The organism is Pseudomonas syringae group sp. 26L6 (genome assembly GCF_032587815.1).
Taxonomy (GTDB): domain Bacteria; phylum Pseudomonadota; class Gammaproteobacteria; order Pseudomonadales; family Pseudomonadaceae; genus Aquipseudomonas; species Aquipseudomonas amygdali.
The window spans coordinates 115,344-228,712 of sequence record NZ_JAWHPJ010000057.1 but is presented as its reverse complement, the minus strand read 5'-3'; the positions used below and the strand labels follow the sequence as shown (position 1 = coordinate 228,712).

Genomic DNA, 113,369 nt, shown 5'->3' with positions numbered 1-113,369 from the left:
ACCTGTTCACAGATCTGGCGGTAATCGGTGCAGGACCTGCCGGGTTACAGGCGGCTCTGACCGCAGCCAACGCCGGAGCCAGGGTGCTGTTGATCGAACAGCAGCCGATACTCGGAGGTTCGCTGACTTACGCGCGCTTCGATATCGACGGTCAGCGTGCCGGGCAACTGCGGCGCGAACTGGTCGACGCCGTGCAGGCGCACGCCAATATTCAGGTCCTCACACAGGCCACTTGCAATGCCTGGTTTACCGACAACTATCTGCCAGTGATTCAGGGCAAGCGTCTGTACAAGGTGCGCGCTACGCAATGCCTGGTGTGCAGTGGCTCGTTCGACCAGCCGGTTATTTTTCGCAACAATGATTTGCCCGGTGTGATGCTGACCAGCGCCGTGCAGCGTCTGATCAGGCTGTACGCAGTCAAGCCCGGCAAGCGCGCGGTGGTGCTGACCGGCAATGATGACGGTTACCTCGCTGCACTGGATTTGCACGATCAGGGTGTCGAAGTGGTCGCGGTCGCCGACATGCGCGCCAATCCGTCGGATCGGGGATTGCAGGTTGCGCTGGAGCAACGCGGCATCGTCTGCCACATGAGCACCACCGTGTATGAAGCGCTGCACGAGAAAGGCATGCGTCACGTAAGCGGGGCCGAGCTGCGCAAGATCACCGGCCAGGGTCAGGTGGCCAACAAGGGTTTGAGTGTCGAGTGCGACCTGCTGTGCATGTCCGGCGGCTACATGCCGGCCTACCAGTTGCTGTGTCAGGCGGGCGGCAAGCTGGCCTATGACGATCGGCAGGCCGAGTTCGCGATCAGCAGCCTGCCGCAGAACCTGGGCATCGCCGGTTCGGTCAACGGTTATCACGCGCTGGATAACGTGCTGACCGATGCGGCGAATGCCGCCGCCGGGGTGCTCTCGGCGCTAGGCCTGGAATCGACCGACAAACCGGCCGCACTGCGCAGCGAAGCGCAGGTCAACTTCGCCTGGCCGATTTTTCCGCATCCCGAAGGCAAGGATTTTGTCGATTTCGACGAAGACTTGCAGGTGCGCGATATCGTCAATGCCACCCGCATTGGCTATCGCGACATTCAGTTGGTAAAGCGTTATTCCACTGTCGGGATGGGGCCGTCGCAGGGTCGTCACTCAGCGTTGCCAACCGCACGACTGGTGGCCGCGTCTACCCAGCGCAGCATCAGCGAAACCGGTGTGACCACTGCCCGGCCGCCCTTCGAGGCAGAGAAACTGGCGCACGTCGCTGGACGGGCCTTCGACCCCTACCGCCAGACGCCCATGCACCAACGGCATGTGCAGGCAGGCGCGAAGATGATGCCGGCCGGGATCTGGCAGCGTCCAGCGTTCTATGGCAAGCCATCGCAACGCGATACCTGCATGCAGCAAGAAGCACTGCATGTGCGCAACAAGGTCGGGATTATCGATGTGTCGACACTCGGTGGCCTGGACGTGCGCGGACCCGATGCCGCCGAGCTGCTCAACCGCATGTACACCTTTGCGTTCCTCAAGCAGCCGGTCGGGCGTTCACGCTATGCGCTGATGACCAACGAGCACGGCGTGGTCATTGACGACGGCGTTTGTGCACGCTTTGCCGACCAGCACTTCTACGTCACCGCCACCACCAGCGGTGTGGATCGCATCTACCAACAGATGCTCAAGTGGAATGCCCAGTGGCGTCTGAATGTGGACATCACCAACGTCACAGCGGCCATTGCTGCGGTCAACGTGGCGGGCCCGGATTCACGCAAGGTACTGGAGCAAGTGTGTACCGACCTTGATCTGTCCGCAGCAGGTTTCCCCTATCTGGGCGTGCGCCTGGGCACTGTTGCCGGCATCAAGGCGCGGCTGTTGCGAGTCGGTTTCGTCGGCGAACTGGGCTACGAAATCCACGTTCCGGCCCGGCATGCCCTGACACTGTGGGACGCGCTGACCGAGGCTGGCAAGGCGTTTGATATGCGTCCGTTCGGCGTCGAAACGCAGCGTCTGTTACGTCTGGAAAAAGGCCACGTCATCATCAGCCAGGACACCGATGGCATGACCCATCCAGCCGAAATCGACATGGGCTGGGCGGTCAGCCGGAGCAAGCCGTTCTTTGTCGGCCGCCGCTCAGTGGATATCCTCGAAGCCCAGCCACAGAAACGCAAGCTGGTGGGCTTCACCCTGCCCAAGGCCAGTCCGCTGCCGCTTGAAGGTCATCTGGTGCTCAAAGGTCCGGACATCAGTGGCAACGTGACCTCCTGCGAATACTCGTCAACCCTCGGCATGATTATCGGCATGGCTTATGCCGCGTTCGACCAAAGCACACCCGGCCAGCAGATCCCGATTCGCGTCGAAGACGGTGTGGTGGTTCAGGCGACCGTCGTGAAAATGCCCTTCTTCGATCCTGAAAACCAGCGCCAGGAGCTCTGAACCATGACTAGCCTTATCCAGGACCGCCCGGTCAGAGCTGGCGCGCCCTCACTGTGCACACTGCAAGACCTGACCGATCTGCCGCGCGTGGGGTTTCGCGGTACGCAAAGCGCCGAATACCTGACAGCACGTGGTTTCAGTCTGCCCGACACGCCGAACCGCGCGGTTACTCAGGCCGACGGCAGCCATGTTGCACGTCTTTCGCAGACCGAATACCTGCTGCTCGGCAGCCCGCTTGATAAAGGCCAGCGCATAGCCGACGAGGAAGCCCGTTGGGAACTGGACCATAACGCCAACTACCTGCTGCCTCGCGAAGACAGCCATGCGTGGCTGCAACTGAGCGGCCCGTGCATCCCCGAGGTGATGGCTAAATTGTGCGGCGTGGACCTGCGTCCGTCAGCATTCGCAGTCGGCTCGGTGGCGCAGACCTCGGCAGCGCGAATCAATGTGATCGTGATCAATGTTGGCGCGCAGAGCGAACCCTGTTTTCAGATTCTCTTTGATCGGGCTTCACTGGCTTACTTCAAGGAAGCGATGCTGGATGCCATGACCGAGTTTGGAGGGCGCCTCTCATGAACAACGGGTTACTGCTTCAGTGAATAAAGGCCGTTTCGTGCTCATGAACGACAACAAGTGTCTGTTACCGCCAAGCCGCCTAAAGAATGCTGGCATAAAGCCGTTGGACATTTGGTAGACCATAAGAGCGACCCTCGGCTCAACGCCTGGGGTCGCAGACTGCACCCATGCAGCACCCGACACTTGCGGCAGTAACGCGCCCCCCGGAGCTCAAATGAATATCAAACAGAAATTGACGTGGGCGTTCGCAGTCATTGCGTGTTTGCCCATATTAGTCGTCGCCGCCATCGTGATCGTGAATCTGCGTGACAAGGCGACCAGTGATTTCGTGGACAGCAGCGCACGCGAGATTCGCCAGGTCGACAATGCCATGCAACTGTTTTTCGACGGCATTACGCAGAACGTCAATTACATCGCGGCGCACCCGCTGATCGCCGGGGCGAGCGATGATTTCCGCAACTACATGGGCGCAACACCTCCCCCGCAGTCCGAGAATGACAGGCAGGCGACCGAGCTGTTCGCCAGTATCGCCAAGGCCCATCCGGCCTACTCCTACGTCTCTTACGGGTTGATCAACGGCAGCTACATCATGACGCCGGAAGACCCGAAAATGAGCAACTACGACCCACGTGTTCGCCCGTGGTACAAGACCGCAATGGCCAATGCTGGCAAAACCGTGCGCAGCGACGCCTATTACTGGGCCAACGATGACGCGGTGCTGGTCAGCACCATTCGGGCGATCCCCAATAAACTGGGCAACCCTGGCGGCGTGGTCAACATCGACGTATCACTCAAGCAGCTGACCAACATCGTCAAGCAGATCAAGCTGGGTGACAGCGGCTACCTGATGCTGATGGAAAAGAGCGGCACCGTGCTGGTCGATCCCAAGCAGCCGGAACACAACTTCAAGAAACTGGGTGAACTGGGCGACGGTTTCACCGAGCTGGCCAAAACCGCCAGTGGTCTGGTCGAGGTAACACTCAACGGCGAACGCTACATGGCCAACGTGTACCCGTCCGAGCAACTGGGCTGGAACTTCATCGGTCTGATCAAACAGGACGAAGTGATGGCCTCGGCCACCCGCCTGACCTGGCTGATCGGCGTTATCGCTGCGGTATTGGCGGTGGTCTTTGCGATTGTCGGTGCCAGCTTTGCCAGCGTCATCGTGCGTCCGATCCACAGCGTGTCGAGCGGCCTGGAAGGCATTGCTGGCGGCGAAGGCGACCTGACCCAGAACCTCGCCGTGCGCGGCAAGGATGAAACTGCGCAACTGGCAGGCTGGTTCAACAAGTTCCTTACCGCGATTCGCAACCTGATCCAGCACATCGGCCAGGCTGCCGGGAAGATTCTTGAAGCCTCACACAGCTCCACCCGTGTCTCCAACGACATGGCCGAAGCCGCTGGACGTCAGCGCGAGGCGGTGGACATGGTCTCCACGGCCTTCCATGAAATGGTCGCCACCTCCAACGAAGTCGCTCGTTCCTGCAGCCAGGCCGCCGATTCGGCCGACAGCGGTCAGCAGCAGGCGCGTGAAGGTCAGCGACAGATCGACGATGCGGTGCGCAGTGTCGACCAGCTCAGCGAGGAACTCACCCGCTCGGCCAAGGATATGACGCAACTGGAAAAGGACAGCGCAGGCATTCAGTCGATCCTCAACACCATCCGTTCGATTGCCGAGCAGACCAACCTGCTGGCCCTCAACGCGGCCATCGAAGCAGCTCGCGCAGGCGAGCAGGGTCGCGGCTTTGCCGTGGTAGCCGACGAAGTCCGCGCGCTGGCCAAACGTACCTCGGACTCGACCGCCGAAATCGACAACCTGCTGGGCAATCTGGCCAAACGCACCGCTTCGGTGGCGCAACAGATGCACGCCAGCCTCGACGTGTCGCAGCAATCGGTGACCAAGATCGGGCAGGCACGCAGCAGCTTCGGGCAGATCCGTGAGTCAGTTGATGTGATTCGCGACATGAACACCCAGATTGCAACCGCCGCCGAAGAGCAGCATCAGGTGGCCGAAGACATCAACCGTCACATCAGCCAGATCCATGGCGACGCCCAGTTGATCGCCGACCTCTCGGACTCCGCCCGTGCGGATTCCAGAAGTCTGGAACTACTGTCCAGCGAACTCGACGGCCTGGTGCGCAAGTTCAAGACCTGATACTGCACACTCGCAGCGTGAGAAACGATAGGTGTCTGTGTGTCCCCTATCGTGCCCATGCTCCGCGTGGGCATGCCGTTCTGGACGCTCTGCGTCCTTTGCGCAGCAGGTGATCCAACCTCAAGGCTCTGCGCCGCTCCTCTCAAACCATTCAGTCAGAAAATCCAGCATGGTGCGCAAGGTGGCCGACTGGTGATGCCGCGAGGTGTAGATCGCGTGGATGCCCAACGCCCTTGGCTGGTGGTCGGGCAGCACCGCGATCAGCTTGCCACTTGCAATCAGCGGCGCTGCCGAATGCACCGGTTGCAAGGTGATCCCCGCGCCAGCCACTGCGGCCTCCAGCAACACCACTGAATCGTTGGCGCTGAGGTTGCCGCCCACCGGAACGCTGAGCGGCAACTGCTGCCGGGTGAACTCCCACAGGCTCTTGCCGAAGTACGAATAGGTCAGGCAGTTGTGTGCAGCCAGTTCTTGCGGACTGGAGGGAGTGCCGTGCATGGCGAGGTAGGCTGGAGAGGCACAAACAACCGAATCGCAATGCCCCAATGGACGGGCAATCACATTGGGGTCCAGCTGATTGGTGATGCGGATTGCCAGATCGATGCGCTCGCTGACCAGGTCCACGGCCTCGTTGCCAATCAGCAGATCCACCGAGGTGCCGGGGTAGCGTTGCAGGTAAGCCGTCACCGCTGGCGCCAGAACCGCCAGTGCCAGTGACTGCGAACAGGCAATACGCAGCATGCCACGCGGCTCATCGACTTGCGTATCGGCTGCCAGCGGCACTGCGTCAGCCAGCTCGACAAGCCGCTGGCAACGCAGCAACGTCACCTGTCCGGGCGCAGTGAGCCCCAGCTTGCGCGTGGTGCGGTGCAGCAAGCGCGCTCCCGCCCAAGTTTCCATCTGCGCCAGATAACGGGTCACCATCGCCCGTGACATGTCCAGCGCCTCAGCGGCAGCAATGAGGCTGCCGCGTTCGTTGATGGCCATGAACACCCGCGCCGCCATGATCCGATCCATGATTCATCCGATATAAGCAATCAATAGTTGCCAATATTGAGGCTTTTGTTTCATTTTAAGCAACATAAGATAACGACCTCAGTCTTGCTCTATAAAAAGGTCGTACCCCATGCTACGCAATTCCCTGCTTGCTCTATCGTTCGCGGTGCTATTCCCGCTTGCAGCCCAGGCCGCTGATCCACTGGCGATCGAGGTCTACAATCCGGCCGAAAAAGCCATCTTCCCGGTGTCATCCGAACTGATCACCGGCAAGCATGATGCGGTGCTGATCGATGCGCAGTTTCAGCGTAACGATGCTCAGGCGCTGGTAGAGAAGATCAAGGCCAGCGGCAAGAAACTCACTACCGTGTACATCAGCCACAGCGACCCGGATTACTACTTCGGGCTGGACGTCATCAAAGCTGCTTTCCCGGATGCGAAGATCGTTGCCAGCGCTCCTACCGTGAAAGCGATCAAGGCGTCGATGCAGGGCAAGCTTGCCTACTGGGGACCGATTCTCAAGGACAATGCTCCGGCCAGACTGGTCCTGCCAGAGGTGCTCAAGGGTGACCATCTTACCCTTGAGGGTCAGCCATTACAGATCAAAGGCCTGAACGGCCCGGCCCCCGAGCGCAGCTACGTATGGATTCCATCGCTCAAGGCGGTGGTCGGCGGCGTCGTGGTGTCCAGCGGCATTCATGTCTGGATTGCTGATACCCAAAGCCCGAAATCGCGTCAGGACTGGCTCGCGACCCTCAAGGGCATTGAGGCGCTGAAGCCGGTCACGGTTATTCCGGGCCATTATCTGAACGAGGTTCCAGCGGGCACCAAGGCTGTGACGTTCACCGCCGACTATCTGAAGTCCTTTGAACAACAAGCGGCTAAAGCCAAGGATTCCAAGGGCCTGATCGATGCCATGCAGAATGCCTGGCCACAACTGGCCGAACCGAGCTCGCTGGAACTGAGTGCCAAGGTCATCAAGGGCGAGATGAAGTGGCCGAACTGATCTGAAACCAGGGAACTGTTGCCGCATCGCCGCAGTTGCACGCAGCAGTTCCGGGGGATGGTCAGACGCCCCCGTCAATCGCTATGCTGCACCCATGAACGCTCCTGTCAAAATCCGTAACCCCTGCCCGCCCGGCGCTTGCGACTGCGAGCGCGAACGGCTGGATGCGGAAGACGCCGACCTGCGCATCCTCAAGCTGACCCGTGATGCGGAAAACACGCTGCTTGAGCGCCTGAGCCGTGTCGAAAGCCTGAAGGATCTGGAGCACATGCAGCGCAAGATTTTCGAGCAACTGGGTGTGCGCGTCGAAATCGCACCGGGCTTCAACGAAGTACGCACCATGCGCGGCATCAGCATCGTCGTGCAGAAAAAGACCGGCCTGTGCCGCAAGACGCGCAAGTCGGTTGCAAGCGCAATCCGCAGTGCACTTGAGGCACGCCCGCAGATCGCCTATGAACTACTCAACGCCAACGGCCTGCTGCGCGACGCGTGAGTCAATACAGAGCCCGAACAGGCCTTTGAAACCATAACGCCCGATCTAAAACAGACCGGGCGTCATGTGCATTGTCCTGTTGACTGATCAACAGGCCCCCGGCGGAATACCACCTTTGTTGAAGTCCTTCAGGCGTTCCTTTTCTTCTGGCGTCGAGTGCGCAGGCACATCGTTTGCCGGTTCCTGCTTTTTCTCGTCTTTCTGGTCAGTCATGGTCATTCTCTCCGCTCGTGGACACTCAAAATAAGGCCACGCGCGAAGCATTCGGTTCCGATTGATTAGCGCGCTGCCACTCGTTCGGCGACATTGCACTCCAGTTGCCTGGCCAGCCCCTGCAAATCGAGCAGGGTTGCGCGCCAACTGCGTTCCTGACTGCCGACGCTGACCAGCGAGCGCACTCGGTCATTGACCGAGATCCCCTTGCCGGTATTGGCCTGCCAGCCCTGCTCGAGCATGGCCGGGTCGAACTGATTGAACGCGTCGATCGCATCGACCCGGCTCACGGCAAAACCGAAGCACAGGCGCTCGCCACGCACGATCAGGACACGGGACGCTTCACCCGGGGTTTGCGCCCCCTCGCCCAGCAGGCTGCTCAGGCAGATCAGCGGCACTTGCTCGCCACGCAGATTGAATTGCCCTAGCAGGTGCGTCGCCGGTTGCGACAAACCGATCAGCTGTTGCGGCACGCTCATGATCTCGACGATCTGACTCAACGGCGCGACGAAGCGGGTCGGTGCGTCAAACAGCAGACAGGCATGGCGCAACATCGCCTTGGTCACATCGTGCGAGGCTTGTGCAGGTTTGACGTCGTGCTGATAAACCTGGGTGTAGCTTTTGACTTCCGGGCGCTGCAACAGCATTGGATGATCCAGCAACAATGCCTGTTGCCCCTCCTCCAGGTTCATGACCCCGGCCAGCAGTTCAGGATGCGGCAGGCCGTAACCCGGTGCCGCCAGAAGGCTGCCCGGGTCCTGACGCTGGATGGCGACCATGCGGTCGTAACCAAACCCGCATACCCGACCGTCCGGAGCCGTCAATAGCAACAACTGCGGCTTGGAGGTCTGGCGTTTATGGTCCAGACCAAGGACTTCGGACAGATTGAGCGCCGGGACCTTGGTGCCACGCACCGACGTAACGCCAAAGCAGCACTCACTGGCAAAGTCCGAAGCCGAAATTTCAGGATTATCCACCAGTTCGGTCACGACGCTCGCATCGATACAGAAGTTGCGACCGTCACACTCGAACACCAGGTAATGCAGCAAACGATTCTTGGCCGCGAGCGCTTCTTCCTTGAGCACCTGCGCGCTCGGATCAGCAGCAAACAGTACGCCTGGCAAGCTACTCAGAAAACCCAGGTCGAGCTTGTAGATCATCCGCGATTCTTCTGCGCCCAGCAGCAGTGATGGCAGCAACCCGACACTGGTGCCGCCAGGGCCCAAGGGGCTGAATTGAGAGTCGCGGGCCTTGAGAATGTCGCAGACCGCATCAATCGCCAGCCCCAGGTAGCCACCGCCGTACTTGAGAATAGCGACCAGCGGCGTGGGCAACGATGTATCGCCGCCCTCCGCCAACTGGCCCCGCAGGTCCACCAAAGGCACCGGTTTGCCGCGCAAGGTAAACACCCCGCGCAACGCACCGCGAGTCAGCGGATGGGGGTACAGGTCGGTAGGCCAGTGCACGGCCTCCATCAGCGCTTCGGCAACCACCGCCAGATAAACGCCATTGATCTGCACGACGCCATAGGCATTCAGGCTGCTCATGCAGGTTGTCCGATGGATACCTTGTCCAGAGTCTGGGTGTAGCCGGTCAGGTTGGCTTTATGCAGCTCGACGATCAGTGTCTCGACTTCCTGCGCCGACAGACGTTGCTTCTCTGTCGCCGTGTTGATCCCGTCGATTGCCTGAGTGGTCTGCATCACGCCTTCCACGATGTGTTCGAAGGCTTCGCCGGCACTGCGCGAAATCTCGTTGCCCGACTCGATCCGGCTGACTGTTTCGAGGATCAGCTTGTTGATTTCCTTGGTCGCACGCGAGGACTTCTCGGCCAGCTTGCGCACTTCATCGGCCACCACCGAGAAGCCCAGACCGTGCTCGCCAGCCCTGGCCGCCTCGATAGCGGCGTTGAAGGCCAGCATGTTGGTCTGACTGGCGATCTCGCTGATCACCTGGATGATGTCCTGAATGCCCTCGGCCGACTTGGCGATCATGCCCATCGCATCGGACGCCTTGACCAGAGTCTGCGAACCGGTACTGGCCTGCTCACGCGTCATTCTGGCCAGATCGGTGGCCGTCTGGGTGCTTTGTGCCACGTAGGAAATGGCGTTCATCAATGCTTTAACCGACTCGCCCATGGCGCGGGTCTTGGCTTCTATCGCCTGCTCCATCTCGACCTGACGGGTAATGTCAGTGGCGAATTTCACCACTTTGAACGGCAGCCCGTCATGGTCTAAAATCGGGCTGTAAGTCGCCTGAATCCAGATTTTCTGCCCGTACTTGCTGACGCGCATGAAGCGTCCGGAATAGAACTCGCCCTGCCCCAGCCCGTGCCAGAACTCCCGGTATTCAGTGCCACGCACATATTCCTCATCACAGAAAATACGGTGATGCTGGCCCTTGATCTCCTGCAGGCCATAGCCCAGCGCTTTGAGGAAGTTGGCGTTGGCGGTAATAATGTTGCCGGCCATGTCAAACTCGATGACGGCCTGGGCGCGGTCGATTGCATTCACCTTGCCGTGGTGCTCGACGCTGGTTTCCTTGGCAACTGTCACGTCGAGCGCGAACTTGACGATCTTGTAGGGTTTGCCCTGCGCGTCGAGGATCGGGTTGTAGGTCGCCTGAATCCAGATTTCCTTGCCATCCTTACGCTTGCGTTTGTACTCATTGGCGTCGTATTCGCCACGCCCCAGTTTTTCCCAGAGCTCGCGATACTCCAGACTGCTGACAAACTCCTCAGAGCAGAACATCCGGTGGTGTTCGCCGACAATTTCCTCAAGGTCGTAGCCGAATACCGCAAGGAAGTTGCGGTTGGCATGCAGCACCTTGCCGGTCAGATCGAATTCGATAACCGCCTGAGAACGCTCGATCGCCGTCACCTTGCCGGCGGACTCGGCCTGACGGACGCGGCTCTCGGTGACGTCGTTGGCGAACTTCACCACTTTGTAAGGACGACCATCAGGGTCAAAAATCGGGTTGTAAGTGGCGCTGATCCATAGCTCTCGACCGTTCTTGCCGATTCGTTTGTACTCGCCGGAGTCATACTCGCCACGCTCGAGCTTGGCCCAGAAAGCACGATAGGCCGGGCTGTTCAGGTAGTCGTCTTCACAGAACATGCGGTGATGCTGGCCCTGTATCTCATCCAGACGATAGCCCAGCACCTTGAGAAAGTTTTCGTTGGCGTTGAGCACGCGGCCGTTCAGGTCGAACTCGATGATGCCCTGCGAACGATCGATCGCTGCGACCTTACCTTCGTACTCGGCGTTGGTCTTGCGTTGCTGCGTGACGTCGGTGGCGAATTTTACGACCTTGAACGGGTTGCCCTGTTCGTCGAAAACCGGGTTGTAGGTTGCCTGCAACCAGATCTCGCGACCGTTCTTGCCCAGGCGCTTGTACTGCCCTTCGTCAAAGGCACCTTTGCCCAGTTTTTCCCAAAACGTCGCATACTCAACGCTGGAAGCGTGTTCCGGGGTGCAGAACATGCGGTGATGCCGACCCTGGACTTCGTCCAGGCGATACCCGACGCAATCCAGAAAATTGGTATTGGCCCGCAGGATATTGCCTTCAAGATCAAACTCGATCATCGCCTGCGAACGGTCAATGGCCGCCATCAGCGAGTGCAGGTCCATCTCTAGCTCGGCCCGGTCCCTGGGAGTGCTTTCAATTGTGGTCGACATGTAAAATACTCTGCGAGTCAGCATCTATGGAAGTATTGTTATAAAGCGCCGGTCTGTGCGGGCCCGGTCAAACGCTTCAAACATGAGGCGCGGACTGACTATGGTGCCTGCTGATCAAGCCGGTTAATCGTCTTTCTCAATGCCTTCCATAGCGCAAACTTCAAGGCCGTCAGAGCCAGGTGGAACTATCGAAGTCACTCGGCAATGAGCCGTTACATAAACATCGGCTTCAGTCAGATTAGCTTTAGCGCTGTCAGCTAGCTATTATCTAGCCACTATCAAAACACACACGGTCAGGCCCTCCCGATCACCGGCAAGGACCGCTTCGTACACAACTTCCTTCCTCTGCTGAAAACCGTTGCGTCATCAAGCATAAAACCAGATGACGAGAATCACGGCCCCCGTCCATCCCAAGGTGAGTAAGAAAGAAAGCCCAGCAAGGCGCGGGTCCATGGAACTCCTGTTCTAGAAGGCTTGGGTAAGCAGAGCGCTGCATACGTAGGGATATAACGGCTGGATCACAGGTATATAAACTATTTTCACCACCTTGAAACGCTGCCAGCACAGGGGTCTTGCTCTGGATCAACGTCTGATAACCGACGTATGGCCTGGTCACCGGCCAGTCTTTGAACGAAGCGCCGTTTGACGGCAGACTGAATGTCAGGGATCAGAGTAGCGTTACCTTCACCCGCATCCAGCCTTCCTCTACATCACCGGCGATTGCAGCAAGACAGGGAGTCTCGGCAAGGCGCTGGCGATATCGTCCTTTACGATAGCGCACAACCTTATGCATGCAGTTACCCCTAAGGTGACGATCGGAGCTTGCTGACAGACATAGCCAGCGCAGTGGACGTGGTCGGCCTTGGCATTGCCGAGCATTTGCCATGGGATGCTCTGGCGCTGAAGAACATGCTGACGAAACTACCGTTGCTTGGCGATTGGCTGCCAACCCTCGGGGCTGACTCATGAAACAGCGAGCAAAATTCAATTTATGCATATTTAAATACTTAATAATTATTTAATTTAATAATTAACATATAACAAAATAGAATTTCACTGCGGGTTTTTATAGGCATATTGTCATCCTATACCGACCCCTTTCTCCAGGCGGAGGTGCATCCACCTTTCTGAACCGTCCGGAGCAAAACCATGAGCAGACAACGACACCTTAAACTTGGCGCAATGGTCCACGGGGTCGGCCATGGCTGGGGCGAATGGCGTCACCCGCAGGCGCTGGCCAACGCCAGTGTGAATTTCGGCTTTTATCAGCAGCAGACCCAGTTGGCCGAAGCGGCCCGCTTCGATTTCGTGTTCATCGCCGACAGCCTGCACATTCACGAAAAATCCAGTCCGCATTACCTGAATCGTTTCGAACCGTTGACCATTCTCTCCGCACTCGCAGCCACCACCCGGCATATCGGTCTGGTGGCAACGGTGACGGTCAGCTACACCGAACCCTTTCAGGTAGCTCGCCAGTTTGCTTCGCTGGACCACATCAGTGGCGGTCGGGCTGGCTGGAATGTGGTGACTTCCTGGCTCAGTGGCACCGCTGACAACTTCAGCAAGGGCGAACACCCACCGCACGCCGTACGCTACCGTATCGCCAAAGAGCATATCGAGGTGGTCAAAGGTCTGTGGGATTCCTGGGAAGACGACGCCTTCTCGTACGACAAGCAGAAAGGCGAATTTTTCACGCCTGGCAAACTGCACGCGCTGAACCACAAGGGCGAATTCTTCTCGGTGAAAGGCCCGCTCAACATCGCCCGATCGAAGCAGGGTCAGCCGGTGATTTTTCAGGCAGGCACCTCCGAGGCCGGGCGTAACTTCGCCGCTCAAAACTCCGACGCGATCTTCGTCCACGCCGAGAGTTTCGATGAAGCGCGCGCCTATTATCAGGACCTGAAACAAAGGGCTGGCGGCTTTGGTCGCGACCCTCACGCGCTGTCGATTCTGCCGGGCATTCGCCCGATTGTCGGGCGCGATGAAGCTGAGGTGGAGAGCCGCTATCGCCAGGCCGTGGAGTTGGTGACGATCGAAGACGCAATCGTCGCCCTTGGTCGCCCCTTCAATGATCACGATTTCAGCCAGTACCCACTGGACGAACCCTTCCCGGAACTGGGCGATCTGGGCTCCAACAGCCAGAAAGGCGGTTCGGACCGGATCAAGCAACTGGCCAAAGACGAAGGCCTGAGCCTGCGTGAAGTCGCCCTGCGCTTCTCCCTGCCCCGCCGTGACTTTGTCGGCACACCGGAACAGGTCGCCGACGCGATACAAACGTGGTTCGAAGCAGGCGCAGCCGACGGTTTCATCATCAATAGCGTCCTGCCCGACGGCCTGCAGTACTTCACCGAATGGGTGGTGCCGGTGCTGCAACGACGCGGACTGTTTCGCACCGAATACAGCGGCAATACGCTACGTGAAAACCTCGGCCTTGAGGTGCCGGTCAATCGTCATGCGAAGGCTGTCGCCCATCAATCTGACGAGGCGTTGGCATGACTCGACTCGTGATTGCCAGCCAGCTGGATGATGATTTCAATCAGGTGATTCGCGAGCGGCTTGCAGTGACCCACCCTGAAGCCAGGCTCATCGGCGTACCTGCCGGAGTGCCGAGCGACTTGCCCGGCGAGGTCAGCATTCTGCTGGCGCGCCCTATCAACGTGCGTGGTTATGAAGCCCCGGCCTCGCCGCCTCCGGGCTGGCCCTATGGCCTGAAGTGGATTCAGGTGGTGTCTTCGGGTATCGACTTCTACCCAGGCTGGCTGTTCAACGGGCCGCCGGTGAGCACCTCGCGGGGCAGCGCGGCAGAAAACATCGCAGAGTTCTCGCTGGCCGCCATTTTTGCCGCAGCCAAGCATCTGCCGGATATCTGGGTGCATGACTCGCAATGGAACTTCACCGCCCTGACGCCGCTCAAGGGCACCACGCTCGGGATTCTAGGCTTTGGTGCCATCGGTCGCAGCCTGGCCAGCAAGGCCCAGGCGCTGGGTATCAACGTGATCGCATTGCGGCAAAGTTCGGCTCCGTTCGAGGTTGACGGTGTCGAGGCTGCACGTGACATTCATGACCTGTTCGCGCGCGCAGACCATCTGGTGCTGGCCGCGCCGTTGACACCGGCGACGCGGCACATCGTTAACGCCGAGGTGCTGAACAGTGCCAAACCCGGCCTGCACTTGATCAACATCGCCCGTGGCGGCCTGCTTGACCATGAAGCGCTGCTCAATGCGCTGGATAATGGAAACATCGGCCTGGCCTCGCTGGACGTCACCGAACCCGAGCCCCTGCCGGATGGGCATCCACTGTACTCACATCCTCGCGTGCGCCTGTCACCGCACACCTCGGCGATCTCCAGCAACAGCCGTAACGAAATAGCCGACAGTTTTCTGGCCAACCTTGAGCGTTTTCTCAAAGGGCAGGCCTTGCAGAATCAGGCTGATCGCCAGCGCGGCTACTGACACAGATCACACCCATTACGCTGCGTGGAAATACAACTCCTGACACTCAGCGTCACCCTCAAATACCGAGCGTGCCATGCCCAAACCGATAAAAAACACACAACCTGGCTACCGCCGTCCGCTGCTGGCAGGTCTGCTCGCGGCGTTGGCGTTATGCATCGCCCTCCCCGTCGAGGCACAGCAAACGTTGCGGATCGGTTACCAGAAGTCTTCCACGCTGATCACCCTGCTGAAAACACGCGGCACGCTGGAAAAAGCCCTTGCGCCACAGGACGTCACCGTCACCTGGCATGAGTTTCCGAGTGGTCTGCCGCTGCTGGAGGCGCTGAACGTCGGCAACGTCGATATCAGCGCGGATGTGGCGGACACCGTACCGATCTTCGCTCAGGCAGCACAGGCCAGGCTGACCTACTTTGCCCAGGAAGCGGCCTCGCCTTCCGCGCAGGCAATCATCGTGCATAAAGGCTCGCCCGTGCAGCAGTTGTCAGACCTGAAAGGCAAAAAGGTCGCTGTTACCAAGGCGGCGGGTTCCCACTACCTGCTGATTGCTGCGTTGAAAAAGGCCGGTCTGGCATTTTCGGATATCCAGCCCGCCTACCTGTCGCCCGCCGACGGCCGAGCGGCCTTCGAAAACAACAAGGTGGACGCTTGGGTCACGTGGGAGCCCTTCCTGACCAGCGCACAACGGCAACTGCCAACGCGCACCCTGGCTGACGGCAAGGGGCTGTCCAGCTACAAACGCTATTACCTGACCGGCACTGGTTACGCCAAGGCTCATCCGCAAGTGCTCAGCGTGGTTTACGAGCAGTTGCACAGCGCTGGCATCTGGCTCAAAGCCAACCCGCGCGAAGCCGCCCAGGTGCTGAGCCCTTTATGGGGCAATCTGGATATCGAAACGGTCGAAATCGCCAACAGCCATCGGACTTATCAGATCCAGCCAGTCACGCACGATCAACTGGACGAACAACAGCATATCGCCGATGCCTTCTTGGCAGCGGGACTGCTGCCCAAGGCGGTGGATGCGCAGGATGTGGAGGTATGGAAGCCTTGAGGAATGAAGGGGTACACCCGCTCGCATGGAGCGAGTATGCCCCTCGATCAGTCTCTGAACTCAAACACCCGGCGGCGTGGGAAACGCTCCGCGGGCGGTTTCATAAGCCTGCGCGACACGCAACGCCAAAGCATCCTTGAAGCGCGGTGCGACAATCATCATGGCGACCGGCAGGCCCTCGGCCAGGCCTGCCGGGATTGACGTGGCCGGGTGGCCGGTCAGGTCGAACGGCGCGGTATTGGCGAGCATGTTCAGGGCGCTGTGCACGTACTCTTCAATCGGCGCATCGGCGGCGGTCAGCGTGGTGGCTACAAACGGCATGGTCGGCAACACCAGCACATCAAAATTCTTGAATGCTTCGTCGTATTGACGGGTGAGTTCCGGCACCAGCATCCGCGCCTTGGCGTAGTAGGCACCGTGCAGGTTTTTCAGGCTGTAATGCCCGGTAAGTGCCACGGCACGCACGCTGCTGGACAATGCGTTGGCATGCTCACGACGCCTGGTACCGAAGTAGCTCATGATGTCGGGGTCGTAATAGCCGTCGACATTCATGCCATAGCCGTTGCCTTGCAGCATCTGATACGCCGCACCATCGGTGGCGATGACATTCCACATGTCCAGCGCCACACCGCGGTGCCACGGAACGCTTGCCTCTCCGACCGTCGCACCAAGGCTTTCCAACTGTGCCACTGCGGCGCGAACCAGGGCGTCTACTTGCGGTTCGGACATGCCGGGAATCGCAAAACCTTCGCGCAGCAGGCCGATTTTCAAGCCGGCAACGCCCTGATCGAGGGTCGCGACACAACTGACCGCCGGCGGGTTTTTCTGCCTTGAATCAAGCCCGTCAGCCCCGGCGATTACGTCGAGCATCACCGCGCAGTCGCGCACGTTATTGGCCATCGGACCGACATGGTCGATGGTCCGCTCGATCGGAAAAGCCCCGGTATAAGGCACAAGGCTGTAGGTCGGCTTGTGCCCGACGATGCCGCTCCAGGCCGACGGCATGCGGATCGACCCGCCCTGGTCGCCGCCGATGGCCATGTCCACTTCCTGCAAGGCGACCAGCACGGCGCTGCCGCTGGAGGAGCCGCCTGCGTTGTGAGTCAGGTCCCACGGGTTTTTTACCGCACCGGTAGCCGAGGTAAAACTGGCTCCGGAGAAACACAAGTCTTCACAGACTGATTTGCCGACCACCGTCGCGCCTGCGGCCAACAAGCGTTTGACCACCGTGGCATCTTCGGACGGCACGTAACCATCAAGGCTCAGCGAGCCGTTGGCCATCGGTACGCCGGCCACTGATACGTTGTCCTTGATGACCACCGTTCTACCCGCCAACGGGCCGCTCGCCGCACCGGCTATGTGCGTCTTCACGTACCAGGCGCCATGCAGGTTTTCGGCCTCTGTCGGTTTGCTGTGCTCGCGCAGCGGCGTGGGCTGCGCAACGTGAGCGGCGTACAGCTCATCAATGGCTTCGTAGGAGCCCAGGGTTTCGTCAGCAAGACTCAGGAACGATGCCATCTGGCTGTCTGACAGGTCGTACCCGTGATCCTGGGCGGCAATCAGAAAGTCGGCTTTGTCGGGGCGTTTTACGGACATGGTGTTCTCCAGATAACGGTAAGGGCCGCCCGGGATCGGGCAGACACTGACTGGAGCCGCCTGCGCAGGATGCGCAGGCATGGGCTCGATCCGGAGGACGCCGTTGTCCATGCCGGTCGCCACGCGGTGTTCCATACCTGCCGGTTCAGGGCGTATGGCAAGCGTCCGCGCAGAAGAGGATCAGACCGATGAGGCCCGACACTCGAAGCGAGTCTGCAGCCTGTCAGGAACAGGCTTGTTGAAACAGTTCGTGGGCCTTGACCAGCGCCTCGGCGATTTTCTCCACGGGCTCACGCTTGGCCATCGCCTGATCCCGCAGCGCGTTGTAAGCGTCTATTTCAGACATACCCTTGGTTTCCATCAGGATGATTTTTGCCTGCTGCACGGTACGCATCACCGCCATGCGCCCTTCCAGGCGCTTGACGTGTTTTTCCCGTTCCCGTGTTTTGCGTGCCTGGCTAAGAGTGATGGCCAGCGCCGTCAACAGGCCGAAAGACCTGACCGGCGAGGGAATCACCGAACAGGCATTGAGCTGCACCAGCGCCTCGACAATGATCGGGTTTTCATAGGCGATCACCGGAATGATCGGCGGCGTCGAGCTGTGCAGCAGCCAGGGCGTATTGGTCGACAGGCTTTCCGGCGACACCGCCAGCACGATCACGTCAGCCTCACTCTGCAACCGTTCGGGGATCGGCCACTGCACGCGTACCTGGCAACCAATACGCTGCAACTGGGCGATCAGGTTGCGACCGTCTTCATCATCGGGGTGCATCACCAGCACGCTGATGTCGCGCAGGTCCTTGATGCCGCCTGCGCTGTCGTTACGCAAACGTTTCTTGGCGGCACGCAGGGTCATGGACGCCTCCCGGTCAGGCTGGACCAGCCATTGAAGTCAGGCGCCACCGCATACGGATCGGGCTTCAGCGCTTTCTGACTTTCGTAAAGGATGTCGAACTGCCCGTCGGCATTGGCACGGCCGATCCGCGAGTACAGGTAGGTATGGTGATTGTGTTCATCGATACGCACCCGTCCCTGAGGCGCGTCGTATTCCAGACCGCGCATGGTCTGCAAGACATCCTCCACCTCCGTGCTGCCCGCCCGGGCTATCGCCTTGGCCAGCAGATGGACCTGAAAATAAGCGGCTTCCCAGCAGCGATCGGTCACTTGATGCTGGCCAAACATCTCCCGGTATTGCGCGATGCACTGGCGATTGAGCGGCGTATCGATCGACTGGAAGTAAGTGGCTGCCGAAATGTGCCCTGTGCCCAGATGAACGCCCATCTGCTGAATATCGGTTTCACTGGTGGTCACACTGGCAATCGGCATGACCGCAGGGTCGAAACCGGCATCGGCGTACGCTTGGTACAGGTGCGCCATGGTGTCACCGACCACGGTGGAAAAGATGAACGACGGTTTCAGCTCCCGGGCCTTGACCATGAGCCTGGCGAAGTCCTCTGGCCTGGCGTTTTTCAATGGCAAGTAGTACTCGCCCAGCTTGCTGCCACCGCGCTCGTAGAGCAGGTCGCTCATCAGCCGATTGGTTTCGTACGGGTAGACGTACTCGGAGCCGATCATCAGCACGCGACTGCCAAAGTGGTCGAACATGTAACTGCCCAATGGCACGGCGTTATGGTTCGGCGTGGCACCGGTGTAAATGATGTTGCGCGAATACTCGAAGCCCTCGTAGTAAACCGGATAGAGCAGCAACGCGTTGTACCGTTCGACGACGGGCAAGACTGCCTTGCGCGCCGCCGAGGTGTAGCAACCGAAGAAAAACCGCAGATTCTCTTCACGAATCAGCGATTCAACGTGCATGGCAAACAACGCAGGCGTTGAATCCGGGTTACGGGTAATCAGTTCCAGAGGACGGCCATTCACGCCTCCTGCCGCGTTGATCTGATGGATTGCAAACTGTGCGCCGCGCATTGTTGAACACTCACCGGCAGCAGTAACGCCGGTATTGGAAAACAGACCTCCTATGCGGATCGACGGGTCAACCATGTCTATGAACCTTGTTCAACGTGAGGTGAGACGCCCGAACCTGGCCGGGAGCCTGAAAGAAGACTGAGCGAATAACCGTGGATTCAACGGTGGCTCTCAGGCGGTTGTGCCTGGGGCTGGCGTGACGGCAGTGTCAGGACCAGTCGTGCGAGGGACCTTCCACACCTGCCGAGAGTGGGCGTGTGGCAAGAGACCCTGCGAGGGTGCTGATCAGGCTTATGCAGGGAGCGGGCCATAGGTGCTGCGTGGGTGTTGATGACTCGTGTGTCTGCTGGCCGGGGCGTTCCCTTGGTAACAGGCATTTGCTGGCAGAAACGGGCGTACATTCGCAGGGGGTCTGTCGCTCAAAACATAGCATTCGCGAACAAGTTCGCTCCCACAAAAGCTGTGCGAATGTCCCAGAAAAACGTCGGTAGCCTCACGTTTTTGGTGCGCAAGAGGCCCGTTCGCGCCAAAGCGGCGCATGCCGGTTTGTTCGTGCAATTAATGCAGGGATGCTCTGCCACACGGTTTCAAAACCCGTGCAAACAGCCGTTTCGGAACTTGGCATTGCCCTTGCTATGTTCCCCCTGAGACATCGCGCCAGCTGTCTGCCCTACGCCCCCTTGGCAAGTAGGGAGACACCTCGCGTACGACTGGATCGGACACAGTTTGTCCCGCCAGATTCGGCACAGAAGCCTGACATCCCGCCCATTGATTTGGCCGGGATGTCGGGCTTTTTTTATTCCTGGGAGAAAAGTGAATGCACAACGACAAACGCCGTTTGATCAAGCATGCTCTGTTGCTGGGTACGATCAGCCTGCTGCCGTTTTCCCTGATCGGTGAGGCGCAGGCGGACGAGACTGTGAAAGTCGGCATCATCCACTCGCTGACCGGCACCATGGCCATCAGTGAGGCCTCGGTGGTCGACGCCGAAAAGCTCGCCATCGAAGAGATCAACGCCAGTGGCGGCGTGATGGGTAAAACCATCGAACCGATCGTTGAAGATGGTGCCAGCGACTGGCCAACCTTTGCCGAGAAAGCCCGCAAGCTGCTGGAAAACGACCACGTCGCAGTCACCTTTGGCGCGTTCACCTCGGCGTCGCGCAAAGCGGTGCTGCCGGTCTTCGAGCGCAACAAAGGCCTGCTCTATTACCCGACCTTCTATGAAGGGCTGGAAAAATCCCCGGCCATTATCTACACCGGCGCAGAGGCCTCGCAGCAGACCCTGGCAGCCGTCACCTGGCTGATGGCCAACAAGGGCAAAAGCGTCTATCTGGTCGGCTCCGACTACATCTGGCCACGCACTACCAACAAGCTGGCGCGGGCATCGGTCACCAAACAGGGCGGCTCCATCGTCGGCGAAGACTACCTGCCGCTGGGCGCTATCGAATTTTCCTCGGTGATCAACAAGATCAAGGTGGCCAAGCCGGACATCGTGCTGTCGACCATCGTCGGCGGCTCGAACGTGGCGTTCTACAAGCAGCTCAAGGCTGCCGGTATCGACAGCAGTAACCAGACGCTGATGGGCCTTGCGATCACTGAAGAGGAAGTCACCGGCATCGGCGCGGAAAACCTCGTCGGCTTCCTGACCTGCATGAGCTACTTCCAGAGTCTGAAAAACCCGGTCAACGAGAAGTTCGTTCAGGCCTTCAAAACGCGCTACGGGCAGCAACGCGTAGTCGGTGACCCGATGGCAGCAGCCTACACCGCGGTGTACCTGTGGAAAAAAGCCGTCGAGAAAGCCGGTAGCTTCGACGTGCCCAAGGTGATTGCCGCCTCTTCGGAGCTGACCCTCGACGCCCCGGAAGGCGAGATCAAGGTGCACAAAGACAACCACCATCTGTGGAAACGCGCACGCATCGGCACGCTCAACGCGCAGGGTCAGGTGGACGTGATCTACGAGTCCGCACCGATCGAGCCCAACCCGTTTCCGAAACTCTGATACCGGGCCGGGCGCGATCTGGTTCGCGCCCGCTTTCGTCAATGTGCAGCAACAGGTAGCGACGGCATGACTCTCGATACGCTGGTAATGCAAGTTTTCAGCGGGTTCTCGCTGTTTTCCGTGCTGGTGCTGATGGCACTCGGGCTGACCATCGTGTTCGGCCTGATGGGCGTGATCAACATGGCCCACGGTGAACTGATGGCGATGGGCTCATACATGACCTACGTCACCTCCGTGGTGTTTCAGCGCTACTTCCCCGAGCTCATGGGCTGGTATTTCATCATAGGCATCGGGATGGCCTTTGTGGTGACCTTCGCCTTCGGTCTACTGCTGGAACGCTGCTTTATCCGCTTCATGTACAACCGGCCACTGGACACATTGCTGGCAACCTGGGGGCTGTCGCTGGTACTGCAGCAACTGTTCCGCCAGGTCTTCGGCCCCAAGGAAGTCAGCGTGCCCACCGTGCAGTGGTTGCAGGGAGCATGGAAAATCAGCGACGGGCTGGAGCTGCCCCTCAACCGGATTTTCATCATCGGTCTGACCTTCGTGATTGCCGCTGCGGTGTTCCTGTTCCTCTACCGCAGTCGCTGGGGCCTGCGCATTCGCGCCGTGACCCAGAACCGCGCCATGGCCGGTGCAGCCGGGATCAACACCGCGCGGGTCGATTCGGTGACGTTCGCGCTGGGCTGCGGCCTGGCGGGTATTGCCGGGAGTTCATTCACCATGCTCGCCTCCACCGGCCCGGTGAGTGGCCAGCAGTATCTGGTGGATACCTTCATCGTGGTGGTGTTCGGCGGCGTCGAAAGCCTGCTCGGCACCTTTCTCTCGGCATTCGCCATCGGCCAGACGCAGATCTCGCTGGAATACCTCACCACCGGCTCCATGGCCAAGGCGATCACCCTGCTGGTGGTCATCGTGCTGCTGTTTTTCCGCCCCAATGGCCTGTTCGCCACGAAAGTGAGACGTTGAGATGAACAACATGACTGAAAAGCCACTGGCCGGGACGCCGGTCAAAGCGGCCCGATCAGACTGGCTGAGTGGTGGCTGGTTGTCGCTGATCGAGCGCTACAGCCTGATCTGGCTATCGCTGCTGTTGTTGGTGGTATTGCCGCTACTGCTGGGCGATTTCCGTCTGGGGCTGGCGGGCAAATACCTGAGCCTGGCGTTCTGCGCCGTGGGCATGGTGATGATCTGGGGCTACGGCGGCATTCTCAGCCTCGGCCAGGGGATCTTCTTCGGCCTGGGCAGCTACATGATGGCGATGTACCTGAAACTGGAAGCCACTGCCACGGACGAAGCCGCCAGCGCCCTCGCCGCTTTCTACGGCTCGGCGCTGCCGGACTTCATGATCTGGAACAGCGTCGAGGCCCTGCCCTGGTGGTGGAAACCGTTTGAATCGGCCACCTTCACCCTCGCAGCGATCCTGATCCTGCCTGCGCTGCTGGCGTTTCTGTTCAGCTATGCCTACTTCAAGAAGCGCGTCGGTGGCGTGTACTTCTCGATCATTACCCTGTCACTGGCCTCGATCATGTCGATCATGATCATCGGCCAGCAGGGCTACACCGGCGGTGTAAACGGTCTGACCGACTTCAAGACCGCCTTCGGCATGAGCCTGCAAGCCCCTCAGACGCCCTGGATTCTTTACCTGATCACCACGCTGTTACTGCTGGCCAGTGTGGCAATGTGCGGTTTCATTCTGCGCAGCCGCCTGGGCAAGGTCGTCGTGGCGATCCGTGACCGCGAAGACCGGGTGCGCTTTTCCGGCTACAACACTGCGTTGTTCAAGGCGTTCATCTTCGCCGTGGCGGCCCTTATTTCAGCGCTGGGCGGCGTGATGTTCACCCTGCAGGTTGGTCTGGCTTCGCCATCGCTGGTGGGCATCATTCCGTCCACGGAAATAGTGATCTATGCCGCGCTGGGCGGTCGCCTTTCACTGGTCGGCGCGGTATACGGCACGCTGCTGATCGGGGCAGCCAAGACTTACCTGTCGGAGAACTTCGTCAGCTTCTGGCAATACTTCATCGGCTTTCTGTTCATGGCGGTGGTGCTGTTCCTGCCGACCGGCCTGGCCGGGCTGTTGCAACGCCTGAGCAACAAGGAGGCGCAGTCATGAGCGCAATGTTACTGAGTGTCGAAGACCTGACCGTGTCATTCGATGGCTTCAAGGCGGTCGATAACCTCAACTTCTATGTCGAGGAAAATCAGGTGCATGTGGTGATCGGCCCCAACGGCGCGGGCAAGACCACCCTGCTCGACATGATCTGCGGCAAGACCCGCCCGAGCGCAGGCAGTATCCGCTTCAAGGACCTGCAACTGGCGAACATGATCGAGTACCAGATCACCCGCGCAGGCGTGGGCCGCAAGTTTCAGAACCCGTCGGTGTACGAAGACCTCACCGTGCGTGAAAACCTCGACATTTCCTCACCGGACAAGCGCGGCATCTTCAACTGCCTGTTCGCCGGGAAGAACGCAGCACTGAGCGCCGAAATCGAACAGACCGCCGAGATGATCTTTCTCAAGGACCAACTGGGGCGCAAGGCCGGGCTGTTGTCTCACGGCCAGAAGCAGTGGCTGGAGATCGGCATGTTGTTGATGCAGCGTCCGGAACTGCTCCTGCTCGATGAGCCCGTGGCTGGCATGAGCGCTGGCGAGCGGGAGAAAACCGCCGGCCTGCTCAAGCTCATCGCCAAGGGCCGGGCAATGGTCATCATCGAGCACGACATGGAGTTCGTGAAATCGGTGGCCGACAAGGTCACCGTCCTGCATCAGGGCAAGACCCTGGCCTACGGCTCGATGGATCAGGTGCAGAACGATCCTCGCGTCATCGACGTCTACCTGGGGCACTGAACATGCTGAATGTCTCTCACCTCAATGTGTATTACGGCGACAGCCATGTGCTGCGTGACCTTAGCCTGGAGCTTGCACCGAGCGAGTCGCTGGCGATCATGGGCCGTAACGGCATGGGCAAGACCACGCTGCTCAGAAGCCTGGTGGGCATGCTGCCGACCCGCAGCGGCAGCATCACCCTGGCCGGGCAGGAACTGACTGGCAGCAAGAGCTATGAGCGGGTCGCAGCCGGGGTCGGTTTCGTACCGCAGGGGCGGATGATCTTCCCCTACCTGAGCGTCGAGGAAAATATCCTCACCGGCATGCAGGGCGCACCCGCTGCGCCGATTCCCGACTACGTCTACGAATACTTTCCGGTGCTGTTCGAAATGCGTCGGCGCAAGGGCGGCAACCTCTCCGGCGGCCAGCAGCAACAGCTGGCCATCGCCCGGGCATTGGTCTCCAACCCCAAGGTGTTGATCCTCGATGAACCCACCGAAGGCATCCAGCCCTCGATCATCAAGGACATCGCCAAGGCCCTCAATCTGCTGAAAAAGGAGCGCGGGTTTTCGCTGATTGTTTCCGAGCAGGTGCTGTCGTTCGCCATGGCCGTGGCTGACCGCTATCTGATCATCGAGAAAGGCGAATTCGTGCACAGCGAAGTCCGCGAAACCGTCGACCGCGAGCGCATCCTGCGCTACCTGACCATCTGAATAGAGCACAGGAGCCATCGCCATGCTGATACTCGACCGCATTCTGGGCCAGGCCAGCGACCCTGCCCTCGCCGACCGCCTGCATGACCTGAGCCACGCCGGACAGGTCGAAACCCTGAGCCTGTCCGGCAGTGACATTCAGCGCCATCGCCTGCGCCTGGCCAGTGATCGGGGCACCGACTGCGCCATTCGCCTTGAGCGTCACCAGCAGCTGCGCAACGGCTCGGTGCTGATGCTCGACAGTCAACGCGCCATCGTCGTGCAGATGCAGGATCAGGAATACCTCGACCTGTTGCCAAGGGACGCAGCAGCGGCGCTGGAGCTGGGTTATTTCGCCGGCAATATGCATTGGGCAGTGCGCTTTGCCGGTGACATCCTGCAAATACCGCTCAATGGCCCGCAAGCCGATTACCTTGAACGTCTGGCCCCCATGCTTGCGGACGGCCGGGTGCGATGCGCATGAACGCCATGAGCAGTCTGCTGCTTGCCCTGCAACAGGCCGACAGCTTCTTTCCCGGTGGCGCGGTGGCATGGTCGTGGGGCCTGGAAACCCTGCTGGCTGACGGGTATCTCGGCAATGGCGAAGTCGTCGTGCCACGCCGCCGACAGCGAACCGTTCGCCTCAACCGCAGTGCCGAGGTGCACGGCTTTGTCGAAGGCCAGTTGCGCCACCGCTGGAACAGTTTTGACCGGGTATTTCTACTTGCTGCATGGCGCACGGCCGATGACCAGCCTGCGTTGATGGCCATGGACGCGCAGATCGAAGCCTTGACCCTCGCCGAGGAACTGCGTCAGGGCTCACGGCGTGTAGGCCAGGCATTGCTGGCCGTGCACGTCGCGTTGGGCATGCAGGATGCGGCGGCTTATCAACAGCAGGTTCTGGCGGGTAACGCGCCGGGGCATTTGCCAGTTGTGCAGGGCTTGCTCTGGAACCGTCTGGGCATGCAGCGCGATCACTGCCAGCTGGCGGCGGCGCACGGTTTGTGTACCGGGCTGGTCAGCGCCGCCGTGCGCCTGGGGGTCATTGGCCATATCGATGGGCAACGGGTCCTGACCAATATCCAGCCGCTGATCACCGAACTTCTCGCAATGGAGCCACCCACCCCGGACGACGCCTGTGGTTTCACGCCCATGGCCGAAATCGCTGTGATGCGCCACGAGACCCAGGACCTGCGCCTGTTTGCCAATTGAGCCAGCCACCCTACCGGGAGCCCTGTCATGCTGCTGACCCCCACCGAGCTTGAACGACTGACGCTATATACCGCCGCCGAACTGTCACGCAAACGCCGCAGCAAGGGCCTGCGCCTGAATTTCCCGGAAGCCTCGGCCCTGATTGCCGACGAGATTCTTGAAGGCGCACGCGAAGGCCGAAGTGTTGCCGAGCTGATCGGGTTCGGCTCGACCATTCTCAATACCGATGATGTGATGCCAGGCGTCGCCGACCTGCTGCCCGTGCTGCAAGTGGAAGGCACCTTCCCGGACGGCACCAAACTGGTCACCGTGCACCAGCCCATCAGGCCGGGCAAACTGCCGCTTACCGTCATGCCGACACCTGGCGAGATACTCTCGCCGGACAGCGATATCCAGCTCAATAGCGGCCGACCGACCGCGACCCTGCGTGCGATCAATACGGGTGACAGGCCGGTACAGATCGGCAGCCACTACCATTTTTTCGAAGTCAACAAGGCGCTGGATTTTCCGCGCGAAACGGCCTTCGGCATGCACCTGGACATTCCCGCGGGCACGGCGGTGCGTTTCGAACCGGGCGAGCTGCGCGAGGTGCAACTGGTGCAGTTCGGCGGCACTGGTGACATTCACGGTTTCAGCGGCCTGACCAATGGCAACCTGCACGACCCGGCCTGCAAACAGACAGCGCTGGAGCGTGCCCGCGCCCAACATTTCAAAGGAGCCTGAAGCATGGCGACGATGACCCGCAAGGAATACGCGGCCATGTACGGCCCCACCAAGGGCGATGCAGTGCGCCTGGGCGACACCTCGTTGCTGGCCGAAGTCGAATTCGACTACTCGGTGCCCGGCGACGAGTGCCTGCACGGCGGCGGCAAGACCCTGCGCGACGGCATGGGCCTGATGCCCGGTCATGACAGCGCCGACGGTGCCCTGGACATGCTGATCTGCAACGCGCTGATCATCGACCCGGTGATCGGTATCGTCAAAGGCGACATCGGCATCAAGGATGGCAAGATCGTCGCGATTGGCAAGGCAGGCAATCCGCAGATCATGGACGGCGTACACCCACAACTGATCTGCGGCGTCGCCACCACGGTGCGCGATGCCGAGGGACTGATCGTCACCCCCGGTGGCATCGACGTGCATGTGCATTTCGACTCCGCGCAACTGTGCGAGCACGCGCTGGCGGCGGGCCTGACAACCCTGATCGGCGGTTCACTGGGACCGATCACGGTCGGCATCGACTGTGGCGGGGAATGGAATGTCGGCAAGATGTTACAGGCCGCCGAAGCATGGCCGATCAACTTCGGCTTTCTGGGGCGCGGTAATTCAAGCAAGCCCGAATCGCTGCTCGGGCAACTGCGCGGTGGCTGTCTGGGGTTGAAGATCCATGAAGACTGGGGTGCCATGCCTGCGGTGATCGACACCTGCCTGAAGGTGGCCGACGAATACGACTTTCAGGTCCAGTTGCACACTGACACGCTGAATGAATCCGGGTTTCTTGAAGACACACTGGCGGCCATCGGCGACCGCACCATCCACATGTACCACACAGAAGGCGCAGGTGGCGGACACGCCCCGGACATCATCAGTGTGGCGGGTAAAAGCAACTGCATCCCCTCCTCCACCAACCCGACCAACCCTTACACGGTGAACACGTTCGACGAGCACCTGGACATGATCATGGTCTGCCACCACCTCAATCCAGACGTACCGGAAGACGTGGCGTTCGCCGAATCGCGGGTACGGCCACAAACCATCGCCGCTGAAGACATTCTTCACGACACTGGCGCCATTTCGATTCTCGGCTCTGACAGCCAGGGCATGGGGCGCATCAACGAGGTGATCTGCCGCACCTGGCAACTGGCATCGAAAATGAAAGACCAACGCGGCCGCCTGCCGGAAGAAACCACGGCACTGGGCGACAACGAGCGGATCAAGCGCTACATCGCCAAATACACCATCAACGCTGCGCGGGTGTTCGGCATCGATAGCTACATCGGCTCGCTGGAGCCCGGCAAACTGGCCGATCTGGTGCTGTGGCGACCGGCGTTCTTTGGCATCAAGCCGGAACTGGTGGTCAAGGGCGGTTTTATTGTGCATGGCGTGATGGGCGATTCCGCCGCTTCGCTGTACACCTGCGAGCCATTGGTGATGCGCCCGCAATGGGGGGCGTTTGGCGAGGCGAAGCAGGCGCTGTCGGTCAATTTCGTCAACCGCCTCGCCGTCGAGGCCGACACCGCTACACGGCTGGGGCTCAAGAAGCAACTGCTGCCCGCGTTCGGCACGCGCACCCTGCGCAAGTCCGACATGTTGCACAACGATGCCTGCCCGGACATCCACGTCGACCCACAGACCTTCGACGTGTATGCCGACGGCGAGCGTCTTTACTGCGAACCGGTCAGCGAAGTGCCCCTCGCGCAGCGCTACATGCTGCGCTGAACCTCCACCACACAGGAAACCCGACGATGAGCCTGCCCTTGAATGCACCCGCCACGCACACCGATGTCCAGCCTCACCCCGGCGCTGCCCGAGTCGGAATCGGCGGCCCGGTAGGCTCGGGAAAAACCCGTTTGCTGGAACAACTGATTCCACGTTTTATCGCGCGTGGCATCGAGCTTGCGATCATCACCAATGACCTGGCCACTCGCGAGGATGCCGAGCGCGTGCAGCGCAGTGGCCTTATCGACCCGCAACGGGTGCGCGCAGTGGAAACCGGTGCCTGTCCGCACACCGCCATTCGCGAAGACCCAACCCTCAACCTGCAAATGGCTGACGAGCTGGAAGCACGTTTCGGCAATCTCGACCTGGTGCTGATCGAGTCAGGCGGCGACAACCTGGCCTCGACCTTTTCGCTGGATCTGGTGGACTTCTGGATCTTCGTCATCGACGTCGCGGGCGGTGACGACATACCGCGCAAACGTGGCCCCGGCGTATTGAGCTGTGACCTGCTGGTGGTCAACAAATATGACCTGGCGCCTTATGTGGGCGTTGATCTGCCACGCATGCGGCGCGAATCGGCGGACGCGCGAAATGGCCGGCCCGTCCTGTTTACCAACTGCGGCACCGGTGAAGGTGTCGACGCAGTGGTTGACGCGATAAGCCGCGCCGTATTGTTCGACCGCCCATGAACGCCCATCAAACGTTACTGCCCGTCCAGGCCAAAACCACGGCGCATATTGCCTTCAGCAAAGCGCCTTCGGGGGCCAGTTATGTATCCCGTCAGGAAGTCGGCTACCCCTTCCACCTGGGCCGCACGCTGAAACTGCCACAGGACCCGCCCGGCATGGCGGCGATTTATCTGCAGTCCTGCTCGGGCGGCCTGTTTGCCGGGGAAGCACTGCACCTGCAACTGCACGCCGGGCCGCACACGCAGGTGCACGTCAGCACGGGCGCTGCGACGGTTGCTCACAGCATGCTGGAACGGTCCGCGCGGCAGACCGTCACGCTGGTCGCCGAACCTGGCGCGCTGCTGGAGTACCTGCCGATGGCCACCATTCTGTTTCCGCAGACGCAGCTGCACAGCCTGGTAAATGTCACCTTGCACCCCGATGCGCGGGTCATGTTGTGCGACGCTTTCTGCCTGCATACGCCCCAAGGCAGCGAGGGCTTACCCGGCTTTTACCACGCCGATCTGCAGATTCACTGCCCGGCCGGAAAACTGCTGGCCGGTGATCGGCTGGCAATGACTGGCGCAGACCTGCAACGTCGTTTGCCGGGCGTCAGCGGTCAATTGCAAGCCTTGGCGACGTTCATGCTGGTGGGTCAGGGTTTGCCTGTGGAGGATTTGAAACGGGCCTTGCGCGATACATTGCGCATCGTCCCAGAGAGCTATCTGGGCGTCAGCGCGCTGCCGAACGATTGCGGTGTTTCAGTACGCATCATGACCGCCGATGCCGTGGCACTACGCAACGCCCTGCACCTGGCCTGGGCGTGCGCTCGCCAGCAACTGACCGGCATTGCGCCGCGGGCGCGGCGCAAGTGAAACAGCGCGGGTTTGATCGTGGCACCGGGGCTGATGCAGATCGATGCAGCCCCGGTCGTCACACTGGCTCAGCGATAACGTTCAAGCCAGTGAGCGTAAGGCGCAGGCAGAGTCCAGGCTGATTTTTCGACACCCAGCTCTTTCGCTGCGAAGTACGCCCAGTGCGGGTCGGCCAGATGCGCACGGCCTATCGAAACCAGGTCAAGCTGGCCGGATTTAACCGCTTCTTCAGCGAGTTTCGGCTCGCCAAAGCCCCAGGCGCTGGTCACCGGAATATCTGCTTCACGGCGCACACGCTCGGCAATTGGCCCCATGAACGCAGGCCCCCATGGAATGTTGGCGTCTGGCGTGCTGAAACCGACGCTGACACTCAACAGATCCAGACCACCAGCCTTGAAGCGACGCGCCAGCTCGATGGACTCGGTGAGGGTCTGTTCGTCACGACCGTCGTATTCAAGTACCCCAAAGCGTGCTGTCAATGGCAGGTTTTCCGGCCAGACTTCACGCACCGCTGCCAGCGTTTCAAGCAGGAAACGGCTGCGGTTATCGAAGCTGCCGCCGTATTCATCGGTGCGCTGGTTGGAGTGCTCGGAGAAGAAGCTCTGCCCCAGATAACCGTGGGCAAAGTGCAGTTCGATCCACTCAAAGCCCGCATCACGAGCTCGACGGGCGGCATCGACGAAGTTCTGACGAACGCGGGCGATATCTTCCAGGGTCATGGCGCGCGGGACTTTCGGCAGGTTGGCACCGAACGCAATAGCGGAAGGCGCAATAGTGTCCCAACCGCGCGAATCGGAAGCGACAATGTGGTCGTCGCCTTCCCATGGACGATTGGCGCTGGCCTTGCGTCCTGCGTGGGCGATCTGGATGCCCGGCACGCAACCTGCGTCCTTGATGGCTTTGACAATCGGCACGAAAGCCTGCGCCTGCTCATCGTTCCAGATACCGCTGCAACCGGGGGTGATGCGCCCTTCCGGTGCAACCGCGGTGGCCTCAACCACCAGCAAACCTGCACCGCCACGCGCCATACTGGCAAGGTGAACGTGGTGCCAGTCATTGACTACCCCGTCGATTGCCGAGTATTGGCACATCGGAGGAATGGCGATTCGGTTACGCAGCGTCACGTCTTTCAGTTTGAAGGGTTCGAACAATGCAGACATTGAAAAGCTCCAGTAGGCCAGATGACTTTTGATTTCAGTTGTTCGATGGTAATCGAACTATGGCAATCAACGGAAGCCTTGATATCATCCGCACCATGCGAACCTTCCAACACCCTGATCCAGAAGACCTCACCCTCGAACGCGTGCTCTACGCCTTGAGCGACCCGGTGCGCATGGAAATTGTGCGCTACCTTGCGGGTGTCGCCGAAGCCACTTGCGGTGAGCTGGACGGTGGCCGGCCGAAATCCAGCATGTCCCACCACTTCCGTGTTTTACGGGATGCCGGGCTCGTGCAGACGCGAAACATCGGCACCACGCACATGAATTCGTTACGCACTCAGGTGCTGGAGAGCCGGTTTCCGGGGTTGCTGGGGAGTATTCTGGCGCAGCGGTAAAGCAGCAAGGCGTCATTCCTGAGCACCTGTGCTGTCACTTCATTGCATGAATGCGAAAACGCCCGGTATCAGTCAATTGCCTGATACCGGGCGTTTCTTTGCTGCTGCGAATCTATTTACCGACTCGCTTGTCAGGCTGCCTTACAGCTGAAATTTCCCCACTTCCGTCTGCAGACTGGTGGCGAGGTTTTTCAGCCCGCCGCTGGTCTTGAGCAGTTCCTGAACCGACATGTTGTTCTGTTCGGCCATTTGCGCAGAACGCTCGACATTGCGTGCCACATCCTGGCTGGCTGCGGTTTGCTCACGCAGTGCAAAGGATATCTGGTCGACCACTTGCAGAACCTTGCCCGAACTGTCGCGAATCTCGATGATGGCCTGACCGGCCGTGCCAGCCATCTCCACACCCTGATTCACCTCCTGAACACCGCTGCGCATGCTCTCGACCGTTTCGCGTACGCCTGCCTGAATTTTCTCGATCATTCCGGCAATTTCCTTGGTGGACTTGCCAGTGTTCTGTGCAAGCAGGCGTACTTCATCGGCAACCACGGCGAAGCCGCGACCTTGCTCACCGGCACGAGCCGCTTCGATAGCCGCGTTGAGCGCCAGCAGGTTGGTCTGGTCGGCGATGCCTTGAATCACGCTGATGATCGATGAAATGTGCTCGGAGTGCTGACCCAGGCCTGCGACCTGTGTTGACGACAGCTGCACGGTCTTGGCAATGCCGTTCATGCTGGACAGCGTATTTTCGATGACCTGCGCACCATCCTTTGACTGCTGACCCGAACGACTGGCGAGTTGATGCGCCTCATCGGCATTTTCGGAAACGTGGTGGATGCTGACGGTCAGCTCTTCAATGGTGGCCGCCATCATCGACGCAGACGTCGACTGTTCCTGAATTGCACCAGAAAGCTGCTCGGAGGCACCGGAGATCTGTTGCACGGCGAGTACCAGCTGATTAGCCGCCTGGCTGATCTGTTGAATCATCTCACGCAGGCGGTTTTGCATGCGATCGAACGCTTTCGGCAGTTCGTCGTGGCTGCTGGTGTCGATCACAGTGTCCAGCTTGCCATTGGCAATTGCCGTTGCAGCATCGATGGCCAGTTGCAGGCGTGCTGTGGTGCTGCGCCCCAATGCGGTAGCCAGGATAGCCGAGAGCAGCGCTGCCGCAAGGCCGCCACACATCAGAATCATGATAGCGAAATGCTTGGCGTCCAACATATTCTGGGTTCTTTCCACCAGAAGCTTGTTCTCGGTGGCGCTGATTTCAGCCAATAAAGCACGCATGCTGTCCATCTTGGCCTTATCGGCACCGGAGGTAATGCGATTGTCCAGCTCGTCATCGGACATGTTGCGAGCGGTCAGGTCGCGGCGCAGGGCGATGATCGGATGGATATCTTCATCGAGCCAGCGCTTCTGAGTTTCACCCAGCGAGGTCAGACGACGCTGTTGTTCCGGGTTATCGGCGGTCAGGCGCTTGAGCGAATCGAGCTCTTCGGTGAAACGCTTTTCACCTGCTAACAGCGGCTCCAGAAAGGCATCTTTCGAGGCGATAACAAAGCCTCGCATACCCGTTTCGATATTGATTAGTTGCTCAAGAGCCAGTTGTGCATCACTGAGTACCTGATAGGTATGGACGTTGCTGTTAGTAGCGTCCTCAACCTGCTCGAAGCCTCTGTAGGAACTGAACACCAGCACGGCGATTAGAACGACTATAGCAACGAAACTGAAGTACAGCTTTTGCGAGATGCTGAGCTTGCTGAACATGATGTTAATCCTTAGCCGTGCCTGTCCGTGGCAGGGTGATGAGCTATCTAGTCGACAGAGGTGGTGGAACTATTCTGCGCGAGTGATGTCGTTTCGACATCTGTGTTGTCGCCCGTGCTTTCCGTAACTTTAGGGTCCGGCTTTAAACACACTGCATAAATGGCATGCTGTTTTAGTCAAACTAATGATAAGGCTGAAGAAAATAATTTAAATGACGACCAGCATGTAAATTTTTCGCACACGAATTCGCTAAAATATTGACGTTGGAAAAACGTTATTATTTTCTATATAAGTTTGGACATGCGCGGTGCAATGACTCTTTTGCGCCTTGTTGAGCCGAGACTATCGGTGAGGCACGTGCACCGTTAGTTGGGAAAAGTCATACTAATCGCTCAACATACGACCCGCCGCAGCGCTTCCTTCCATTCCAGATACAAACCCTGCAGATTCCTGCCGGGAACGGGGTCAAAGCGTTCGCGCTGTCTTTCCAGCGCTTGCAGGTCGGCGGCGTTATTCCAGAGGCCGAGGGCTTTGCCCGCCAGGTGCGCGGCACCCAGCGCCGATACCTCCGGCGACAGGCTGCGGATCACCGGGCGTTGCAACAGATCTGCCAGAAACTGCATGAGCCAGCGATTGCGGGTTGCCCCACCATCCACCCAAAGCTCTTTGAGCGGCGTGCCGATGTCAGCCTGCATCGCATCGAATACATCGCGAATCTGATAACCGATGGACTCCAGCGCAGCGCGCATGATGTGGGCGCCGGAAGCCCCTTCGGTCAAGCCGCAGATCAGCCCGCGGGCGTCAGCCTGCCAGTGTGGCGCGCCCAGTCCGGACAGCGCCGGTACAAAGTAAACACCGCCATTGTCGGCCAATTGCGTGGCCTGTTCGCTCAGGGCATCTATGGATTCTCCGGCCACCAGTCGCGCGGCCCATTGCACCGCTGCGCCGGTGTGTACGATGTTGCCCTCCATTGCATAAGTCGACGCTACGCCATCATGCCAGGCCATTGTCGTCGACAGACCATGGCTGGAGGCGATAGGCCCGGCCATTGGCGTCATCAGCGAAGAGCCGGTGCCCAGGGTCGCCTTGACCAGTCCGGGGGCAAAACCGCCCTGCCCGTAGAGTGCAGCATGCGAATCGCCGATCATCGACAGAATCGGAATACCCGCGTCCAGCCCGCCGACCGCCACGGTATGAGCAAACAGGCCAGCACTGGGCTGAATCGTGGCCAGTGCAGCAGCAGGGATTGAGAACAGCTCGAGCAATTGCGGATCCCAGCAGCGGGTATGCAGGTTGAACAGCTGGGTACGTGCCGCGTTGGAGCAATCGGTCGCGAAAGCTTGCCCTGCGCTGAGCTTCCAGAGCAACCAGCTGTCGATGGTCCCCAGGCAGATTTCCCCTGCTGCTGCGCGAGCGTGACCATTGTCCAGGTGATCGAGAACCCAGCGCATTTTGCCAGCGGAAAACATCGGGTCGAGGGCCAGCCCGGTTTTGCTCAGAATCATGGCTTCATGGCCTTGGGCATGCAGCTCGGTGCACAGCGGCAACGAACGACGGCATTGCCAACTGATGCAAGGCGACAAGGGTGCCCCGCTGGCCCGGTCCCACGCCACCACCGACTCGCGCTGGTTGCTGATGGCCAGCGCGCTGATCGGGCGCTGCAGACCAGTCATGCAATCTGCGATGGCCTCAAGCGTGGCTTGCCAGATCAGCAATGGGTCCTGCTCCGAATAACCGGCCTGCGGGTGGCTGATGCTCAAGGGCCGTGAACCACGTGCGACGACTTGCCCCTGTTCGTTGACCAGCACGGCCTTGGCATTGCTGGTGCCTTCATCGATGGCCAGAATCAGCGGAGAGTTTTCATTCATGGTCTGGTTACTCGACATGCAGAAATGCCCCTAACGCAAACGTGCAGCGGCCGCGACAATGCCGTCCGCATCAATGCCGTGCAAGGCACGCGTGGGTTCACGGGCACCGGCTGCTGCGTAATCACCATCGCCAATGCCCAGGCGAATCAGGGTGATGCCCAGCGCGTTCTCGGCGAGCAATTCGGCCACCAGGCTGCCGAGCCCGCCATTGATGTTATGTTCTTCGACAGTAATCACCCCGCGACTGCCGCTCAAGGCGTTGAGCAGCGCATCACGTTGCAGTGGACGAATCGAAGAAAGGTTGATGACCTGCGCGTCGAGCCCCTGCTCCGCCAGCCGCGCCGCAGCGTCTACCGCCTCATGCACCACCGAACCCAGTGCGACGATGGTCAGGTCTGAACCACGGCGCAGAATATCGACTTTTCCGGGTACGAAGCGGTAGCTGGGGTCATGCAGTTCACGCAGCGGCTTGCCATCGAGGCGGATGTACACCGGGCCGTGATAACGCAGGGCGTAATAAATGATCTGCCGGCACTCCAGCGGGTCGGACGGCGCGAAAATCTGTACGTTGCCAAAGCCGCGCATGACCGAGATGTCGTCCAGGCAATGGTGGGTACTCGCCAGCGGCCCATAGCTGGTGCCCGCATTGAGCCCGAACATTTTCACATTGGCCTGGTTGTAGCAGACATCAACCTTGACCTGCTCGCAGGCCCTGGAAATCAGGAACGGCGCAGCGTTGCAGGTGGCAGCGATCTTGCCCCCCAGCGCCAGGCCCGCCGCCACACTGACCAGCGACTGCTCAGCGATGCCGACATTGATTACCCGCTCCGGAAAACGCTGCATGAAGGGGGCGATCTTGGCGGTGGAAGTCGAGTCGCTGACCACTGGCACCAGGTCCAGACCTTCGTCGACGGCCGCGATAAACGCGTCCACCATCACGCTGGCAAAATGCTCACTCGACATGATTCAACTCCTCCAGTGCTGCGCTGACTTCATCACCTTTCGGCACCCGGTGGTGCCATTCGGATCGCCCTTCGATGAACGACACGCCCTTGCCTTTGATGGTGTGGGCGATCAGCACCTGAGGCGCGCCTTTGCGCAGTTGCATCTGCTCCAGCGCCGTCACCAGTTGCCCGACATCGTTGCCATCGCATTCGCTGACCGTGAAGCCAAACGCCGCCCATTTCTCATCCAGCGGGTCCAGCGGCATGATCTCTGCCGTGAGGCCCGCCAGTTGCAGCTTGTTCTTGTCGACGATCACAAACAGGTTGTCCAGGCCGTACTTGGCGGCTGCCATTGCCGCCTCCCAGTTCGAGCCTTCCGCCAGTTCGCCGTCGCCGGTCAGCACGTAGATTCGTTTGGTGCTCCCGGACATTTTCGCCGCCAGCGCCAGGCCTACCGCAACCGGCAGACCGTGGCCCAACGCACCGGTATTGAGCTCGATGCCCGGCGTTTTCTGCCGCACCGGGTGGCCCGGCAGACGCGAATTGAAATGCTGATACTCGGGCAGCCACGCTTCGGGGATATAACCGGCCTGGGCCAGACAGCAATACAGACCACCGACGCCATGGCCTTTGCTCTGGATGTAGATATCGCGCGCCGGGTCTTCGATGCGCTCGGGGCTGATATCGAGAATACGGAAATACAGGGTTGCAAGAATGTCGGTTTCCGAAAGGTCAGCCCCCGTGTGCCCTCCCGCAGGCGATCCGGCATTGAGGGTGATGACATTACGCCTGATCAGGCGTGCCTGTTCTTTGATCTGCTGGGCATCGTAGCGGAAGGCATTCATGGAGCGGCTCCTGCGGGGCTAGCCACGCGGTGATTCATTATTCTGAAAAACACTTGAATATTTATTCACGGCTGAAAATATATTTATATTTAGACTCTGATCGCTCAGCAGGTCAAGCAGGCACGCACCTGAAAAATCAAAAAACGTTGATTACATTTTTTGCCGACGACATTTGAATCAGCTGCGCGAGGCTCTGTCTTGAGGCTCACAGGGACGTTTGAGGTGTATTCGCAAGGATTGAAGAAAATTAAACCGCTTGACTTTGCTCAGCCGGAGATGGAATCTGAATTAACAGTCAGGCATGCATATATATTCAGGCAGCCAGAACAAACTCCAACAACAATAAATCCGGAGACCCCCATGGACGCCAAAGCCCCTGCTCATCAGGCTGCCGCAAAACCGTCAGGCCGGGCGCGGTTGCTCAAGCTGTTGCCTGACAACATCGGTGGGCCGTTGATTGGCCTGGCCCTGCTGCTGGTGGTCTTTTCCTTCAGCTCCGAATTCTTCTTCACCCTGCGCAACGGTCTGAACATCCTTGACCAAGTGACAGTGCTGGGCATTCTCGCCATCGGCATGACGGCGGTGATCGTCATCGGCGGCATCGACCTGTCTGTCGGTTCGGTGCTGGCGTTTTCGATGATGATGCTGGGCTGGCTGTACCAGGATCAGGGCCTGGCGCTGGGCCTGGCGATCCCGATAGCCATAGCGACCGGCATGCTCGCCGGGCTGGTGTCCGGCTTGCTGATTACCTACGCCAGACTGCCCGCCTTTATCGCCACGCTGACGATGATGTCGGTCGCCCGAGGCCTGGCAAATATTCTTACCGAAGGCCGGCAGATCGTCGGTTACCCGGAGTGGTTCACCAGCCTGGCCACCGTGCGCCATTTCGGCTTTCTGTCGGCCACAGTCGGGCTGTTTCTGGTCATGCTGGGCGTGGCCTGGGTATTCCTGCGTTTTCGGGCCGGTGGGCGCAACCTGTACGCCATTGGCGGCAGCCATGAAGTAGCGAGGCTTTCAGGGATCAAGGTGCGAGCCATCACTTTATGGGTGTACGCCATCAGCGGCGCGCTTGCCGGCATCGCCGCTGTGACGATGGCCGCCCGCCTCGACTCCTCGCAACCCAGCGCCGGGCTGACGCTGGAACTGGACGCCATTGCCGCAGTGGTTATCGGCGGTGCCAGTCTCAGCGGCGGTGTCGGCAGCGTCGGTGGCACGCTGGTCGGTGTATTGATCATCGGCGTGCTGCGCAACGGCCTCAACCTGCTTGGCGTTTCGCCCTTCATTCAACAGGTCGTTATCGGCGTGGTCATTGCCCTCGCCGTGACCATCGATACCTTGCGTCGTCGCTCCAACAGTGCCCACTAAGCGTTGTCGTTTTGTGCTTGACCGATGTTGACATCCCCAACAATAAAATCAGGAGTCACCGCCATGTTCATGACCAAAAAACTGCTCCTCGCCACGGCCCTGGCCGCCGCCACACTCACCACAGCAGGCTCGACCTGGGCCAAAGAGCTGACCATCGGCCTGGCCGTAGCCAATCTGCAGGCTGACTTCTTCAACCAGATCAAACAGTCGGTCGAAGCCGAAGGCAAAGCCCGCGGGGTGAAGATCATTACCGTCGATGCGCAGGGCAATTCATCGACTCAGGTCAGCCAGATCGAGGACCTGATCACCCGCCAGATCGACGCGTTGATCTACATTCCCGCAGGTGCCACTGCCGCTGGCGTGCCGGTCAAGGCCGCCAAGGCTGCCGGGATTCCGGTAATCGCTGTGGACCGCAATGCGCCTGACGCGCCCGGCGACACATTTATTGCCAGCGACAGCGTGGCCGGTGCGCGCACGCTTGCCGAATACGTTGGCAAGGTGACTGGCGGCAAAGGCCGCATCGCCATCCTTCAAGGGCAGTTGGGCACAACCCCGGAAAACGACCGGGCGAAAGGTTTCCAGGAAGGTTTGAAAGGCTTTCCCGGCCTCAAGGTCGTTGCCGAACAGCCTGCCGAATGGGCGCAGGACAAAGGCTTTGCAGTCGCTCAGGACCTGTTGCAGCGTGACCCGAACATCAGCGTCTTTTTCGGTCGCGCTGACGCGATGGCCCTCGGTGCTGCACAGGCGGTAAAAGTCGCCAACCTCGGGCAACCGGTGGTCATAGTCGGTTTTGACGGCGACGTGGCAGGCCTCAAGGCGGTGGCAAGCGGCGTGCTGCAAGCGACCATGACCCAGCAGACGCAAAAGATGGGGCGCATGGCCGTTGCCTCCGCACTTGACCTCAAGGCTGGCAAAGCCGTGCCCAAGGAACAACTGCTGGAAACCGTGCTGACCACCAAAGACAACGTCGCGCCTTTCCTGCAACAGCACCCTTGAGCCACGGAGTCCGCCATGCAAGCTGCTCTGGATAACCCGACGCGCCATAACCCTGAGGTCACACCTGCAGCAGTGCTGTGCCTGCGTAACATTGGCAAGACTTACGGCCCGGTGCAGGTCCTTTCACAGATCAATGTCGACGTGCGGCCAGGTGAAGTGCTCGCCCTGCTCGGTGAAAACGGCGCAGGCAAATCGACCTTGTCGTCGATTATCGCGGGCCTCGTGCAGCCTGAAGCGGGAGGCTCCATGAGCTGGCTCGGCGAGGATTATGCGCCAGCCTCGCCGGGGGCGGCGCTGGGCGCTGGCATCGGCCTGATTCATCAGGAGATTCGCCTGCTGTCGCAGTTGTCGATTGCCGAAAACATCTTTGTCGGGCGGCTGCCCATGCGCCACGGCAAGGTCGACCGGGACTACATGCAAGCGCAGGCACAGAAGCAGTTGGAACGCCTCGGCCTCGACGTGTCAGCTTCGCGCAAGGTCGAGGGTTTAAGCGTCGCTGCACAGCAACTGGTCGAGATCGCCAAAGCCCTGACCCTGAACGCACGCCTGCTGATTCTCGACGAGCCCACCGCCGCTCTTGGCGGTGAAGAAACCGAGCTGCTGTTTCAACAGGTCGAGCGCCTCAAGGCTGAAGGCGTGTCGTTCATCTATATCAGCCATCGTCTGGAAGAAATCGCACGAATCGCCGACCGTATTCTGGTACTGCGCGATGGCCGCCAGATTGCGCTCCACGCCACCGCGCAGGTGCCGGTGCGCGAACTGGTCGAACAAATGGTCGGGCGCAGCCTGGAACGTATCTTCCCCGTCCTGCAAGCGCCGCAGGACAGAGTGATGCTGCAGGTCAAGGACCTCGCCTGCCGCGAGTTCGCCTTGCATGGCATCGACTTCAGCGTACGCGCCGGTGAAGTGTTCGGCATCGCCGGAGTGGTTGGCGCGGGCAGAACCGAACTGATTCGGGTGATTGCGGGCGCAGCCCGGGATATTCAGGGGCACATGCAACTGGATGGCGAAACCGTTCAACTGCACTCACCCTCGCAAGCGATTCAGGCGGGCGTGGTGCTAGTGCCTGAAGACCGCAAGCAGCAAGGCGTGGTGGTCGAGCACCGTATCGAAGACAACCTGGTCTACGGCAACACCGACCTGCTGCGAAGCGGCAACTGGGTATCGCCAAAGAGCCTGCACGCGTTTGCCCGAAACGCCATTTCGCGCCTCGGCGTAAAAGGCGCGCCCGAGCAGCGAATCGACAGCCTGTCCGGCGGCAATCAGCAGAAAGTCATCATTGCCAAATGGCTGGCCCGCAACCCCAAGGTGTTCATTCTCGACGAGCCGACCCGAGGCATCGACGTTGGTGCGCGGGCGGCGATCTACGAGGTGATCGCCGAGCTGGCGGCAACCGGCATGGCCGTGATCGTGGTCAGTTCCGACCTCGACGAAGTGCTGGGTTTGTCACACCGGGTCATGGTCATGAGCCGTGGCAGGCAAATGGGCATCCTTGAACGTGGCGAAGCGACACCGGTGTCAGTCATGGAAATGGCCACCGCCTGAGAGCCAACACACTGATTACGTGGAGAATGACATGCAACTTTTTCGTCTGGACGGCCAGGTGGCCTTTGTGACTGGAGCCGGCAGTGGCATTGGCCAGGCCATTGCAGTCGGCCTTGCCGAGGCCGGTGCTGATGTGGCGTGCTTTGACTTGCCAGGCAGCGCGGGCATCGGCGACACCGTAGAACGCATCAACGCACTGGGCCGACGCGCGCTTGCGCTGCAAGGTACTGTCACCGACCGCGCGACGCTGGATGCAGCCATCGCGCGCACTGAGACTCAACTGGGCGCGCTCAGCGTGGCCGTCAACTGTGCCGGGATCGCCAACGCACAGGCCGCCGAAGACCTGGAACTGCAACGCTGGCAAACCATGCTGGACATCAACCTCACCGGCATCTTTCTCAGTTGCCAGGCCCAGGCGGCGGTCATGCTGCCGCGCGGAAAAGGCGCCATCGTCAATATCGCCTCGATGTCCGGCAGTATCGTCAATCGGGGGTTGCTGCAAGCCCACTACAACGCCTCGAAAGCGGGCGTCATTCACCTCAGCAAAAGCCTGGCGATGGAATGGGCGGACAAGGGTTTACGGGTCAACTGCATCAGCCCCGGATACACCGCCACGCCCATGAATTCAAGACCGGAAGTGGCCGAGCAAGTGAAGATATTCGAACAGACCACGCCCATGGGACGCATGGCCAGCGTGGACGAGATGGTCGGCCCGGCGGTCTTTCTGGTCAGTCAGGCTTCATCGTTCTGTACCGGCGTCGACCTGCTGGTGGACGGCGGCTTTGTCTGCTGGTGAGCCCGCCCTGCCCATCACTGGAGCACACTCATGTATCAACGTTTTAGCGGTAAAACCGTGGTTATCACCGGCGCATGCCGAGGCATCGGCGCAGGCATTGCCGAGCGTTTCGCTCAGGAAGGTGCCAATCTGGTGCTCGCCTCCAACGACCTTGAGCGAGTGACGTTCACCTCTGAACAACTGGCCAGCGAATATTCGGTCAACAGCTTGGCGCTGGGCATCGACGTTACCGATGAAGCCGACATACAGCGCCTCTACCAGACCGCCCACGAGCGCTTCGGCAGCATCGATGTGTCGGTGCAAAACGCCGGCATCATCACCATCGACCATTGCGAAAGCATGCCCCGCGCAGACTTCGACAAGGTCCTGCAGGTCAATACAACCGGCGTCTGGCTCGGCTGCCGGGAAGCCGCCCGCTACATGGTCAGACAAGGCAGCGGGCGGTTAATCAACACATCCTCAGGCCAGGGCCGTCAGGGCTTCATCTACACTCCACATTACGCCGCGAGCAAAATGGGCGTGATCGGCATCACCCAAAGCCTGGCGCTGGAACTGGCGCGGCACAACATCACGGTGAACGCCTTCTGCCCAGGCATCATCGAAAGCGAAATGTGGGACTACAACGACCGCCTGTGGGGCGAAATCCTCGGCACCGAAGAAAAGCGCTATGCCAAGGGCGAACTGATGGCCGAGTGGGTCCGCAACATCCCCATGCGTCGCGCCGGCAAACCCTCGGACGTCGCCGGGCTGGTCGCATTCCTGGCCTCGGATGACGCCGCCTACCTGACCGGTCAGGCGATCAATATCGACGGCGGGCTGATTATGTCCTGACCGCTGTGACAGGCACGACCCGCTGCCAGTTTGGTATCCTCGCCGCCACTTTGGATATCGCTATCATTTTTTGGGGCCTGCATGAGCCAGATCGAAGAACAACGGCTGATGAGCAAGATCGCCAGCCTCTATTATGAAGAAGGACTCAAACAGTCCGAGATTTCCACCCGCCTCGACCTGTCCCAATCCTTCATCAGCCGCGCCCTGCGCCGTGCGTTGCAGGAAGGCGTGGTGAAAATCACCGTCATGCGCCCGCAAGGCCTGCATCTGGAGCTGGAAAGCCGCTTGCAGTCCCTGTACGGCATACGTCAGGTAATCGTCGTCGAAGCCACCGAACCAGACAACGAAGAAAGCATCAAACAAGCCATCGGCTCGGCCGCCGCGCATTACCTGGAAACCAGCCTTAGCACTCAGGACCACATCGGTATCTCCTCCTGGAGCAGCACTATCCGCGCGATGGTCAGCCACATGCACCCCCAACCGGGCAAACAAAGTGCCCAGGAAGTCGTGCAACTGCTCGGTGGCGTCGGCAACAAAGGTGCCTTTGAAGCCACCCTGCTCACCCAGCGCCTGGCCACCCTCCTCAACTGCCCCGCGTTCCTGCTGCCGTCGCAGAGCATCGAGCAATCGGTAGAAAGCAAACAGCGCATCGTCGAAATGGAAGAAGTCAAAGAAGTCCTCCAGCGCTTCGACAGCATCACCCTCGCAATCGTGGGTATTGGCGAGCTCGAACCGTCACAACTGCTGCGCAACAGCGGTAACTACTACACCGAAGACATGCTGCGCGTGCTCGCTGAACGGGGTGCGGTGGGTGATATCTGCCTGCGGTATTTTGATGCCCAGGGCAAACCGGTGCTGGAAGAGGATGAAGAGTTTGTGGTGTCGATGGGCTTGCCGAAGCTGCGGTCGATCAATCGCGTGCTGGGGTTGGCTGGGGGGGTGAGGAAGGTGCAGGCGATCAGAGGAGCGTTGTTGGGGGGGTATCTGGATGTGTTGATTACGGATTTGGGGACTGCGCGGGGGTTGGCGGGTTGAGCCAAAATCCCCCCTTATCCTGCATATTATTGTAGGGCTACCCGTGTTAGCCCTACACACATCCTGCGGAGCAGTAATAGGCAGACCTTTAAACATCTTTTTCCCTGGCCTGCGTCTTGGGTTCTGTATGAAAAGTCGGCGCCAGCCTCACACTTCGCGCTGCACCGCCAACACTTCCGGCCGATGAGAAAACAGTTGTAGAAACGCCCCGCCCAGCGCGCAGCCCGCCATCACGAAGAAGCACACTGTATAGCCACTAAGGCTGGTCCAGCCGCCGCCCATGGAAATCAGTGTGCCCATGAGTACCGGTGCAATACCGCCGCCGATGAACATCGCTGTGGTGATGATGCCGTTGGCGGTCGACGTTGCAGAGGGTTGTGCAGAGTCGGACGCAACCGCGTAGTAGATCGGCCAGACGGCATTGGCGACCAAGCCGAAAAGCAATTGCACCGCGATGACGATCAGGATGGTGTTGGCGAAGTAAAAGGCACCGACACTGACCGCCATCCATAGGCCGCAAATGATCAGGGTTATGCGCCGACCGATAATGTCCGACAACGAAGGCCAGATCAGCTGCCCGAGGATACCCGTCAGTGTGAACACGACGCTCATTCCTGCCGATTCGGCCAGCGACAGGTTGAGGATGTTGTACAGATAGGCAGGCAGGACAATGTTCACTCCCATGTACACCACCTGCGTGAGCATGGTGTTGCCAGCTGTCAGCGCGATGTTGCGGTTACTCAGCGTGGCCTTCACTGACTTCCAGACCTGGCCTTTGACGTTGGTCGACGGCGTACTGTCCGGCGGGGTCATGCCTTTGGCGGCAATGTCCACATACAGTTTGGTGATGCGCTCGGCCGTCGAGTAACGCGCCCAGAAGATCATCAGTGGCAGAGCCACCACGAAGGCGAAGAAGAACACATAACGCCAGTTTTCTTCGCCGAAGGTGCTGATCACGAAGCTGGCGACAATGCCACTGAGCATCGCGCCGACGGGGTAACCGGTGTGGTGTGCGCCCAGAGCAAAACCGCGGCGCTCCACCGGCCACCATTCAGCCGTGTTACTGACCCCGACCGGTTCGCCCCAGCCAGCCCCTAGGTTCACACCCACCCGCAAGGCAATAAAACTCGCAAGGCTGCCACTCAACGCCTTGAAGCCTGAGAGAAAGGACAATGCGGTGTAGCCCAGTACCAATGGCACCTGAAAGCGTGCCCGCTTCCAGCCACCGCCGTAACGATCACTCCAGATGGAGCCTGGAATATCGAGAACGGCCAGAGCCAGCATGACGACGGTGGCCACCGTACCCCACTGGTCAGCAGACAAGTCGAAATGCTTGGAGATCGTCGGCCCCAGGCGCAATACAATCTCGCGGTCATAGGCATTCAGAATCCAGATCATCCAGCAGACCAACAACGACACCCACGAAAACCGGTGAATCTTGCCCAGCGACGCATTCTTGTTATTTGGCATGGGAACTCTCCAGGCGTGCCGAGCACGCCCAAGCGAGAAAGGGTCAGTCGTCCTTAACGTTCAGGTTCAGTCTGTTGACGGGTTAACTGGCAAAGCGCCGTTCAGCGATGCCTTGCACGCCCAGCCCGGTGATCGCAAACAAGGCACCGCGTTGCTGGCCATCTTCCGGAAAGCGTGGCAACGGCGGCCTGGCCATGGAGGTGACATACAGCGTGTCCAGGTTCGGTCCGCCGAAGGTCAGGCTCGTCACTTTCTTCACGGGCATGTCGATGATGCGATCCACCTGCCCGTCCGGGGTGTAGCGCACCAGTTTTCCGGCGTAGACCAGCGCTTGCCACAGGCAACCTTCGGCATCGACGGTGCAGCCATCCGCCGCGCCTCCTGCTGAGGTGTCGACCTTGGCAAAGGTTCGTCTGTTGGCGACCGCGCCGCTGGTGTTGTCGTAGTCATAGGCCCAGATATCCCCGGACCAGGTATCGGCGAAATAAAAGGTTTCACCGCCCGGGCTCCAGCAAGGGCCGTTGGACACGATAATGCCCTCGTCCAGCGTGTGCAGGCTCAGGTCCGGGTCGAGGCGATACAGCTTCGCGCTGGCCTGATCCTCCCGAGTGTCCATCGAACCCACGATGAACCGACCGTGCCGATCCACTTTGCCATCGTTGAGCCGATTGTCGGGCAGCCCCGGTTCTGGGTCGACTATCAGCTCGAGATCACCGGTAGGCAGATCAAGGTTGTAGATACCCGTCTGCAACGCAACGAGCGCCGCGTCGCCACTGCTGCGCAAGGCCATGGAACCGATTTTCTGGCCAATATCCCAGGCTCGCAACTCGCGCCCGTCATCCGTACAGCGCAGAACACGACCGTCGAAACTGTCGATCCAGTACAGACGCTGTTGCTCGACATCCCAGACCGGGCCTTCGCCCAGCGTGGTCTTCACGTCGACAACGATTTCGATACGCATTTTTCACCTCTGTCTTGTTGTTATTGAGATGACACATTTTGCGGAGACTAGAAATTAACCTTGTCCTGCCCCTTCAGGTCGAGCATTTCGCGGGCTTCATCAGGCGTCGCCACCTGCCCGCCCAGCGCTTCGATCACCGTGCGAATACGCTTGACCTGATCGGCATTTGACGCCGCCAGCTTGCCCGGTCCGTCCCACAGCGAATCTTCAAGACCGACCCGCACATGACTGCCCATCGACAGGCCCATGGTGCCCAGCGGAATCTGATTGCGACCGGCACCCAGAATCGACCATTGGTAAGCGTCGCCAAACAGACGGTCGGCCGTGCGACGCATGTGCGCCAGGTCTTCGGGATGCCCGCCTATACCTCCGCGCAAACCAAACACCGACTGAATGAAAATCGGCGCCTTGAGCAGCCCGCGCTGCAGAAAATGCGCGGCGGTATACAGATGGCCGATGTCATAGCATTCGATTTCAAAGCGCGTGCGGTTCTCGGCACAGGTATTGAGGATGTGCGCGATGTCGCGGAAGGTGTTACGGAAGATCCGGTCATCACTCTCGGCCAGGTACGGCCGTTCCCAGTCGTGCTTGAATTCGCTGTAGCGATCGAGCATTTCGTACAGCCCGAAGTTCATTGATCCCATGTTCAACGAGGCGAGTTCCGGCTTGAGTTGCGCCACAGGCTGCAAACGCTCTTCCACGCCCATGGTCGGCGCGCCGCCGGTGGTGATATTGATCACCACGTCGCTCCTGGCCTTGATGTGCGGCAGGAATTGCCGAAACAGATCGACATCCTGACTGGGCCGCCCGTCAACCGGGTCGCGGGCATGCAAGTGGACGATTGAGGCGCCCGCCTCGGCGGCACCGACGGCTGCATCGGCGATTTCCTGCGGTGTGATCGGTAAATGAGGCGACATCGAGGGCGTATGAATGGCCCCCGTGACGGCACAGGTAATAATGATCGGACGTTTCTTGGGCATGAGCATTCTCCGTTCTTGTTCTTAAAGAGAAAGTCTGGTGTGGAACACGACTCGGACGCTGTCCGGTCCTGTCGAGCCTGATACTCAGAGGTATTCGACGTTGCCATCCACACTGATGGCCTGACCCGTGACATTGCGTGCGGCGGGCGAGCACAAGAAAAGCGCCATCGCGGCAACGTCCTCGGCGGTGACCATGCGCTTGAGCGAAATCTTTTTCAGGTACTCCTCGCGCATCTCCTCCTCAGGCACATTCATCTGTTGAGCACGGGCACGAATCACACCGTCCATACGCGGGCCTTCGACGATGCCGGGCAGCAAAGCATTGACGCGGATGTCGCTCTCACCCAACTCGGACGCCAGAGATTTCATCAGGCCGACAATCGCCCACTTGGTCGCCGCGTACGGTGTACGCCAGGCGTATCCCAGACGACCGGCGACAGACGCGATATGGATCAGATGAGCGTTGGGCGACGCCTTGAGCAGCGGCACCGCGTGATGAGCAAAACGGTATTGCCCAGTGAGATTGATGTCGATGGTGCGCTGCCACTCCTCTTCGCTAATGACATCAATGCCTGCCGTAGGGCCGGCGATCCCGGCGTTGTTGATCAGCACATCAAGACCGCCGAACTGTTCGCGCTGCACCCTGAACACCGCTTCGATCTGCACCGGGTCAGCAACGTCTGCGCGGGTGGCAACGCAGCCTGGATGGCGATCAAGGAATGCCGCAATGGCCGCCTCGCTGACATCACACACATGCACCTTTGCCCCGGCTTCCATATAAGCCGCCGCCAACACCTCACCGATCCCGGCGGCACCACCGGAAATCAGCACGCGCAGCCCTGTGTAGGGAACCAGCCGATTGAGAACACTCATGCTTTTTTCACTCCCGAGACACGCGACCTGGAGCGGTCGCTCTTTGCGATCAGGCGCGTCAGAGAATCAGCCGCCTGCATGATGTCGTCGGTGACCGCTGCGCGAGCGGCCGCCCCATCACGCGCCGCCAGCGCCTCGACGATACGGTTGTGTGCTTCCATCGAACGCTGAAGGTGCGCCCTGTCAGGTGCGACCAGTGCGAAACACGGACCTATGTGCAGCCAGAAATTCTCCACTGCCGCAACGATCAACTCAGCCTTGGCGACCGCATAAATGCGTCGGTGAAAGGCAAAGTTGGTCCACAGGTAAAGGGCCACATCAACGCTGTCTGCAGCCTTCTGCATCTGCTCGCAGAGCTGGCTGATGTCTGCAAGATCGGCGTCATTGATCAGAATGACCGTCTTCTCGGCCAACAGACCTTCCAGCGCAACTCTGGCATCACGAATTTCGCGCAGCCGCTCCGGGGTCATCATGGGCACGCGCAGACGAGCGGTTTCGGTGACTTCGAAGGCGTTCTCTGCACTGAGACGATTCAATGCCTCGCGCACCGGCATCGGGCTGGAGCCCAGCGCCTCGGCAAGACCACGGATGGTCAGCTTCTGACCCGGCTGAAAGCGCCCGCTCATCAGCGCTTCACGGATCTGTCGGTAAACCTGGTCCTGGAGGGTATCGCGGGAAACCTGGCGCATGGCGGGCAGGAGGATAGGGCGATCTGTCATGGGGAGTGACTCATATTGGCGTTCTTATGGGGCTAATATGTGATCACAAATAACATATGTCAAATTTTTTTCAGGGAGGTACAACGGGATGAGCCCACGCCTCGGCCTCAGGTGACTCCGGGTTATTTTCACAGGGCCATTGCGCTGCCGTTTAGTCATCGCACGGACATTACCGAAACTTCGTCCCTCAAAATTCCAGTCGTGTCTCTCGGGAAGGACCATACCCAAAATAAGCGGTATAGCACTTGCTGAAATGGCTCGGAGAGACGAATCCGCAGGCCACTGCGACCTGAACAATGGTCAGCCTGGAATGCTGCAGTAACCGACGAACCTAAGTCACTTGAAATTTCGAGGTGGTAAGAGGAATTGCCGCGCCGAGTAAGACCGGGCATCAAGCTGGCCATTCAGCGGACAAGGGAAAGAGCACATATACGACTGAGGCGTTAGACGCCTCCTAACAATCCCGATGAGGCCCCATAGGATGAAATCATTTCACCACTAATGGGATAAAATCGCCTTTGTAACGACGCACGTTCAGTGCTGCATGATGACGAACGCTTATACAGCCCGCTGGTACCATAAATATCCGTCCCGTCTCATTAAAGTGACCATCTTCGATAAGCGATCTAAGCGTTTTTTCATCAATACCTTCAAATGACTTGTTGTCGGATTTGAGTGTGAAGCTAAACAGACCTTTCTTCGGGCCTCTCTGAAATTTATATGGATGGCAGACCAAGCCAGCCTCGTTGATGCCAATCACATCCTCAATGACTTCAAGCATTTTTAGCTCCTTGCGACCCTATACCGGTGATCTCTATCGCTCAAACCCAACCAATTCGCCAAAAAACTACACTCTTTACGCTTTTTAATCAGGAACCCATAACGAGCAAGCTGAAGCAGCCTGTGCGACCAACCAATCATGCTCACGCTTGGCATAGGGTCGAGGCATTCCGGCTGAGACTCTAAGCAAGAAATTATAAGAGCCCCGGAGCTCGTTTTCTGTCGGAGTCGCCGCGCCCAGCTTTGTATTCGTTTTCAGGCCCTTGATGCTTCCCTGTAGTGCGATCTCCTGCTGCATGCCATCCGAGTTACTCTCCAGAACGTTCACTGTGATGTAAGCGGCATTTGAGCAGCGATCCATTTTTTCCCATTGTTTCATTTGGGCTTCGGTAGCCATGGAAACTGATGACACGGAGAGCATCAAGCATCCCATTAGATAACGCATAACTGCATCCTTTCGAAAATAACGTCCGCCGTAATACCTTATCCCAAACCAATTTGCCAGTACCGGACATGGAGGTAGGTGCGCATTCAGGAGAAACACTATGCAGGACGTTCAGGCCGCCGACACTCAACTCCGGCTGCTCGGGCATACCTGGGTCTGATGCCCGAACAGCCAATCCACCGGAAAATCAGCCAAAATCACTTCCCGAGCAGTCCGGGGTTTGATGATGCAAATAATCTGGATGTGGTAGCAAGAGCAGCGAACGCGGCAAGCACGAATATCGTATGACTCGCTACAGGTGCCACGACATAAACCGCTTTAACAGCGCAGAGCGGTGCCATGACAAGAAAGGTGCCAAAGCAAGCCAAAAGACGCCATTAAAAGTAACGAAATACAGAAAAGTACGACGAAAGTTTCTGACTCCCCATCCTCGCCTATTATGCTGAAGGCTACGAACCATTAGTTCAGGACGCATTGAAAGCCTTCAGATCCATCTTGGCTTTAACCATGAGGTCTGGCGTCATAGGCCTCCCCTGATTATCTAAAAGCACTGGGGTACATGCACAGCGACAGCGCACACGGTTATCCCCCTCTGCCCACCAATCAAGCATCTCCTGCCCGGTGAAGAGCTCACCATGCCTTTCAACATGATGTTCTCTGCTGGTGGGTGTCAGAGCCGACAGGTGCATGAATTTAACGGGTATGCCGAGACGCGCTGAATCAGAGATGTCGTTCTGTAGCTTGCGAATCCGCATTTCATGGAGTTCTGAATCAGAAATTCTACCGACCAAGATTGCGCTCCTCGTTAAGGCCCTCATCAAGTTAATAGACCACTTAATCAACTCACGCCACCCTTCGGAATTCGATATGAGCCAGCGCCACCAGATACGGGTAGGCGACTGCATCGACATAATGCGTACGCTGCCAGATGAAAGCGTGCATGCACCGGATGAAAGACTTTGCTTGGAAAAAGGCAACGGTGCGCGCGGCGAAACTTTGGCAGGAGGAAAACTTTCGCCCCGCTCTCCCAGGCTATCTGTCCATCAGGATTCACGACTTGAGGCACCTTCGGTCGTCGCGGGCGTTACGCAGGAAGATCGAAAGGCATTGCTTGGGCACAAGAACGGCAGCATCACCAGCCCTTAATCGGGCGCTGAATCAGGGCATCTGATTGAAGCCGCGAACATGGTATCAGCCACCGACTCACGCGGACCGGTTCTGACGATTTTGAAGAGGAGGCAGGTATGAAAAAAGAGTCACGCAAAAGTCACGCGCATGAAAAAGGCCAATGCTGCGAACATTGGCCTAAGTCATTGAATTATATGGTCGGGACGGAGTGATTCGAACACTCGACCCCTAGCACCCCATGCTAGTGCGCTACCGGACTGCGCTACGCCCCGACTAGGCGTGTATCTGTTTTGCAACCTGCGAAAACGTTGAGAAATATACCCTAAGCATTTGAATTTTGGAAGTATCCTGGTTGCTCAATTACGCTTTGAGCATAACCAGTACGTCTTCCAGCTCGGCAATCATCTGCCGGATCATCTGCTTGTACTGCTGGGTATCGTCCTTCGGTTCCCCAGTGGTAAGACGAAGTCGGGCACCACCAATGGTGAAGCCCTGATCGTAGAGCAAGCCGCGGATCTGGCGGATCATCAGCACGTCCTGGCGCTGATAATACCGGCGGTTTCCGCGTCGCTTGACGGGGTTGAGTTGAGGAAACTCCTGCTCCCAATAACGCAAAACGTGCGGTTTTACCGCGCAGAGCTCGCTGACCTCACCGATGGTGAAGTAGCGTTTGCCGGGGATCGGCGGTAGCTCATCGTTATGACTTGGTTCCAGCATATGCCTCAACTCGGGCCTTCAGCTTCTGCCCTGGACGAAAGGTGACCACACGGCGCGCCGTAATCGGAATTTCTTCACCGGTCTTGGGATTTCTCCCAGGCCGCTGGCGCTTGTCTCGAAGGTCGAAGTTGCCGAAACCTGACAACTTCACCTGCTCGTTATCTTCCAGAGCGTGCCTGATTTCTTCAAAAAACAGTTCGACCAGTTCCTTGGCTTCCCGTTTATTCAGGCCCAGCTCTTCGTACAGACGTTCGGCCATCTCAGCTTTCGTCAGAGCCCCCATACGCTACTTCCTTAACGTGGCGTTTAACCTCTCCTCAAGCGAGGTGAGGATAGCAAGTGTCGTTGCGTTTACCTCATCGTCATTAAGAGTGCGCGATGGATGCTGCCAGGTCAAGCCGACTGCAAGGCTTTTTCTATGTGGATCAATGCCTTTACCCTGGTAAACATCAAATAACCTGAGGTCTGTGAGCCACTCGCCTGCATTTTCACGAATAACGTCCAGAACCGCACTGGCCGAAACGTCGCGATCAGCCAGCAATGCCAGGTCGCGACGCACTTCCGGGAAGCGCGACAGCTCGTGGAATTTCGGCAGACGGCCTGTCGATACTTCAGCCAGAACCAGCTCGAAAACAAATACCGGACGATCCAGGCCCAGGGTTTTCGACAGTTCCGGGTGAATGGCGCCCAGGAAGCCGACTTCGCGACCATCACGCTCGATGCGAGCTGTCTGACCTGGGTGCAAGGCGGGATGCTGGCCCGGAGTGAAGGTGAACTCACCCAGCGCACCGGCAAAACCCAGAACCGCTTCGACGTCAGCCTTAACGTCGAAGAAGTCGACCGCATCACGGCCTTGCGCCCAACCTTCCGGCAGACGGCTGCCGCATACCACACCCGCCAGCATCGGCTCTTGCTTCAAGCCATCGAGCTGACCAACGAAGCGCAGGCCGCTTTCGAACATGCGTACGCGGTCCTGTTGGCGGTTAAGGTTGTGCTGCAGCGCTTTGACCAGACCCGGCCATAGCGAGGCGCGCATGGCGGCCATGTCATTGGAAATCGGGTTGGCCAGCAACAGTGGCTTGGCACCCGGCGAGAACAGTTCGAACCATTTCGGGTCGATGAAGCTGTAGGTAATCGCTTCCTGATAACCGCGGGCAACCAGCAGGCGACGCAGCTCGGGCAGATCGCCTTTGGCTTCGGCCTTGGCCTGAGGAGCAAGACGGGCTTGCGGATAACGAACCGGCAGACGGTTGTAGCCGTACAGACGAGCCAGTTCTTCGATCAGATCGACCTCAAGGCTGATGTCGAAACGATGACTTGGCACTTCGACACGCCACTGCCCGTCGGCTTCGGTAGTCACAGCAAGGCCGAGACCTGTCAGCAGACGCTCGATTTCGGCGTTTTCAATGACCAGACCGAGCATCTGCTCGACGCGACTGGCGCGCAACGTAACCGGAGCAATCGATGGCAAATGCTGTTCGCTGACCACTTCTGTTATCGGGCCAGCCTCACCACCGGTGATTTCCAGCAGCAGGCCAGTCGCCCGCTCCATGGCTTCACGGGCCAGTTGCCAGTCAACACCACGCTCGTAACGGTGCGAGGCATCGGTGTGCAGGCCGTAGGAACGCGCCTTGCCAGCCACCGAGATGGTGTCGAAGAAAGCACTTTCCAGGAAGATATCGCGAGTGCCGGCAGTCACGCCGCTGTGCTCGCCACCCATGACCCCGGCGATTGCCAGAGCACGCTGGTGGTCGGCAATGACTAGGGTGTCGGCACGCAGGCTGACTTCCTGACCGTCGAGCAGAACGAGCTTCTCGCCCTCCTCCGCCATGCGCACACGAATGCCGCCGTTGATTTCGGCCAGATCGAAAGCATGCAGAGGCTGACCCAGCTCGAGCATCACGTAGTTGGTGATATCGACAGCGGCATCGATGCTGCGCACGTCGGAACGACGCAGACGCTCGACCATCCACAGCGGAGTAGGACGCGACAGATCAACGTTGCGGATGACGCGGCCCAGGTAACGCGGGCATGCAGCCGGAGCCAATACTTCGACCGGGCGCACTTCATCGTGCACAGCGCTGACAGCAGCGATCTGCGGACGGGTGACGTCAGTGGCGTACAGCGCACCGACTTCACGCGCCAGACCTGCTACTGACAAACAGTCGCCACGGTTCGGGGTCAGGTCGACCTCAATGCTGGCGTCATCCAGGTTCAGGTAGACACGAATGTCTTCACCGACCGGCGCATCGGCGGCCAGCTCCATCAGGCCATCATTGCCCTCGCCGGCCTGCAACTCGGCAGCTGAACACAGCATGCCGTTGGACTCGACGCCACGCAGCTTGGCTTTCTTGATCTTGAAATCGCCCGGCAGCTCGGCACCGATCATGGCGAACGGAATTTTCAGACCGGGTCGCACGTTCGGCGCGCCACACACTACCTGAAAGGTTTCGCTGCCATTGCTGACCTGGCACACGCGCAGCTTGTCGGCATCGGGGTGCTGTTCGGTGCTCAGCACCTCGCCTACGACCACCCCACTGAAAACACCGGCGGCCAGCGTGACGCTGTCAACCTCAAGACCGGCCATCGACAGACGAGCAACCAGCTCGTCGCGGGAAACCTGCGGGCTTACCCAGCCACGCAGCCATTGTTCACTGAATTTCATCCTGCTCTCCTGAAAGGTTCGTTACGACTTAGCGAAATTGCGCGAGGAACCGCAAATCGTTGTCGAAGAACAGGCGCAAATCATTGACGCCGTAACGCAGCATGGCCAGACGCTCTACGCCCATGCCGAACGCGAAGCCCTGAAACTCTTCAGGGTCGATACCCGACATGCGCAGCACGTTCGGGTGGACCATGCCGCAGCCCATGACTTCAAGCCAGCCAGTCTGCTTGCAGACACGGCAGCCCTTGCCACTGCACATCACGCATTCCATATCCACTTCTGCCGAGGGCTCGGTGAACGGGAAATACGAAGGACGGAAGCGCACGGCCAGCTCTTTCTCGAAGAACACCCGCAGAAATTCTTCGATGGTGCCTTTCAGGTCGGCAAAATTGATGTCGCGATCAACCAGCAGACCTTCGATCTGGTGGAACATCGGCGAGTGGGTGATATCGGAGTCGCTACGGTACACACGGCCTGGGCAGACAATGCGGATCGGCGGCTGTTGCGATTCCATGGTGCGGACCTGTACCGGTGAGGTATGGGTGCGCAGCAGCATGTTCGCATTGAAATAGAAGGTGTCATGCATCGACCGGGCCGGGTGATGGCCTGGGATGTTGAGCGCCTCGAAGTTGTGGTAATCGTCTTCCACTTCAGGGCCTTCGGCGATGCCGTAGCCAATGTGCGTGAAGAATTGTTCGATACGTTCCAGAGTACGGGTAATTGGGTGCAGACCACCTGAGGTCTGGCCGCGGCCCGGCAGGGTCACGTCGATGCATTCGGCGGCGAGTTTGGCAGTCAGTTCTGCCTGCTCGAACGATGCCTTGCGTGCATTGAGAACCTCTGTGACACGCTCCTTGGCAAGGTTGATCAGCGCGCCGACTTGCGGACGCTCTTCAGCTGGCAGGTTCCCCAGGGTCTTCATCACCTGAGTCAACTCGCCTTTCTTGCCAAGGTAGTGAACCCGGATTTGCTCCAGGGCATTGATATCTTCGGCGCTTTGCACAGCCTCAAGAGCTTGAGAGACCAGCGCGTCCAGGTTTTCCATGTACAGACTCCAGATACAAAATAGGGGAAGAGCTGAAGGCTCTTCCCCTATTTATGACGTTTAACACCGACCCCGGAGAACCGGGGCCAGTGATTGTCGGGGACTTAGGCCAAGGTGGCTTTAGCTTTCTCGACAATCGCAGCAAACGCCGCTTTTTCGTTCACTGCCAGATCAGCCAGAACCTTACGGTCGATCTCGATGGACGCTTTTTTCAGGCCGGCAATGAAACGGCTGTAGGACAGACCGTTAACACGAGCACCAGCGTTGATACGAGCGATCCACAGAGCGCGGAACTGACGTTTTTTCTGACGACGGTCACGGTAGGCGTATTGGCCTGCCTTGATTACCGCTTGCTTGGCAACACGGAATACGCGTGAACGCGCGCCGTAGTAGCCTTTTGCAAGTTTCAGAATTTTTTTGTGACGCTTACGGGCAATGACGCCACGCTTTACACGAGCCATGAGTTACTTCCTCTATATCTTGATCAAAATTAACGAAGGCGCAGCATGCGCTCGACTTTTGCCACGTCAGACGGATGCAGCAAGCTGCTACCGCGCAGTTGACGCTTACGCTTTGTCGACATTTTGGTCAGGATGTGGCTCTTGAAAGCGTGTTTGTGCTTGATGCCGTTGGCGGTTTTCAAAAACCGCTTAGCTGCACCACTTTTAGTCTTCATCTTTGGCATGTTCGGATACTCCGCATTCAGTTGATAAATATAACCGCAAGGCCTGCCGTGCCCTGGTGGTTATTTCTTCTTTTTCGGGGCGATGACCATGATCAGCTGGCGTCCTTCCATCTTAGGATGCTGTTCGACGGAACCGTATTCGAGCAGGTCACCTTCAACCCGCTTCAACAGCTCCATACCCAGCTCCTGGTGGGCCATCTCACGACCGCGGAATCTCAACGATACCTTGGCCCTGTCCCCGTCACTCAGGAAACGTACCAGGTTGCGTAGTTTTACCTGGTAATCCCCTTCCTCCGTCCCTGGACGAAACTTGATTTCTTTAACCTGAATCTGCTTCTGATTTTTCTTCGCTGCAGCAACCTGCTTCTTCTTCTCGAAGATCGATTTGCCGTAATCCATCACACGGCAGACCGGAGGAAGTGCGTCGGCAGAAATCTCTACCAGATCCAGCTTAGCCTCTTCGGCAATACGAAGCGCTTCATCAATCGAGACGATGCCAATCTGCTCGCCGTCAGCGCCAATTAAACGAACCTCGCGGGCCGAGATATTTTCATTGATCGGGGCCTTGGGTGCAGCTCGTTTATCTTGTCTCATTTCACGCTTAATAATAATTACTCCGTATCTTGGCGACCACGCCGGGAAACCGCTTGTGCGAGGAATTCAGCGAATTGGGCAACCGGCATCGAGCCAAGGTCAGCGCCTTCACGTGTACGCACAGCGACAGTTTGCATTTCAACCTCCCTATCTCCAATCACGAGGAGATAAGGAACCTTGAGCAAAGTATGCTCGCGGATTTTAAAGCCGATCTTTTCATTTCTCAAGTCGGACTTGGCACGAAACCCGCTTTCAGCCAGAGTTTTTTCCACTTCAAGGGCAAAATCGGCCTGTTTGTCAGTGATATTCATGATCACTGCCTGAGTAGGCGCCAGCCAGGCTGGAAACGCGCCCTCGTAATGCTCGATCAGAATTCCGATGAAGCGCTCGAAAGACCCAAGGATCGCACGGTGCAACATGACCGGATTCTTGCGACTGTTGTCTTCCGAAACGTACTCGGCGCTCAAACGGATCGGCAAGTTGAAGTCCAGCTGCAAGGTGCCGCACTGCCAGACCCGGCCGAGGCAGTCCTTGAGGGAAAACTCGATTTTCGGACCGTAGAACGCGCCTTCGCCCGGCTGCAGATCATAGGGCAGACCAGCACTGTCGAGCGCAGAGGCCAGCGCCGTCTCGGCACGGTCCCAAAGCTCGTCGGAGCCTACACGCTTTTCAGGGCGAGTGGACAATTTGAGTTCGATATCCTTGAAACCGAAATCGGCGTAGACATCCAGCGTCAGCTTGATGAATGCGGCAGATTCGGCCTGCATCTGATCTTCGGTACAGAAGATATGAGCATCGTCCTGAGTAAAGCCACGCACACGCATGATGCCATGCAAGGCCCCCGACGGTTCGTTACGGTGGCAGGCACCGAACTCGGCCAGACGCATCGGCAGCTCGCGGTAGCTCTTCAGGCCCTGATTGAACACCTGCACGTGGCAAGGGCAGTTCATCGGCTTGATCGCGTAGTCGCGGCTCTCGGACTCGGTGGTGAACATGTTGTCAGCGTAGTTGGCCCAGTGCCCGGATTTCTCCCAGAGCGAGCGATCAACCACTTGCGGGGTCTTGATCTCAAGGTAGCCATTCTCGCGCTGCACTTTGCGCATGTATTGCTCGAGCACCTGATACAGGGTCCAGCCCTGCGGATGCCAGAACACCATACCCGGCGCTTCTTCCTGGGTATGGAACAGGCCTAGGCGCTTGCCGATCTTGCGATGATCGCGCTTTTCGGCTTCTTCGATGCGCTGAATGTAGGCAGCCAACTGCTTCTTGTCAGCCCACGCAGTGCCGTAGACGCGCTGCAACTGCTCGTTCTTGGCGTCACCGCGCCAGTAGGCACCGGACAGCTTGGTCAGCTTGAACGATTTCAGGAAACGAGTATTCGGCACGTGTGGGCCACGGCACATGTCGACGTATTCTTCGTGGTAATACAGGCCCATGGCCTGCTCGTTCGGCATGTCTTCGACCAGGCGCAGCTTGTAGTCTTCATGACGGGCGGTGAACACCTCGATCACTTCAGCGCGCGGGGTGACTTTTTTGATGACGTCGTAATCTTTTTCGATCAGCTGCTGCATGCGCTGCTCGATCGCCGCCATGTCGTCAGGCGTGAACGGGCGCTCGTAAGCGATATCGTAATAGAAGCCGTCGTCGATCACCGGGCCGATGACCATTTTTGCAGTCGGATACAACTGCTTGACCGCATGCCCGACCAGGTGAGCGCAAGAGTGACGGATTATTTCCAGTCCTTCCTGATCCTTGGGGGTGATGATCTGCAGGCTGACATCGTTTTCGATCAGGTCGCAGGCGTCGACGAGCTTGCCGTCAACCTTGCCGGCCACGGTGGCCTTGGCCAGCCCGGCACCGATTGAAAGCGCGACATCGGCTACGGAAACCGCATGATCGAATGAACGTTGACTGCCGTCGGGAAGAGTAATAGTTGGCATGGCGCCTCCTCTCCTAGTGGTGACCCCTACCAAAGGTCACGTGGGTTGGGATGAGCCAGTACGTGATCCGGTGGTATGCCTGCCTCACAGTGGCAGGAGCCTTGGGGCCAACCTTGAACCGGACCAGATGACTGGAATGTACGAAAAACCTGCCTGCGTCGCGTCCAAAGCCATCAGCCATGGGGACACTTGAAAATAACAGGACGCGCATCCTAGCACAGCTCGGCCGACACCGGACGTTCATATGCGTAAATCACGCCAAATAACACGTCACCTGAACTGGCTGGCTTGATGAGCGTCTTAACCAATCAGGATCCTGTACGTTTCCTTGTTCACTAAAGTCAGCAAAAGGAGAACACCATGAAGCTTTCCCGTCTGTCCGCACTCCTCGCCTGCGCCGCCGTCATGGCCCCTTGGGGCGCTCAGGCTGCCATGGAAAAAACCGTGCAAGACACGTTCACCCAGGAATGCATCGCTGCGGCGAATCAGCACAAGCAAGATGCCAAGGCCGCGCAGGCTCATTGCGATTGCAGCGCCCGGGTAGTGAACAAGGAGTTTTCTCAGCAGGAAATCGAAGCATTGATCAGTACCGATAGCGCTCCTGCCCCTGCATTGACGCAAAAACTGCAGAAACTGGTTGCCGAAAACTGCACCAAATCAAAATAAATCATTTTTTTTAACGCAGTAAAGCAGCTGCCTGAAATGCCGAGAGCTGCGCCCCGCCGCCAACCTGAAAGCCTTGCAGAGCGGGGCTTTCAGCATATCCCGAACAGTCTTGATGCAAGGCTGGCAGAGACATCATTTAGCCACTTTATGTGTATGACGCTTTGCATATGCAGCGACCCAGACTAAAGAGATCACCTTAGTAGCTGTCTTTTTGCGCATTTCGACTATGATAGGCTCGTGTGCCCAGTTGGCCTGAGCAGCACGTTATTGAAAATTATGTTTCTGGAGATACACCATGTCTAATCGCCAAACCGGCACCGTAAAATGGTTCAACGATGAAAAAGGCTTCGGCTTTATCACTCCACAGGGTGGCGGTGACGACCTGTTCGTACACTTCAAAGCGATCGAAAGCGACGGTTTCAAAAGCCTGAAAGAAGGCCAGACCGTTTCTTTTGTTGCTGCTAAAGGCCAGAAAGGCATGCAGGCAGAACAAGTCCGCGTTGACTGATTCATTCGGCGCAAAAAAACCCCGTCGCTGACGGGGTTTTTTATGCGCCACAGAAAAGTGCCGACTCAACCGCAGTTGATGCGTGTCACCTTTCCCGAAGCGTCGGTATTAACGTTTACCCGCTCGGATCGGTATTCCAACGTAACCATATCGTCAGGCCCGAGAATGCGGGCATCCTGAGAACCGGTACGGGCGCGCACTTGTGACAGAAGGTCGATGGACGCTGGCTTGCCGATTGCGAACTGGCCAAGCCCTGCGTCACAACGGCCGGGTATGGCGTTGGCGTTACTGGCGGATGCGGAAGCGTCTGCCTTGACGGACGCTTCAGCGCCCTTATCAGAGGACGTGCTGCTGCATCCCGCCAGCAACAACGCCACGACCACAAAACCCAATGTTGCGAACTTCCGGGGCATACACCCTCCTCTGCCAATAAAACATTCCAGACCTGTCCGACCGCACTCAGGCGCGTTGGTTGCACACCTCAGTTGAGAAGCCATCGGTAACCTGTTGATCTGCCTGGGCCGGGAGTCTGCCTTGGGATCACACAAGGCGCGCGGTGAAATCGTCACAAAACGTTTACAACCTATTGCCATAGACTCGGACTATCGGGATGAGATGTAAGTAGAAGTGTCAAAATGTGCGCGGGATGGTTTACTGCGAGAGACGCAAGCGCCGGGAAGCGAACAGCGTAGTGCGTGACCCTTTACTGGAGATCAACAGACATGACAGCCATAACTCTGGATGCAGACATCAAGGCCAGATGGCCTCAGGGCCACTGCTCGCACAGCCCCGGAAACCCGGAAGAGCTGATGATCATTGCCGTCGACCTGCTGATCAAGGAACTGGGCACCGAGGGCGCCCGCGCCTTCATCAGCCAGGTACTGAGCCGTTATGCCACGGCAGGGCTGCCGGTCTGATGCACCTGTTGCAGCCCGCGTGATGGGTTACTTCAGTCGCGCCAGACGCTCGGTCAGCAGATCGAAGAAACCCTGAGCGTCGCCATTCTCGACCCAGAATACATTCTGCGGCTGCTTGAGCGTGCCGTACCAGTCAGCCACCGTCTGGCCGAAACCAATGCCCTCGCGGGTGTCGACCGCAACGTTGATCTGCCGCCCGGAAAACAACTCGGGCTTGAGCAACCAGGCAATGACACTGGCGTCGTGAACCGGACCACCGGGCAAGCCGTAATGCTCCATGTCCAGTTTGACGTATTCATTGAGAATGCCGTCGACCAGCTTGCCGGCGTTATTGCCCAATGCGGCAATCTGCTTGAGGCGTTGTTCGCTGGTCAGGATCTTGTGGGTCACGTCCAACGGTACGTAAGTAAGCTTCACACCACTGGCCAGAACGATCTGCGCAGCATGCGGGTCAGCAAACAGGTTGAATTCGGCAACCGGCGTAATGTTACCGCCGTTGAAATGCGCGCCCCCCATGACCACCACTTCCTTGATGCCCTGGGTGATTTCCGGTGCCTGCACGAGCGCCAGCGCCAGGTTGGTCTGCGGACCGAGCATGGCGATAGTGATGCTGTGCGGCTTGGCCTTGCTCAAGGTGTGGATCAGGTAATCGACTGCATTACCGTCGGCCAACCCCTTGGCTGGCTCATGCACGGGCACGCCGGGCAACCCTTCCTGACCGTGAACGTTTTCTGCGTAGATAGGTGTGCGCACCAACGGTTTGGGCGCACCGGCATACACCGGCACTTCTTCACGCCCGGCCCATTCACGCGCCAGCCTGGCATTGCGCGAGGTCTTGTCCAGACGGACATTGCCGGCGACGGTGGTGATCGCCATCACGTTCAATTCTTCGGGTGACGCCAGCGCCAGCAGCAACGCAACGACGTCGTCCGCGCCAGGGTCGGTATCGATGATCAGATCACGCTTTTCTGCCGCCTGAACGGCAGCGCTACTCAGTATGGACAAGAGCAATGCTCCACGAATGAACTGTCTGGAAAACTGCATCAACGTCATATGAAACTCCCTTTCTTAATAGCTAGAACACAACTCCGGAAACCAGCGCCACATTACTGTACGGCTGGCATTCTCCGGTACGGATGATTGCCCTGGCCTTGCGGCTCAATACTTTCAGGTCCTCATGGCTTATCCAGCGCTGCTGACCCAATTGATCATCAAGGTTCAGGCTTTCGATGACCTGCAATGCGGGCGGCTTGACCTCGGCCATTTCGTTGGCCAGCACATGGCTTTCGACCTGCATCTCACTCAGTACCACGTCCAGCACACTGACGAAATCAGGTACGCCGCGAGTCAGCGCCAGGTCGACCAGCTCGACGCCTGCCGGTACTGGCATTCCAGCGTCGACGATCATCAGGATGTCGCCATGCCCCAGCGACGCAATGACGCGAGACAGGGCAATGTTGAGTAGCGGGGTCTTTTTCATAGTGAATCGAATTCCTTTACTTCCTCGAACGTCGGGATGGACGGCTGGGCACCCGCGCGGGTCACGGATATGGCTGCCGCGGCCTGACCGAAGCGAATGGCCTGCGATTCACTCTGACCCGCCGCCAGTGCTGCGGCAAAACCACCAACAAAGGTATCACCTGCAGCGGTGGTGTCCACGGCCTGTACACGACGCGCAGGGATATGCTCCACGCCCGCAGCACTGGCGAACAGGGTTCCGCGTTCACCCAGGGTAATGATTACGTTGCGCGCCCCGGCCGCCAGCATGGCCGCTGCCGCTTCTTCAGCCGCCGCCGAGGAGTCGACAGTCACACCGGTCAGGGTCTGCGCCTCGCTTTCATTGGGGATCAGATAGTCGATCAGGCCATACCAGTTTGCCGGCAAAGGCTCGCTGGCCGGGGCAGGATTGAGAATGACGGTCTTGCCCAGCGCGCGGGCGCGGGTCAGGGTGTGGAAAACTGTTTCAGTCGGTACTTCAAGCTGGCAGATGACGATCCCGGAACCCGCCAGCAATGCGTCGAAACGCTCGATCAATGCCGGAGTAAGCCGACCATTGCCGCCGGCAACGATGACAATTGCATTCTGACTGCTGGCGTCGACCACAATCGAAGCGATCCCGGTGGACACGCCCTCAACGACCGTCACAGCCTGACAGTCGATATGCTCAGCCAGCAATGCTGCACGCAGTTGTTCCCCGTAGGCATCGGCACCCACACAGCCGATCATCGCCACACTGCCACCCAGGCGCGCTGCGGCAACTGCCTGATTGGCGCCTTTACCGCCAGGCACGGTGTCGAACGTTTCCCCGCCCAGCGTCTCGCCGGGGCGCGGCAGACGCTGGGCGCGGATGACCAGATCCATGTTCAGACTGCCCACTATCACTATTTTTGCTTGCATGGCTCATTAATCCGTTGCTGTGCGTGCGCGTCATTCATTGGACAAAGTGTTCGGCGCTGCCGTGGACTCGCGCACCACGACGCAAGGCGTCACGAGTCTTTTTTCGACAGGAACTGTATGCGGTGTGGCGATTCGGTTTAACAACAGTTCGGCGGCGGTTTCGCCCAGTTGCATGATCGATTGCCCCACGGTGGTGAGGGCCGGATAGACGTAGCGGCTCATCTGAATGTCATCAAAACCGATGACCGACAAATCCTGAGGCACGCGAATCGAACGCTCGGCGGCAGCGCGCAGCACACCGATAGCGATGACGTCGTTGCCGGCAAAGATCGCTGTTGGCGCATGACCGGCCAGCAGCAGCTTCGCAGCCGCATGGCCAGCCGAACTGGTAAATTCGCTGTGCACCGCCCAATCCGGGCCGACCTCGACAGATGCTTGCTGCATGGCCCGCCGATAACCCGCCAGGCGCATCTCGGCAACCATGCTGTCACGCGGCCCGCCAATGCAGGCAATGTGACGATGCCCCAGATCAAGCAGATGTCGGGTTGCCAGCCAGGCACCCTGCTCGTGATCGATGCGCACCATGTCAGCTTCGATGCCTTGCAGCTCGCGGTCGACGATTACCAGCGGCGTGCGCACCTCGGTGAGACCACAGGCGACGCTGGCATCACCCGCCACAGACGAGACAATCAACCCGTCAACGCGCTTTTCCAGCAAAACACGCAAGTAACTGCGCTGTTTTTCCGGGTTGTCGTCGGAATTACAGAGGATCACGCAAAAACCGTTGCGCTCACAGTAGTCCTCGATGCCCCTCGCCAACTCGGCGAAATACGGATTCATACCGTTGGGAATCAACAGGCCGATGGTCGATGTGCTCCTGGCCTTCAGCGAACGCGCCACGGCACTGGGCACATAATCGAGCTGCGCGATGGCCGCCTCGACCTTGAGCCTGACCGGCTCGCTCACCGGCCGGGTCTTGTTCAGCACATGGGAAACCGTGGTGTACGAGATTCCCGCCAGCGCCGCGACATCCTTGATAGTCGCCATATCAGCCCTGGCGCCGTGCCCGGTGACTGCGGTAGGTGTCCAGCACTACTGCGATCACAATCACCGCACCAGTGATGATGCGTTTGGTCGGCTCGGTCGCACCGATCTGCGCCAGGCCTGCGGCCAGTACCGAAATGATCAGCACGCCGAAAAAAGTACTGATGATCGAACCGCGCCCGCCCATCAGGCTGGTGCCACCGATCACGACGGCGGCAATCACTTGCAGCTCAAGCCCGGCACCGGCATTCGGATCAGCCGCTTCCAGTCGCGATATCTGAAACAGCGCCGCCACACCGGCCAACAGGCCCATCAGCGAGAACACCAGAATCTTGTAGGGTTTGGGATTGATACCGGCCAGACGCACCGCTTCTTCATTGGTGCCGATGCCGATCAGGTAGCGACCAAAAACGGTACGGGTCAGCACCGCCTGAGCAATGAAAATAACCAGCAGTGCGATGATGAAGGACGGCGCGATACCGAACGCGATCGGGTCAGACAGCCAGGCGAACGAATCACCGATATAAGCAGTGCGCGAATTGGTCATCTGGTAGGCCGCGCCACGAGCCATCTCCAGCACACCGAGGGAGACGATGAACGAAGGGATGCGCCAGGCAACGGTAATGGAGCCGGTAATCGTGCCTGCCAGGGTCGCGCAGGCGATGCCTAGCAAGGCGGCCGGGAACACACTCCAGCCCCAGCCCAGGATGGCCACACTCACAGCCGAAGCAGCCAGCGCCAGCACCGACCCAACGGACAGGTCGATACCGCCGATGATGAGGATCAGCGTCATGCCGACCGACAGCACCATCAGGTCAGGGATCTGGTTGGCCAGCATGCTGAATGTCTGATAGGACAGAAAGTGATCGCTGAGCAGGGAAAACAGCACGATCATCACCAGCAGCGCACCCGCCAGCCCGATGTAGGTGCCAAGACCAAAGTAATTGCCGCCGCGACGGGCCGGCACGGTCAGCGTCGGAGAAGGAGTATTTTTCATGAGTCGTTCCTGGGCGCGGCGTCATTGAGCAGCGCGTCACGTTTCTGATAACCGGCAAAGGCAGCGGCAAGCAATTGGTCCTGGGTCCAGCTGTCGCGCTCGAACGTGTCGATCAGGCGACCGGCAGACAGCACACCGATACGATCGCAGATCAACATCAGCTCGCGCAGATCACTGGAAACCACCACCAGCGCCCTGCCCTGACGGGTCAATTCGGCCAGCAGCGCGTAGATATCGAATTTGGCACCGACGTCGATGCCTCGCGTCGGCTCGTCGAACAGCATCACCGGGCAATCACGTTCCAGCCAGCGACCGATCACGACCTTCTGCTGATTACCGCCTGACAGCTCGGAGACCAGCTGGTCCGGACTGGAACTGCGAATACGCATGGCAGCCACCTGGCGCTGCGCCAGCTTCAGTTCGTCATCGGTGTTGACCAGGCCTGCTCTGGAGATCGAATGCATATTACCCAGCGCAATGTTGGCGCTGATTGACTGCGACATCAGCAGTCCTTCGCTCTTGCGGTCTTCCGTGATCAGGGCAATACCGTGCTCCACGGCGTCCGAGGGTGAACGGATGGTGACGGCTTGCAGTGGCTGCCCAACTTCAATCGCACCACTGTCGGCAACATCTGCACCGTAGATCAGGCGCAGCAACTCGGTGCGCCCGGCACCGATCAGCCCGGAAATACCGAAGATTTCACCTCGTCGCACATCGAACGAAACATCCTGAACCTTGCCGGCACGACTGAGCCCCTTGACTGACAGCGCTACTTCGCCAATCTGCCGGGCGCCCATGTCCATGTGTTCGCCAAGTTCACGGCCGACCATCAACGTGACCAGTTGCTCGCTGTTGTAGCGGGCAATCGGCTCGACGCACACCAGCTTGCCATCGCGCAGTACGGCTATGCGCTGAGACACCCTGGCAAGCTCCTCAAGCCGGTGGGAGATGTAGATGATCGAGACGCCACGAGCCTGCAGCCGCGTGATCTGCTCGAACAGCATTTCCACCTCGCGTGAGGTGAGCATGGCAGTAGGCTCATCGAGGATCAGCACATGGCAGTCGCCAACCAGGTTGCGAGCGATCTCGACCATCTGCTGATGACCGATCCCCAAATCGCCGACCAGCGTATCGGGATCAATAGCGTCCAGACCCACTTGAGCCATAGCCTTGATCGCATTTTCACGCAGGCGCTTGCGGTCGATCCAGCCAGCACGACGCGGCAGGTCGTCAAGGAACAGGTTTTCGGCAACGGTCAGGGTCGGCAGCAGGTTCAGTTCCTGCATGACCATGCGAACCCCGAGCTTTTCGGCCTGGGTACGACTCGCAGGTTCATAAGGCTGCCCTTGAAACTCCATGCGCCCGGTAGTGGGCGTCACCAGGCCGCCAATGATTTTCGACAAGGTGCTTTTACCGGCACCGTTTTCCCCGGTCAGGGCCAGCACTTCGCCACGCATCAACGTCAGATCGACGTCACCGAGCACGGGTTGAGCGTAGGTTTTACCGATGCCACTGACCGAAAGAACAGCTGTCTGAACAGACGCTGACATACATTTCTCCCAGCACCCGTCCTTCAAGGACGGGCACCTTTACGCGGCGTGGATCAAGGTTTGGTAACGAGTTCTACTGGCGTTTCGATGACGCCTTTTTCGTTGGTGTCGACCTTCTCGCCTTTGACCAGCTTCAACGCAGCTTCAATACCAAAGACCGCTTGTTTGGCTGCAAACTGGTCAGCAGTGGCCAACACTCGGCCGTCCTTGAGCATCGGTTTGATCGCGTTGATGTTGTCGTAACCCACCACCATGACCTTGCCAGCCTTGCCTGCTGCACGCACCGCAGAAACCGCCCCCAGCGCCATGCTGTCGTTACCGGCCAGCAGGGCCTTCAGGTTCGGGTATTCATTGAGCATCGCCGAAGCAACGGCGTTGCCCTTGTCGATTTCCCAGTTGCCGGACTGTACAGACACAACCTTCATCTGCGCTTTGTCCATGGCATCCTTGAAACCGGCGGTGCGTTGCTGAGCGTTAGTGGTGGTCGGCACGCCTTCGATAATGCCGACTTCGTCACCGCTCTTGAGCTGCTTGGCCAGGTAGTCGCCTACCAGCTCGGCACCTTTGCGGTTGTCCGGACCCACGAACGGGATCATCAGGCTTTTGCTTTTGAGCACGTCGGGATCAAGCTGGTTGTCGATATTGACGACTTTGATACCGGCGTCTGTAGCTTTCTTGAGCACCGGCACCAACGCCTTGGAGTCGGCAGGCGCGATCACCAGGGCGTCGACTTTGGAGACAATCATCTGCTCAACGATACGAATCTGCGCAGAGGTGTCTGACTCGTCCTTGATCCCGTTGGAAATAAGGTCGAAGTCGGTGGCGTGCTCTTTCTGATAAGCCTTGGCACCGTCTTCCATGGTCAGGAAAAATTCATTGGCGAGCGACTTCATCACCAATGCGACCTTGGGTTTTTCAGGCGTCTGAGCGTATGCAGCAGAGAGGGGCATGACTGCCGTGACAGCAGCGAACATGGCGACAGCGAGAAGGCGTCCAGCAAATGGCAGCTTCATGAGTTCATCTCCGATCTTGTGATTATTGTTCGGGCGAACGACGCAGGGTCGATGCAATGCATCAACACGCAAACGTTTGCGAGGGATGAACTATGAAAAAACCCGCAGGGTTTGTCAATCCGTCGGAAATGAAATCTGTTTGTACTGCTCGCCCCCAACGCACAGGGAACGAGCATTAGCGTTCAGTCGGATTTCACTCCTCCGGTCTGACCGTAGCCACTTCGTCGGCCTTGATTCGGACTCTCTTGCCGGAGATGTCTTCAAACTCGTAGAAACCATCACGACTCTTGGTCTTGGGCATGTCCTTGGTGATGTATTGTGTGCCGTTCTGAAGCGTGACGACCGAAGGCGTGGAACAGCCTGCCAGCAGTACAGCAGTTGCGGCCAGTAACGGAAACGTCAGTGACTTGATATTCATGCGCGACTCCGGGAGCGTTGGTTTTTCAAGACAATAGTGTGCCATTTCAAGCGCTTTATCTTACATAGATGTTGCGAAAGATCCGACACTGAAATACTGTATGCCCGTACAGCTAAAATCAGGAACCCTATCCGTGGCCAAACAAACCGCAGCGACCGCCTCCACTCCCGGCCCTTACGAGCGCATGGGCATGCGGGTACAGAAGATCATCAACTCGCCTACCGCGCAGAAATCCAGGGCTGCCCTGCTTTTTCGTCAACCGGATGAGTCAGAGGACGACTGGGCGCAGCTTCTTGAAGAAATAGCCGAGAACGACAACGTCACCCTCGCCTGGCGCGACGATGGTGGTGTGCAAATATTCTGGACGTTGCCGAAGGAAGACTGACGGCATGATGTTTCGATTCTCGACACTGCTTTGCACCACCCTGCTCATCACCGCTTCATTCAGCGCTCAGGCCCAAGCTCCGCGTACTTTCAGCGAAGCCAAGAAAGTCGCCTGGGGGTTATACGCACCACAATCGACCGAATTTTACTGCGGCTGCAAATACACCGGCAACCGGGTCGATCTTGCTGGCTGCGGCTATGTCCCGCGCAAGAGCGCCAAGCGCGCCAGTCGCATTGAATGGGAACACATCGTTCCGGCCTGGCAGATCGGCCATCTGCGCCAATGCTGGCAGAACGGCGGGCGCAAAAACTGCACAAAGACCGATGCCGTTTATAAACGCGCCGAGGCAGACCTGCATAACCTGGTACCCAGCATCGGCGAAGTGAATGGCGACCGCAGCAACTTCAGCTTTGGCTGGGTACCCGAGCAAAAAGGCCAGTACGGTTCTTGCCTGACGCAAGTGGATTTCAAGGCGAAAAAGGTCATGCCTCGCCCTTCCATTCGCGGCATGATCGCCCGCACCTACTTCTACATGAGCAAGCAATACAACTTGCGCCTGTCGCGTCAGGATCAACAGCTTTATCAAGCCTGGGACAAGACTTATCCGCCCCAGGCCTGGGAGCGCCAGCGCAATCAGCAGGTCGCCTGCGTTATGGGTCGGGGTAATGATTTTGTCGGCCCGGTAGACCTCAAGGCATGTAAATGAGGCTTGTTTCAAAACAGAAGATCTTCGTTTGGATGACCATTGGGTCATCCATTCATGCGTATGAGTGAATCCAAAACCACTCATCGGACAACTGGCAACGACATCTCGAAACAACGCGATTTTCGTTCTACGCTCTGAAGACAGCAACGTGACCGGAGAAGGCTTCTCGCGCATGCCCCACTGGAAAAATCACACTATTTTGATGGCATGCCGTCAGGCTTACGAGCAGGAAAGATGAATCATCAAACGGAATTTGAAATTCACTATCAGTTCAATGGCGAACCTCGTTGCTTTCTGCACCAGACCAGGCAAATGTGCCAGTGCGACGCATTGCACTGCGCAACGCTACACGCCGGCGTCGGCACAGTGAGTGGCAATATGTCTGCTGGGCCGATAGGAATGGCGACCTTGCAAGCCGAGCGTTTTGGCGTAACAGAAGTAAGCTGGAAAAGATCTTCGCCGCAGTACTGAAACATCACCCCTGATCAAAAAAATGGCCTTTCGACAAGGCCATTTTTTGTGTACATAAATCGCCAGACCACTGACGTTTAAATGGCAGGATAATCGCCTGTCCCCTCAGGCCAGGGCGTCAGCAGTTCAAAACCGGTCGAAGTGACTGCAACCATATGCTCCCATTGCGCAGACAATGAAAGATCGCTGGTCAGAACCGTCCAGCCATCCGGCAAGGTACGAGTACCGGCCCTGCCGGCATTGATCATCGGTTCGATGGTGAACACCATGCCCGGTTTTAGCCTGAGGCCCTTGCCCTGAGCGCCGTAGTGCAGAACCTGGGGCTCTTCATGGTACTTACGGCCAATGCCGTGCCCGCAATATTCACGCACCACACTGAAGCCTTCACGATGAGCGATGCTCTGAATGGCATAACCGATATCACCCAGCGTCGCCCCCGGACGCACTGCATGAATACCGGCGCGGGTTGCTTCGTAGGTCGTCTCGACAAGACGTTTTGCCAAGGGGCTGACCTCACCGACCAGATACATACGGCTGGTATCGCCGTACCAGCCATCCTTGATGACCGCGACATCGATATTGACGATATCGCCATCTTTCAGAATATCGGTGGAAGAAGGTATGCCATGACAGACCACTGCATTGGGAGAGATGCAGGTAGTCTTGGTAAAACCGTGATAGCCCACATTCGCGGGAATCACTTTCAACTCCTTGACGATGTACTCGTTGCAGATATCGTCCAGCGCTTCGGTGCTCACGCCAGCCTTGACGTAAGGCGTGATCATTGCGAGTACATCGGCAGCCAGCCTGCCGGCTATGCGCAACTGCACAAGGTCCTGTTCGGTCTTGATACCGATGGCGCTGCTCATGAGGCCGCCTTGGAAAGGCTGGACGCAGAAAGCTCTGCAACGTTGAAGTTCGAAGCAGTCAGCACCGTGCCGCCTGCGTTCTCGATACGGATCAACATCTGGCAGATCTCGCTGTAATCCAGTGCCGGGTGCAATTCGGCAAGCATGCCGATGCGCATCCAGTGCTCAGCCTGCGCATTGATGGAGCGACTGAGCGCAACGCTGGCAGAGCGCAGGTTGGCGTGCATGTTTTCGGAAATCTTTACCAGACCCATGATTCACCTCAAATTGAATATATGAAGCATATACGTTACATATACTCACAATCAACCCGAGACGCATCATGGCCGCTACCAGCCGCACTATTCCATCGCGCTGGCCTGACGGAATTCGCCACTCGCGCGGGCTGCCGCAATGGCTATCGATACATCCTGCTCGTAGCCATTGAACTGACGAAGACCTGCCGCCAGCCGGAGGAAATCCTCACGCTGCATTTCATTGACGGTAGAGAGGGTACGATGCTGCTGGGCAACCGGGCTTTGTACTGACGTTTGCACTGACTTAAGGGACATGACAGACCTCATTCGTTCTTTACTGTTCATGCATACAGTATTTAGAACCGAGCGCCGACACAAGACTGACTGCGACGAATGGTCAGCGAATTTGTAAACGGCTCAACCGCCCGCCAGACCCTGCAAGCGCTCCAGATCAGCCTCAGCGATGTCGATACCGTGCGCCATCGACCGCGCACGCTCGCTGTAGCGTCGGTTCCCCGGCAGTCGCTCCTGCCCTGCCCCGTGGAGCTGCCTTACCAGTTCCTCGCTACGCAGTGCAAAATGCTGACCGCTGCCTTTGTCCGGATCGATGACGATCAGCAACTGACCTGTCCAGGGTGTCCGCGCGCCGGGATGCTTCGACCAGTCGAACTCGAAAGAGAAATTACCGCCTGTCAGCCCTGCCGCCAGCAGTTCGACCATCATCGACAATGCGGAACCCTTATGACCGCCAAAGGGCAATAGTGCCCCGCCATCGAGAATGGCGCGAGGATCTTCAGTAGGCCGGCCCTCGCGGTCCACGCCCATACCCGCTGGTAGCAATCGCCCTTCCCGCGCTGCGATCTGAACATCACCATGGGCAATGGCGCTGGTTGCCAGGTCGAAAACAACAGGCTCGCCCCCCGCACGCGGTGCAGCGAAGGCAATAGGGTTGGTGCCGAACAGGGGCTGACGCGCACCGTGTGGCACAACGCAGGTCATACTGTTGACCATGCTCAGGGCGACCAGCCCCTGTTCGGCGAAAGGTTCGACATCCGGCCACAGCGCGGCAAAGTGATGAGAATTGCGTATCGCCAGAACCGCAATCCCGGCACTGCGCACTTTGTCGATCAGCAATGAACTGGCCGCCGCCAGCGCAGGCTGGGCAAAGCCGTTGCCGGCGTCGACCCTGACAAATGCAGCACCGACATCCTCGATCAACGGCACTGCCTTGCCATCCACCCAGCCGCTGTTCAGCGATGAGATGTAGCCAGGCATGCGAAAGATGCCATGACTGTGCGAGCCGTCGCGCTGAGCGCTGGCGCAGTTCTCGGCAAGCACATCGGCAACCTCCGGGGAGGTGCCGTGTGCAAGGAAGATCCGCCGCAACAGATCTGTCAGTTGCTGATATGAAACGGTCCGGACCGGCTGATCGTTAGGGATGGCGGACATCTGAGACTCCTGTTCATGTCATGGCAAGGTACCGGGAACAACCACACGAAATAACAGCACCGAGAGTAGCGCTGCAGGCCCTGCAAAAAAACTCCCTGCGCACTGCACGTACTCGATTGTCGCGGAAAGGTTTCAATGAGAGCTGCTTGCATTCACAAGGAATTACGCTGTGCGTTGACGGGTAATATCCTGCAAATGTTCTCTCTCCCTGACATCCAAGGGTAGAATGCGCCGACGGTATAGGCCGGAGCGCCCATGAGCGACCCTCTTTTCAGCAAGGCAGAACACGACGCGATCACCGATGCCGCTGCGCATTGGTGCATGCGCCTGCACGCCGAAGACTGCACCGCCGCAGAACGAAAAGCGTTCGAGCAATGGCTGAAAGCCCATCCTTTGCATGCGGTGGAGTATGAGGCGATGCGGGAAGTCTGGGACATTACCGGACAAATCGAACCGCTCAATCCGGCCCCGGCACTCCCGATTCAGGCTACACAGAACAACCAGCCCGTACTTCGTCGCAAGCGCCGCCTGGCACCACTCGCGGCTGCCGCGGCGGTCATTGCTCTGGCTGTGCCGGTCACCGGCTATGTGGGCTGGAATCAAGGCTGGCTGCCTGACGCCTATGAGTCCTACAACGCCGATACCGCGACGCGTCTTGTGGTACTGGCAGATGGCAGCCGTGCCGAACTGAACCTCGGCACCGAGCTGACCTACGCCAACTACAAGGATCGACGCAGCGTCACGCTGAAAAAGGGTGAGGCGTTCTTTGAGGTCAGCCACGACAACACACACCCTTTTGTAGTCGATGCCGGCAAGGGCAGCATCAAGGTCACGGGCACACGCTTCAATGTGTGGATGTATCAGGACCAGGTACGTGTAACGCTGGTCGAGGGCTCGGTTCAGGTCAGCAGTGATCGCGCACATCCGTCGTCAAGCCATCATCTTGACCCTGGCATGCAGGCCAGCTACAAGGCAGGCGACGACGCGCCCCTGATCAGCCAGACCGACACAAAGGATTCGAGCCTGGCGTGGCGTAATGGCAAGCTGATCTTCAATGATCTGCCTCTCAGCCAGGCCTTGCCACTGATCAATCGCTACCTGCAAACGCCTATTCTGCTGGCCGATACCGCAACCGGTGCCATGCGCCTTGGCGGCAGTTTCAACACGCGCGACCTGTCCAGCCTGCTGGCCTCTCTGCCCAAGGTGCTGCCGGTTTACGTCACGCAGAACCAGAACGGCAACCCGGTGCTCAACCGCCGGATACCCGACGCTCCGAAAGGCTGAGCGCTCTCGCGCACCTGACTGACGCAGAGCGATTTTGTATCCGCCGATAGCCGGATCAACCGTCCCCTCGCGACTGCCCGATCTTCATCTACCCTGAAACGCACAGCGCTGCGGCCACCCCATGCGTGTTGGCGTTTTTATTTTTTTCCATTGATAACTGAGGTTTTGCTGCGCTCGTTCGTCTTAGTAACTGAGATTGTTTTAAAAAGCCTGAAAAGGAGTTTGTGGATGTTCAATCGCCAAGGAATCACGACTCGCAACCTGCTGCGCCAAACAGCACTGGCTGCGCAGGCACAGTCGCCCGCTCTGGAGACAGAGCGGCCCGGAAACGAGCACATCCGACTGCTCCTGAAAAGCTTTGGTCTGCGTACCAGCCTGGTCAGGCTCAAGGTGCTCGATGCGCTTCTGGTATCGAGCGAGGAAGGCCAGCCATTGGGAGTACGGGGCGTGCACAGCCAGCTGCTCAGGCTTGATGTACCGCTGTCGTTTCTAAGTGTGCGCGAAGTGCTCAAGCGCCTGTGCGATGAAGGCGTGATTCACCTCAATGACGACAAGACCTACAGCCTGCACCCTCGTGCCCGACAATGGCTGGGTGATGCGAGCAAGGATGGTGCCCAGTAAAACGGGCCTCGTCATCCTTGCCACTTGCCGCGCTTACCGCTTGACCTTGCGGCGCATGATCCCGTTAAGAATCACGACCAGTACGGCCACGCTGATTGCGATGTACTGAAAGGTTTTTTCGGTGATGACACCGCTGTTTTGCAGGTGCGACAAGCCCAGCATGATCGCCAGAACGCCGAGGGCGATCAGAATCGAGTAAATCAAACGCTGCTTGTTGGTCATAACGGTTTCCTGAATGCTCGTGAGCGGGCAGTTGGCACTGCCTGTTTGCGCGCATAGCTTACGCCGATGCGCGACGAATGGCATCGTCAGCCTGCCCTGCTCCCCTCCTTCGCATCCTTCACGCGCCCTCTATCAACCGCGTTGATTATTGTCATGCCGCGATGAACGTTGCCGTGTAAAACTCCCATGCTTTAATACCGCCCTGCTCAAACAGTGTGTTCAATTATTACCAAGGAGTTTTACATGCCCCATGAAGGCAGCCTGTTGCAGGCCGCAGTAGTGTTTCTACTCGCCGCCGTGCTGACAGTACCGCTGGCCAAGCGCCTGAAGCTGGGCGCGGTGATCGGCTATTTGTTCGCGGGAGTGATCATCGGCCCTTCGGTGCTGGCCTTGATAGGCGACACGGAGAGCGTCAGCCACATTTCAGAGCTGGGCGTGGTCTTGTTGCTGTTCATCATTGGTCTTGAGCTGTCGCCAAAGCGTTTATGGGTCATGCGCAAATCGGTGTTCGGCGTAGGCATGGCGCAGGTGTTGCTGACGGGCCTGGTCATTGGCGGGATCGCGTTGTTTGCCTTCGGCCAGTCGCTGAACACTGCGGTCATTCTGGGTCTTGGCCTGGCGCTGTCATCCACAGCCTTCGGCCTGCAGAGTCTGGCCGAGCGCAAGCAGTTGAATAGCCCGCATGGCCGGATGGCGTTCGCTATCCTGCTGTTTCAGGACATTGCAGCAATTCCCTTGATTGCCATGGTGCCATTCCTGGCCGGGGCCGATCACGCAATGGACACCGGCGAAAGCATCAACCACGGCCTGCGCGTGCTGGGCAGCATTGCCATTGTGGTGATCGGCGGCCGCTATTTGCTGCGTCCGGTATTTCGCATCGTTGCCAAGACCAAAATCCAGGAAGTCTCGACCGCCACTGCCTTGCTGGTAGTGATTGGTACGGCGTGGCTGATGGAACTGGTGGGCGTGTCCATGGCGCTGGGCGCATTTCTCGCCGGTCTGCTATTGGCAGACTCCGAATACCGTCACGAACTGGAAGCACAGATCGAACCGTTCAAAGGGTTGTTGCTGGGGCTGTTCTTCATCAGTGTCGGCATGGGTGCCAACGTCGGCTTGCTGCTCAGCTCGCCCCTCGCGGTGCTGGGCCTGACGCTGCTGTTGATCGGAATCAAGCTGCCGATGCTGTTCCTGATCGGTCGTACCGCTGGCGGTCTCAATAACCGCAGCGCGCTGCAATTGGGCCTGGTGTTGGCAGCCGGTGGCGAATTTGCCTTCGTGGTGTTCAAGATCGGCAGCGCTCAAGGGCTGTTCGAGGCCGGGCTGTACGACATGCTGGTGCTGACCATCACCTTGTCGATGGCGATCACGCCGTTGCTGTTCATTGCCCTGGCGCGCTGGATCAAACCCAGGATCAAGCCTGTCGAGGTGCCGGACGAGTACCGCGATATCCAGACCGACAAACCACGCGTGGTCATCGCTGGCATGGGCCGTATGGGGCAAATCGTAGCGCGGATTCTGCGGGCGCAGAAAATCCCTTTCATCGCTCTGGATACCGCTGTGGAATCGATCGAGTTTTCGCGCAGCTTCGGCAATGTGCCGGTGTTTTATGGCGACCCGCTGCGCCCGGAAATACTGCGTGCAGCCAAGGTTGATGAAGCGGAATACTTCGTCATTGCGACGGATGATCCGGATACCAACATCAAGACCGCCGAGTTGATCCGCAAGCTGTATCCACACATGAAGATCATTGCCCGTGCACGTAACCGCCAGCACGTCCACCGGTTGATGGACATTGGCGCTCATGCCGTGCGTGAGACGTTCTATTCAAGCCTGGAGATGAGCCGTCAGACCCTGATGGGGCTGGGCCTGACCGAGGCACAGGCCGATGCGCGCATCAGCCGCTTCAAGCGCCACGACGAACAGGTGCTGGCCGCACAACATGAAGTGTATGACGACGACGCCAAAGTTCTGCAGACCGCCCGTGAAGCCAGGGCCGACCTCGCGCAACTGTTCGAGGCCGACCGTCTGGACGAAGAAGCCGCGAAAAGCTGATGTGCCAGACGCCGGGCGCTCAGCGTCCGGCGCAGGGTTCGGTCAGGCGTAAGGACTGTCCCAATAGCGCTTGTACATCCCGAGTTTTTTCTTTACGCCACGGGGCAGGCGCTTCTCCTGCTTGCTCAGCTTGTAGGCCAGCAGCTTCAGCGCATTACGTACGAACGACATGGGCCACCAGAGAATTCGCCGGGGGCCGAGGAATTTAAGCTCGGACTTGACGTAACGCATGCCCTCGCCGCCGATGCCGCCAAAGGTTTCGTAGATCCACGCTTCACGGGACTGGAACACACCGATATCAAAGTAACGGCAAAACTCCTCACGCAGGCTGTAGTTATGCGAATGACGGCATACAGCCGAACCTTCATAGGCTGCTTTCCAGCCATCGATCAGCATTTTGGCGGTGACGTACATGTCTTCGGAAAGAATCACATGCCGGGGAAAGCCGCCAATCGCCCGCAACGCTTCACCGCGATAGGCCGCGAACGAGTTGGACATGAATGGCGTCTTGATGCCCAGCGTGCGTGCATCGGCCAGAGTCTTGATCTGCGACGTCGGAGGGTAATTGAACAACCGTGCATGCTGGGCCAGCAGGTTGGCGTTCTTGTGCGGCAATTGACGCCCGCAGACCGCGCCGACCTTGGGGTCGGCGAAAGGCAGCAGAATGTTGGCAATGGCATTGATATCTTCAACGTAGGCGTCTTGGGTCAGATAGACATAGACGTCGTAGTCGGGATGCAAATCGACCATCATCTGCCGGGTGCCACCGTGGTTGAAGTCCTTGCTGTCGATGCGCAATACGTTGGCACAACGGGCTTGCGCCAGCTCCAGCGTGCCATCTGAAGAACTGGAGTCGACGATCAGTGTATCGAAGCTCGCAGTCTGCGTAGCCAGCGAGTCCAGTAGACGTTCCAGATCCTTGCGTCCGTTGTAGGTCGGGATCACACAAGCCACTCTCAATGGCGCCATAACAATACTCCAGGGCGAAGTCCGGTTGCCCAACTTGTCAGCGATGTTGAGAGTAGCTCATGCGTGCCCGCCCAACCATTAATCCACTCAGCCCAGCACTTCACTCAACGGGATGAAGTTGACCCAGTCCCCTTCGGCCACGGTTGAGCCTTCACGCACTTCAATCAGGCCGTCAGCCCAGGCAGCGCTGCGCAATACACCCGAGCTCTGGTTGCGATAGGCCACGGCCCTGCCCTGTTCCAGACGCCCGCGCAGGTATTCGCGACGATTGCCCGGGCGCGTCCAGACGAACCCTGCGGGCACCGGAAACTGCAACGGCGCCACGTCAATCACACCTTGGCGACGCAGCAGGTAAGCGCGCGCCAGCAAAGCGAAGGTAACCAGTGTGGAGGCGGGATTGCCAGGCAGGCCAATCACCGGTACGCCACGAAAATGCCCGAAAGTCAGCGGTTTTCCGGGCTTGATGGCCAGCTTCCAGAGCGTCAGTTCGCCTTCCTCACGCAATGCGTGACCAAGGAAATCCGCTTCGCCTACCGAGACGCCGCCCGTGGAGAGGATCAGGTCGACATCGTGCAGATTCGCCAGCGCAGCACGAGTCTTCGCCAGATCGTCCGGCAGGATGCCTGCATCCACGACCTCGCATTCGAGTCGCTTCAGCCAACTGCACAGCAACACCCGGTTGCTGTTGTAGATCTGCCCCGGCCCTAATGGCTGACCTGGTTCAATCAACTCGTCGCCGGTGGACAGCACCGCGACACGCACCCGTCGGATCACCTCAAGCTCGGCGAGGCCCAACGAAGCGGCCAGGCCCGATTCAATAGGACCAAGCCGCGTCCCGGCCGCCAGTACGGTGTCGCCGACGCGGGTTTCCTGCCCCTGTGGGCGAATGTTCTGCCCAACGCTCAGCGGCTCGCTGAAGCACACGCGCTGATCCGCCAGCACCTCGGCGTTTTCCTGCATCTCGACGCAATCGGCACCTTCAGGCATCGGCGCACCGGTGAAGATTCGTGCACAGGTGCCAGGTGCCAGCGGCTCGGGTGCCTGACCGGCAAAGATGCGCTGGCTGACCGTCAACGGCTCGCCGCTCCAGTCCGCTACGCGCAGGGCATAACCGTCCATGGCGCTGTTCGGCCAGGGCGGCAGATCCAGAGTGGAGATCAGATCTACCGCCAGCACACGGCCTTCGGCATCGGCCAGCGGAACACGCTGGCGATCAGTGATCGGCGTGGCCTCGGCCATCGCCAGCAGCCGTGCGATAGCCTCTTCGACAGGCAGCAAGGTTTTCGGCTCGTTGTTCATCAGCACTCAACCACGAGTCGCACAGGGCTCGGCCTGCTTGAGGTGCGGCACGAAGTTGCAGGGCCGGAAGCGCGAATCCAGTTGTTGGACGAGAATCCCGTCCCACGCCGTGCGTACCGCATTGGTGGAGCCCGGCAGGCAGCACACCAGGGTGCCATTGGACAGGCCCGCCAACGCACGGGACTGAATGGTCGAGGTGCCGATATCCGGCACCGAAATCTGCCGGAACAGTTCACCGAAACCATCGACCTGCTTGTCGAGCAAACACGCCACGGCTTCAGGCGTGCTGTCGCGACCGGTAAAGCCGGTGCCGCCGGTGATCAGCACGACCTGCACCTGATCGTCGGCAATCCAGGTCGCTACCTGAGCGCGGATCTTGTACAGGTCATCCTTGAGCAGCACGCGCTCGATCAGGCCATGACCGGCATCGGTCAGGCGGTCGACGAACATTTGGCCCGAGGTATCGGTTTCACGGGTGCGGGTATCGCTGACGGTCAGCACGGCGATATTCAGGGGTACGAAAGGTGTGTCAGCCTTGGCTTTCATGGCCTCATCCAGTTGTTAAGGAAACAGGCCGGTGTTATATCACAGCACTCCTTTTGACTGCCCGCCGAGTGTTTGATGAATGTCCCTGCCGCACTGCCTCCCTGCTCTATTCTGCTGCTGGCCGGAGGTCGTGGGCAGCGCATGGGCGGGCGTGACAAGGGCCTGATCGAGTGGCAGGGCAAGGCGCTGATCGAGCACCTGCACCGGCTGACCCGGCCGCTGACCGACGACCTGATCATTTCCTGCAACCGCAACATCGAGCGCTATGCGCAGTACGCCGATCAACTGGTGCAGGACGACGATGCCGATTTCAACGGTCCTCTGGCCGGAATTCGCGCCGCCCTGCCACTCGCCCGGCATCAGTGGTTGCTGGTTCTGCCCTGCGACGTACCTTTGGTCGATGAACCGTTGCTGCAAGCGTTACGCGAAAAGGCTGTTGAATGCCCGGAGCGACCAATAATGGTGCGTGAAGGCCAGCACTGGCAGCCGCTTTTATGTATGATCCCCATCGCTCACGCCGCAACGCTGGAAGCCGCATGGCAGGCCGGCGAACGCAGCCCGAGACGGGCCCTGGAACCGCTGCAACCAGTCGCCCTGCAACTGGAAGCTGGCGATCCACGCCTGGCCAACCTGAATACTCCCTGTCTGTTGACCGGGATCAGCGAAAACTGTGGCAAGTGACTGGCTATTGAACTTGCTGACGGTGTATACGGAACTTTGCCGACGGTGTATCCGTCTGAGAGTTCAGTAAATCAAGAATCCATCTGGAGACACAGTAATGAAACAACGGACCCTTCCCGCTGCCTTCCTGCTTGCATTGAGCATTGCCTCCCTCGCCGGCTGCGCATCGCCCACTGTGATCACCTTGAACGATGGTCGTGAAATCCAGGCTGTCGATACGCCAAAGTACGATGAAGAATCGGGCTTCTACGAGTTCAAGCAACTCGACGGCAAGCAGACCCGCATCAACAAGGATCAGGTACGTACCGTCAAGGATCTGTGATCCGGGCGTCGTGTGACTGATTTGAAAAAACCCGCCGAGTGCGGGTTTTTTTTGGCCGTCAGCCCGGCTTTACCGCTTACCAGTCGAGTTCAAGCAGGCTCTCGAACTGACGCTGTTTACCGTTGAGCGGGTCGATGAAGCGCAAGCCCTTGGCCAGCAGCTTCAGAGGGTTTTGATAATCGTCGACAGGGTTCTTTACCACGTCCGGGTAGAACGGGTCGTTGCAGATACCCGCGCCCAGTGCCGCCATGTGCACGCGTAGTTGATGTTTCTTGCCGGTCACCGGATAAAGCCCGTACCGCCACAATTGATCCTGCCGTTCGAGCACCTCGATCTGCGTCCGGGTATTGCTCGCCCCTGCTCCTTCCTGCATGCGAAAGAATGGTTCGCCTTCGACCAGACGGCTTTCGTGCAAACGTGGAAACTCCAGCCCCGGCAACGCTGGCGCAATGGCTTCGTAGAACTTGTCGATCTGCCGGGTGGGAAACAGCGCCTGATAAGCCGAGCGCGTCTGCCGGTTGGCGGAAAACAGCACCAGCCCGGCGGTGTGCCGGTCGATGCGATGCAGCGGTACCAGATCGGGGTTGCCCAGGCGATGGATCAGGCGGCGCAGCAACGTCTGCTCGACGTACTCCCCTGCGGGTGTCACGGGCAAAAAGTGCGGTTTGTCCGCCACCACCAGATGCTCGTCGGCGTACAGAATCGTCTCAAGCACCGGGATCGGCGTTTCGTTGGGCACCTCACGGAAATAGTGAATGCGCAGGCCCTCGCGGTACGCAAGGTCAGGCGCGATGGCCTTGCCGTTTTCGTCCAGCACCCGTCCGCGGGCAATACGGTCCAGCCATTGTTTGCGGCTGATGGCGGTGAATTTCGCGCACAGGCAATCGAGCACTGTGGCCCACGCGCCTGGCGGCAGGTACAACGTGCTGGCTTGTTGCTGTGCGGCGCTAAAAACGGAATCGGGCATGTGCGGCGTGAACTCTGGCTGATCTGAAGCGGCTGGCAGTGGATTATCACTGATTAGGGCGATCACCGCACAATATCGCTGCATGGCAATCGCCTGCCGCCTGCGGCACTATTAACCATCTGGTACATTCCGCTCAACACCTGCTCTGGACCGGGCAGTAGCACAAAAACAAGAGACTTATTCTATGACCCATGCTGGAAAAAAATCCGTTCTTGCCGGCCTGATCGGCTCGGGCATTCAGGCCTCGCGAACGCCCGCCATGCACGAGCACGAAGGCGACGCCCAGGGCCTGCGCTACTTGTATCGGCTGATCGATATCGACGCCCTGCAACTGGATATCAGCGCCCTGCCCCAGCTTATCGAAAGCGCACAAAACTGTGGCTTCACCGGCCTGAACATCACCTTTCCGTGCAAGCAGGCGGTTATCCCCTTACTGGACGAACTGTCCGCCGAAGCCCGCGGTATCGGCGCAGTGAATACCGTGGTGTTCAAGGACGGCAAGCGCATCGGTCACAACACTGACTGCCTGGGTTTTGCCGAAGGCTTCCAGCGCGGCCTGGACAAGGCTCCACGTCAGCAGGTGGTGCAAATGGGCGCAGGTGGCGCAGGCGCTGCCGTGGCTCATGCGTTATTGAGCGCTGGCGTCGAATGCCTGACAGTATTCGAAGTCGAGCCGCAACGCGCGCAAGGGCTGGTGGACAACCTCAACGAGCATTTCGGTGCCGGACGGGCAAAGGTGGGTATCGATTTGCCTGCCGCTATGGCCGAAGCCGACGGCCTGGTCAATACCACGCCGGTCGGCATGGCCAAACTGCCGGGCACGCCGTTGCCGGTCGAGTTGCTGCGCCCTGAGCTGTGGGTTGCGGAAATCATCTACTTCCCGCTGGAAACCGAACTGCTCAAGCATGCCCGTGCGCTGGGCTGCCGCACGCTGGATGGCAGCACCATGGCGGTGTTTCAGGCAGTCAAGGCATTTGAGTTATTCAGTGGCCAGTCAGCCGATGCAGAACGGATGATGGCGCACTTCCATACGCTGTAAACCTCAGCGCTTGAGATAACGCAGCACAGCGTCGCAAATCATCGCCTTGTGACGCTGTTTGACCTCCTCGCTCCACAGCTCGATCTGGAAAATTTCGCTGAAGGTATGGCGGTTGGAGATCCGGTAGAAGCAGAACGAACTGATCATCAGGTGCAGGTCCACCGGATGAACACCATCGCGGAACAAGCCACTGGCCTCGCCGCGTCGCAGGATGCCATCGAGCGCCCTGATGATATTCTGGCTTTTGGCCTGGATCGAATCGGACTGTTTGACGTTCTCGCCGTAATGAATGTTTTCGATGCACACGATACGCACGAAATCGACGTTGCTGTCATGGTGATCGAAGGTGAATTCAACCACGCGATGAATCGCCTCGACAGGCTCCAGCTCACTCAGGTTCAACTCGCTCTCGGTGTTGCGAATCGCACCGTAGAGTTTTTCCAGCACTTCGACATACAGCTGCTCCTTGCTGCCGAAGTAGTAATAGATCATCCGTTTCGAGGTTTTAGTTCGCTCGGCGATGGCATCGACGCGCGCGCCTGTAAGACCGTGGGCAACGAATTCGGCGACAGCAGCCTGAAGAATATCTTCGCGAGTTTTTTCCGGGTTGTTCTTGCGGCCCTTGGGCGCAGTGGCGGCAGGTTCAACGGCAACGGCGGAGTCGATTTTTTTCATTGTTGGCTCATGACCACGGGTAATGCGCGAAGTATGAAGCTGACCGCAGGCAGAGGGAAGCTGCGAGGGATTCGACCCCCCGCAGCAGCTCTACTGTCGGCCTCGCTTTACAGCCGCGCCTGACGCGCTGCCACATTGCGCGCCTTGGCCATCGCCGCCAGACGCACCGGCACGTTGGCCGCGCCATAGCCCACGTAGCCATTCTTGCGTTGCAGGATCTCGAAGAAGAAGCGCCCGTCGAAGGCATCTGTGTAGACGTGGAACAGCTCGCCGCCCTGCGCATCGCGGTCATAAAGCACGTTGTAATACGCCAGTTCGCTGAGAAACTCTTCATCGAAATCGAAGCGGGCTGCCAGGTCGTCGTAGTAATTGAGCGGGATGTCCAGCAACGGCACCCCCGCTTCCTTGGCGCGGCTGACCTCGGCAAAGATGTCTTCACAGGAGAACGCAATGTGATGCACCCCAGAGCCGCGATAACTCGACAGCGCGTGGGAAATGGCCGTGTTGCGATTCTCGGAAATGTTCAGCGGCAGGCGCACGGTACTGCAACGACTGCGCAGGGCACGACTTTTCACCAGACCGTAGGGGTCGGGCAGCACCACCTCGTCATCGGCCTCGAAATCCAGAATGCTTTTGTAGAACAGTACCCAGCTGTCCAGGCTGTCGGCGGGCAGCGCCATGGCCATGTGGTCGATACGCTGCAAACCACCCTTGGCAACCGCTTGCGGGTCGACGACAAAATCGCTGTCGTAAATCGATTCTCCGGGCGCAGCGCTATCAACCAGATAGATCAGGCTACCGTCGGGCGCGCGGACTGAAGGAATCTCCCGCTCATTGGGGCCGACCAGCCCGCGATACGGCTGGCCTTTGAAGGCCCGCGCACGCTCCAGCGACTGATGGCCGTCATCGACGCGCAAGGCAGTGGCGCACAACGACGGCCCGTGGGCCTCGAAAAAGCTATGGGCAAAAGAATAGGGTTCGGCATTGAGCACGATCTTGATATCCCCCTGCCCCAACAGACTGACCGCCTTGGAGCGATGCTGACCCAGCTTGGCAAAGCCCAGCCGTTGCAGCCAGCCCGAGAGGCGCGCGCCGTGGCTCTCATCGACCGCAAATTCCAGAAACTCGACGCCGTTGTAAGTGCTGGCAGCGGGCGGGTTGAAAAGTATTTCAGGAACAGCGGCTGGCTCGTCACGCGCCATCAACTGGCGGGTTTTTTCTTCCAGATAAAGCAGCGAACGCAAGCCGTCCGCCGCGTTGGCGCGAGTCGGGGCGGCACGGAAACCGTCGTTGAACACTTCCAGCGACAATGGGCCGGTGTAGCCGCTGCGCAGAATCGGCGCGAGGAAACCGGCAAGATCAAACTCGCCCTGACCGGGGAAGCAGCGGAAATGGCGGCTCCACTCCAGCACATCCATGGCCAGAATCGGCGCGTCGGCCATTTGCACAAAGAAAATCTTGTCACCCGGGATTTGCGCAATCGCGCTTGGGTCGCCCTTGAGTGACAAGGTATGGAAGCTGTCGAGCAACACACCCAGAGCAGGATGATCAACCTGACGCACCAGGTTCCAGACCTGTTGCCAGGTGTTCACATGCTTGCCCCAGGCCAGCGCCTCATAACCGACACGCAGGTTACGGGCTCCGGCACGCTCGGCCAGCAGGCTCAGGTCATCCAGCAGAATACTTTCGTCGCCCACCGAATCGGCAGACGCATTGCTGCAGACCAGCACCAGATCGGTGCCCAGTTCCTGCATCAGATCGAATTTGCGTTCGGCACGGTCGACATTGCGCTGCAGACGATCACGGCGGCAGCCTTCAAAATCCCGGAACGGCTGGAACAGGGTGATGGCGATCCCAAGATCGGCACATATCTGCCTGACGTTGCGTGGGCTACCGTCGTAATACAACAAGTCGTTTTCGAAAATTTCGACGCCGTCAAAGCCGGCTGCGGCGATGGCTTCGAGCTTTTCGGGCAGAGTACCGCTCAAGGATACGGTAGCAATTGAACGCTGCATGCTTTTCAGCTCCTGGATGAACGCGACCTGTTTCAGTCGCGACTGGACAGCACCGCATTCCTGGCCTTTCCCGGCCTTATTCAGAGGTGCGAGTAAAGTATTTGCCTGTCAAAATACTACAGCAACATAAAGTGTACGAACCGGTTAGTTTTACGTTCGATTATCGAACAAAAGCCGTTTTACTCAATTGACGCTGTATCGCGCAATGCTCAACATCAGCATCAGCATCAGCATCAGCATCAGCATCACATTGCAGGGTAGACCCGCAGTCAAACGTTTTGATCTTTTGCTTCATCAGCAGCAACCCATAACAATTCAAAAAACAGGAACATTGCTCATGTGCACCCTTCTCGCTTTGCTCGCCCGCTCGCCCGTCCGTCTCACCAGACGTCAGGTTCAACGAACTCGTCCGGCCAAAAGCCCCGCGCGGATCTGCGTCGCCTGAAACATTCCAACACACTTGCGCGGCCCAACCTGTAAATTGTCGGCCCGACGGATCGTCTCGATGAAAGCCTGAGTCAACAGGCCAGTCGAATCACGGTTCTACGACTTCACTTTACCTGCACAACGCCTGCATCGAGTGGACTTCTCAGTCCGACTGTTGCCAGCAGCACAGTCCTGGAACGGATGGTTAGAACATCATGCTTAACACCCAGACCAACCCTGTCGCCCAGGCCGCCCGTGCCGGGATGGGCGAAAAGATTCGCGGCGCACTCGCCGTGGGCAAGACGCGCTGGGGCATGCTCGCCCTGGTGTTCTTCGCCACCACGCTGAACTACATCGACCGAGCGGCGCTTGGCGTCATGCAGCCCATCCTCGCCAAGGAAATGAGCTGGACGGCGATGGACTACGCCAACATCAACTTCTGGTTTCAGGTCGGTTACGCGGTGGGCTTCGTGCTGCAAGGCCGCTTTATCGACAAGGTCGGCGTCAAGCGCGCGTTCTTCCTCGCGGTGCTGCTGTGGAGCCTGGCGACCGGCGCTCATGGCCTTGCAACTTCCGCTGTGGGCTTCATGGTCTGCCGGTTCATTCTCGGCCTGACCGAGGCGGCCAACTACCCGGCCTGTGTAAAGACCACGCGTCTGTGGTTCCCGGCAGGTGAACGTGCCGTGGCGACTGGTATTTTCAACGCTGGCACCAACGTCGGCGCAATGCTGACCCCGGCGCTGCTGCCGCTGATCCTTACCGTCTGGGGCTGGCAGGCGGCCTTTATAGCGATGGGTTCGCTGGGGCTGATCTGGGTCATCATGTGGCGCCTGAAGTACTACAACCCCGAAGAGCATCCGACCGTCAGCAAGGCCGAGCTGGATTATATTAATCAGGAAGTCGAACCTGCGCCGGTCAAGGTGCCCTTCACCGGCATTCTGAAGATGCGCGGCACGTGGGCGTTCGCGCTGGCTTACGCGATTACTGCGCCGGTGTTCTGGTTCTACCTGTACTGGTTGCCGCCGTTTCTCAATCAGCAATACAACCTGGGTATCAGCGTGACGCAGATGGGCATCCCGCTGATCCTGATCTGGCTGACCGCTGACTTCGGCAGCGTGGGTGGCGGCATTCTGTCCTCCTGGCTGATCGGGCGCGGCATGCGTGCGACCACTGCGCGTCTGCTGTCGATGCTGATCTTTGCCATCACTATCTGCAGCGTGGTATTCGCCGCCAACGCCAGCGGCCTGTGGGTGGCGGTACTGGCCATCTCGCTTGCGGTGGGTGCGCATCAGGCCTGGACCGCAAACATCTGGAGCCTGGTGATGGACTACACGCCCAAGCACATGATGAGTACGGTGTTCGGCTTCGGCGGCATGTGTGCGGCCATTGGCGGTATGTTCATGACCCAGATTGTGGGTGCGGTGCTGACCGCCACCAATAATAACTACAACGTGCTGTTCACCATGATCCCGGCGATGTACTTCATCGCGTTGATCTGGCTGTACTTCATGGCCCCGCGCAAGGTTCCGACGCTCAGCGAGTAATCGTCTGACACCATCACAAAGGCCCGGCTCACTCAGTGACCGGGCCTTTTTGCTATCGTCCCCACGCTTTGCGCAGAGTGACGAAAAGTGCTCTCCCGGACGCCTCTCGTTCCTCACTCCGCGTGGGAATGCAGTTCTTGACGCTCCGCGTCACAAAGCGGTTCTGTGGTTTCAGGTGGATTGAGGTTCGACTCAGGTCACCTTTGTTATCCCGGACGCCTCTCGTTCCTCACGCTCCGCGTGGGAATGCAGTTCGTGACGCTCCGCGTCACACAGCGGTTCTGCGATGTCAGGTGAACTGGTGTTCGACTCAGGTCACCTTTGTTATCCCAGACGCCGCTCGTTCCTCACGCTCCGCGTGGGAATGCAGTTCTTGACGCTCCGCGTCACAAAGCGGTTCTGTGGTTTCAGGTGGATTGAGGTTCGACTCAGGTCACCTTTTCGCCCCTCGGCGACTCACTTTGAGGGACCAAAGTGAGCAAAGTCCTTCGCTCCTGTTTCCGGCCCGACTTCGTCGGGTTCCTTCGCCCTGTCACTGATCCGGGGGCCGCCGCAACGGGCCATCCTTGGCCCGGTGCGGCTTGCTCGGCGTCCTGCCTCGCATCCCCCGGATCAGTGCCAGGACTCAGCCGTCACTAACGTCGCACTCTGCGTCGTCAGTGCTACCGTGATCGAAAAGCACGTATGGCGGCCTCCTGCGGGCGCAGCATGACGTTGTGCTGAACTGAAAACTTGTGATGCAGGGCATCCCAAGCTCCAGCACCAGATGCTACCCACCCTTGCGCCGCTGTTGCCAAGCCGCCGCCAGGCCGCTGAGGCAGATGATGGCGATACCGGCCTGTGCGGTCGGTGATGGCATGTGGTCGAACACCACGAAACCCAGCAGCCCGGCAAACACAATCTGGCAATAGCTGAACGGTGCGAGCATTGCCGGGGGGGCGAAGCGGAAGGCCTGGGTCAGCAGCAAGTGAGCCGACATACCACATGCCCCCAGCGCCAGCAGAAACGGCAGATCTTTAAGCGCAGGCACTTCCCAGAAGAACGGCACCAGCGCGCTCATCAACAGGGTATTGAACAGCCCGGCAAAAAAGTTGCTGGTGGTCGGGCTGTCAAACGGGCTGACCAGCCGCGTCAGGAGTTGATACAACGCAAAACACAAGGCTGACGACAGCGGCAGCAGAATCGCCGGGGTAAACAGCTCGCCCCCCGGATGAATGATGATCATCACCCCGATAAACCCGACAACCACCGCAACCCATTGCCCGCGCGTCACACGCTCATGCAACAGCGGCACCGACAGTGCCGTGACCAGCAACGGCGCAAGAAAGTTGACCGCGGTCGCCTCTGCCTGCGGAATGAACATCAGGCTGCTGGTAAACAGCAGACTGGTGCCCAACAGCGCCAGCGCACGCAATGCCTGCAAGCCGGGACGCTTGGTACGCAGCACGCGCAACCCCGCCGATGGCATGAAGATGCAGGCCATGAGCAGCGTGTGCACCACGTAGCGCGCCCAGACCACCAGAATGATCGGATAGAAGCCGGACAGGTACTTGGAGAGTGTGTCGTGACTGGCGAACAGAAAAGTCGCCAGAAGAATGAAACCAATCCCTTTCAGTGGTTGGTTGACGCCGGACAAAGGCGTGCTGGCAGTGCTCATCGCGCTTCCTTGTTCAAGTTTCAGCAGCCGGACGCCGTGGCCGAAAACGCCAGAGCACGCCGCCTATGTTTACAGACCCGTATTTACAGACCAGTGAGCATCGCACACACGTTTGCAACGCCCTCCACAAAATGTTCGAACCGGTTCATTAACGTTCGATTATCGCCCGAAACAGTTATTTCACAATTGCACGGCACCTTCCGGCCTTTCACTATCGTAGCCAGCTACACGACTCAATAACTACAAAAAAGGTCTGTTCCATGCGCGCCAATTCCTCCTGCAAACTCCTTTGCGGTCTGTCTGCGGCCATTGCTGCAAACCTGACACCCATCAGCGGCAATGCTGCCGGGTTCGTCGAAGACGCCAAGGTCAATCTGAACCTACGCAACTTCTATATCAACCGCAACTTCGTCGACCCGGCCAATGCGCAGAACTACGCCGAGGAGTGGACGCAGAACTTCATCCTCGATGCCCGCTCCGGCTTCACCCAAGGCACCGTTGGCTTTGGTGTGGATGCGCTGGGCCTTTACTCGCTCAAGCTAGACGGCGGCAAGGGAACGGGCGGCACACAATTGCTGCCGATCCACAGCGATGGACGCCCGGCCGACGACTTCGGGCGACTGGCCGTGGCGGGCAAGGCGCGCTTCTCGAAGACCGAATTGAAGGTCGGCGAGTGGATGCCCGTGTTGCCGATCCTGCGCTCCGATGACGGCCGCTCGCTGCCGCAAACCTTTCAGGGCGGGCAAATCACTTCCAAAGAGATCGACGGGCTGACCCTGTACGGCGGCCAGTTCCGCGGCAACAGCCCGCGCAACGACGCCAGCATGGAAGACATGTCCTTGAACGGCCGCTCAGCGTTCACCTCAGACCGTTTCAACTTCGGCGGCGGCGAGTACGTGTTCAACGAAAAGCGCACCCAGGTCGGCGTGTGGTACGCCGAGCTTGAAGACATCTACCACCAGCAATATTTCAACCTGCTGCACAGCCAGCCGTTGGGCAGCTGGACGCTGGGTGCCAACCTTGGCTACTTCCAGGGCAAAGACGACGGTCAGTCGCTGGCCGGCGAGCTGGACAACAAGACCTGGTCAGCGCTGCTTTCGGCGCGGCACGGCGGCAACACCTTTTATGTGGGCCTGCAGAAAGTCAGCGGCGACAGCGCCTGGATGCGCGTCAACGGTACCAGTGGCGGGACGTTGGCCAACGACAGTTACAACTCCAGCTTCGACAACGCCAGGGAGAAATCCTGGCAGTTGCGTCACGACTATGACTTCGCAGCCCTGGGCGTGCCCGGCCTGACCCTGATGAACCGCTACATCAGCGGCGACAACGTGCATACCGGCACCATCACCGACGGCGAAGAGTGGGCACGGGAAACCGAGCTGGCGTACGTGTTCCAGAGCGGCGCGTTCAAAAGCCTGTCGCTCAAATGGCGCAACTCCACCATGCGGCGTGACTACAACACCAACCAGTTCGACGAAAACCGTCTGATTGTCAGCTACCCGCTGTCGCTGCTCTAAAAACGAAAACGCCGCCACGGTTGATCACTCATCGTTATACAGAAATCTAACTGACTATCGTGCCGACGCTCCGCGTCGGCATGCAGTTCTGGACGCTCTGCGTCCTCTTTGTGACGCTACGCGCCACGCGCTGGTTCTGCGAGTCAGTGAGATTGAGGCCCGACTTCGTGATAAAACAGCGCTTTCATTTATGGGCAGTGAACGCGGGTAAGGCATGACATTTCGCTGCAGTACTCCTTGTTATGCGACTTTTCAATCCTCCTTCAACGACTCCACACCCATTTCATCCCATACCGCTTCGGCCAGGTGGAACGTCGCATTGGCCGCCGGAATGCCGCAGTAGATAGCGCTCTGCATCAGCACTTCCTTGATTTCCTCACGGGTCACGCCATTGTTTTTCGCGGCCTTCAGGTGCAGGCGCAATTCGCCCTCGCGATTCATGCCGATCAGCATCGCAATGGTGATCAGGCTGCGCGTGTGGCGCGGCAAGCCTGGACGTGTCCAGATATCACCCCAGGCGTGACGGGTAATCATCTCCTGGAATTCTTCATTGAACGGCGTCAATTTGCTCAGACTGTTATCGACATGCGTATCGCCCAGCACTGCACGGCGCACCTGCATGCCAGCTTCGTAACGTTCGTCTTCGGTCATCGGGAAATCCTTGTGTGTTCAGCCACGGCACGCTCGACCCATTGTCGGGCATGGCCAAGGTAATGGGCCGGATCAAGCAGACGATCCAGCTCGTCGGAAGAAAACTGCTCACTGACTTGCGGGGTTTCGCCAAGCACCTGACGCAAATGCGCGCCCTGCTCTACCGCACGACGGCAGCACTGTTCTACCAGATGGTGGGCAGCATCGCGGCCGATGCGCTGAGCCAGCGCAATGCTCACTGCCTCGGCGAGCACCAGCCCTTTGGTGGATTGCAGATTGCTCGCCATACGCTCGGCATCGACCTGCAGACCGGGTAGCACCTGCAACGCTTGCTGCAGCGAACCGGAAACCAGACAGCACAGCTCCGGCAAAGTCTCCCACTCGGCATGCCACAGGCCCAGACTGCGCTCGTGCTCCTGCGGCATGGCGGCCAGCATCGTGGCGACCAGCCCCGGTGCGCGGGTGGCGGTGCTGATCATGACCGCAGCACCGACCGGGTTGCGTTTGTGCGGCATTGTCGAAGACCCGCCCTTGCCCGGTGCCGAGGGCTCGAAGACCTCGCCCACTTCGGTCTGCATCAGCAGGCTCACGTCGCGCCCCAGTTTGCCGAGGCTGCCGGCGATCAGGCCCAGCAGACCGGCAAACTCCACAAGTCGGTCGCGCTGGGTGTGCCAGGGCTGCTCGGGCAACGCCAGTTGCAATTCACCGGCCAGCGCTTCGGCTACCGAAAAGGCCTGGTCGCCCAGCGCCGCGAGGCTGCCGGAAGCACCGCCGAATTGCAGGCACAACAGGCGCGGTTTGATCTCGTTCAAGCGCTGTCGATGGCGAGTCACCGCGCCCAGCCAGCCAGCGATTTTCATCCCCAGAGTGACCGGCGTGGCCTGCTGCAGCCAGGTGCGTCCAGCCAGCGGCGTGCCAGCATGACGCTGTGCCTGCTCAGCCATCGCATCGGCCAGTAGGGTGAGATCACGCTCAAGCAGCACGATCGCTCGACGCAGTTGCAGAATCAGCCCGCTGTCCATTACATCCTGGCTGGTTGCGCCCATATGCACATAGCGCTCGGCCTCAGCACTGCGCGCGGCTATCTGTTTGCCCAGCGCCTTGACCAGCGGAATCGCCGAATTGCCGGCACTGCCGATGGCAATTGCCAGCGCGTCGAAATCGAACAGCCGTGCGTCGCAGCTCAGCTCGATGTCGGCGACCACCTCCGGCGGGATCAGGCCGACGCGTGCCTGTGCCCGAGCCAGCGCAGCCTCGAAATCGAGCATGCCCTGTACCCGGCCTTCATCCGAAAAGATCTCGCGCATTTCGGGTTGCATGAAGTAGGCATCGAAAAGTTGATTGCTCACTCTGTTCACATCACCACTCCAGATTGAAAGGTTTCAGGTAGCGTCCGAATGACTGACCCAGCCCTTGATCAGCACCGCTATCGCGGCCAGGGCAGCCGGGACCACCAGCGCCGTCAGCACCTGTTCGAAGCTCCAGCCCAGGCCCAGCAGTGTGGCACCGGCCCAGGCGCCGAGAATCGCGCCGAAGCGGCCGATCCCGAGCATCCACGACACGCCAGTGGCACGCCCCTGAGTGGGGTAGAAACGCGCTGCCAGTGAAGGCATTGCCGACTGTGCGCCGTTGATGCACATACCGGCCAGCAGCACCAGCGTGGCCAACAAGGCGACATTGCCCAGACTCTGCCCGACCAGCCAGGCGAACACACCCGCCAGCGCATAGGCCAGACCAATGACCTTATGCGGATTGTAACGATCCATTGCCCAGCCGACCCCCACTGCACTCAGCACCCCGCCGAACTGGAACAGCGCACCGATGAACGCCGATTGCTCCATGCTCGCGCCACTGTCGCGCATCAACGTCGGCAGCCAGCTGGTCAACAGGTAGACGATAACCAGACCCATGAAATACGTCAGCCACAGCAACAGCGTGCCAGCGCTGTATGTACCGGAGAAAATCACTTTCAGCACGTTGCGGCTACTGACCGTTTTCTGCTCGGGAACGCTGAAATCGGTGATGCCAGCCAACGCCTTCGGCGCAATCGGTGCCAGCACTTTGCGAATACGCTCCGCACCGCGATTGCGCACCACCAGAAACCGCGCTGATTCCGGCAGCCAGACCATCAGTACCACCGCCAGTATCAACGGCAGAATACCGCCCAGCATCAGCAGGCTGTGCCAGCCCATGCTCGGGATCAGTTTGGCCGACACAAACCCACCACAGGCCATGCCCAGATTGAAACCACAGAACATGCTGGTCACCAGCAGCGACTTGAGCCGCTCGGGCGTGTATTCCGACAACAACGTGGTGGCATTGGGCATCGCTGCACCGAGCCCCAGCCCGGTCAGAAGGCGTAATACCAGCAGTTGATCAATGTTGCTGCTGTAGGCAGACGCCAGGCTGAACAGACCGAACAGGAACACCGCGACCACCAGCACCACCTTGCGCCCGAACCGGTCGGCCAGCGGGCCGGAACCCAGCGCGCCGAACACCATGCCGATCAGCGCAGCGCTCATCACCGGGCCCAGGCTGGCCCGGTCGATGCCCCAGTCCTGGCTGAGCGCTGGTGCAATGAAGCCCATTGCGGCGGTATCTAGGCCATCGAGAAACACGATCAGAAAACACAGCGCAACCACCCGCCACTGATACCCGGACAGCGGTTGCGCATTGATGAAGGCCTGAACGTCGAGCGTACCCGGCACAGGCTGGCTGGCGGAAAGCGTCATGGAGATGTCCTTTTATTTTTATAAGGTCGCCTGCCGATGCAGGCGCCGGGAACGCACGCACACTGATACGCAAATCGACAACCGATTCAGAAATCGAAAAACACCGTTTCGCCTTCACCCTGCACGCGGATATCAAAACGATAGGCCGTTTGCCCATCATGCGTGCAGCGGCGCGCGACCAGCGTTTCGCGACGCGGCGGCTGCTCGATCAGATTGAGCACCGGGTCCTGAGCATTGGCCTGCGCTTCGTCGTCGAAATACAGCCGCGTCTGCAGATGAATATTGATACCACGGGCAAACAGCGAAACGTTGATGTGCGCAGCCATCGGCACCCCGGCCGCATTATGTGCCGAGCCTGGCTTGATGGTCTTCAGAATCCATTGGCCGTCGTCAGTGGTCGCCGTGCGGCCGAAGCCGTTGAACGGCCGCTCCGGGTCGAATTCGCTGTGATACGCGCCTTGATGGTCGGCCTGCCAGAATTCCAGATACGCATCGCGGATCAGATGACCGTTGCCGTCGAAGACGTTGCCCAGCAACACGATATGCTCGCCGGGCGCCTCGGGCCTGGCCATCTCGTTCCAGATTTCCAGTTCGCGGGTCGGGTTGCCGGCCACCTGTGGTGCAAGACCGATGTGCACGTACGGGCCAGCGGTTTGCGAAGGGGTTTCCTGCAGTAATTGAACGGGCATGTCGGGCCTCCTCAGCAGTTTTCGAAGTGTGTCTTGCGCTGGCCGCGCAACACGATGTCAAAGCGGTACGCCAGGCAATCCATTGGATTACCCATCCCCAGATCGAGCCTGGCAATAAGGCTCTGCACGGCGTCCGGGTTGGCGATGGCCTTGACAATCGGGCAGATAGGAATCAACGGATCGCCTTCGAAATACAGCTGGGTGACCAGGCGGGTGGCAATCGACGGGCCGCTGATCGACACATGAATATGCGCCGGACGCCAGTCGTTAGGGCCGTTGCGCCACGGGTAAGGGCCTGGCTTGACGGTGCGGAAGCTGTAATTGCCTTCGCTGTCGGTCAGCGCTCGCCCTACACCGCCAAAGTTGGGGTCGATGGGTGCCAGATAGGCATCGCGTTTGTGGCGATAACGCCCGCCGGCATTGGCTTGCCAGATCTCCACCAAGGTATGCGGAATCGGCTTGCCGTACTGATCACAGACCCGGCCGGCCAGCAGGATGCGCTCACCGATGGGCAGCCCGCCGTTGTTGAAGTTGAGCAGCAGATCGTTGTCGTGCTGACCAAACTTCAAATGCGAGAAATCCGGGCCCGTGGTTTCGGAAATGGATTGCGGGATACTGACCAGCGCCTGACGCGGCGAGCGCAGGATCGAGGTCTTGTAATCAGGTGTCAGGGCTTTGGGGTGCCAGTTTCGGTCACGAATGACGAAGCGGCTATTGTCCGCGGCAGACATGGCGTTCTCCTTGTTTTTCTTATGGGCGCAGGCGTCGATCACTTGCGCTACAGGCTGCGGCGAAGTGTCGCGTGATCCATGCTTATAGAGAATTGAAATAAAACCGGTTATCCATAACCAAATGGTTATGCATACTGCGCTTTGCGGTAGGTCTCTCCAACGCCTCGCAGTTCATCCACACACCATTGCGCCGCACGTGTCAGCGGCAGGGCCGGGTTGCTGCACAGGCCGACTGATCCGCCCGGCTCGCGAATGCCCATGTCCAGCTCCACCAGCGTGCCGCCTTTCAACTCCAGCGACACCGCATCCAGTGGCGCGATCCACACCGCATCGCTGCACTGCACATAGCGGCGGCTGAGGGTGAGTGACAGGGTTTCAAGGCGCTGACGCGGCATGCGGATACCGCACTGTACGAAAAGACTGTCGGCAAACTTGCGGATGGTGGTGCCAGCCAGCGGCAACACCAGCGGGAACTGCTCCAGACTTTCAGGCTTGAGCGGCGCCGTCAGTAACGGGTGATCGTTGCGCACCACCAGCGTCATCGACTCGTTGTACAGATGCTCGAACGTCAGCCCCTGAATCTGCGGGCTGTCAGTCATGCGCCCGACCACGAGGTCCAGCTCCCCTACCCTCAGTTGCGACAGCAGGTAGGCACTGGGGCCGGTCATCACGCTGACGATCAACGCGGGGTGGCGCTCGTGCAGACGATGGACCACCTCCGGAACCAACAGGCTTTCAGCCGTGGACAGCACGCCCAACCGTGCGGTAACAGTTTCATGTTCACCCGAGCGCAGGCTACTGACACCTTCACGCAGGGCCTGGACGCTCGGCCCGGCGAAACGCATGAATGCCACCCCCGCCTCGGTCAGCGCCGCACCGCTCTTGCTGCGCACAAACAAGGTGGTGGCCAGCAGTGTTTCCAGCTCCTTGAGACTTTTCGACAGCGCGGGCTGACTGATTGCCAGTACATCGGAGGCACGCGCCAGGCTGCCCTGCCGAGCCACCTCGAGAAAGCACACCAGATGGCGAAATTTGATGCGGGTATCAATATTCAATGCGCGTCGGGTCCGGGGGATAAAGAAGAATGCAGCTCTGCGACAATGCCGCTCAACGACTCAAAAACGAAGCTACCTGAGGCGCGTCAAATGGCCAGTCCAGCTCATCCCCGGTGTCGACTCGACGCAACACAGGGACGCGCAACTCGTAACGCTCGAACAGTTGTTCATCCTCGCAGATGTCGACCAGCTCAACCAGTAGGCCGTGCTCGATGGCGAACGGCAGTAAAACCGCTTCGGCAACCTCGCACAGCGGGCAGCCCAGGGTACTGAACAGCTGGCATTCGGGCGGCATGAATCGATCCTCGGCAAATCCTCTACAACCGAAAATCATTCTAGGCGCACCCCGCGATCACGTCGACACCCGGAAATGCGTCTTGCTGAACGCGTTGGCGCGGTCCAGTACAGGTTTCTCGAAACAACGGTAACCGACCCAGCCGTAACACACCGTTGCCGCCATCATCAGCAGCGCGAAAAACAGGTTGTCCAGATAGCTTTCGGGCCAGGCACCGACCAGGCTCCACACCCGCCCGATCACCCCCAACACCAGCAGATGAGACAGATAGATCGTGTAGGACATGTCGCCCACAGCGACCAAAAACCCTGGCACAGCCAGTTGTCGACGTCGTTCGAGCAGGGCAAGGGTCAGTACCAGCAGGCCGAAAGTACCGCCGACCATGAGCATGCGCAGCAAGCCCTGACTGTCGTATAACCGGAAGTAACCGATCAGGGGCACGCCCAGCAGCAGCGCACCTCCCAGCGAGGCAAGGACGGCAGCGGTCGGCACGCGCGCGCTGTGCCGACCATAAAAGAACAACGCCAGCGCTGCGCCGAGAATGAATTCAAGGGCGTAGGGATGCAGGATGATCTTCAGTGCGGGCGAATAGTCCTGCCAGTCGGCCAGCACGTTGAACACGATGATGATCAGCGCCCAGCCGCCGAGCAGAAGCGGCACGCTGCGTTCACGAAACAACAGAAAGCCGGAGTACACGACGTAGAACCACAGTTCGAACAGCAGCGACCAGGCCACCATCACCAGCAGCACTTTATCGTTGGGCAGCAGCAGGAACGACATAATCAAGTTGGACGCCCCATGCCCGCTGTTGACCATGCCCGGCTGCACCAGGTACACCGCCAGCGTAATGAAAAAGTACAGCCAGTACGTGGGGTAGATCCGCGACACCCTGTTGAACAGAAAGCGCCGGGCCTCGACCCCGCTCTGGAAACGGCCACGACTGACGATCACCATCACGAAACCGCTGATGACAAAGAACAGATCGACACCCAACTGAAAAAAATCGAGCATCGGCGGCAGAAGGATATCGCCACCGGAAAACTTGCTCTCTACCGACATCATGTGAAACAACACCACACCCAGGACAGCTATGCCCCTGAGCCCCTGCAGGGAATACAGCCGCTCCATGCCTCTCTCCATTCAGCTCTCATATCGCGCGCCATGTACGTGATCACGCGTGTGGAGCATAGCCAATGGCCAGAAATACGGAACCCCAATCTTCAACACGTCGCGGTTTTTCCTGACAGATACTTTTGGAGTAAGGTGCAGCGGCAGCACGCAGCCTGATCGAACACCAGACGGCAATCGAAGTGAACCTTCAGGAATCACCTGTACTCGAAACATTCATACGCCCACCAAACGGAGAACATCATGGCCCGCCAAACTGCACAGAATGCTCAGGAAATCCTGAGAGCCGACTTCCAGGTACTGGTTGCCGACACTGAGAAATTGCTGGCGCATACCGCCTCTCTCGCTGGTGATCAGGCCGATGAACTGCGCGCCCAGATCCGCGAAAGCCTGCTGCGTGCCAAGGAAACACTGAAGACCACTGAAGATTCGCTTCGTGAGCGCGGTGAGGCTGCTGTGATCGCTACCGAAGATTACGTTCAGAACAACCCCTGGCAGTCAGTCGGTATCGCCGCAGGTGTCGGCTTTCTGATCGGTCTGCTGGCTACAAGGCGCTAACATCATGACTCTGGGAACGGAATCAGCACCGCCCGAGGGAACTCCGGGCTCTTCACCGCGGCGTCTTGGCGCTGCATTCCTTGGCCTGCTGCACACGCACGTCGAGCTGTTCGGCATCGAATTGCAGGAGCAGAAGGCACGTACCGTGAGCCTGCTGCTGTTCGCGGGACTGGCACTGGTTTTCGGCCTGTTGCTGCTCACTGGGCTCTCGGCCTTGTTGCTGATCGTTCTGTGGGACAGCTATCGCCTGGCCGGTATCGTCGGCCTTTGCACGTTCTACCTGCTGGCCGCCATCTTCTGCGGGCTGCGCCTCAAGGCAGCGATTTTCGATGAGTCGTCGCCATTCCACGCAACCCTTGAAGAGCTGGCCAACGACCGCGAGCGATTGATGCCATGAGTGAACCCAAGTCGCACCAGAGCAATACCCGTCGAGAACTGCGCAAGGCGTTGATCCGCCTGCGCATGGAGATGCACCGTCAGGAAATTCGTCATGAGTCGACGCAACTGCTGCAGCCGTTGCAACGCTTTCGCGGGATCCGCCATGACTGGAAAAGCGCGCTCGGCTTTCGCCACGCGCCACTCTGGGGAGTGGGCTCGGTCGCCCTGCTGGGGTTTCTGAGCGGCAAACGTGCCAAGACCGGACGCACCAGCCTGCTGGGTCGCCTGTTGAAGCTCGGCATCACGCTGACGCCACTGATCAAGGTCGCCATGCAGAGTCGCGCCATCCAGAACCGTAACCGCAGGCTCTGATTACGCCAGACCTTTTGCGTGATTCGAGCCTTGTGACAAATGCCTGCTCCGGTGCTCCGGGGCGGGCATTTGCTTTTTAACACACCCCGTTTCTGTCTGTCCGCGCGTCAGGCCTTGCGGCAGGCGTGCCGAACCGGGAAGCTACGGCCAACATTACTGACGGAGTGAACGCCTTGGATTGGCAAACCCTGCTTAACCGCGAACGACTTGGCAAGACACTGCACAGCCCCGAAGAATTGGGGCGCAGTCCGTTTCACAAGGACCATGACCGCATCATCTTTTCCGGTGCGTTTCGCCGTCTGGGACGTAAGACGCAAGTCCATCCGGTGTCCAGCAACGACCATATTCATACCCGCCTGACTCACTCGCTGGAAGTCAGCTGCGTCGGCCGCTCACTGGGCATGCGCGTTGGCGAAACCCTGCGCGCTGCGCTGCCCGACTGGTGCGACCCAAGCGACCTGGGCATGGTTGTACAATCCGCCTGCCTGGCACATGACATTGGCAACCCTCCGTTCGGCCATTCTGGCGAAGACGCAATTCGCAACTGGTTCAATCAGGCTGCCGGACGTGGCTGGCTCGACGCGATGAGCGAGACAGAGCGCAATGACTTTCTCAATTTCGAGGGCAATGCCCAGGGCTTTCGGGTGCTGACGCAGTTGGAGTACCACCAGTTCGACGGCGGTACCCGTCTGACCTACGCCACACTGGGCACGTACCTCAAATACCCGTGGACCGCTCGCCACGCAGACTCGCTGGGCTATAAGAAGCACAAGTTCGGCTGCTATCAGAGTGAACTGCCAATCCTTGAGCAGATCGCTGGCAAGCTGGGTTTGCCGCAGCTTGAGGAACAACGCTGGGCGCGCCATCCACTGGTTTACCTGATGGAAGCCGCCGATGACATCTGTTATGCACTGATCGATCTGGAGGACGGCCTGGAGATGGACCTGCTGGACTACGCGGAAGTGGAATCACTTCTGCTTGGACTGGTCGGCGATGATCTTCCGGAAACCTATCGGCAACTGGGCCCTGGCGACTCTCGGCGGCGCAAGCTGGCCATCCTGCGCGGCAAGGCCATCGAGCACCTGACCAACGCAGCGGCCAGAGCATTCGTCGAGCAACAGGACGCCCTGCTTGCGGGCACGCTGCCCGGGGATCTCGTGGAACACATGCACGGCCCGGCCAAACGCTGCGTACTGAACGCCAAGGACATGGCGCGCAAGAAAATCTTTCAGGACAAGCGTAAAACGCTGCATGAAATAGGTGCCTACACCACACTGGAAATCCTCTTAAACGCCTTTTGCGGTGCCGCGGTCGAACAGTTTGGCGGCAGGACGCCCTCCTTCAAGCACCGACGTATCCTCGACCTGCTGGGCAACAGCGCGCCGGATCCCAAGGCACCGCTGCATGCATCGTTCCTGCGCATGATCGACTTCATCGCCGGCATGACCGACAGCTATGCCAGTGAGATGGCCCGGGAAATGACTGGCCGCTCCGGACAGATTTAGCCTTGATAAGACCAGCCGAGTACCTGCGCGCATGCAGATACAACGCTGGTCAGACCTGATTGCCTCGCAAAACTCAGACAGGCCCTACATGCATGTCAGACGAGTCCTATCGCAGCTTTTCTTGCATCCCTCAATAATTACAGCCACTTCGAATGCCACTCCGGCTCGTCATCCATCCGCCTGCGATACTAACGGTCCGCACGCCGTCTGCGAGGCCTGAACGTCTCGCCAGGGCCTTTCCGGAAAACTCATGTCCACACACAGCCTGCGCATCCTCCTGGTGGAAGATCACCCGTTTCAACTGATCGCCACTCAGGTGCTGCTCAACAATCAGGGCTATTTTCTACTGACTCCCGCACTCACCGCCGCAGAGGCCATGGCTGCCATGCAACGCAGCCCGGAGCCCTATGGGCTGTTACTGTGCGATCAGTGCCTGCCGGATATGTCAGGCCTCGACCTGATCGACGAGGCAGCCCGTCAAGGCTTGCTGCATCAGGCCATTCTTCTCAGCGGCCTGCCTGATGTACAGCTTGAAAACCTGCAGCAGCTTGCCACGCAGCGCGACCTGCCCCTGCTCGGCTGCCTGAGCAAACCCCTGCATGGACCTGACCTCAGCCGCTTGCTGGGGCACAGCCCTGAGTGACATCTGCATTCCTGTTTCAAGCGACTTCGGAAATGCCTCGCAACTATGTAAACGGCAACTGATGCAAAACCGCGCTGCTTGTGAATTCACGTTCAGTCTCGTAGGAAATCATCAACCCACATGAATGATGATTCCATAAAGTAATAAACACCACGTGCATCAATAACCAAATACACACCGAAATAAGCATTAACGTTTAAACACACTTGTGTTCAACGTAGGCTTTTACGTACTCCGATACGCTAATTATTGTAGGACTTTTCCTATATATGCCTGCCGAGCAAGTCTCTTTATGTGCCTGCCCGAACATCTGAGCTAAGGTGCGCGCTTTCTTCACTGCTTGTTATGGAATGGAATATGAACTCAGTTTTTATCATCGACGACCATCCGGTTATCCGGATGGCAGTCAGAATGCTTCTGGAAAACGAAAATTACGAAGTGGTGGGCGAAACCGATAACGGCGTCGACGCGATGCAAATGGTTCGCGAATGCATGCCTGACCTGATCATTCTCGACATCAGCATTCCCAAGCTCGACGGCCTTGAGGTACTGGCGCGCTTCAATACGATGGGGTTGCCCTCCAAGATACTGGTGCTGACATCGCAAACCCCCAACCTGTTTGCCATTCGTTGCATGCAATCGGGCGCTTCCGGTTATGTATGCAAGCAGGAAGACCTGAGCGAACTGCTCAGTTCGGTGAAAGCGGTATTATCCGGCTACAATTACTTTCCCAGTCAGGCATTGGCGTGTGCCGTTCGCGAAGACGGGCAGACGAACGAGCTGGAATTGTTCAAGTTGGTCAATGATCGCGAATTGATGGTGTTGCAATTGTTTGCTCAAGGCCGCTCCAACAAGGAAATAGCCAAGGGCATGTTTCTCAGTAACAAGACCGTCAGCACTTACAAAACGCGACTTATGCAAAAGCTGAAAACCAGAACCTTGGTAGAACTTATCGAGATGGCAAAACGCAACGCGCTAGTGTGAGAAACCGGATGCCCACACGCTTTAGACAATTATTAATACTGGCCACAGGCCTGTGCATGGGCTGGAGTGCTCAGGCCAGCCTTTATGCGGCCGAACATTACACACTGCTTGGTCGCTCGAGCCCGGCACACATGGACGTGAAGCTGGACAGCAACCAATGGCAATGGGTGCGCGGTCAACGTGAACTGACTCTCGGCATCTCGAACCCTGATTACCCGCCCTTCGATATCACAATGTCAGGCAACGACTATGAAGGCATCACTGCCGATTACGCGGGCATCATTTCGGATGCGCTGGACCTGCCGGTCAGGGTGCAGCGCTTCGAAACCCGCGATGCAGCGATCAAGGCACTGATCACAGGCCAGGTCGACCTGCTGGGCACTGCCAACGGCTTTGAAGCAGTTGATCGCAACATCAGACTGTCACAGCCCTACTCGGTGGATCAGCCCGTGCTGGTCACCCGGGTCGGAGACTCGCGCCCCCTCAACGATGGCCTGAAAGGCATGCGGCTGAGCATGGTCTATCACTATTTGCCACCCGCAGAGGTCGAGGCGACGTACCCGGGTGCAACACTGAAGACCTACCCCTCGTTTCAGAACGCCATCAACGCCGTAGCCTTCAACCAGGCCGATGTCTTTCTGGGCGATACGATTTCCACCCAGTACATCATCAACAAGGGCTATCTGAACAATGTGCAAATGTCGAATTTCGGCAAGCACGAGCCCAATGGCTTCAGCTTCGCCGTCAGCAATGAAAACACACAATTGCTGGGTGTCATCAACCAGACACTGAAAGCGATTCCAGTCGATGAGCGCATCAACATTTCCAGGCGCTGGAGCACCGGCAGCGACCTGATGCTCACCGACCAGAAGCTGCAACTGACGCAACGCGAGGAACGCTGGATCGCTCAGCACCCGACCGTGCGCGTGGTGGTCAACGAAGCGTACGCACCGCTGACCTTCTTTGACGCCAAGGGCAACTTTCGCGGCATCACCGCCGACCTGCTTGAACTGGTCCGCCTGCGCACCGGCCTCAGGTTCGACGTCAAGCGCTCGCCCAGCCTGACCGATATGCTGAACCAGGTCAGCGAGGGCCAGGCGGACCTGATCGGCGCACTGGTGTCCAGCGATGAACGAGAAGACCACCTGAGCTTCAGCCGGCCGTATATCGACAACTCATTTGTACTGGTCACCCGCAAGGACCAGGGTTCGCCCAGCTATCTGGAACAGATGGACGGCAAACGTCTGGCAATAACCCAAGGCAGCCCGATGCTGGACTGGCTGCGACGCAAATACCCCAGAGTCGTACCGCTGGAAATCGACAACCCGTTCCAGGCGCTGGACATGTTGTCACTGGGCAGAACGGAAGGCGCGGTCATTTCGCTGCTCAGCGCAGACTACTTTCTGTCTTCAGGCATCTTCGAGGAACGCCTGCAGATGACCGCCACCATCGGCGAGGACCCAGCGCTGATTTCCATGGCTACCTCACGCAATGCCACCGAGCTGAGTTCGATTCTCGACAAGGCGCTGGCAAGCATCGCGCCGCAGGATCTGGCGGCGATCAACAATCGATGGCGCGCCTATGCCCCTTCAAGCGCCAGCTGGCATGACTACGAACGCCTTATCTATCAGATTCTGATCAGTGCAGGCCCTGTTGCTGCTGGGCCTGCTGGCCTGGAATGCCTGGATGCGGCGGCAGATACGTCAGCGTGAAGCGGCAGAGCGGGCGCTGGGCGACCAGTTCGAATTCATGCGCGCACTGGTTGAAGGCACGCCCCATCCGATCTACGTGCGGGATCGCGAAGGCATGCTGCGCATGTGCAATGACAGCTACCTGAGGGTCTTCTCAGCGCAACGTGAAGACATTATCGGCAAGAGCGCTACCGAAGGAGTGCTGGGCAATGCCTTCGAAGCGCGGGAATACGCTGCCGACTATCAACGGGTCATGGCCAGTAACACTGCATTGATCCTCGACCGGCCCCTGCGCATTGGCGACCGGCAGATGACCATCTACCACTGGATCCTCCCCTTTCGCGACTCTCTGGGCGAGGTGCAGGGCATCATTGGCGGCTGGATCGATATCAGCGAGCGTCGCCAGCTTATTGAAGACTTGCAGGCCGCCAAGGAACAGGCTGACGCTGCCAGCCGTGCCAAGAGCACCTTTCTTGCCACCATGAGCCATGAAATCCGTACGCCCATGAATGCAGTGATCGGAATGCTGGAGCTGGCGCTCAAACGTGCCGATCATGGCGAACTGGACCGCTCAGCCATCGAAGTCGCCTACAGCTCGGCCAACGACTTACTGGACCTGATCGGTGACATTCTCGACATTGCGCGCATTGAATCCGGCCGACTGTCACTGAATCCAGAGCGGGCGAACCTGCGTCGACTGGTAGAGTCGGTACTGCGGGTATTCGACGGTCTGGCTCGCCAGAAGGACCTCGACCTGGTGCTGGAACTGGACAGCCGGATCAACGCCGATGTGCTGATCGACCCTCTGCGCTTCAAACAGATACTGTCCAACCTCGTCAGCAACGCCATCAAGTTCACCCCTATGGGACGGATCAAGATCGTGCTGCAGGCAGCCGAGAGCCCGGACCCGCAACTGCTGCACCTGCACATTACCGTTCAGGACAGCGGTATAGGCATCAGCGCCGAAGATCAGCAGCGTTTGTTCGAGCCCTTTGCCCAGGCCGATAACACCGGGCAGATGGCGCGCACCGGTGCCGGGCTGGGCCTGGTGATTTGCCGCAGCCTTTGCATGATGATGGGCGGCAACCTCTCGCTTGATAGCGTACCAGGCCAAGGCACCCGGATCAGTATGAACCTGGTGCTTACCACGCTTGAACCACTCACAGGCCAGCCCGTTACTACGCCACCGCTAGCCGTCGCTCACCAGACGCTACGGATCCTGATCGTCGACGACCATCCTGCCAACCGGCTGCTGCTCTGCCAGCAACTCGGTTTTCTAGGTCACCACTGCGAAATGGCCGAAAACGGCGCGCAGGGGCTTGAGCACTGGAAGACCGATACCTTTGATCTGGTGGTTGTCGACTGCAACATGCCGGTCATGAACGGCTATGACATGACCACTGCAATCCGCGCGATTGAAGACGCAGACGGCCAGCCACGCTGTCCGGTCTGGGGCTTCACGGCCAATGCGCAGCCTGACGAGATCGAGCGCTGCCGCGCAGCAGGCATGGACGACTGCCTCTTCAAACCCATCAGCCTTTCGATGCTCAGCGAACGGCTGACAGCCGTTTCGCCGCTGTCGCGCACACCTCTGCCGTTCAGCCTCGACAGCATCAGCAACCTGACCGGTAACCGTCCGGAAATGGTTGAACGCCTGCTTGCGCAGCTGCTGCAAAGCAATCACGAGGACCGGCTGTTGCTGGCCAGACTGATACCGGAAAACAATCGCAGGAAAACCCGCGACCTGGCCCACAGGATCAAAGGTGCCGCACGGATCATCAGCGCTTCAAGGGTGGTCGATGCCTGCGATGCACTTGAGCAGGCCTGCGAAGCGGACACGCCGGATGAACAGTTCCATACCTGTCAGCAGGTTGTCGAGCTGGCGATGATCGAGCTTGAGGACGCGCTGATTCTGCAGCAGGCGAAACCTGACTGAAGACGTTTCAAAGACGATGTAGCGAAGGGGAACAAGCGGGGGAAAAGCAAGAGAGGCAGGCGCTGGCCTGCCTCCCGTTACATCAGGCGGCCGGGTTGATTTCTTTTTCCGGGTACCAGACGTCGATCAGCGGGCTGACAGTGACTTCTGTCAGTTCACTGCGGCCTTTGAGCCAGGCTTCGACAGCAACACGCTGTTCTTCGCTGACCGAGCCACGCTTGCTCAGGCAAACCAGACCGAAGTCGTCGCCGCCCACATAACCAAGACCGTTGGCTTCCATTGCTTCTTTCAGAAAAGCGTCAAGGAAAGCATCGATTGCCTTGTCATCCAGCTCTTGCTTGAAGTCCAGGTTCAGTTCAAAACCCAATTCCTGGAACTCGTCCACACACAGTTTTTTGCGCAGACGGCGGGAGCGGTTAGTGGCCATGGGACAATCCTCATCAATAAATATCGGGCGGCACTTTACCAGCTTGACGATTTAAAAGCCCGACAATTGCGGTCTGTCATGGATATCCGGTCTTGCGACAGTGATGCAGGCCCAATCGATAAAAAATAACGTTTACCGGCCTGCCCCCCATCACAAGCCTGCCCTGCTTGGGGCATAATGCGGGTCGTTTCATGCGTGGCACTGTATGTTACAAAAAAGCCCGCTACGCATTCACTACTATAGTTATCAACATCGCAGCGAAATAGTTACCGAGGGAATTCATCCATGCCCTCTTTTTTATGTCCCCCCTTGCAGTAGGGTTTTATTCAATGATCAAGTCTCTACGTCCATTGTTGCTCGCGTCAATTCTTTTGCCACTGGCTCTGCCCTCCTACGCTGCCGTCATCAACACCACGCTGCCCCCCAAGGTTCAACAGGCTCTGAAAGCCAGCAAACTCGGCGATGACGCGCTTTCGCTGGTGATGTTGCCGCTCAACGGGCCGGGCACGCCGACCGTGTTCAATGCCGACGTATCGGTCAACCCGGCCTCAACCATGAAGCTGATCACCACCTACGCCGCGCTGGAAATGCTCGGCCCTACCCACCAGTGGAAAACCGAATTCTTCACCGATGGCACCCTGAGCAACGGCGTGCTGCGCGGCAACCTGTACCTCAAAGGCGGCGGCGATCCAAAGCTGAATATGGAAAAACTCTGGCTGCTGATGCGTGACCTGCGCGCCAATGGTGTGCAACAGGTGACCGGTGACCTGGTATTGGACCGCAGCCATTTTGTGCAGCCGCAATTGCCCGAATTCAATGATGACGGCAACGATGATAACAAGCCGTTTCTGGTCAAGCCTGATGCGCTGATGGTCAATCTCAAGGCATTGCGCTTCGTGACCCGAAACGATGACGGCAGAATTCTGGTCTCGGTCGAGCCGCCGATTGCGACCATTCGCATCGACAACCAGGTGAAGGCGAGCGCATCAAAGCAATGCACCGGGGATGTGCGCTACAACCCGGTCACCCAGCCTGACGGCAGCGTCAATGTGACGGTGACTGGCCAGTTGGGCAACGGCTGCAATTCGCAGACCTACCTTTCGCTGCTTGACCATCCGACCTATGCGGCAGGCGCAGTACGGGCCATCTGGCAGGAACTGGGCGGCACTATCCAGGGCAAGGACCGCGTTGGCGTTTTGCCCGGTAATGCCAAGCTTCTGGCCAAGGCTTTTTCGCCGGATCTGGTGGAAGTCATTCGTGACATCAATAAATTCAGCAACAACACCATGGCCCAGCAACTGTTTCTGAGCCTGGGTGAAGAGTTCCGCAATGAAGCTGACGGTGACGACGGCAAGGCTGCCCAGCGCGTCATCCGCCAGTGGCTGGCGAAAAAAGGCATCACCGCGCCGCATCTGGTCATGGAGAACGGCTCCGGCCTGTCGCGTGCGGAACGTGTCAGTGCCCGTGAGATGGCCATTATTCTGCAGGCTGCGTGGCGCAGCCCGTATGCTGCCGAATTCATGAGTTCGATGCCGTTGGCAGGCATGGACGGCACCATGCGTAAACGTCTGAAGCGCACCCCGTTGCTGGGTGAAGCGCACATCAAGACAGGCACGCTGAACACGGTTCGCGCTATTGCCGGCTTCAGCCGCGACAGCAACGGCAACACCTGGGCGGTCGTGGCGATCCTCAACGACCCGCGTCCGTTTGGCGCATCCTCGATACTGGACGAGGTACTGGTCGATCTGTATCGACAGCCGAAACTGACCAACACCACGGTCTCGATCCAGCAATAACCACCCGCCGCTTGTAACCAGCAGACCCGCTTTCGAAGCGGGTCTGTGTGCGTCAGATCTGCTCAGGCTCGACCCGATCGCGACCGGCCTGTTTGGCGGCATAGACACCCGAGTCAGCGCGCAACAACATTGTGTCGATCCCCTCACCGGCTCTCCAGCTGGCGATGCCGAAGCTGGCCGTCACAACCTGATCGACGCCTTCGATAACCTGGTTACGCAAGCCCTCGCGCAGGCTCAAAGCCAGTTGATACGCCTGCGAACCCCGTGTGCCCGGGCAGATCACCATGAACTCTTCACCCCCAAGGCGGCAGAACACATCATCGCTACGCAGGCGCTGGCTGATCTTTTCCGAAATCGCCTTGAGCACCTGATCGCCTGCGGCATGCCCGAAACGATCATTGATGCGCTTGAAATGATCGATATCGAGCATGATGATCGACAGGTTACCGCCGTGCCGGTCGATCCTTTTCAGCTCGGCCTGCATGCGGTCCTGGAAATAGCGCCGGTTGTAGGCACCCGTCAGTACGTCGGTGACCGACAGCGCGCGCAACTCCTGTTCGACACGCTTGAGGTCGGTGATGTCGGACACAAAACCGTGCCATAGCACGCTGCCATCTACCAACCGTTCTGGCGTGGACGCAGCGCGCAGCCAGCGCTGGCCCTTGCGTGGCAGGTCGACACGGTACTCCTCGCTCCAGGGTGTCAGATGCTTCGCACTGGCCAGAATAGAGCTTCTGACACGCGTCAGATCCGGTGGCTGGATACGTCGCAGAACGGCCTCGGAATCGCCCAGCAACTGCGCTTCGTCGACTTCAAACAGCTCGCACATGCCAGCGCTGGCGTATCTGAAGCGCGCACTGCCGTCGATAGCCAGGTGATACTGATAAATGCCGCCAGGCACCTGCGAGCCAAGTTTTTTCAACAATTGCCCTTGTTCGGCAAGCGCTTCGTTGACGCGCTTGTGCTCCGTGACGTCGATGCACACCGCCAGATACCCGGTCCAGAGCCCCTGATCGTCGCGCACGGCGGTAACCAGCATGTTTACCATCAGGGTGCTGCCGTCACTGCGCTGCAGGGTCCAGTCCTGCGAAGGGTGATGACCGTCTTGCACGGCGTCGAGAAACATCAGCCGGGAAGCGCTGATCGGGTGCCCGCGGTCCTTGCTCAATACACTCGCGCGGGCCTCCAGCTCGGCCGGCTGATAAAGGTCCATGAGGCGCAGCCTGCCCAGTACCTCTTCCTGAGAATAACCCAGCATTTTCTGCGCACCGACGTTGAACGTCTTGATCAACCCATCCAGGTCGGTTGCAATGATCGCCACTTCGGTCGCGGCGTCCAGCACACTGCGCAATTGCCCGTGCGCCGCCCGTAACTGCTGCCCGCGCTGGCGCAACTCACGGGTACGCTGCGCCACACGCTGCAGCGCTCGCTGACGCTGGCTGATCAGGCTGTAGAGCAACGCGCTGAGCATCAGGCTCAAAAGCCCGCCAAGCCAAAGCACCCGGCCCGGCATCATGGTCTGATTGCTCTGGCTGAAGATTTCCGTAGGGCGAACCTCGACCAGATAATCCCTGTCACCGAGGCTCAGCAGGCTGCTGGCATACAAATGATTGCGTACTGCTACGACCGGCGACTGGTAAACCTGCTCAGGCTTTGCCGGCGAACTGAGGTCAAGCATGGTGACCGCAAGATTGTCCTGCTCCGCTGTGCCGATGCTCATCAATTGCGTCAGGCTGATCACTGCAGTGACATAGCCCCTCAATTCCGAAGGCGACTGGCCGATGGAGAACACCGGCGCCACCAGCAAAATTCCGTACGTGTCTGACGGGTCAAGGGCCAACAGGCTGATACGAGGCGTTGCAACAATGCGCTTGAGCAAACGCGCACGCTCAAGAGCGACATGACGTACCGGCTCCGAGGCTATATCAAACCCCGACGGCGTCGGAACTTTGCTGAGTGTCTGGATGAACCGAACCGGAAAATACTCGTTGCGTACAGTGGCGGTTTTCAACGCACCGTTTTCATCCATTTCTCTTATGAAATATTCGGCTGAGCTCTCCTCGCGCGCCTGCTGTTCAAAAGCGGCCCGCTCCGCCAGCGTTACTTTCGGGTTCCAGGCGTAGGCCTGGGTTCCAATCAGCAATGGCGCGACAAAGCCGTCGAATTCCGATTGCTCGACCTGATGGGAAAAGATAAAGAAGCGACACAGGGTGTCCAGCCGAGTGACCTGCCGGTCCAGACGCTCCTGAAGACGACTGAAGCGCTCCGCAGCAAGCATGTCGAAACGCTGGCGCAATTGACGCTGGTACAGCTCATTGTCGGCCAGCGCCAACATGATGGTAAGTGCCGCTCCGACCATCAATGCCAAAACGGCTATCGGCCACGCTGAGAGCTGGCCGTTGATGAAACTCAGAACTCTGAGCCTGAACCGTTTCGCTGTCATACACAGAAACTCATGACGCCAACATGCTGAAGCGTCAAGCTGGCTATGACTTCTGTTATAGCTATTCGCCAGTAATTTTCATAGGGAGCGATGAGCAAACCTGTACAAAACTGTTACAGGCAAGCTCATCACATACCGTATCAGGCACGCGCCATGATTTTCCAGGCGCGGTGAATCTTGCCGTTGCGGGCAAAATCCTGGTCGATGGTTTGCGCGGTAATGTCCTCGACCGCATAGCGCTGACTCAGATTTTCATCGAGCACGAACTTGCGGAAGTTGTTGGAGAAGTACAGCACGCCACCTGGTGCCAGACGCGCCATGGCCAGATCGATCAGCTCGACCTGATCACGCTGCACATCAAAAATGCCTTCCATGCGCTTGGAGTTGGAGAACGTCGGCGGATCGATGAAGATCAGGTCGTACTCGTCGCGATTGGCCTGCAGCCAGGCCATCACGTCCCCTTGCTCCAGACGGTTCTTGTCGGAGAAGCCGTTCAGTGACAGGTTACGCCGCGCCCAGTCCAGGTAAGTACGCGACAAGTCGACGCTGGTGGTGCTGCGCGCGCCGCCCTTGGCGGCATGCACGCTGGCCGTCGCGGTGTAGGCAAACAAGTTCAGGAAGCGCTTGCCGGAGGCCTCGCGCTGGATACGCATACGCATCGGACGATGGTCGAGAAACAGGCCGGTGTCGAGGTAGTCGGTCAGATTGACCAGCAGCTTGACGCCGCCTTCACTGACTTCCAGAAACTGGCCCTGCGCGCTTTGACGCTCATATTGTTTGGTGCCGCTCTGACGCTCGCGACGTTTGATCACCACACGGTTCTTGTCAATGTTCAGCGCCTGCGGAATGGCCGCCAGTGCATCGAACAGCCGGGCCGAAGCCTTTTCCGGATCGATGGACTTGGGCGCTGCGTATTCCTGAACGTGAACCCAGTCGTGATACAGGTCGATCGCCAGCGAGTATTCAGGCATGTCGGCGTCGTAGACGCGGTAGCAATCGATACCTTCGCGGCGCACCCATTTGCCCATCAGCTTGAGGTTCTTTTGCAGGCGATTGGCAAACATCTGCCCGCCTTCGCTCAGGCGCGCCTGTTCGACCACCACCGGTTCCGGCTTGATCGGGTTGCCGTTCTTGTTGAGCTTTCTTTCAACAACTTCAACTTCGACAGGGTTCTCGCGCTCGATCTGACGCTGCTCGGGTGTGCGACGCTCGCCGGTCACGAACTGATCAGGCGTGACCTTGATCAGCAGCAATTTGCACGGCAAGGCACCGTTCCAGAACGAATACTGCTTGTGGCTGCGAATGCCCATGCGCTTGCCCAGGTCAGGCGCGCCAGTGAACACCGCAGCTTCCCAGTTAAGGCAGGCCTGACGCAGGCGCTCGCCCAGATTCTGGTAGAGATAAAGCAGGCTGGCTTCATCACCCAGGCGTTCGCCGTACGGAGGGTTGCAGATCACCAGACCTTTCTGGTTTTGATCCGGACGCGGTTCGAAGGTCGCGACTTCGCCTTGATAGACCTTGATCCAGTCGCTCAGACCTGCACGTTCGATGTTGTTGCGCCCAGGCTGGATCAGCCGCGGATCGGCCTCGTAACCGCGAATCCATGAAGGCGTTTTGGCCAACCCGGCTTCTGCGCGTGCCAGCGCTTCGTCGTGCAGCTTGCGCCACAGCGCCGGAACGTGGCCGAGCCAGGCAGAGAAGCCCCAGCGTTCGCGTTTGATGTTCGGGGCGATGTCGGCGGCGATCATGCCGGCCTCGACCAGGAACGTACCGACACCGCACATCGGGTCAGCCAGCGCGCCGCCCTCGGCAGCGATGCGCGGCCAGCCAGCGCGGATCAGGATCGCGGCGGCGAGGTTTTCCTTCAGCGGTGCGGCGCCCTGCTGCAGACGGTAACCGCGCTGGTGCAGGCTATGCCCGGACAGGTCGAGGGACAGAATGGCTTCGCCGCGATCCAGGCGCAGGTGCACGCGCAGATCGGGGTTGATCTTGTCGACCGAAGGACGCTCGCCATCCGGAGTACGCAGCTTGTCGACGATCGCATCCTTGACCTTCAATGCACCGAAATGGGTGTTATCGATGCCCGAACCATGACCACTGAATTCCACCGCAATGGTGCCGTCGGATTCAAGATGATCCTGCCACTCGACATCCAGTACGCCGTGGTAGAGGTCTTCGGCATCCTTCATCGGGAAGCGCTTGAGCACCAGTAAAACGCGGTTGGCCAGTCGCGACCAGAGACACAGCCGGTAAGCGGTCTCCATGTCGGCCGAGCCGCGAATGGCTGAAGTGTGCTCGCGGGTCTCTTGCAGGCCCAGCGCAGTGGCTTCCTCGGCAAGCAGGCCTTCGAGGCCCTTGGGGCAAGTGAGGAAAAGTTCGTAGCGATCCGACATGTGTATTCCAGGGCCTGAGCCGTCTGCGGCGGGCAACGCATTGCCCTGCCAGATTTGAACAGGCGTCTTTCATGGAGAACGCCTGCGTGGCACGTGATGTGTGCCGGTCCACCGCATGATCCTGTCATGTCATTGCGGCAGTTCTGGCGCGTATTAGAACAGATATCAGGCAAGTCGATGTCGGCAATAAGGCACGCAATCAAAAGTCGTGTTTTGAAAAGTCACATTTGTGCAGCGCCGATCATGACCCTTCGTCGCTTAAGCAACCAAGGCATTGAGCCAGTATATGAGCCTGATAAGCGATTTCAATTAGCCTGCAAACGCCCATGTTCAAGGGGCTGCAGAAAAAATCATGGTTAAAACAGATCATCGCTTATTGCTCGACAGACCTGAATGTGACGTGCTTATGACAAAACGATCATTCACACCGACCTGTGCTTTGGTTAGAAATCGTCTCAGGTCATCTCCGCAACGGTTATGACATCAAGGCCCGCGACGCCGGCAGCGGGCACCAACGGCAGAAGATTCTGCCCGACCTCATCAAGGGGTCTCAGGGATATTACAGTCAACAGACGAGGGCATTACCCTATGAGAAGACTTAAGCGTGATCCGTTGGAAAGAGCATTTTTACGCGGATATCAATACGGCGTTCATGGTAAATCCCGTGAGCTTTGCCCTTTTACTCT

At 58.8% G+C, this 113,369-nt stretch carries 108 protein-coding genes, 1 tRNA gene and 8 pseudogenes (2 of these 117 cut by a window edge); 53 read left to right on the top strand and 64 right to left on the bottom strand.

Annotated features, from left to right (window positions below):
• From RYA97_RS25980 to RYA97_RS26685, 4 genes and pseudogenes are all read left to right on the top strand, one after another.
• Window positions 1–2,417: the 3' portion of a 2Fe-2S iron-sulfur cluster-binding protein gene (locus RYA97_RS25980; protein ID WP_016981342.1), read on the top strand. Its footprint begins 490 nt before the window's first position; 2,417 of the gene's 2,907 nt are visible here — the last part of the coding sequence; its start codon lies beyond the left edge, outside the window; the stop codon is at window positions 2,415–2,417.
• Between the two features lie 3 nt (window positions 2,418–2,420).
• Complete coding sequence (locus tag RYA97_RS25975) at window positions 2,421–2,993, top strand: sarcosine oxidase subunit gamma (protein ID WP_005746842.1); 573 nt, start codon at window positions 2,421–2,423, stop codon at window positions 2,991–2,993.
• Between the two features lie 214 nt (window positions 2,994–3,207).
• Window positions 3,208–4,290 (top strand): annotated as a pseudogene (locus RYA97_RS26690) (cache domain-containing protein); the annotation flags it as partial.
• 90 nt (window positions 4,291–4,380) lie between these two features.
• The gene (locus tag RYA97_RS26685; protein ID WP_371875232.1) at window positions 4,381–5,148 is read left to right on the top strand and encodes a methyl-accepting chemotaxis protein; all 768 of its coding nucleotides are present in this window, start codon (window positions 4,381–4,383) and stop codon (window positions 5,146–5,148) included.
• A 120-nt stretch (window positions 5,149–5,268) separates the two neighbouring features.
• Here RYA97_RS26685 and RYA97_RS25965 read toward each other — a convergent pair whose 3' ends face one another.
• Window positions 5,269–6,165: a LysR family transcriptional regulator gene (locus tag RYA97_RS25965; RefSeq protein ID WP_002553902.1), complete on the bottom strand. Its 897-nt coding sequence runs from the start codon at window positions 6,163–6,165 to the stop codon at window positions 5,269–5,271.
• Between the two features lie 109 nt (window positions 6,166–6,274).
• Here RYA97_RS25965 and RYA97_RS25960 point away from each other — a divergent pair, with 109 nt between their 5' ends.
• Window positions 6,275–7,150 carry an MBL fold metallo-hydrolase gene (locus RYA97_RS25960; RefSeq protein ID WP_316893343.1) on the top strand — a complete coding sequence of 292 codons (876 nt, stop codon included), beginning with the start codon at window positions 6,275–6,277 and terminating at the stop codon, window positions 7,148–7,150.
• A gap of 94 nt (window positions 7,151–7,244) precedes the next feature.
• Window positions 7,245–7,643, top strand: coding sequence for a hypothetical protein (locus RYA97_RS25955; RefSeq protein ID WP_016981340.1), 399 nt, complete (start codon window positions 7,245–7,247; stop codon window positions 7,641–7,643).
• Between the two features lie 87 nt (window positions 7,644–7,730).
• On the opposite strand, the gene RYA97_RS25950 is transcribed toward RYA97_RS25955, so the two are convergent.
• The 4 genes and pseudogenes from RYA97_RS25950 to RYA97_RS25940 all read right to left on the bottom strand — a co-directional run.
• Window positions 7,731–7,856, bottom strand: coding sequence for a hypothetical protein (locus RYA97_RS25950; RefSeq protein WP_080900487.1), 126 nt, complete (start codon window positions 7,854–7,856; stop codon window positions 7,731–7,733).
• Window positions 7,857–7,921: 65 nt separating this feature from the next.
• The gene (locus RYA97_RS25945) at window positions 7,922–9,403 is read right to left on the bottom strand and encodes a chemotaxis protein CheW (RefSeq protein WP_057413524.1); all 1,482 of its coding nucleotides are present in this window, start codon (window positions 9,401–9,403) and stop codon (window positions 7,922–7,924) included.
• A pseudogene (locus RYA97_RS26680) lies at window positions 9,400–9,867 on the bottom strand (methyl-accepting chemotaxis protein); the annotation flags it as partial. The gene RYA97_RS25945 and the pseudogene RYA97_RS26680, both read right to left, overlap by 4 nt.
• A 159-nt stretch (window positions 9,868–10,026) precedes the next feature.
• A pseudogene (locus tag RYA97_RS25940) lies at window positions 10,027–11,466 on the bottom strand (PAS domain-containing protein); the annotation flags it as partial.
• A 674-nt stretch (window positions 11,467–12,140) separates the two neighbouring features.
• Here RYA97_RS25940 and RYA97_RS25935 point away from each other — a divergent pair.
• The 5 genes and pseudogenes from RYA97_RS25935 to RYA97_RS25915 form a co-directional block, all read left to right on the top strand.
• A pseudogene (locus RYA97_RS25935) lies at window positions 12,141–12,336 on the top strand (AraC family transcriptional regulator); the annotation flags it as partial.
• Window positions 12,337–12,354: 18 nt separating this feature from the next.
• A pseudogene (locus tag RYA97_RS25930) lies at window positions 12,355–12,501 on the top strand (arginase family protein); the annotation flags it as partial.
• 180 nt (window positions 12,502–12,681) lie between these two features.
• Complete coding sequence (locus tag RYA97_RS25925) at window positions 12,682–14,028, top strand: LLM class flavin-dependent oxidoreductase (protein WP_029240935.1); 1,347 nt, start codon at window positions 12,682–12,684, stop codon at window positions 14,026–14,028.
• Window positions 14,025–14,984, top strand: coding sequence for a D-isomer specific 2-hydroxyacid dehydrogenase family protein (locus RYA97_RS25920; RefSeq protein WP_005746853.1), 960 nt, complete (start codon window positions 14,025–14,027; stop codon window positions 14,982–14,984). The genes RYA97_RS25925 and RYA97_RS25920 overlap by 4 nt, the downstream gene beginning before the upstream one ends.
• A gap of 76 nt (window positions 14,985–15,060) precedes the next feature.
• Entirely contained in the window at window positions 15,061–16,035 is a 975-nt protein-coding gene (locus tag RYA97_RS25915) for an aliphatic sulfonate ABC transporter substrate-binding protein (protein WP_005746854.1), read from the top strand.
• A gap of 60 nt (window positions 16,036–16,095) precedes the next feature.
• On the opposite strand, the gene RYA97_RS25910 is transcribed toward RYA97_RS25915, so the two are convergent.
• The 3 genes from RYA97_RS25910 to RYA97_RS25900 form a co-directional block, all read right to left on the bottom strand.
• Window positions 16,096–17,766 (bottom strand): amidase, encoded by a 1,671-nt coding sequence (locus RYA97_RS25910; RefSeq protein ID WP_005779752.1) that lies wholly within the window; start codon window positions 17,764–17,766, stop codon window positions 16,096–16,098.
• A gap of 88 nt (window positions 17,767–17,854) precedes the next feature.
• Entirely contained in the window at window positions 17,855–18,487 is a 633-nt protein-coding gene (locus RYA97_RS25905; protein WP_005746856.1) for an ANTAR domain-containing response regulator, read from the bottom strand.
• The gene (locus tag RYA97_RS25900; protein WP_005746857.1) at window positions 18,484–19,632 is read right to left on the bottom strand and encodes a transporter substrate-binding domain-containing protein; all 1,149 of its coding nucleotides are present in this window, start codon (window positions 19,630–19,632) and stop codon (window positions 18,484–18,486) included. Before RYA97_RS25900 ends, RYA97_RS25905 begins: the two co-directional genes overlap by 4 nt.
• A gap of 742 nt (window positions 19,633–20,374) precedes the next feature.
• Here RYA97_RS25900 and urtA point away from each other — a divergent pair.
• From urtA to RYA97_RS25845, 11 genes are all read left to right on the top strand, one after another.
• Complete coding sequence (gene urtA / locus RYA97_RS25895) at window positions 20,375–21,556, top strand: urea ABC transporter substrate-binding protein (protein ID WP_005746859.1); 1,182 nt, start codon at window positions 20,375–20,377, stop codon at window positions 21,554–21,556.
• A 66-nt stretch (window positions 21,557–21,622) separates the two neighbouring features.
• On the top strand, window positions 21,623–22,525 hold the full coding sequence (gene urtB / locus RYA97_RS25890) for an urea ABC transporter permease subunit UrtB (RefSeq protein WP_005746860.1): 903 nt from the start codon (window positions 21,623–21,625) through the stop codon (window positions 22,523–22,525).
• A 1-nt stretch (window position 22,526) separates the two neighbouring features.
• The gene (gene urtC / locus RYA97_RS25885; protein ID WP_005779754.1) at window positions 22,527–23,669 is read left to right on the top strand and encodes an urea ABC transporter permease subunit UrtC; all 1,143 of its coding nucleotides are present in this window, start codon (window positions 22,527–22,529) and stop codon (window positions 23,667–23,669) included.
• Complete coding sequence (gene urtD / locus RYA97_RS25880) at window positions 23,666–24,403, top strand: urea ABC transporter ATP-binding protein UrtD (RefSeq protein WP_016981335.1); 738 nt, start codon at window positions 23,666–23,668, stop codon at window positions 24,401–24,403. The genes urtC and urtD overlap by 4 nt, the downstream gene beginning before the upstream one ends.
• Window positions 24,404–24,405: 2 nt before the next feature.
• Complete coding sequence (gene urtE / locus RYA97_RS25875; protein ID WP_005746864.1) at window positions 24,406–25,095, top strand: urea ABC transporter ATP-binding subunit UrtE; 690 nt, start codon at window positions 24,406–24,408, stop codon at window positions 25,093–25,095.
• A 22-nt stretch (window positions 25,096–25,117) separates the two neighbouring features.
• Entirely contained in the window at window positions 25,118–25,558 is a 441-nt protein-coding gene (ureE, locus tag RYA97_RS25870) for an urease accessory protein UreE (RefSeq protein ID WP_005746865.1), read from the top strand.
• The gene (locus RYA97_RS25865; protein ID WP_005779762.1) at window positions 25,555–26,286 is read left to right on the top strand and encodes an urease accessory protein UreF; all 732 of its coding nucleotides are present in this window, start codon (window positions 25,555–25,557) and stop codon (window positions 26,284–26,286) included. Before ureE ends, RYA97_RS25865 begins: the two co-directional genes overlap by 4 nt.
• 27 nt (window positions 26,287–26,313) lie before the next feature.
• Window positions 26,314–27,009, top strand: a complete 696-nt coding sequence (locus RYA97_RS25860) for an urease subunit beta (protein WP_005779763.1) — start codon at window positions 26,314–26,316, stop codon at window positions 27,007–27,009.
• A gap of 3 nt (window positions 27,010–27,012) precedes the next feature.
• On the top strand, window positions 27,013–28,725 hold the full coding sequence (ureC, locus tag RYA97_RS25855) for an urease subunit alpha (RefSeq protein WP_016981333.1): 1,713 nt from the start codon (window positions 27,013–27,015) through the stop codon (window positions 28,723–28,725).
• Between the two features lie 26 nt (window positions 28,726–28,751).
• Entirely contained in the window at window positions 28,752–29,414 is a 663-nt protein-coding gene (ureG, locus tag RYA97_RS25850) for an urease accessory protein UreG (protein ID WP_005746871.1), read from the top strand.
• Complete coding sequence (locus RYA97_RS25845; RefSeq protein ID WP_005779765.1) at window positions 29,411–30,268, top strand: urease accessory protein UreD; 858 nt, start codon at window positions 29,411–29,413, stop codon at window positions 30,266–30,268. The genes ureG and RYA97_RS25845 overlap by 4 nt, the downstream gene beginning before the upstream one ends.
• A gap of 68 nt (window positions 30,269–30,336) precedes the next feature.
• Here the strand turns inward: RYA97_RS25845 and RYA97_RS25840 are convergent, their stop codons facing one another.
• A complete protein-coding gene (locus tag RYA97_RS25840; protein ID WP_316893339.1) occupies window positions 30,337–31,428 on the bottom strand; it encodes an NADH:flavin oxidoreductase/NADH oxidase in 1,092 nt (363 codons plus the stop codon).
• A 59-nt stretch (window positions 31,429–31,487) separates the two neighbouring features.
• Between RYA97_RS25840 and RYA97_RS25835 the strand changes: the two genes are divergently transcribed.
• On the top strand, window positions 31,488–31,823 hold the full coding sequence (locus tag RYA97_RS25835) for an ArsR/SmtB family transcription factor (RefSeq protein ID WP_005779766.1): 336 nt from the start codon (window positions 31,488–31,490) through the stop codon (window positions 31,821–31,823).
• 141 nt (window positions 31,824–31,964) lie between these two features.
• Here the strand turns inward: RYA97_RS25835 and RYA97_RS25830 are convergent, their stop codons facing one another.
• The 4 genes from RYA97_RS25830 to RYA97_RS25815 all read right to left on the bottom strand — a co-directional run bounded on the left by RYA97_RS25830 (window position 31,965) and on the right by RYA97_RS25815 (window position 37,244).
• Window positions 31,965–33,587 carry a methyl-accepting chemotaxis protein gene (locus RYA97_RS25830; protein ID WP_016981332.1) on the bottom strand — a complete coding sequence of 541 codons (1,623 nt, stop codon included), beginning with the start codon at window positions 33,585–33,587 and terminating at the stop codon, window positions 31,965–31,967.
• 392 nt (window positions 33,588–33,979) lie between these two features.
• On the bottom strand, window positions 33,980–35,455 hold the full coding sequence (locus RYA97_RS25825; RefSeq protein WP_005779769.1) for an FGGY family carbohydrate kinase: 1,476 nt from the start codon (window positions 35,453–35,455) through the stop codon (window positions 33,980–33,982).
• 30 nt (window positions 35,456–35,485) lie between these two features.
• The gene (locus RYA97_RS25820; protein ID WP_010200501.1) at window positions 35,486–36,418 is read right to left on the bottom strand and encodes a transketolase family protein; all 933 of its coding nucleotides are present in this window, start codon (window positions 36,416–36,418) and stop codon (window positions 35,486–35,488) included.
• The gene (locus RYA97_RS25815; RefSeq protein ID WP_005753658.1) at window positions 36,408–37,244 is read right to left on the bottom strand and encodes a transketolase; all 837 of its coding nucleotides are present in this window, start codon (window positions 37,242–37,244) and stop codon (window positions 36,408–36,410) included. The genes RYA97_RS25820 and RYA97_RS25815 overlap by 11 nt, the downstream gene beginning before the upstream one ends.
• 360 nt (window positions 37,245–37,604) lie before the next feature.
• On the opposite strand from RYA97_RS25815, the gene RYA97_RS25810 reads away from it, so the two are divergent.
• From RYA97_RS25810 to RYA97_RS25785, 6 genes are all read left to right on the top strand, one after another.
• Window positions 37,605–38,609 carry an ABC transporter permease gene (locus RYA97_RS25810; protein ID WP_057405121.1) on the top strand — a complete coding sequence of 335 codons (1,005 nt, stop codon included), beginning with the start codon at window positions 37,605–37,607 and terminating at the stop codon, window positions 38,607–38,609.
• A gap of 63 nt (window positions 38,610–38,672) precedes the next feature.
• Entirely contained in the window at window positions 38,673–39,605 is a 933-nt protein-coding gene (locus RYA97_RS25805; RefSeq protein WP_005779773.1) for a sugar ABC transporter substrate-binding protein, read from the top strand.
• Between the two features lie 15 nt (window positions 39,606–39,620).
• Window positions 39,621–41,150, top strand: a complete 1,530-nt coding sequence (locus tag RYA97_RS25800; RefSeq protein WP_046832687.1) for a sugar ABC transporter ATP-binding protein — start codon at window positions 39,621–39,623, stop codon at window positions 41,148–41,150.
• Window positions 41,151–41,181: 31 nt separating this feature from the next.
• Window positions 41,182–41,946, top strand: a complete 765-nt coding sequence (locus RYA97_RS25795) for an SDR family oxidoreductase (RefSeq protein ID WP_005779775.1) — start codon at window positions 41,182–41,184, stop codon at window positions 41,944–41,946.
• Between the two features lie 30 nt (window positions 41,947–41,976).
• Window positions 41,977–42,777 carry an SDR family oxidoreductase gene (locus tag RYA97_RS25790; protein ID WP_005779776.1) on the top strand — a complete coding sequence of 267 codons (801 nt, stop codon included), beginning with the start codon at window positions 41,977–41,979 and terminating at the stop codon, window positions 42,775–42,777.
• Window positions 42,778–42,858: 81 nt separating this feature from the next.
• Complete coding sequence (locus RYA97_RS25785) at window positions 42,859–43,812, top strand: sugar-binding transcriptional regulator (protein WP_005779777.1); 954 nt, start codon at window positions 42,859–42,861, stop codon at window positions 43,810–43,812.
• A 147-nt stretch (window positions 43,813–43,959) separates the two neighbouring features.
• Here RYA97_RS25785 and RYA97_RS25780 read toward each other — a convergent pair whose 3' ends face one another.
• From RYA97_RS25780 to RYA97_RS25740, 9 genes and pseudogenes are all read right to left on the bottom strand, one after another.
• Window positions 43,960–45,282 carry an MFS transporter gene (locus tag RYA97_RS25780; RefSeq protein WP_010200516.1) on the bottom strand — a complete coding sequence of 441 codons (1,323 nt, stop codon included), beginning with the start codon at window positions 45,280–45,282 and terminating at the stop codon, window positions 43,960–43,962.
• 82 nt (window positions 45,283–45,364) lie between these two features.
• Window positions 45,365–46,243 carry an SMP-30/gluconolactonase/LRE family protein gene (locus RYA97_RS25775; RefSeq protein WP_005779778.1) on the bottom strand — a complete coding sequence of 293 codons (879 nt, stop codon included), beginning with the start codon at window positions 46,241–46,243 and terminating at the stop codon, window positions 45,365–45,367.
• 47 nt (window positions 46,244–46,290) lie between these two features.
• The gene (locus RYA97_RS25770; RefSeq protein WP_010200522.1) at window positions 46,291–47,223 is read right to left on the bottom strand and encodes a 3-keto-5-aminohexanoate cleavage protein; all 933 of its coding nucleotides are present in this window, start codon (window positions 47,221–47,223) and stop codon (window positions 46,291–46,293) included.
• Window positions 47,224–47,307: 84 nt separating this feature from the next.
• Window positions 47,308–48,096 carry an SDR family oxidoreductase gene (locus RYA97_RS25765; RefSeq protein WP_005779780.1) on the bottom strand — a complete coding sequence of 263 codons (789 nt, stop codon included), beginning with the start codon at window positions 48,094–48,096 and terminating at the stop codon, window positions 47,308–47,310.
• The gene (locus RYA97_RS25760) at window positions 48,093–48,815 is read right to left on the bottom strand and encodes a GntR family transcriptional regulator (RefSeq protein ID WP_005779781.1); all 723 of its coding nucleotides are present in this window, start codon (window positions 48,813–48,815) and stop codon (window positions 48,093–48,095) included. Before RYA97_RS25760 ends, RYA97_RS25765 begins: the two co-directional genes overlap by 4 nt.
• Before the next feature lie 187 nt (window positions 48,816–49,002).
• Window positions 49,003–49,143 (bottom strand): annotated as a pseudogene (locus RYA97_RS25755) (AraC family transcriptional regulator); the annotation flags it as partial.
• 159 nt (window positions 49,144–49,302) lie between these two features.
• Window positions 49,303–49,596: a hypothetical protein gene (locus RYA97_RS25750; RefSeq protein WP_057405119.1), complete on the bottom strand. Its 294-nt coding sequence runs from the start codon at window positions 49,594–49,596 to the stop codon at window positions 49,303–49,305.
• 84 nt (window positions 49,597–49,680) lie between these two features.
• Window positions 49,681–49,992: a hypothetical protein gene (locus tag RYA97_RS25745; RefSeq protein ID WP_316884601.1), complete on the bottom strand. Its 312-nt coding sequence runs from the start codon at window positions 49,990–49,992 to the stop codon at window positions 49,681–49,683.
• A gap of 512 nt (window positions 49,993–50,504) precedes the next feature.
• Window positions 50,505–50,795 (bottom strand): hypothetical protein, encoded by a 291-nt coding sequence (locus RYA97_RS25740; RefSeq protein ID WP_316893363.1) that lies wholly within the window; start codon window positions 50,793–50,795, stop codon window positions 50,505–50,507.
• Between the two features lie 185 nt (window positions 50,796–50,980).
• Between RYA97_RS25740 and RYA97_RS25735 the strand changes: the two are divergent.
• Window positions 50,981–51,288, top strand: a pseudogene (locus tag RYA97_RS25735) (site-specific integrase); the annotation flags it as partial.
• Window positions 51,289–51,363: 75 nt separating this feature from the next.
• Here the strand turns inward: RYA97_RS25735 and RYA97_RS25730 are convergent.
• The 9 genes from RYA97_RS25730 to thrS form a co-directional block, all read right to left on the bottom strand.
• Window positions 51,364–51,440: transfer RNA gene (locus RYA97_RS25730), tRNA-Pro, on the bottom strand.
• Between the two features lie 88 nt (window positions 51,441–51,528).
• Window positions 51,529–51,885: a MerR family transcriptional regulator gene (locus RYA97_RS25725; protein WP_002553165.1), complete on the bottom strand. Its 357-nt coding sequence runs from the start codon at window positions 51,883–51,885 to the stop codon at window positions 51,529–51,531.
• Window positions 51,866–52,168 carry an integration host factor subunit alpha gene (gene ihfA / locus RYA97_RS25720; RefSeq protein ID WP_002553164.1) on the bottom strand — a complete coding sequence of 101 codons (303 nt, stop codon included), beginning with the start codon at window positions 52,166–52,168 and terminating at the stop codon, window positions 51,866–51,868. The genes RYA97_RS25725 and ihfA overlap by 20 nt, the downstream gene beginning before the upstream one ends.
• Window positions 52,169–52,171: 3 nt before the next feature.
• Window positions 52,172–54,550 (bottom strand): phenylalanine--tRNA ligase subunit beta, encoded by a 2,379-nt coding sequence (pheT, locus tag RYA97_RS25715; RefSeq protein ID WP_057404376.1) that lies wholly within the window; start codon window positions 54,548–54,550, stop codon window positions 52,172–52,174.
• Between the two features lie 28 nt (window positions 54,551–54,578).
• Window positions 54,579–55,595, bottom strand: coding sequence for a phenylalanine--tRNA ligase subunit alpha (gene pheS, locus RYA97_RS25710; protein ID WP_005746769.1), 1,017 nt, complete (start codon window positions 55,593–55,595; stop codon window positions 54,579–54,581).
• Between the two features lie 104 nt (window positions 55,596–55,699).
• On the bottom strand, window positions 55,700–56,056 hold the full coding sequence (gene rplT, locus RYA97_RS25705) for a 50S ribosomal protein L20 (RefSeq protein ID WP_002553161.1): 357 nt from the start codon (window positions 56,054–56,056) through the stop codon (window positions 55,700–55,702).
• A 29-nt stretch (window positions 56,057–56,085) separates the two neighbouring features.
• Window positions 56,086–56,280, bottom strand: coding sequence for a 50S ribosomal protein L35 (gene rpmI / locus RYA97_RS25700; RefSeq protein ID WP_002553160.1), 195 nt, complete (start codon window positions 56,278–56,280; stop codon window positions 56,086–56,088).
• A 60-nt stretch (window positions 56,281–56,340) separates the two neighbouring features.
• On the bottom strand, window positions 56,341–56,892 hold the full coding sequence (gene infC / locus RYA97_RS25695; protein WP_170855886.1) for a translation initiation factor IF-3: 552 nt from the start codon (window positions 56,890–56,892) through the stop codon (window positions 56,341–56,343).
• Window positions 56,892–58,814, bottom strand: a complete 1,923-nt coding sequence (gene thrS, locus RYA97_RS25690) for a threonine--tRNA ligase (RefSeq protein ID WP_005746771.1) — start codon at window positions 58,812–58,814, stop codon at window positions 56,892–56,894. The genes infC and thrS overlap by 1 nt, the downstream gene beginning before the upstream one ends.
• Before the next feature lie 360 nt (window positions 58,815–59,174).
• On the opposite strand from thrS, the gene RYA97_RS25685 reads away from it, so the two are divergent.
• Window positions 59,175–59,480: a hypothetical protein gene (locus tag RYA97_RS25685; RefSeq protein ID WP_316893332.1), complete on the top strand. Its 306-nt coding sequence runs from the start codon at window positions 59,175–59,177 to the stop codon at window positions 59,478–59,480.
• A 295-nt stretch (window positions 59,481–59,775) separates the two neighbouring features.
• Window positions 59,776–59,988: a cold-shock protein gene (locus RYA97_RS25680; protein WP_002553156.1), complete on the top strand. Its 213-nt coding sequence runs from the start codon at window positions 59,776–59,778 to the stop codon at window positions 59,986–59,988.
• A gap of 65 nt (window positions 59,989–60,053) precedes the next feature.
• Here RYA97_RS25680 and RYA97_RS25675 read toward each other — a convergent pair whose 3' ends face one another.
• A complete protein-coding gene (locus RYA97_RS25675) occupies window positions 60,054–60,401 on the bottom strand; it encodes an I78 family peptidase inhibitor (RefSeq protein WP_057404375.1) in 348 nt (115 codons plus the stop codon).
• 309 nt (window positions 60,402–60,710) lie between these two features.
• On the opposite strand from RYA97_RS25675, the gene RYA97_RS25670 reads away from it, so the two are divergent.
• Window positions 60,711–60,905, top strand: coding sequence for a hypothetical protein (locus tag RYA97_RS25670; protein WP_002553154.1), 195 nt, complete (start codon window positions 60,711–60,713; stop codon window positions 60,903–60,905).
• Between the two features lie 27 nt (window positions 60,906–60,932).
• Here RYA97_RS25670 and RYA97_RS25665 read toward each other — a convergent pair whose 3' ends face one another.
• From RYA97_RS25665 to RYA97_RS25630, 8 genes are all read right to left on the bottom strand, one after another.
• Window positions 60,933–61,958 carry a nucleoside hydrolase gene (locus tag RYA97_RS25665; protein WP_057404374.1) on the bottom strand — a complete coding sequence of 342 codons (1,026 nt, stop codon included), beginning with the start codon at window positions 61,956–61,958 and terminating at the stop codon, window positions 60,933–60,935.
• Between the two features lie 22 nt (window positions 61,959–61,980).
• Window positions 61,981–62,385 (bottom strand): D-ribose pyranase, encoded by a 405-nt coding sequence (gene rbsD / locus RYA97_RS25660; protein WP_054076388.1) that lies wholly within the window; start codon window positions 62,383–62,385, stop codon window positions 61,981–61,983.
• Window positions 62,382–63,302, bottom strand: a complete 921-nt coding sequence (gene rbsK / locus RYA97_RS25655; RefSeq protein ID WP_316893330.1) for a ribokinase — start codon at window positions 63,300–63,302, stop codon at window positions 62,382–62,384. The genes rbsD and rbsK overlap by 4 nt, the downstream gene beginning before the upstream one ends.
• Before the next feature lie 30 nt (window positions 63,303–63,332).
• Window positions 63,333–64,349 carry a LacI family DNA-binding transcriptional regulator gene (locus RYA97_RS25650; protein WP_316893329.1) on the bottom strand — a complete coding sequence of 339 codons (1,017 nt, stop codon included), beginning with the start codon at window positions 64,347–64,349 and terminating at the stop codon, window positions 63,333–63,335.
• A gap of 1 nt (window position 64,350) precedes the next feature.
• The gene (locus RYA97_RS25645) at window positions 64,351–65,343 is read right to left on the bottom strand and encodes an ABC transporter permease (RefSeq protein ID WP_002553148.1); all 993 of its coding nucleotides are present in this window, start codon (window positions 65,341–65,343) and stop codon (window positions 64,351–64,353) included.
• Window positions 65,340–66,893: a sugar ABC transporter ATP-binding protein gene (locus RYA97_RS25640; protein ID WP_016981984.1), complete on the bottom strand. Its 1,554-nt coding sequence runs from the start codon at window positions 66,891–66,893 to the stop codon at window positions 65,340–65,342. Before RYA97_RS25640 ends, RYA97_RS25645 begins: the two co-directional genes overlap by 4 nt.
• Before the next feature lie 53 nt (window positions 66,894–66,946).
• Window positions 66,947–67,867, bottom strand: a complete 921-nt coding sequence (locus RYA97_RS25635; protein WP_371875231.1) for a sugar ABC transporter substrate-binding protein — start codon at window positions 67,865–67,867, stop codon at window positions 66,947–66,949.
• 232 nt (window positions 67,868–68,099) lie between these two features.
• Window positions 68,100–68,324 carry a YgdI/YgdR family lipoprotein gene (locus RYA97_RS25630; RefSeq protein WP_002553145.1) on the bottom strand — a complete coding sequence of 75 codons (225 nt, stop codon included), beginning with the start codon at window positions 68,322–68,324 and terminating at the stop codon, window positions 68,100–68,102.
• A gap of 133 nt (window positions 68,325–68,457) precedes the next feature.
• Here RYA97_RS25630 and RYA97_RS25625 point away from each other — a divergent pair, with 133 nt between their 5' ends.
• The 3 genes from RYA97_RS25625 (at window position 68,458) to RYA97_RS25615 (ending at window position 69,886) form a co-directional block, all read left to right on the top strand.
• Window positions 68,458–68,709, top strand: a complete 252-nt coding sequence (locus RYA97_RS25625; protein ID WP_004662361.1) for a DUF1654 domain-containing protein — start codon at window positions 68,458–68,460, stop codon at window positions 68,707–68,709.
• A 4-nt stretch (window positions 68,710–68,713) separates the two neighbouring features.
• Window positions 68,714–69,415, top strand: coding sequence for an endonuclease (locus tag RYA97_RS25620; protein ID WP_117140358.1), 702 nt, complete (start codon window positions 68,714–68,716; stop codon window positions 69,413–69,415).
• 234 nt (window positions 69,416–69,649) lie between these two features.
• The gene (locus RYA97_RS25615) at window positions 69,650–69,886 is read left to right on the top strand and encodes a DUF6555 family protein (RefSeq protein WP_039847515.1); all 237 of its coding nucleotides are present in this window, start codon (window positions 69,650–69,652) and stop codon (window positions 69,884–69,886) included.
• A gap of 77 nt (window positions 69,887–69,963) precedes the next feature.
• On the opposite strand, the gene map is transcribed toward RYA97_RS25615, so the two are convergent.
• From map to RYA97_RS25595, 4 genes are all read right to left on the bottom strand, one after another.
• Window positions 69,964–70,755: a type I methionyl aminopeptidase gene (map, locus tag RYA97_RS25610; RefSeq protein ID WP_316893327.1), complete on the bottom strand. Its 792-nt coding sequence runs from the start codon at window positions 70,753–70,755 to the stop codon at window positions 69,964–69,966.
• Window positions 70,752–71,009, bottom strand: coding sequence for a ParD-like family protein (locus RYA97_RS25605; RefSeq protein WP_002553140.1), 258 nt, complete (start codon window positions 71,007–71,009; stop codon window positions 70,752–70,754). Before RYA97_RS25605 ends, map begins: the two co-directional genes overlap by 4 nt.
• 87 nt (window positions 71,010–71,096) lie before the next feature.
• Complete coding sequence (locus RYA97_RS25600; protein ID WP_004662355.1) at window positions 71,097–71,306, bottom strand: hypothetical protein; 210 nt, start codon at window positions 71,304–71,306, stop codon at window positions 71,097–71,099.
• Between the two features lie 102 nt (window positions 71,307–71,408).
• Window positions 71,409–72,440, bottom strand: a complete 1,032-nt coding sequence (locus tag RYA97_RS25595) for an Ldh family oxidoreductase (protein WP_316893325.1) — start codon at window positions 72,438–72,440, stop codon at window positions 71,409–71,411.
• Window positions 72,441–72,695: 255 nt separating this feature from the next.
• On the opposite strand from RYA97_RS25595, the gene RYA97_RS25590 reads away from it, so the two are divergent.
• Both RYA97_RS25590 and RYA97_RS25585 read left to right on the top strand, forming a co-directional pair.
• A complete protein-coding gene (locus RYA97_RS25590) occupies window positions 72,696–73,724 on the top strand; it encodes a FecR family protein (protein ID WP_005779809.1) in 1,029 nt (342 codons plus the stop codon).
• 228 nt (window positions 73,725–73,952) lie between these two features.
• Complete coding sequence (locus tag RYA97_RS25585) at window positions 73,953–74,345, top strand: hypothetical protein (RefSeq protein ID WP_005779811.1); 393 nt, start codon at window positions 73,953–73,955, stop codon at window positions 74,343–74,345.
• 33 nt (window positions 74,346–74,378) lie between these two features.
• Here RYA97_RS25585 and RYA97_RS25580 read toward each other — a convergent pair whose 3' ends face one another.
• Entirely contained in the window at window positions 74,379–74,567 is a 189-nt protein-coding gene (locus RYA97_RS25580; RefSeq protein ID WP_005779813.1) for a hypothetical protein, read from the bottom strand.
• Between the two features lie 243 nt (window positions 74,568–74,810).
• Between RYA97_RS25580 and RYA97_RS25575 the strand changes: the two genes are divergently transcribed.
• Window positions 74,811–76,619 (top strand): monovalent cation:proton antiporter-2 (CPA2) family protein, encoded by a 1,809-nt coding sequence (locus RYA97_RS25575; protein WP_005746783.1) that lies wholly within the window; start codon window positions 74,811–74,813, stop codon window positions 76,617–76,619.
• Between the two features lie 42 nt (window positions 76,620–76,661).
• On the opposite strand, the gene RYA97_RS25570 is transcribed toward RYA97_RS25575, so the two are convergent.
• From RYA97_RS25570 to moaB, 3 genes are all read right to left on the bottom strand, one after another.
• The gene (locus tag RYA97_RS25570; protein WP_002553133.1) at window positions 76,662–77,588 is read right to left on the bottom strand and encodes a glycosyltransferase; all 927 of its coding nucleotides are present in this window, start codon (window positions 77,586–77,588) and stop codon (window positions 76,662–76,664) included.
• Window positions 77,589–77,675: 87 nt separating this feature from the next.
• Complete coding sequence (gene glp / locus RYA97_RS25565; RefSeq protein WP_057404370.1) at window positions 77,676–78,887, bottom strand: gephyrin-like molybdotransferase Glp; 1,212 nt, start codon at window positions 78,885–78,887, stop codon at window positions 77,676–77,678.
• A 6-nt stretch (window positions 78,888–78,893) separates the two neighbouring features.
• On the bottom strand, window positions 78,894–79,433 hold the full coding sequence (gene moaB, locus RYA97_RS25560) for a molybdenum cofactor biosynthesis protein B (protein WP_316893322.1): 540 nt from the start codon (window positions 79,431–79,433) through the stop codon (window positions 78,894–78,896).
• 75 nt (window positions 79,434–79,508) lie between these two features.
• Here moaB and mobA point away from each other — a divergent pair, with 75 nt between their 5' ends.
• Window positions 79,509–80,114, top strand: coding sequence for a molybdenum cofactor guanylyltransferase MobA (mobA, locus tag RYA97_RS25555; RefSeq protein ID WP_002553130.1), 606 nt, complete (start codon window positions 79,509–79,511; stop codon window positions 80,112–80,114).
• Between the two features lie 97 nt (window positions 80,115–80,211).
• Window positions 80,212–80,436: a YgdI/YgdR family lipoprotein gene (locus tag RYA97_RS25550; RefSeq protein WP_002553129.1), complete on the top strand. Its 225-nt coding sequence runs from the start codon at window positions 80,212–80,214 to the stop codon at window positions 80,434–80,436.
• Between the two features lie 76 nt (window positions 80,437–80,512).
• On the opposite strand, the gene RYA97_RS25545 is transcribed toward RYA97_RS25550, so the two are convergent.
• Complete coding sequence (locus tag RYA97_RS25545) at window positions 80,513–81,403, bottom strand: pseudouridine synthase (RefSeq protein ID WP_039847516.1); 891 nt, start codon at window positions 81,401–81,403, stop codon at window positions 80,513–80,515.
• A gap of 184 nt (window positions 81,404–81,587) precedes the next feature.
• Between RYA97_RS25545 and RYA97_RS25540 the strand changes: the two genes are divergently transcribed.
• Entirely contained in the window at window positions 81,588–82,442 is an 855-nt protein-coding gene (locus RYA97_RS25540; protein ID WP_005746786.1) for a shikimate dehydrogenase, read from the top strand.
• Window positions 82,443–82,445: 3 nt separating this feature from the next.
• Here the strand turns inward: RYA97_RS25540 and RYA97_RS25535 are convergent, their stop codons facing one another.
• The 3 genes from RYA97_RS25535 to RYA97_RS25525 form a co-directional block, all read right to left on the bottom strand.
• A complete protein-coding gene (locus tag RYA97_RS25535) occupies window positions 82,446–83,117 on the bottom strand; it encodes a TetR/AcrR family transcriptional regulator (protein WP_004642739.1) in 672 nt (223 codons plus the stop codon).
• Window positions 83,118–83,224: 107 nt separating this feature from the next.
• A complete protein-coding gene (quiC, locus tag RYA97_RS25530) occupies window positions 83,225–85,132 on the bottom strand; it encodes a 3-dehydroshikimate dehydratase QuiC (protein WP_005779816.1) in 1,908 nt (635 codons plus the stop codon).
• Between the two features lie 160 nt (window positions 85,133–85,292).
• Entirely contained in the window at window positions 85,293–85,532 is a 240-nt protein-coding gene (locus RYA97_RS25525) for a hypothetical protein (RefSeq protein WP_316893318.1), read from the bottom strand.
• Between the two features lie 241 nt (window positions 85,533–85,773).
• Here RYA97_RS25525 and RYA97_RS25520 point away from each other — a divergent pair, with 241 nt between their 5' ends.
• Window positions 85,774–87,102 (top strand): MFS transporter, encoded by a 1,329-nt coding sequence (locus tag RYA97_RS25520; RefSeq protein ID WP_016981977.1) that lies wholly within the window; start codon window positions 85,774–85,776, stop codon window positions 87,100–87,102.
• 769 nt (window positions 87,103–87,871) lie between these two features.
• Here the strand turns inward: RYA97_RS25520 and RYA97_RS25515 are convergent.
• The gene (locus RYA97_RS25515) at window positions 87,872–88,759 is read right to left on the bottom strand and encodes a DMT family transporter (protein ID WP_016982058.1); all 888 of its coding nucleotides are present in this window, start codon (window positions 88,757–88,759) and stop codon (window positions 87,872–87,874) included.
• 260 nt (window positions 88,760–89,019) lie between these two features.
• Between RYA97_RS25515 and RYA97_RS25510 the strand changes: the two genes are divergently transcribed.
• Window positions 89,020–90,276, top strand: a complete 1,257-nt coding sequence (locus tag RYA97_RS25510) for an OprD family porin (RefSeq protein WP_005746789.1) — start codon at window positions 89,020–89,022, stop codon at window positions 90,274–90,276.
• Window positions 90,277–90,528: 252 nt separating this feature from the next.
• Here the strand turns inward: RYA97_RS25510 and pcaC are convergent, their stop codons facing one another.
• From pcaC to RYA97_RS25470, 8 genes are all read right to left on the bottom strand, one after another.
• Window positions 90,529–90,927 (bottom strand): 4-carboxymuconolactone decarboxylase, encoded by a 399-nt coding sequence (gene pcaC, locus RYA97_RS25505; protein ID WP_004665142.1) that lies wholly within the window; start codon window positions 90,925–90,927, stop codon window positions 90,529–90,531.
• The gene (locus RYA97_RS25500) at window positions 90,924–92,285 is read right to left on the bottom strand and encodes a 3-carboxy-cis,cis-muconate cycloisomerase (RefSeq protein ID WP_016982057.1); all 1,362 of its coding nucleotides are present in this window, start codon (window positions 92,283–92,285) and stop codon (window positions 90,924–90,926) included. The genes pcaC and RYA97_RS25500 overlap by 4 nt, the downstream gene beginning before the upstream one ends.
• Before the next feature lie 24 nt (window positions 92,286–92,309).
• The gene (locus RYA97_RS25495; RefSeq protein WP_005779820.1) at window positions 92,310–93,659 is read right to left on the bottom strand and encodes an MFS transporter; all 1,350 of its coding nucleotides are present in this window, start codon (window positions 93,657–93,659) and stop codon (window positions 92,310–92,312) included.
• Window positions 93,660–93,745: 86 nt separating this feature from the next.
• Entirely contained in the window at window positions 93,746–94,348 is a 603-nt protein-coding gene (gene pcaG, locus RYA97_RS25490; RefSeq protein WP_005779821.1) for a protocatechuate 3,4-dioxygenase subunit alpha, read from the bottom strand.
• 11 nt (window positions 94,349–94,359) lie between these two features.
• Window positions 94,360–95,079: a protocatechuate 3,4-dioxygenase subunit beta gene (gene pcaH / locus RYA97_RS25485; RefSeq protein WP_002553121.1), complete on the bottom strand. Its 720-nt coding sequence runs from the start codon at window positions 95,077–95,079 to the stop codon at window positions 94,360–94,362.
• A gap of 125 nt (window positions 95,080–95,204) precedes the next feature.
• A complete protein-coding gene (gene pcaQ / locus RYA97_RS25480) occupies window positions 95,205–96,134 on the bottom strand; it encodes a pca operon transcription factor PcaQ (RefSeq protein ID WP_005753503.1) in 930 nt (309 codons plus the stop codon).
• A gap of 52 nt (window positions 96,135–96,186) precedes the next feature.
• Window positions 96,187–96,429: a glutaredoxin family protein gene (locus RYA97_RS25475; protein WP_005732565.1), complete on the bottom strand. Its 243-nt coding sequence runs from the start codon at window positions 96,427–96,429 to the stop codon at window positions 96,187–96,189.
• Between the two features lie 57 nt (window positions 96,430–96,486).
• Window positions 96,487–97,557 carry an acyltransferase family protein gene (locus RYA97_RS25470; RefSeq protein ID WP_002553119.1) on the bottom strand — a complete coding sequence of 357 codons (1,071 nt, stop codon included), beginning with the start codon at window positions 97,555–97,557 and terminating at the stop codon, window positions 96,487–96,489.
• Between the two features lie 243 nt (window positions 97,558–97,800).
• Here RYA97_RS25470 and RYA97_RS25465 point away from each other — a divergent pair, with 243 nt between their 5' ends.
• From RYA97_RS25465 to RYA97_RS25435, 7 genes and pseudogenes are all read left to right on the top strand, one after another.
• On the top strand, window positions 97,801–98,115 hold the full coding sequence (locus RYA97_RS25465) for a YqjD family protein (protein ID WP_002553118.1): 315 nt from the start codon (window positions 97,801–97,803) through the stop codon (window positions 98,113–98,115).
• A 4-nt stretch (window positions 98,116–98,119) separates the two neighbouring features.
• Window positions 98,120–98,512 carry a phage holin family protein gene (locus RYA97_RS25460; protein ID WP_002553117.1) on the top strand — a complete coding sequence of 131 codons (393 nt, stop codon included), beginning with the start codon at window positions 98,120–98,122 and terminating at the stop codon, window positions 98,510–98,512.
• Complete coding sequence (locus RYA97_RS25455) at window positions 98,509–98,865, top strand: hypothetical protein (RefSeq protein WP_002553116.1); 357 nt, start codon at window positions 98,509–98,511, stop codon at window positions 98,863–98,865. Before RYA97_RS25460 ends, RYA97_RS25455 begins: the two co-directional genes overlap by 4 nt.
• Window positions 98,866–99,038: 173 nt before the next feature.
• A complete protein-coding gene (locus RYA97_RS25450) occupies window positions 99,039–100,370 on the top strand; it encodes a deoxyguanosinetriphosphate triphosphohydrolase (RefSeq protein ID WP_004661594.1) in 1,332 nt (443 codons plus the stop codon).
• A 250-nt stretch (window positions 100,371–100,620) separates the two neighbouring features.
• Entirely contained in the window at window positions 100,621–101,013 is a 393-nt protein-coding gene (locus tag RYA97_RS25445) for a response regulator (RefSeq protein ID WP_002553114.1), read from the top strand.
• Window positions 101,014–101,370: 357 nt separating this feature from the next.
• Window positions 101,371–101,997, top strand: coding sequence for a response regulator transcription factor (locus RYA97_RS25440; RefSeq protein WP_005732559.1), 627 nt, complete (start codon window positions 101,371–101,373; stop codon window positions 101,995–101,997).
• Window positions 101,998–102,053: 56 nt separating this feature from the next.
• Window positions 102,054–105,624, top strand: a pseudogene (locus RYA97_RS25435) (transporter substrate-binding domain-containing protein).
• A gap of 82 nt (window positions 105,625–105,706) precedes the next feature.
• On the opposite strand, the gene RYA97_RS25430 reads toward RYA97_RS25435, so the two are convergent.
• Entirely contained in the window at window positions 105,707–106,051 is a 345-nt protein-coding gene (locus tag RYA97_RS25430) for a YggL family protein (RefSeq protein ID WP_005732557.1), read from the bottom strand.
• A 329-nt stretch (window positions 106,052–106,380) separates the two neighbouring features.
• Here RYA97_RS25430 and dacB point away from each other — a divergent pair, with 329 nt between their 5' ends.
• On the top strand, window positions 106,381–107,847 hold the full coding sequence (dacB, locus tag RYA97_RS25425) for a D-alanyl-D-alanine carboxypeptidase/D-alanyl-D-alanine-endopeptidase (protein ID WP_002553058.1): 1,467 nt from the start codon (window positions 106,381–106,383) through the stop codon (window positions 107,845–107,847).
• A gap of 52 nt (window positions 107,848–107,899) precedes the next feature.
• On the opposite strand, the gene RYA97_RS25420 is transcribed toward dacB, so the two are convergent.
• Together RYA97_RS25420 and rlmKL are read right to left on the bottom strand one after the other, a co-directional pair.
• Window positions 107,900–110,290: a diguanylate cyclase gene (locus RYA97_RS25420; RefSeq protein WP_010200607.1), complete on the bottom strand. Its 2,391-nt coding sequence runs from the start codon at window positions 110,288–110,290 to the stop codon at window positions 107,900–107,902.
• A 140-nt stretch (window positions 110,291–110,430) separates the two neighbouring features.
• Window positions 110,431–112,683, bottom strand: coding sequence for a bifunctional 23S rRNA (guanine(2069)-N(7))-methyltransferase RlmK/23S rRNA (guanine(2445)-N(2))-methyltransferase RlmL (gene rlmKL / locus RYA97_RS25415; protein WP_005779835.1), 2,253 nt, complete (start codon window positions 112,681–112,683; stop codon window positions 110,431–110,433).
• Between the two features lie 588 nt (window positions 112,684–113,271).
• Between rlmKL and rmf the strand changes: the two genes are divergently transcribed.
• Window positions 113,272–113,369 carry the start of a ribosome modulation factor gene (gene rmf / locus RYA97_RS25410; protein WP_002553055.1) on the top strand. The gene runs 118 nt beyond the window's last position, so 98 of the gene's 216 nt are visible here — the first part of the coding sequence; its start codon is at window positions 113,272–113,274; its stop codon lies beyond the right edge, outside the window.

Excerpts from the sequence above, each read along its gene's own strand:
- RYA97_RS25630 (WP_002553145.1), bottom strand. The coding sequence starts at position 68,324 with ATGAATATCAAGTCACTGACGTTTCCGTTACTGGCCGCAACTGCTGTA.
- RYA97_RS25510 (WP_005746789.1), top strand. The coding sequence starts at position 89,020 with ATGCGCGCCAATTCCTCCTGCAAACTCCTTTGCGGTCTGTCTGCGGCC.
- RYA97_RS25650 (WP_316893329.1), bottom strand. The coding sequence starts at position 64,349 with ATGGCGACTATCAAGGATGTCGCGGCGCTGGCGGGAATCTCGTACACC.
- urtE (WP_005746864.1), top strand. The coding sequence starts at position 24,406 with ATGCTGAATGTCTCTCACCTCAATGTGTATTACGGCGACAGCCATGTG.
- RYA97_RS25580 (WP_005779813.1), bottom strand. The coding sequence starts at position 74,567 with ATGACCAACAAGCAGCGTTTGATTTACTCGATTCTGATCGCCCTCGGC.
- quiC (WP_005779816.1), bottom strand. The coding sequence starts at position 85,132 with ATGCAGCGTTCAATTGCTACCGTATCCTTGAGCGGTACTCTGCCCGAA.
- pcaH (WP_002553121.1), bottom strand. The coding sequence starts at position 95,079 with ATGTCTGCCGCGGACAATAGCCGCTTCGTCATTCGTGACCGAAACTGG.
- RYA97_RS25810 (WP_057405121.1), top strand. The coding sequence starts at position 37,605 with ATGGACGCCAAAGCCCCTGCTCATCAGGCTGCCGCAAAACCGTCAGGC.
- RYA97_RS25675 (WP_057404375.1), bottom strand. The coding sequence starts at position 60,401 with ATGCCCCGGAAGTTCGCAACATTGGGTTTTGTGGTCGTGGCGTTGTTG.
- RYA97_RS25725 (WP_002553165.1), bottom strand. The coding sequence starts at position 51,885 with ATGCTGGAACCAAGTCATAACGATGAGCTACCGCCGATCCCCGGCAAA.
- urtC (WP_005779754.1), top strand. The coding sequence starts at position 22,527 with ATGAACAACATGACTGAAAAGCCACTGGCCGGGACGCCGGTCAAAGCG.
- RYA97_RS25445 (WP_002553114.1), top strand. The coding sequence starts at position 100,621 with ATGTCCACACACAGCCTGCGCATCCTCCTGGTGGAAGATCACCCGTTT.
- RYA97_RS25965 (WP_002553902.1), bottom strand. The coding sequence starts at position 6,165 with ATGGATCGGATCATGGCGGCGCGGGTGTTCATGGCCATCAACGAACGC.
- RYA97_RS25805 (WP_005779773.1), top strand. The coding sequence starts at position 38,673 with ATGTTCATGACCAAAAAACTGCTCCTCGCCACGGCCCTGGCCGCCGCC.
- RYA97_RS25600 (WP_004662355.1), bottom strand. The coding sequence starts at position 71,306 with ATGTCCCTTAAGTCAGTGCAAACGTCAGTACAAAGCCCGGTTGCCCAG.
- RYA97_RS25955 (WP_016981340.1), top strand. The coding sequence starts at position 7,245 with ATGAACGCTCCTGTCAAAATCCGTAACCCCTGCCCGCCCGGCGCTTGC.
- RYA97_RS25545 (WP_039847516.1), bottom strand. The coding sequence starts at position 81,403 with ATGCCCGATTCCGTTTTTAGCGCCGCACAGCAACAAGCCAGCACGTTG.
- RYA97_RS25750 (WP_057405119.1), bottom strand. The coding sequence starts at position 49,596 with ATGCTTGAAGTCATTGAGGATGTGATTGGCATCAACGAGGCTGGCTTG.
- rpmI (WP_002553160.1), bottom strand. The coding sequence starts at position 56,280 with ATGCCAAAGATGAAGACTAAAAGTGGTGCAGCTAAGCGGTTTTTGAAA.
- RYA97_RS25460 (WP_002553117.1), top strand. The coding sequence starts at position 98,120 with ATGACTCTGGGAACGGAATCAGCACCGCCCGAGGGAACTCCGGGCTCT.
- RYA97_RS25845 (WP_005779765.1), top strand. The coding sequence starts at position 29,411 with ATGAACGCCCATCAAACGTTACTGCCCGTCCAGGCCAAAACCACGGCG.
- RYA97_RS25790 (WP_005779776.1), top strand. The coding sequence starts at position 41,977 with ATGTATCAACGTTTTAGCGGTAAAACCGTGGTTATCACCGGCGCATGC.
- RYA97_RS25920 (WP_005746853.1), top strand. The coding sequence starts at position 14,025 with ATGACTCGACTCGTGATTGCCAGCCAGCTGGATGATGATTTCAATCAG.
- ureE (WP_005746865.1), top strand. The coding sequence starts at position 25,118 with ATGCTGATACTCGACCGCATTCTGGGCCAGGCCAGCGACCCTGCCCTC.
- RYA97_RS25780 (WP_010200516.1), bottom strand. The coding sequence starts at position 45,282 with ATGCCAAATAACAAGAATGCGTCGCTGGGCAAGATTCACCGGTTTTCG.
- rlmKL (WP_005779835.1), bottom strand. The coding sequence starts at position 112,683 with ATGTCGGATCGCTACGAACTTTTCCTCACTTGCCCCAAGGGCCTCGAA.
- RYA97_RS25520 (WP_016981977.1), top strand. The coding sequence starts at position 85,774 with ATGCTTAACACCCAGACCAACCCTGTCGCCCAGGCCGCCCGTGCCGGG.
- RYA97_RS25620 (WP_117140358.1), top strand. The coding sequence starts at position 68,714 with ATGATGTTTCGATTCTCGACACTGCTTTGCACCACCCTGCTCATCACC.
- ureC (WP_016981333.1), top strand. The coding sequence starts at position 27,013 with ATGGCGACGATGACCCGCAAGGAATACGCGGCCATGTACGGCCCCACC.
- RYA97_RS25745 (WP_316884601.1), bottom strand. The coding sequence starts at position 49,992 with ATGGCTACCGAAGCCCAAATGAAACAATGGGAAAAAATGGATCGCTGC.
- rbsK (WP_316893330.1), bottom strand. The coding sequence starts at position 63,302 with ATGCAAGCAAAAATAGTGATAGTGGGCAGTCTGAACATGGATCTGGTC.
- RYA97_RS25975 (WP_005746842.1), top strand. The coding sequence starts at position 2,421 with ATGACTAGCCTTATCCAGGACCGCCCGGTCAGAGCTGGCGCGCCCTCA.
- RYA97_RS25865 (WP_005779762.1), top strand. The coding sequence starts at position 25,555 with ATGAACGCCATGAGCAGTCTGCTGCTTGCCCTGCAACAGGCCGACAGC.
- RYA97_RS25835 (WP_005779766.1), top strand. The coding sequence starts at position 31,488 with ATGGCAATCAACGGAAGCCTTGATATCATCCGCACCATGCGAACCTTC.
- RYA97_RS25765 (WP_005779780.1), bottom strand. The coding sequence starts at position 48,096 with ATGAGTGTTCTCAATCGGCTGGTTCCCTACACAGGGCTGCGCGTGCTG.
- rplT (WP_002553161.1), bottom strand. The coding sequence starts at position 56,056 with ATGGCTCGTGTAAAGCGTGGCGTCATTGCCCGTAAGCGTCACAAAAAA.
- RYA97_RS25605 (WP_002553140.1), bottom strand. The coding sequence starts at position 71,009 with ATGGGTCTGGTAAAGATTTCCGAAAACATGCACGCCAACCTGCGCTCT.
- RYA97_RS25740 (WP_316893363.1), bottom strand. The coding sequence starts at position 50,795 with ATGCGGATTCGCAAGCTACAGAACGACATCTCTGATTCAGCGCGTCTC.
- dacB (WP_002553058.1), top strand. The coding sequence starts at position 106,381 with ATGATCAAGTCTCTACGTCCATTGTTGCTCGCGTCAATTCTTTTGCCA.
- RYA97_RS26685 (WP_371875232.1), top strand. The coding sequence starts at position 4,381 with ATGGCCGAAGCCGCTGGACGTCAGCGCGAGGCGGTGGACATGGTCTCC.
- ihfA (WP_002553164.1), bottom strand. The coding sequence starts at position 52,168 with ATGGGGGCTCTGACGAAAGCTGAGATGGCCGAACGTCTGTACGAAGAG.
- RYA97_RS25685 (WP_316893332.1), top strand. The coding sequence starts at position 59,175 with ATGAAGCTTTCCCGTCTGTCCGCACTCCTCGCCTGCGCCGCCGTCATG.
- RYA97_RS25645 (WP_002553148.1), bottom strand. The coding sequence starts at position 65,343 with ATGAAAAATACTCCTTCTCCGACGCTGACCGTGCCGGCCCGTCGCGGC.
- RYA97_RS25590 (WP_005779809.1), top strand. The coding sequence starts at position 72,696 with ATGAGCGACCCTCTTTTCAGCAAGGCAGAACACGACGCGATCACCGAT.
- RYA97_RS25950 (WP_080900487.1), bottom strand. The coding sequence starts at position 7,856 with ATGACTGACCAGAAAGACGAGAAAAAGCAGGAACCGGCAAACGATGTG.
- RYA97_RS25680 (WP_002553156.1), top strand. The coding sequence starts at position 59,776 with ATGTCTAATCGCCAAACCGGCACCGTAAAATGGTTCAACGATGAAAAA.
- thrS (WP_005746771.1), bottom strand. The coding sequence starts at position 58,814 with ATGCCAACTATTACTCTTCCCGACGGCAGTCAACGTTCATTCGATCAT.
- RYA97_RS25915 (WP_005746854.1), top strand. The coding sequence starts at position 15,061 with ATGCCCAAACCGATAAAAAACACACAACCTGGCTACCGCCGTCCGCTG.
- RYA97_RS25420 (WP_010200607.1), bottom strand. The coding sequence starts at position 110,290 with ATGACAGCGAAACGGTTCAGGCTCAGAGTTCTGAGTTTCATCAACGGC.
- RYA97_RS25665 (WP_057404374.1), bottom strand. The coding sequence starts at position 61,958 with ATGACGTTGATGCAGTTTTCCAGACAGTTCATTCGTGGAGCATTGCTC.
- RYA97_RS25455 (WP_002553116.1), top strand. The coding sequence starts at position 98,509 with ATGAGTGAACCCAAGTCGCACCAGAGCAATACCCGTCGAGAACTGCGC.
- RYA97_RS25495 (WP_005779820.1), bottom strand. The coding sequence starts at position 93,659 with ATGACGCTTTCCGCCAGCCAGCCTGTGCCGGGTACGCTCGACGTTCAG.
- RYA97_RS25860 (WP_005779763.1), top strand. The coding sequence starts at position 26,314 with ATGCTGCTGACCCCCACCGAGCTTGAACGACTGACGCTATATACCGCC.
- RYA97_RS25775 (WP_005779778.1), bottom strand. The coding sequence starts at position 46,243 with ATGCGTATCGAAATCGTTGTCGACGTGAAGACCACGCTGGGCGAAGGC.
- pheS (WP_005746769.1), bottom strand. The coding sequence starts at position 55,595 with ATGGAAAACCTGGACGCGCTGGTCTCTCAAGCTCTTGAGGCTGTGCAA.
- ureG (WP_005746871.1), top strand. The coding sequence starts at position 28,752 with ATGAGCCTGCCCTTGAATGCACCCGCCACGCACACCGATGTCCAGCCT.
- pcaG (WP_005779821.1), bottom strand. The coding sequence starts at position 94,348 with ATGCCCGTTCAATTACTGCAGGAAACCCCTTCGCAAACCGCTGGCCCG.
- moaB (WP_316893322.1), bottom strand. The coding sequence starts at position 79,433 with ATGAAAGCCAAGGCTGACACACCTTTCGTACCCCTGAATATCGCCGTG.
- glp (WP_057404370.1), bottom strand. The coding sequence starts at position 78,887 with ATGAACAACGAGCCGAAAACCTTGCTGCCTGTCGAAGAGGCTATCGCA.
- RYA97_RS25960 (WP_316893343.1), top strand. The coding sequence starts at position 6,275 with ATGCTACGCAATTCCCTGCTTGCTCTATCGTTCGCGGTGCTATTCCCG.
- RYA97_RS25670 (WP_002553154.1), top strand. The coding sequence starts at position 60,711 with ATGACAGCCATAACTCTGGATGCAGACATCAAGGCCAGATGGCCTCAG.
- RYA97_RS25595 (WP_316893325.1), bottom strand. The coding sequence starts at position 72,440 with ATGTCCGCCATCCCTAACGATCAGCCGGTCCGGACCGTTTCATATCAG.
- RYA97_RS25585 (WP_005779811.1), top strand. The coding sequence starts at position 73,953 with ATGTTCAATCGCCAAGGAATCACGACTCGCAACCTGCTGCGCCAAACA.
- RYA97_RS25535 (WP_004642739.1), bottom strand. The coding sequence starts at position 83,117 with ATGAAAAAAATCGACTCCGCCGTTGCCGTTGAACCTGCCGCCACTGCG.
- RYA97_RS25635 (WP_371875231.1), bottom strand. The coding sequence starts at position 67,867 with ATGTTCGCTGCTGTCACGGCAGTCATGCCCCTCTCTGCTGCATACGCT.
- RYA97_RS25795 (WP_005779775.1), top strand. The coding sequence starts at position 41,182 with ATGCAACTTTTTCGTCTGGACGGCCAGGTGGCCTTTGTGACTGGAGCC.
- RYA97_RS25550 (WP_002553129.1), top strand. The coding sequence starts at position 80,212 with ATGAAACAACGGACCCTTCCCGCTGCCTTCCTGCTTGCATTGAGCATT.
- RYA97_RS25615 (WP_039847515.1), top strand. The coding sequence starts at position 69,650 with ATGAATCATCAAACGGAATTTGAAATTCACTATCAGTTCAATGGCGAA.
- RYA97_RS25430 (WP_005732557.1), bottom strand. The coding sequence starts at position 106,051 with ATGGCCACTAACCGCTCCCGCCGTCTGCGCAAAAAACTGTGTGTGGAC.
- pheT (WP_057404376.1), bottom strand. The coding sequence starts at position 54,550 with ATGAAATTCAGTGAACAATGGCTGCGTGGCTGGGTAAGCCCGCAGGTT.
- RYA97_RS25770 (WP_010200522.1), bottom strand. The coding sequence starts at position 47,223 with ATGCCCAAGAAACGTCCGATCATTATTACCTGTGCCGTCACGGGGGCC.
- RYA97_RS25465 (WP_002553118.1), top strand. The coding sequence starts at position 97,801 with ATGGCCCGCCAAACTGCACAGAATGCTCAGGAAATCCTGAGAGCCGAC.
- RYA97_RS25540 (WP_005746786.1), top strand. The coding sequence starts at position 81,588 with ATGACCCATGCTGGAAAAAAATCCGTTCTTGCCGGCCTGATCGGCTCG.
- RYA97_RS25570 (WP_002553133.1), bottom strand. The coding sequence starts at position 77,588 with ATGGCGCCATTGAGAGTGGCTTGTGTGATCCCGACCTACAACGGACGC.
- RYA97_RS25470 (WP_002553119.1), bottom strand. The coding sequence starts at position 97,557 with ATGGAGCGGCTGTATTCCCTGCAGGGGCTCAGGGGCATAGCTGTCCTG.
- RYA97_RS25925 (WP_029240935.1), top strand. The coding sequence starts at position 12,682 with ATGAGCAGACAACGACACCTTAAACTTGGCGCAATGGTCCACGGGGTC.
- urtB (WP_005746860.1), top strand. The coding sequence starts at position 21,623 with ATGACTCTCGATACGCTGGTAATGCAAGTTTTCAGCGGGTTCTCGCTG.
- RYA97_RS25910 (WP_005779752.1), bottom strand. The coding sequence starts at position 17,766 with ATGGAACACCGCGTGGCGACCGGCATGGACAACGGCGTCCTCCGGATC.
- RYA97_RS25640 (WP_016981984.1), bottom strand. The coding sequence starts at position 66,893 with ATGTCAGCGTCTGTTCAGACAGCTGTTCTTTCGGTCAGTGGCATCGGT.
- RYA97_RS25825 (WP_005779769.1), bottom strand. The coding sequence starts at position 35,455 with ATGAATGAAAACTCTCCGCTGATTCTGGCCATCGATGAAGGCACCAGC.
- map (WP_316893327.1), bottom strand. The coding sequence starts at position 70,755 with ATGAGCAGCGCCATCGGTATCAAGACCGAACAGGACCTTGTGCAGTTG.
- mobA (WP_002553130.1), top strand. The coding sequence starts at position 79,509 with ATGAATGTCCCTGCCGCACTGCCTCCCTGCTCTATTCTGCTGCTGGCC.
- RYA97_RS25440 (WP_005732559.1), top strand. The coding sequence starts at position 101,371 with ATGAACTCAGTTTTTATCATCGACGACCATCCGGTTATCCGGATGGCA.
- RYA97_RS25515 (WP_016982058.1), bottom strand. The coding sequence starts at position 88,759 with ATGAGCACTGCCAGCACGCCTTTGTCCGGCGTCAACCAACCACTGAAA.
- pcaC (WP_004665142.1), bottom strand. The coding sequence starts at position 90,927 with ATGACCGAAGACGAACGTTACGAAGCTGGCATGCAGGTGCGCCGTGCA.
- RYA97_RS25905 (WP_005746856.1), bottom strand. The coding sequence starts at position 18,487 with ATGACCCTGCGTGCCGCCAAGAAACGTTTGCGTAACGACAGCGCAGGC.
- RYA97_RS25945 (WP_057413524.1), bottom strand. The coding sequence starts at position 9,403 with ATGAGCAGCCTGAATGCCTATGGCGTCGTGCAGATCAATGGCGTTTAT.
- RYA97_RS25900 (WP_005746857.1), bottom strand. The coding sequence starts at position 19,632 with ATGGTTGACCCGTCGATCCGCATAGGAGGTCTGTTTTCCAATACCGGC.
- rbsD (WP_054076388.1), bottom strand. The coding sequence starts at position 62,385 with ATGAAAAAGACCCCGCTACTCAACATTGCCCTGTCTCGCGTCATTGCG.
- urtA (WP_005746859.1), top strand. The coding sequence starts at position 20,375 with ATGCACAACGACAAACGCCGTTTGATCAAGCATGCTCTGTTGCTGGGT.
- urtD (WP_016981335.1), top strand. The coding sequence starts at position 23,666 with ATGAGCGCAATGTTACTGAGTGTCGAAGACCTGACCGTGTCATTCGAT.
- RYA97_RS25815 (WP_005753658.1), bottom strand. The coding sequence starts at position 37,244 with ATGAATGCCTTCCGCTACGATGCCCAGCAGATCAAAGAACAGGCACGC.
- RYA97_RS25840 (WP_316893339.1), bottom strand. The coding sequence starts at position 31,428 with ATGTCTGCATTGTTCGAACCCTTCAAACTGAAAGACGTGACGCTGCGT.
- RYA97_RS25800 (WP_046832687.1), top strand. The coding sequence starts at position 39,621 with ATGCAAGCTGCTCTGGATAACCCGACGCGCCATAACCCTGAGGTCACA.
- RYA97_RS25830 (WP_016981332.1), bottom strand. The coding sequence starts at position 33,587 with ATGTTCAGCAAGCTCAGCATCTCGCAAAAGCTGTACTTCAGTTTCGTT.
- RYA97_RS25475 (WP_005732565.1), bottom strand. The coding sequence starts at position 96,429 with ATGCCGCCCGAATGCCAGCTGTTCAGTACCCTGGGCTGCCCGCTGTGC.
- RYA97_RS25785 (WP_005779777.1), top strand. The coding sequence starts at position 42,859 with ATGAGCCAGATCGAAGAACAACGGCTGATGAGCAAGATCGCCAGCCTC.
- RYA97_RS25820 (WP_010200501.1), bottom strand. The coding sequence starts at position 36,418 with ATGTCGAGTGAGCATTTTGCCAGCGTGATGGTGGACGCGTTTATCGCG.
- RYA97_RS25575 (WP_005746783.1), top strand. The coding sequence starts at position 74,811 with ATGCCCCATGAAGGCAGCCTGTTGCAGGCCGCAGTAGTGTTTCTACTC.
- RYA97_RS25760 (WP_005779781.1), bottom strand. The coding sequence starts at position 48,815 with ATGACAGATCGCCCTATCCTCCTGCCCGCCATGCGCCAGGTTTCCCGC.